Source organism: Janthinobacterium sp. SUN137, assembly GCF_030587265.1.
Taxonomy (GTDB): domain Bacteria; phylum Pseudomonadota; class Gammaproteobacteria; order Burkholderiales; family Burkholderiaceae_D; genus Janthinobacterium; species Janthinobacterium kumbetense.
This window is the reverse complement of the sequence record NZ_JAPWHZ010000006.1, coordinates 1-111,470: the sequence shown is the minus strand read 5'-3', so window position 1 is coordinate 111,470 and position 111,470 is coordinate 1. Positions and strand designations below refer to the sequence as shown.

Here is a 111,470-nt window from a genome sequence, read left to right as displayed (position 1 = left end):
CAAAGCATGCGCGACGTGGCGGCGCAGTTGCTGCCCTTCCTCGACGGAAACAAGGCGCCATTGATCCTGTCGATCGCGGCCGGTATCCGCGCGGCCGACCTGTCGCGCTGGCTCGGCGATTATCGCGCCATCGTGCGCTGCATGCCGAACACGCCGGCCCTGATCGGCATGGGCATCACGGGCATGGTGGCCAGCAGCGGCGTGAGCGATGAGCAAAAGAAGACGGCGGACGCCATCCTGCGTGCCGTCGGCCAGACCGTCTGGCTCGATGATGAAGCGAAGATCGACCCTGTGACGGCCGTGTCCGGCAGCGGTCCCGCCTATGTGTTTTACTTTATCGAAGCGATGCAGCAGGCGGCCGCCGAGCTGGGCCTGACGCCGGAGCAGGGCACGCAGCTGGCGATTGCCACGTTTACGGGCGCGGCGCAGCTGGCGGCGAACTCCAGCGAACCCGTGTCCTTGCTGCGCGAGCGGGTCACGTCGAAGGGCGGCACGACGTATGCGGCGCTCACCAGCATGGAAGAGAGCGGCGTGAAGGCGGCCATCGTCAAGGGCATCAAGGCGGCCGCGCAGCGGGGGCGCGAGATGGGTGATGAGCTGTCGAAGTAATTAGATCACCTTGACGGCGCGGCCGATGTATAAAACCGGTCCCGTCGGCCGGCCTGTGGGCGAGCCCGTTACCGGTTCCAGGGTGATTTCAAACAGTTGCTCCGGCTGCAGCGGCGGCAGCTTGTCCAATGTCAACTTGAGGCTTTGTCCCGGCTTGACCAGGCCCAGCGAGACGGGTGCGCCCCAGTCCTTGCCCTTGGTCCAGAATTGCAGGGCCTTTTGCTGCGGCACGCTGGTCGGACCCAGCGGGATCAGGCTCAGGTCGCGGTTCTTGCCGCCGCGTCCGCCCGCCTGCACGATCCAGCCCGGCGATTTGTCTTGCGGCGCCACCAGCACCACCAGGTAGCCGGGTCCGCTGGATGCCTGCAGTTGCACGCTGACCAGCACGGCCAGCGCGGCCGTGGCCGCCAAGCCGCCGCCCGCCAGCACTCTCCAGAACGCCAGGCTGTTCCACCACGCTTGCCAGCCGCCCGCCTGCCGCACGGCCGAAGGCGTCAACAGGCTGGCGCTGATGCGCGGCCACAGCTGCGCCGAGGGCGTTTCGGGCGGCGCCAGGGTCGTCAAGGGCAGCAGACGCCGTTCCCAGGCTTCGACGGCGTCGCGCAAGGCTGCGTCGCGCGGCAAGCGCTGTTCCACTTCCGCCCGTTCGGCCAGCGCCAATGTGCCCAGCACGTATTCGCTGGCCAGCCTGTGCAATTCCTCGTCGCCGTTGATCATCCCATGCACTCCCGCAAGGCGGCCAGGCCCCGCTTGACCCAGGCCTTGACGGTCCCCAGCGGCGCTTGCAGGCGCTGCGCGATTTCGCTGTGGGAACAGCCGTCCACGTAGGCGTACAGGATGCTGTTGCGCTTCGATTCATCCAGGTGGCCCAGGCAATCGTGCAGCTTGCCCAGGTTCGCCTGGTCGGCATAGGCTTCGCCCGCATCGTGGCTGTGGCGTTCGTGCAGCAGGGTTTCCACGGTATCCTCGTCGGCCGGTACTTCATGGGCGCGGGCGCGCGCCACGTCCAGCGCCTGGTGCCGCACCACCACATAGATCCAGCCCTTGCCGCTGCCGCGCGTGGCGTCGAAACTGCCGGCGCGGCGCCAGATATTCAGGAAGGCGTCGTGCAGCACGTCTTCGGCCAGAGCCCGCTGGCGCACGATGCGCAGGGCCACGCCCAGCAGGTAGCGGCTTTCCTGCTGGTACAGGCCGTGCAATGCCTGCTGCTCGCCCCTGGCGCAGGCGCGCAGGGCGGCATCGTAATCGTAGGGGGCGGCTTGGGCTGGCAAGGTTGGCGCAATCGTCAAGAGTAAACGGTTAGCAAGTTTTCAAGGCCGAGTATAGGCCAGAAACCCGCTTGCCAACCGTTGTTTTCACTGATTTAGGCGGCCTTCCAGAAAATGTAATCGGCTTGATAGGGCACCCATTGTTTGGCGCCGATGCTTTCCATGCCGCAGGGGCTGCCTGGCGCCACGCCGCCGCTGGTGGCCACGCGCTGGATGTAGCTGACGCCCTGCATGGCGCCGCTGCCCGTGGCCGGATTGGCCTTCACCAGCTGGTACGGGATATTGCCCGCGCCGGCCGGCGCCACGGCCACTTGCGTCGCCGTCACTTTCGAGCCGTCCAGGTTGGCCCAGGTGGCCGGTGGACCGACATATGTGCCCACCTGCATGCCGCTGCGGTCGTTCAAGGCCGCGTCCGGTCCCACGAAAACCCATTCATGGCCCGTCATGTCTTTCTTGGCCTTGCATTCGTAGGCGATCTTGCCTACGCCCACGGTCTGCATGGCTACCTGGTGGCCATCGGGCACCTTGACGGCGTTCGGTAATTGTTCTTGCGAATAGCGCGCGCTCATGGGGGCGCAAGCGCTCAGCAGCAGGGCGGCGCCCAGCACAGCGAGGGCGGGAACGGCGTGGCGTGGGGCGGTGAAGGCAAGCATGGCGAACTCCTGGTAGTTGGCTCAACCGGCTGGTTGATACCATTACTACGCATGGGTCTGCCATTTGGATGCAGCCGGGTCAAAAATATTTTATGACGGCGTTTCTTTCTTGCTGAAACGCTGCGCCAGCGCCAGCAGGACGGGCATGGCCGTGGTGGCGTGCTTGAGCAGCGCGCCGCTGGCCCGCAGCAGCGGCAGGATGCGGCGCGGACGCACCAATGCCAGGCCCAGCACGGCGCCGCCCACCATCAGGGGAATTTTAAAGCGCGTGGCCAGGGTATGGCGCAGATTGCCGCCCGTCAGCGGTTCCAGCAACTGGCGCGTCTGCACGCCCAGGGCCAGGCGCTGCAGCGCGCATTCGGCCAGCAGCGCGTCGCGCCGCTGCGCCAGGCTGGCGGCCGTGTGGACGCTGGACAATTTGGTGGGGTGCGTGGTCATGGCTGCTCCGATCCCCGGCGTGCCAGCAATTGCAGCTCGTCCAGGTCTTTGTTCAGTTCGGAAAGTGTAAAAGAAAGCAGTTTCGGCTTGCTGCGGAAACTGGCGCGCACGCCCAGCAGGGTGGCGATGGCGGCGACGATGAAGACGGCGGCCGTGACGGCGATGGCGGCGATGCGGTGCGTATCCCAGAACAGCACGATGACGAGGAACACGATCAAGACGAGGCCGACAAACAGGCACAACAGTGCCAGCATGGCCAGCGCCAGATAGGACAGGAAGCGCAGCGACTCTTCTTCCATTTCCACGGCCGCCAGGGCCAGACGGGTCTGGACGATGGCGGCGAGGGTCGCTGCGACTTGGGCGACATGGTGCACGATAGCCATATGCTGCCTTTCGCGTCAGGTGACGGCCTGCGCCGTCGGTACCGCGTCGTTACAATCTAGCGGCGCGACGAGGAAAGCAGCAGACCGAACAGCACGCCGACGACGGCGCCCGCGCCCACGGCTTTCCAGGGATTGTCCTGCACGTATTCGTCGGTGGCCTTGGCCGCCTTCTTGGTGCGTTCGAGCAAGTCTTCTTCCAGCTTGATCAAGTCTTTCTTGGCCGTTTCCAGGGTGGCGATGAACTTGTCCTTGACGGCTTTGACATTCTCGCCCGTCTGATCCTTGGCGCCATCGAGCCAGCCTTCCGCTTCATCGATGACGGTCTTCAAGTCGCCGACCAGTTTGTCGCGGGCCTTGTCGGCGTCGGCGAGGATGCTGTCGCTGCTGGATTTTCCGGTATGTATCGAGCTCATGTATTACCTCATGGAAGTGAAACTGCACAGTGAAATACCAGTGTAGGCAGCTGCGGCCAGGCTTGTCTTGCGCCGCCTCAAGGGCTGCCGCGGCGCAAGGGTCATTGCTTAACGGAAAGCAAAGTCCAGTACCACGCCCGCAAATACCGCCGCTCCTAGCCAGTTATTATGCCGGAATGCCGCAAAACACGGCATACGCTCGCGTGCGCGGATCAAGGTGTAGTGATAAACGGCGCAGCCTGCCGCCACCAGCAAGCCCGCGACGAACCAGTAACGCAAGCCCAGATACCAGCCGCATGCCAGCCACAGCAGCAGGAAAACGGCATAGCAGGCCATGACGATGGCCACGTCGTAGCGGCCGAAGGTGATGGCCGAGGTCTTGATGCCGATCTTCAAGTCGTCGTCGCGGTCGACCATCGCGTATTCCGTATCGTAGGCCACGGCCCAGAAGACATTGCCCAGCAGCAGCAGCCAGGCGACGGCGGGCACGGCATCCGTGATGGCGGCAAAACCCATGGGAATGCCGAAGCCGAAGGCGATGCCGAGATACGCTTGCGGAATCGCAAAGAAACGCTTGAAATAGGGATAGGTGCCGGCGATGATGACGGCGGCCACGGATAGCTGCTTGGTCAGCGCGTTGAGGGGCAGGATCAGGCAAAAGGCCAGCACGGTCAGCACGCCTGCCACGGCCAGCGCTTCCTTGCCGCTGATGCGTCCGCTGGTGATGGGACGCTCGGCCGTGCGCTTGACGAATTTGTCGATATCCTGGTCGGCATAGTCATTGATGGCGCAGCCAGCCGAGCGCATCAGGAAAGTGCCGAGGGTAAAGATGAGCAGCAGCCGCCAGTCCGGCACGCCCTGCTGCGCCAGCCACAGCGCGCACAGGGTAGGCCACAGCAGCAATACGGTACCGATAGGCTTGTCCAGCCGTATCAGGCGGAAATACAGCGCCAGCTTGTTCATGGAAGACTCGATCTTGTTGAAGAGAAAGGTCGATTATCGCAAATAGTATGTAAATGTACTATTTTGCGCCTGGGGCGCTAGTCTTCGTCCTCGCACAGCGGCGTAATGCCGGGCAAATTGCAGCTGGCGATGGCCGCGCACAGGGCGTCGATGGCGGCCTTGCGCGTGAAACTCTTGCGCCACAGCATCACCACGCGGCGCGAGGGCACGGGGGCGGCGAAGGGCCGGTATTCGAGCATGCCGTCGGTGGCGTGCATATGGGCGACGGAGGCGCGCGGCAAGACCGTCAGGCCGATGCCGCTGGCCACCATGTGGCGGATGGTTTCCAGTGAGGACCCCTCAAACGTGCGCTGCATGCCATTGCCGGGCGAGGAAAAACGCGCCATTTCGGGGCACACTTCCAGCACCTGGTCGCGGAAACAGTGGCCATTGCCCAGCAGTAGCATGGTTTCCGATTTCAAGTCTTGCGCGGCGATTTTCTCGCGCGCCGTCCATGGATGCTGGCGCGGCATGGCGACGACGAACGGTTCGTCATACAGTTCCTGCATGGCCATGCCGTGTTCGGGCAGGGGCAGGGCCATGATAGCCACGTCCAGTTCGCCCTGGCGCAGCAATTCGAGCAGGCGAACCGTGAAGTTTTCCTGCAAGATCAAGGGCATCTGCGGTACCTGGTCTATCATGGCCTTGACCAGGGGCGGCAGCAGGTAGGGGCCGATCGTGTAGATCACGCCCAGGCGCAGGGGGCCGGCCAGCGGGTCCTTGTTTTGCTTGGCGAGTTCCTTGATGGCGGCCGTCTGTTCCAGCACGCGCTCGGCTTGCGCAATGATCTGCGCGCCCAGGGGCGTGACGGAGATTTCCGCGCCGCCCCGTTCGAACAGGACCACGCCCAATTCGTCTTCGAGTTTCTTGATGGCCACTGACAGGGTGGGCTGGGCAACGAAGCAGGCTTCGGCGGCGTGGCCGAAGTGCTTCGCTCGCGCGACTGCAACGATATATTTCAGTTCAGTCAGTGTCATAGGTTGATTGAAACACAGGAAGTACTTACTTGCAATGAATGAAAGGTGGCGCAAACGTGAAACTGTGGCGCCGATGGCGTATTGTAGCGGATCGCCCCCTATAATGATGCGGGACCGGGCGTCGAAGGGAGATGGCGATGGAATTGCGGATGCAGGCGCTGGAAGCGGCGATCAATTACTGGCGTGCCAGGCAACCGGCGCGCGGCAACGAATATGCGCTGTCGCCGCCCGTCAGCCGCCTGGCCGGCGTGTATGCGCTGATGATTTATTACCGGCAAGATCGCATCGCCGAAGAGACCCTGGAACCGGCCGTCGTGGCCCTGATCGATGCCTGGCGCCGGGATGCCGGCGGCATCCAAGGCGATAGCCACGCCTGAGTGCGACCATGGCGTGACCCCATTTAACCCAACCAGAGATATCCATGCCTGATTTTGAAAACAAACTGTGCGGCCGCGACGAATTGCGCGCCCGCGCCGCAGCCCTGCCGAAGCCGGTGGTGGTGACGAACGGCGTGTTCGACATTTTGCACCGCGGCCACGTGACCTACCTGGCCCAGGCGCGCGCACTGGGCGCCTCGCTGATCGTTGCCGTGAATACCGATGCCTCGGTGAAACGCCTGGGCAAGGGCGATGACCGTCCCCTGAACAGCTGCGAAGACCGCATGGCCGTGCTGGCCGCGCTGGAAGCGGTGAGCCTGGTCGTGCCGTTCTCGGAAGACAGCGCCCTGGAAGTGGTGCAGGATATTGCGCCGGAAATCTATGCCAAGGGCGGCGACTACGACATGGCGGCCATTCCCGAAGGCCGCGCCGTGCTGGCGTATGGCGGCCAGGCCGTGGCCATCGATTTCGAGCATGACCGCTCGACCACTAAGTTGTTGACGAAAGTGCGGACGCAGCAAGGCTGAGGAAGCTCGTCAATGTTTCCATACAGATAAAAAGACGTTACTATGAGAACTGCCAGGGCTGCGACTTCGTTTCGTCAGCCCCAGCACGTTACACCGTCTGAATGCATTGCTAGTCATAGAAAATAAATGGATCATAAAACTTCTGGGGATTGGCCACTGCCTTCCGGCGCCTGGCACGTGGATGACGAGGGCGCGTGGACCATGCAGCGCAGCGCGGATGGTCAGAACGTCTCGCCCTTGGTGAGCCATGCCGATATCGGCAAGCTGATGCATGCGCGGCGCCTGCCCGCAGCAGCCGGTGCGCCCGTGCGCCAGTTTCCGCCCGAATTCGCGTTCGACCCCGCCTCGGGCGCGGCCTTGCAAGTGCCGCCTGCTACCTCCGCCACGCCGCCCTGGGTGCCGCCCTACGGCGCATCTCCCGTCAGCGACGTGCCGCCAACGGGCCCGGCCGGCTTGCGCCAGGCCAGCGCGCCCCTGAAACTGGCGGACCAGCGCGCGCGCGAAGAGCATGCGCAGGCCGATGTCTCGCTGCCGATGCCGCCGCCCGGCGAATACGAATTCTTTTCCGCCCAGTTCGGCACCAGCGCGCCCGCGCTGCTGGCGCTCGACCCGCGCAAGGCCGTCTTGCACGCCTGGCTGCCCGCCTCGAAACGCTGGCTGGCGCTGGACCCCGACTATGGCAGCTTGCTGGCCGAATCGGACCTGGCCCACGGCGCCTGGCGCGCCGAGCTGGTGCCGGAGTTTAACAGCGTGCTGGTCTTGCCGACCAGCCATGGCCTGGCCTGCATCCGTCCCGATGTGCCGTCGCTGACCTATGTGGTCGAGCACGTGGGCGGCGCGCCGTGCGCGGCCGCGCCCGTCTGGTTCCAGAACCGTCTGTGGGCGCCGCTGCGCGACGACGATGGCCGCCTCCGCTTCGTCAACCTTGATGCGCAACAAAAGCCGGGCAGCGACGTGCTGCTCGACGGCGTGGTTGACCTGGGCGCCGTCAGCGCGCCCGTCGCCTACAACCGCATGGCCGTGTGGCCCTGCGCCAACGGCCAGCTGCGCCTGCAATTGCAGCCGGACGGCAACGTGGCCGCCTCGTTTACCCCCTGGCCCGAAGGACTGGTGCCGCATTTCGAGTTCGGCAGCCCGTACGTGTCGCGCGACGGCGGCCTGTGGCAGCTGTGCTTCGAGCGCAGCCGCGGCACCTATGTCTACGTGAAACTGGGCGCGCAGTCCGAACGGGCCGATGCGCTGGCGCCGCGCCTGTGCTCGGGCAGCTTCAATTACCGCTTCGCCACCAAGCTGAAAACGGCGCCGTGGGAAGAGCCGGAACACGGCGACGACGGCGGCAAGAACCAGGCCGTCATGCCGCTGCTGGAATCGAGTGTGGGCAACAGCGTCTTCGGCGTGAAGTTTGCCACCAGCGCCGGCCTGTCGAGCGTGCTGCGCTCGAACGATCGCCTGGCGGCACAGCTGGTGCAGGACGACGAATTGCGCGAAAACGTGTTCCATACCTTTGCCGTCAGCGAACCGTGGCGCGTGCGCCTGTTTGTGCATGAAGGTACGCTGTGGGCTTACCACTCGCTGCTGTCGCGTATCGATGGCTGGGCCTTGCAGGCATGAAAGCGCGCGTCCTGATTGCGGCCGGCGCCGCCTTCCTCGCCTTCGCCAGTGCCAGCGTGCAGGCCGCCGGCATCCAGCAAGCGTTCCTCGTGCAGAATTCGGGCTGGATGGAGCCGTTCTACACGGATGAACACTCGCAGCTGAAAGCCCTGGTGGGCGCCGTGGCGCAGGCCGCTACAAACCCGTCCGATAAAGTGTATACCCTGGCCTTCAGCCAGAGCAGCGGCGCGCACGTGTCGCCGTCGCTGCTGGGGCAAGGGCAGGGCGGCGCCGGCGTGGCGGGCCAGCTGGCCAGCCTGGGCCTGGCGCGCAAGGGCGCCGGCGGCGCGCTGGCCGACACGGATTTCCAGGAAGCCGTGACGAAGACCATCACGGGCCCGTTCCAGTCCGCGTCCGGCATCGTGTGGATCTTTACCAATAACAAGAACAGCCCGAACAACGACAGCCAGACGGCCGAGCGCAACCGCGACTTTTACCGCTTGCTGCACCTGGAACCGTCGATCACCAAGACGGTGGTGTTTCCGCTGCGCATGCCCGTACAGGGCAAGCTGTACAGCGCCAAGGGCTTGATGGTGTATGCACTCGCGTATGGCCAGCCCGCATCCGAGGCCTTGACCCGCATCCTGGCCGAAGGGCGGCTGTCGCAAGTGCTGACGCGCCCGCCCGCGCGATTGAAACCGGTGGACCAGGATGCCGTGCGCATCGTGCCCCAGTCCGTCAAGAACAGCGCCAACGTGCACGCCAGCCTGGGCCGCGACGGGCGCACCATCGTGCTCGACGTCGATGCGGCGAACCTGGTGCCGCAAGTGGTGCTGCAGGCATCCTTGCAAAACATGTTTTTCCCGTACGTGATCGACAGCGCCAGGGTGCACGCCAGCCTGGCCGGGCAGAACGCGCCGCTGCACGTTGCGCCAGATCAAATCCGCCAGCTGCAGCCGGGCGCCAGCCAGTCCGTGCAAGTGCAGTTCGCGCTGCCGATGGCGCAGATCCCGTCGCCGTGGTCGGCGCAGGCGATCGCCGCCATGGGCAAGCAGGTGCTGCTGCCGATGCAGGCGCAGGTGGGCCTGTCGGAACAGCGGCTGGCGCTGGCGTCCAGCTTCGGCAAGGATTTGCAGGAACTGTTCCCTGGCGACCCGATCTCGGGCATGTTTACGCCGCCCGACAGCGTGCGCGCGTCGCAGGCGACGATACCGCTGCTGGTGCGCATCCAGTATCCGCTGCTGCCCGTGCTGGTGATACTGGGCGGCGTGCTGGCGCTCGTGCTCGGCTTGCTGGCGCTGGGCCTGGTCAGTACGCGCGCCACGCGCTACAAGGTGATGGCCGACGGCGTGCAGCGGCAAGTGTTATTAAAACCATTTAAAAGCGTGCAGATCCGCGACGATGACGGCCGCGACATTGGCGAACTCAAGCGTGGCTTGGGCAAGCCGTCCGTCGTGCGCGTGGCCGAAGGCCATGCCTTGACCCTGGCCTGAACACAGATTCCTTAAAAATTCCTTCCATTCAATAGAGGCATACCATGGCGCAAGACACTCCAAAAGACAACGCAGGTTTTACCTTGCCGGCCCCGGTAACGGCCCCGGCGTCGGCGCCGCCCGCCGCGGACGCTGCCGCCGCGGCCAGCGCCGCCACCGCAACGACCGAAGCTGCGCCCGCGTTTGACGCTGCCGGCACGACCGATACCTCGTCGCGCGACACCCTGGTCGGCGGCGTGGTGCTGTTGCTGCTGTTCATCGCCTTTTTCTTTGCCAAGAATGCCTATGCGAATGGCCTGGTGGCCAAGCGCGTGCCGCCGAACAAGGCCAACGCCTCGGGCTGGTGGCTGTTCATCTTCCTGGCCAGCCTGGCGACGGGCGTCGTGCTGGCCGCCGTGAATGCGCATAAATTCCTTGCGCCACTGTTCATGGGCCCGCTGGTGCTGGTGGGCCTCGTTGCACTGTTGTTGACCTTTACTTCCAGCCGCCGCTAAGAACACGCCGTTGCACGCATCATCGAAGGAATCACCATGGCAGAGAACCTGAACCAAACCATCACCGGCGGCGCCAGCGAGCGCAAGCAGGATAAGATCATCGAACTGCGCCCGACCCTGTTCATCGGCATCGGCGGCACGGGCATGCAAGTGCTGATGCGCGTGCGCCGGCGCATCCTCAACACCCTGTGGGGCGGCGCGGGCAACCGCACGCGCATCGAGGGCTTGGCCGACTTTCCCATCGCGCAATTCATCCATTTCGACCTCGACAATGGCGCCGTGATCGAAAGCGGCGAGTCGCAGGCGAAGGACTTGCAGTTCGACCAGGTGAAGTTCACGGATGACGACAAGGTGGTCGAATCGTTCGACATGGACAAATACAGCCGTGATGAAGATTCTCTGGAGAAATATCCGCACATCAAGGAATGGCTGCCCTTGACGCCGCAGCGCATCCGCGAATTGCGCTTCGATATGAGCAGCGGCGCGGGCCAGATCCGCGCCGTGTCGCGCCTGTATTTCTTCGACAAGTACGCGAAGATCCGCGACAAGATCCGCTTGAAATTGAAAGCCCTGAAGGCGGGCCTGTCGCACGAGCGCCAGCTGGCCGAACTGGGTTTGCGCATGGAAACGAACCGTTTCCGCATCGTCATCGTCGGTTCCGTTGCGGGCGGCACGGGTTCCGGTTCCTTCCTGGACATGGGCTTGCTGGCGCGCTGGCTGGCGCGCAGCGAAGTGGGCGCGGCCGACGTGGAGCTGATGCTGTTCTTGCCTACCGGCTACACCAAGGCCAACAAGGACCGGGTCGAAGCCAACGGTTACGCGGCGCTGATGGAGCTGGAATCGGCGATGATGGGCAACAAGGGCTATGTGGGCCGCTGGGATGCGTATGACCGCCCGGAATTGACGCGCGAGCCGTACAGCGAGGTTTACCTGATCGATTCGGGCAATCTTGCCCAGCAGCACACCAAGGATGTCAGCGACGTCTACCACATGGTGGCCGATTCGCTGTTCGAGGATTTCGCCTCGGCCGACTTCGCGCGCGCCAAGCGCTCGATCGCCGTCAACCAGGCGCAGCACAAGAATTCGCTGTACAACGCGCCCGTGCCGCAAGACCGCTTCGGCGACATGCGCCTGTATTTCTCGAAGCGCTTTTCCTCGTTCGGCATGGCCGTGCTCGATACGCGCCAGGAAGCGGCGCGCGACGAGCGGGCCCACCGCTGGGCCGGCGCCATGCTGCAAGCGTTCTTTGGCGTGGGCGGCACGGATGCGGGCGCCAACCGGGCCACGGATACGCAACGCGATAATTTCCTCGCCGCCAATATGTTCCTGAAGGGCACGCCGTTCAGCGATTTCCCCGAATTTTCCGACAAGAGCATCGAACTGAAGCGCTCCAGCGGCGACTTCATCGATTTCCGCGTCGTCGACGAATTGCTGGAAGACCGCCATGGCCACTTGCTGGCCGGCGTGGAAAACCGGGTCAATACGCGCATCAACGATATCCGCACGGGTTTCGACCGCAGCGAATGGCCGGCGCAAGTGCGCGACGCCATGAAGCATTTGGAACGCGACGCCGTGCGCGACCAGGATTCCACGGCCGATACGACGGAAGACCGCATCAGCAAGCGGCGCCGCGAAGTGCTGGAAGACGTCAAGAAAGTCGTGCGCGACCAGCTGTATGGCTATCTTGATAATAAAGAATTCGGCGGCCTGGAATACGTGCTGTCGCTGGTGGAACAGATCAAGGACCGCATCGAGGCGCCGGGCAGCGGCTTGACGGCGCAGATCGGCAACAATGCCGAGCGCTACCGTGAAATCAAGGAGGCCGTGCGCTCGCGCGAATACGAGCGCCTGTTGAACAACCTGGAACAGACGCGCAGCACCTTCGGTTTCCTCAGCAATGGCGAAAAGCAGGCGGGCGTGGTGATGGATCATTTGCGCACGGAAATGGCGAATGCGCTGAAATTCCATCTGCGCGCCAAGGCGGCAGACGAGTCCGTCCTCCTGCTGGGCGAGCTGTCGCGCTGGCTGGGCAACCGGGTCGGTGTCGATGCGCAAGGCCGCGCCCAGTGGAATGGCCTGGTGGGCGAGCTGCAATCGGGCCGCGAAGGCGTGCTGGCCATGCTGACGGAGTTGAAAACGGCCAATACCATCCTGCAAAAGGACCTGGACAAGGAACACGCGACCCTGATCGTCATTCCCGTCACGGAAAAAGATATCGCGCTGCCGTCGGCGGCCACCTTGCGCCAGTGGGCCGATGAAGCGTTCAAGGACATGGGCGGCTCGAAAGCGCTGTTCCCCATGTTGGGCGAACCGGCGCAACGGGCCTTGATCCTGGCCAAGGTCACGCGCATGGCGGAAAACATGATCGCTACTGCCGGCCTGGCGGAAGGCGCGACGAGCACGCCCGACCCGTTGTTCGAGGCGCTGGAACAGATGGATGTGTCCGAACGCCTGGACCGCTTCCGCAAGCTGCTGGCCTGCTCCATGCCGTGGATCGACGCCAACATGGCGGGCGACTTCACGGTCGTGTCGGACCAGTTCAAGTGCGTGATCGGCGTGGCCAATGCGGCCGCCTTCAAGGCGAAGTTCGGCGCCGAGCTCGAATCGTGCGTGCCGACCCAGGTGGGCATCACGGTGAGCCAGCTGGAAATCGTCGAAACGGGCATCCGCGGGCGCGCCGTCTGCTATTGCGAACTGGCCGGCGTGCCGATGACGGTGCTGCGCGGCCTGGAAGGCTGGCGCACCAGTTACCGCAAGGAAGGCGACAACGACAAGGCGCCTACCCACACGCATATTGATCCAACGCAATTCACGCACCCGATCGCGCCGAACACGGACGAGATGAAGCGCCTGGCGGAAGACTTCGGTGAATTCCTGCAAGCCATCATGCTGGGCGTGCTGACGCGCCACACGGGCCGGGTCGTGCCGCCGGGCCAGTACCAGTTTGCCGTCGAACCGGGCGACTTGCGTCGCATCGGCAACGAACGGGCCATCCGCCAGAACGGCATGCCCGCCTCGTACGAGAAAAATATCGCCCTGCGCATCGAAGAAAAATTGACGGCGCTTGACGCCGTGCAGACGGCGGCCATGGCGGCGCTGGCAAAATACTACGAGCGGGGCGTGTATGCGCCCAAGCTGGTGGCGCAGGCCGATGGCTCGCAGCTGCCCTACATCGGCTTTGGCAGCGCCATTTCCGCCGAAGTGGGCACGCGCCTGCGCGAGTCGGCGCGCCGCAAGGGCATGGCCAGCGACGAGCTCGACCGCACGGTGCAAGCCTTGCTGGGCCGGTTGAAGGAGTGGGCCAACGTCATCGGCGATTCCGATGGCGATGCCTACGACTGGGAAGTGCGCGAGCCGGAAGCGGACGGCCAGCCGCGCCTGAAGTATGCGATCAAGCCGGAAATGCTGGAAGCGGGGCGCCTGGAGCAATTGCTGCGTCCGGCCGGCGCGGCGGCTGCCCCGGCGGCGGCCGCGTTCGGCATGGCGCCGCCACCACTGGGCGGCATGCCGCCGCCGCTGGTGGAATACCAGTACTTCCTGGGCATCAACGGCCAGCAGCAGGGACCGTTCACGGCCCAGCAGATCGTGCAGTACGTGCAGGCGGGACAAGTGGTGCCAGCCACGACCAAGGTGTGGCGCGCCGGTTTGCCGGCCTGGGCCGACCTGGCCCAGTTCCCCGAACTGGCGCCCTTGTTCCTCGGCGCGCCGCCACCGTTGATGCCGCCGCCCTTGTGAACGCTGGAATGACGTTGGAATGAAGGATTAGTTTTGGATATCTGCAACAAATGCAAGACGGGCCTGTGGACCGTTGTCAGCCATTGCCCGTACTGCGGTCACGCCATGGCGGGCGCTGCCAAGCCAGCCGCGGCCGTGCCGCCGCCGCTGGCCGCCCCCACGCCTGCGCCTGCGCCGGCAGCGCCGCCAGTGGCACCCAAGCCGCCGCCCGTGCCGGTGACGCCTGCGCCTGCGCCGAAAGCGCCGCCGAAGCCGGCGCCAGTACCGCCAGCCAAGCCGGTGCCGCCGCAAGCGGCGCCGAAGCCCGTGCCCGCGCCTGTGCTTCCACCGGCGCCTGCCCCGGCAACACCGGTACCGCCGCCACCGCCGCGCAAATGGCTGCGCTGGCTGGGCGCCGCCGCCGTGCTGGCGGCCGTCATCGTCTACATGAATGGCAAGCCGGGCGGCAAGAATGAATCGGCTTGCAACGACGCCATCGACAGCGGCTTGAAGCTGGTGGCAAATGGCAGCCTGGACGGCGCCCGGCAAAAGCTGGCGACGGCGAAGAATGTGTGCACGGGCAAGTCCAGCGCCAAGGCGGACGATTTGCAGGCGGCGATCGGCAAGGCCGGCGCCGCATCGGGCAGTTGCCAGCGGGGCGTGCGCGCCATCGAACGCCATATTGATGGCCATCAATTGCAAAGCGCGGCCAGGGGCATCGCCGCGCTCGACGCCGATTGCGCGGGCGCTGCCAGCGTGGATTCCCTGCGCAAGCAGCTGGCGCGCCAGCAAGCGGCAGCCGCGTCCGTGCTGGTGGGCGTGCGCCAGGCGCTGGACGGCAAGGATGCGACGGCGGCCGGCAATGGCATCGCCAGGCTGGAAGCCATCGACCGCGAAGCGGCGGAATTGCCGCAGTTGAGGGCCGATGTGCAGGCGCTGTCGGCGCCCGCGTCCGTTGTCGCACCGGTCCCGGCACCGGTGGAAACGGCACCGGCCCGCGTCGTGCCCACGGAACCGGCGCCCGCGCGCGCGGTCGAACGATCAGCGGTGGCCGAGCGCCGCCCGCAGGAAACGACGCCCGTCGACAGCGGCGCGGCCATGCGTAGCGAGATGGCGCAAGCGTTCTTGCGCGATGCCGAGCGTTCTTTGCTGGAAGGTAAGTTCGATGCGGCCAAGACGTATCTGGAAAGCGCGCGTCGCGTCGATCCGGGCAATGCGCGCATCGACAATCTGTCGCGCCGCATCCGCGAGCGCGAACGGCAAGTGCTGCAGACGGAAACAACGATCAATTAGTCATCTGGAGAGTCACCATGCTGAATCACACCACCTTGCGGACGGCCGCTGCGCTGACCATCGCGGCCATGCTGGCCGGCTGCGCCACGGCGCCGATGAATCCGAACGGCGTGCGGCAGGACAGTTCCTATCCGCAAGGTGGCGCCCAGGCTGCCACGGATGAGGACCCGTGCAGCGTGGGCGCGACGGCTGCGGCCGGCGCGGCCGTGGGGGCATTGCTGGGTGCGCTGGCGGGCGGCAAGAATGGCGCGCTGAAGGGGGCCGCCATCGGCGGCGGCTTGGCGGCGGCCGGTTGCCTGGCCATCAATGTCAATTCGCGCCAGACCAAGACGGCGGCGCAGGCGGACCGCGACTACATCCGCACGCGCGGCGCGCTGCCGCGCGAGCCGCAAGTGGTGTCGTACACGCCGCAACTGAGCGCGTCGACCGTCAAGCGCGGCCAGCCGTTCAAGGTCAATTCCGTGGTGGAGCTGGTCAATGGCAGCGCGCAAAGCGTCAACGACGTGCGCGAAGAGCTGGTGGTGCTCGATCCGCAAGGCCAGCCGTTCAAGTCCGGTTCGAAAGCCTTGGCCAGCAGCAACAAGTCGGGCGGGCGCTTTGAAAACTCGTTCGAGCTGACCTTGCCGGCCGGCGTGTCGCAAGGCGTGTACGGCGTCAAGACGAATCTGTACGTGAACGGCAAGCTGGCCGCCACGCGCGACTTGCGCACGCAGCTGGTGATGCTGGACGACAATAGCGGCGCGGCGCAGCAATTGGCGCAGCGGTAAAGGGAGATTGCAGGAGTCTCAACATCTCATCCAGTCGTAGCGAGCGGCGATGATTTGTGGCCGAGAAGCGCAGCGCTACTTTAGTAGCGCGAGCATCGCCGGCGCGCAAAGCGCGCCGCGCAGTAGACTGGGTGAGGTGTCAGCTACGCGCCACCGGCGTATCCGTGCTGGCGCCACGCTTCATACACGACGACGGCCACCGTGTTCGACAGATTCAAGCTGCGGTTATCGGGGCGCATCGGCAGGCGGATGCGCTGTTCGGCCGGAAAGCCGTCGCGCAGGGCCGGGTCCAGGCCTTTTGTTTCCGAACCGAACACGAACACGTCGCCGGGCAGGAAGGCCACGTCGCCGAACGGGCGCGAGCCGCGCGTCGTCATGGCGAACATGCGGGCCGGGTCGGGCTGGGTGTCGGCCAGGAACGCTGCCCAGTTCTTGTGCACCTTCATGTTGGCGTAATCGTGGTAATCGAGGCCGGCGCGCTTCATCTTGGAATCGTCGAGCGGAAAGCCCAGCGGTTCGACCAGGTGCAGCTGCGCGCCCGTGTTCGCGCACAGGCGGATGACGTTGCCCGTATTGGGCGGGATTTCAGGTTCTACCAAAACAACGTGAAACAAAATGCTCTCCTCATATATAGCGAATCTGATGCGGTTCTAGTGCGGCGGCGTGCGCGCCACGACCAGGATGCTGACCCTGGCCGCCCCTGCGCTCTTGCAGGCGGCCGCCAGCGCGTGAACGGTATGGCCGCTGCTCATCACGTCGTCGACGATGCCCACATGGCATCCTTGCAACAAGGCCCCATGTTCGGGCGCGATGGCAAACGCCTGCGCCAGGTTGGCTTGCCGTTCCTGCGGCGCCACGCCGCTTTGCGCCCGGGTTTCGCGCACGCGCTGCGCCAGGCGCGGCTGTAAAGGCACGTCCAGCAGGCGCGCCAGCGGACGGGCAACTTCCAGCGCCTGGTTAAAACCCCGTTCGGCCAGCCGGGCCGGGCCCAGCGGCACGGGGCACAGCAGCTGCGGCGCTTCCCACGCTTGCTGTTGCTGAATGGCAACATACAACAGTTCTGCCAACAGAGGCGCCAGCGCCAGGCGCGCGCCGAATTTCAGCTGCAGCAGCAACTGGTCGACGGGCGCCGCATAATCAAACGCCGCGACGGTGGCGTCATACGCGGGCCGCTGGCGCAAACAGCGTCCGCACAGCAGCGCCGCATCGTCGAGCGGATTGGCGCACTGGCGGCAGCGGGGGCGTCCTTGCGTCAGATATTGGGCGCGGCAGGGCGAACACAGCACTTCCGGGCAGCCCATGCCGCACAGCGCGCATTGCGCCGGCAGCACCGTGGCGCCCAGCCACAGGCGCAGCGCTTGCCAGGCGGCGTCAAGGCGGTGCCGGGTGGCGGTCCGCATCGCGATGGCGTCGTTCCATGTACACTGCCGACATTATCTCACCTCACCCGATTCAACATGCCAGTTCCCACCAGTCCGCCCAAAATGAGTGCGCCCATCGATGCGGTGCAAGTACGCGATTTCTTTTCCCGTCCGGCGCGCGTCGCGCCGTCGGACTTCCTGCGCCGCGAAGTGTCGGCACGCATGCACGAGCGCCTGGAGCTGGTGAAAATCACGCCGCACCGTGTGCTCGACGCGGGCTGCGGCCCCGGCGCGGATTTGGCGCAGTTGCAAAAGGATTATCCCGCAGCGCAGATTATCGGTCTCGATGCAGCGCAAGCGATGATGCAGGCGGCGCGCGCGCCCGCGTCGAAACTGGCCAGCCTGAACCAGTTCCTCAGCAAACTCTTGCCGGCCAAGGCGGGCGTGGATTTGTTGTGCGGCGACCTGGGCGACCTGCCGCTGGCGCAGGGCAGCATCGACCTCGTGTGGTCCAATCTGGCGCTGCACTGGCATGCCCAGCCCGACCGCGTGTTTGCCGAATGGCGGCGCGCGCTGCGCCTCGATGGCTTGCTGATGTTTTCCTGTTTCGGCCCCGACACCTTCCGCGAAGTGCGCGACGCCTTCGCCGAGGCGGACTTGTACCCGCACGCCTTGCCCTTTGTCGACATGCACGACTTTGGCGACATGCTCGTCGAGACGGGCTTTTCCACGCCCGTGCTGGACATGGAAATCATCACCGTCACCTACGACACGGCGGAAAAACTGCTGGCGGACGTGCGCGCCTTCGGCGGCAACCCGCTGACCACGCGCCGGCGCGGCTTGATGGGCAAGGCGGCCTGGCAGCGCATGCTGGATGCGCTGGAAAAGAGGCGCCGTCCCGATGGCAAGCTGGGCCTGAGTTTCGAGGTGATCTATGGCCACGCCTTCCGTCCCGCACCGCGCGTGACGCGCAACGGCGAAGCCATCATCCGCTTTGATTTACCGCGCAAGCCTAAATAAAAGCATAAAGAAACCGACACTTGGTCGCCATCCGCGCATGGATGTTGCAGCAACCGTTGCAAAGCGCGCGGCGGCCGGGAGAAGGGTGCGCACAAAGCCGATTATTGCTTGATGGATTCAAGTTTACTTGATTATAATCGTTGATTGTTTGTCAGCTTGTTAAGTAGAAAAAACAAGGGCTGCATACAAAATAAAAAAAACAAAGCAAGACTAATTCGAAGTTACTGCATTAGTATAGTAACCATCTTCCACACGAGGCCATTTCAGTGTGGGGAAGAAAAACAGGGTTCCAGCATGGTTGCGTGCCGCCGTTTTTGCTGCCGCAGCCAGCATGGAATTCGCTGGTGCTTGACGCACATGGCCGCATTCCGGCCGTGTTGCTTTCATGGAGGAGCGGCAGCGGTCCAGTACGGAGAAGTCCGCAGCCGTTTAAAATATCATTATTTTTGGGTGGTTGGGGAAAACATGACACATGCAAAGCGACTTCAATCGTTGCTGCTCGGGCTGTCTTTGACAGCGTTTGGCATCGGGCGATGGGCCACGGCGGCACCGGCTGCCAGCACCTATCCCGGCACCGGCGGTCCCGTGCCGTTCGAAATGAATCTGCAACCGCCGGCGACACAGATCGCCCATGAAATCTACGATTTGCACACCCTGATGATGATCATCTGCCTGGTGATCTTCGTGGCCGTGTTCGGCGTCATGTTTTATTCCATCTTCAAGCACCGCAAGTCCCTGGGTCACAAACCGGCCACTTTCCACGAAAGCACCACCGTCGAGATCGCCTGGACCGTCGTGCCTTTCCTGATCGTCATCGGCATGGCCCTGCCCGCCACGCGCACCGTCGTCGGCATGAAGGACACGTCGAACGCCGACATCACCATCAAGGCCACCGGCATGCAGTGGAAATGGGGCTATGACTACCTGAAAGGCGAGGGCGAAGGCATTTCCTTCCTCTCCAACCTGGCAACGCCGCGTTCGCAAGTGGGTGCGCCGGGCGCGCCGCCGACGGAAAAACGGGGCGAAAACTACCTGATCGAAGTCGACAATGAAGTCGTCGTGCCGGTCAACAAGAAGATCCGCGTGGTGCTGACGGCCAACGACGTCATCCACGCCTGGTCCGTGCCCGCCTTTGGCGTCAAGCAAGATGCGATTCCCGGTTTCGTGCGCGACACCTGGTTCAAGGCTGACCATATCGGCACCTTCCGCGGCAATTGCGCCGAACTGTGCGGCAAGGAACATGCATTCATGCCCATCGTCGTCAAGGTCGTCTCGGCAGATGATTACAAGGCCTGGGTTGATGTAAAACAAAAGGAAATGGCCGCATTGGCTGATGATCCAAGCAAGGTGTGGACCATCGACGAATTGAAGGTCAAGGGCGAGAAAGTGTATGCGGCCAACTGCGTGGTCTGCCACCAGGCGACAGGCAAGGGCGTGCCCGGTGCGTTTGCGCCGCTGGATGGCTCGGCCGTGGTGAACGGTCCGAAAGCGGATCAGATCCATGTGTTGCTGAACGGGCAAAAGAGCGGCAAGTATCCCGCTGAAATGCCAGCATGGAAACAGCTGTCCGACACGGAAATTGCCGCAGTGATCACTTACACGCGCAATACCTGGTCGAACAAGGCCGCAGAGAACATCGTTCAACCAGCCGAAGTCGTGGCTGCACGCAAGTAATTAGGAGCCGCAGATGAGTACTAGCACGAGCACGAGTACCTTGGACCACGCCGATCACGACCATGCCCACGATCACCCGACCGGCTACCGCCGCTGGCTGTTTGCCACCAACCACAAGGATATCGGTACTTTGTACCTGTGGTTTTCGTTCATCATGCTGCTGTCGGGCGGCGTACTGGCCCTGATGATCCGTACGGAACTGTTTCACCCAGGCTTGCAATTTTTCCACCCAGAATTTTTTAATCAACTGACCACCATGCACGGCTTGGTGATGGTGTTTGGCGCCATCATGCCGGCCTTCGTCGGCTACGCCAACTGGATGATCCCGCTGCAAGTGGGCGCATCCGACATGGCGTTTGCCCGCATGAACAACTTCTCGTTCTGGCTGCTGCCGCCGGCCGCGCTGCTGCTGGCCACGTCCTTCCTCGTGCCGGGCGGCGCCACCGCCGCCGGCTGGACCCTGTATGCGCCGCTGTCGACGCAGATGGGCCCTGGCATGGACATGGCCATTTTTGCCATGCATCTGATGGGCGCCTCGTCCATCATGGGTTCGATCAACATCATCGTCACCATCCTGAACATGCGCGCTCCTGGCATGACCCTGATGAAAATGCCGATGTTCTGCTGGACCTGGCTGATTACCGCGTATCTGTTGATCGCCGTCATGCCGGTGCTGGCTGGCGCCATTACCATGACCCTGACGGACCGCCATTTCGGCACGTCCTTCTTTAACGCGGCAGGCGGCGGCGATCCCGTCATGTACCAGCACATCTTCTGGTTCTTCGGCCATCCCGAGGTCTACATCATGATCTTGCCGGCTTTCGGCATCGTCTCGCAGATCCTGCCCGCGTTTGCCCGCAAGCCCCTGTTCGGCTATGCCTCGATGGTGTACGCCACCGCTTCCATCGCGATCCTGTCCTTCATCGTCTGGGCGCATCACATGTTTACTACCGGCATGCCGGTGACGAGCCAGCTGTTCTTCATGTACGCGACCATGCTGATCGCCGTGCCGACGGGCGTGAAAGTGTTCAACTGGATCGCCACGATGTGGAAGGGTTCGATGACGTTCGAGACGCCGATGCTGTTCTCGGTGGGCTTCATCTTCGTGTTTACCATGGGCGGCTTCACGGGCCTGATCCTGGCCGTGACGCCGATCGACATCCAGCTGCAGGATACCTATTACGTGGTGGCGCACTTCCACTACGTGCTGGTGGCCGGTTCGCTGTTTGCCCTGTTCGCCGGCTTCTACTACTGGTCGCCGAAATGGACGGGCCACATGTACAACGAGACGCGCGGCAAGATCCACTTCTGGCTGTCGCTGATCACGTTCAACGTGACCTTCTTCCCGATGCACTTCCTGGGCCTGGCCGGCATGCCGCGCCGCTACGCCGACTATCCGGCGCAGTTCACCGACTTCAACATGATCGCCTCGATCGGCGGCTTCGGTTTCGGCCTGATGCAGGTGTACTTCCTGTTCTTCGTTGTCTTGCCGACCATCCGCGGCGGCAAGGCTGCACCGGCGAAACCATGGGAAGGCGCGGAAGGCCTGGAATGGACCGTGCCGAGCCCGGCGCCTTTCCACACGTTTGAAACGCCGCCTACCGTCAAGTAGTCATCCGCAAGTAATGCCAGTGTCACGGGCCGGCGCCGCTGCCGGCCCCTTTGAATAGAGTGCCTGCCATGACCGAAGTGAAAACTGAGCGCAAGAAACCGAACAACCTGCGTACGGGACTGATACTGGGGGCCCTGGCGGCCTTCTTCTTCCTGTCCGTCTTCGCCAAGCGGCTGTGGCTGTCGTGACGACGCCCCACCAACAGGAAACACGCGGCCTGAACCGCAAGATGCTGGGCAAGCTGCTCGTCATTGCCGTGCTGATGTTTGGCTTCGGCTATGCCCTGATTCCCGTCTACAAGCAGATTTGCGAAGTGATGGGCATCAACGTGCTGACGCAAAAAGATGGCACGGTGGCGTACGACAACAATACGCAAGTCGACACGACGCGCAGCATCACCGTCGAGTTCGATGGCAATGCGCAGGGGCCATGGCGCTTCCGCCCGACCGTGTCGAGCATGCAAGTGCATCCGGGCGAACTGGTGACCGTCATGTATGAAGTGGTCAACACGCAAAACCGCGTCGTCAATGCGCAAGCCATCCCCAGTTACGCGCCGCAGAGCGCCACGCCGCATTTCAAGAAGGTCGAGTGCTTCTGCTTCAAGCAGCAGACCTTGAAACCGAAGGAAGCGCGGCAGATGCCGGTGGTGTTCTTCCTCGATCCGGCCCTGCCGAAAGAGGTCAAGACCATCACCCTGTCGTACACGTTTTTCGAGATTGCCGGTCTGAGCCAGGCTCAGACGCCGGCCGTCCAATAGGAGAGTGTCATGGGCGAATCCGCCAAACCGGAAAAAGCGTCGTTCCTGTATTCGCTGCGGGCCGTCGTGTGGTCATTCACGGGTCTGCGCCGCAAGAGCGATTTCGACACGGATTCGGCCAAGCTCAATCCCGTGCACATCGTCATCGCCGGTTTCCTGGTGGTGGCTTGCCTGATCGGCATCTTGATTTCAATTGTTAAATTCGTCGTTTTATAAATTATAAAAAACCACCCTATAAGTTTTTGAGGAGATGATGATGAGTTCCAACCACGCCGCCGTACCCTATTATTTCGTGCCCGGCCCGTCGCGCTGGCCCATGCTGGGCGGCGCCAGCCTGCTGCTGACCATGATCGGCGCCTCGGCCTGGGTCAACGACGTCTCCTGGGGGCCGTACGTGAATTACCTGGGCATCGCCGGCATCCTGCTGGTGCTGTATTTCTGGTTCGGCGACGCCATCAGCGAATCGGAGCAGGGCCTGTACAGCGAGCGCATCGATCACTCCTTCCGCTGGAGCATGAGCTGGTTCATCTTTTCGGAAGTCATGTTCTTCGCCGCCTTCTTCGGCGCCCTGTTCTATGCGCGCAGCATTTCCATGCCGTGGCTGGCCGACCTCGACCACAAGGTGATCTGGCCCGACTTCGCTGCCCACTGGGGCAATACGGGCCCGGCCGGCACGGTGCAGGAATTCACCACCATGACGCCGTTCTGGATTCCGACCATCAACACGGCCTTGCTGCTGACGTCGGGCGTCACGCTGACCATCTCGCACCACGCCTTGCGCGCCGGCCACCGCGCCATGACGGCACTGTTCCTGTTTGCCACCATCGTGCTGGGCGCCATCTTCATGGGCTTCCAGGTGTATGAATACATCCACGCTTACAGCGAACTGAACTTGAAATTGACGTCGGGCATCTACGGCGCCACCTTCTTCATGCTGACGGGCTTCCACGGCTTCCACGTGACCCTGGGCGCCATCATGCTGTCCGTCATCCTGTACCGCGTGCTGAAAGGCCACTTCACGCCCGAGCACCACTTCGGCTTCGAAGGCGCCGCCTGGTACTGGCACTTTGTCGACGTCGTCTGGCTGGGCCTGTACGTGGTCGTGTATTGGTTATAATGGCGGGGCAGGGCGCGCGTGGTTGTTAGGCGCGCCGGCACCATAAAAAAAGCCGTATCGGGACATCCCGGGTACGGCTTTTTTCTTAGTATGAAGAATTTGCCAATCAGGCAATGTCGGGTGTTAATGAATTCCAGTGGGCTGGATGTAGCCCAGCTTGTGCGCCAGCAGGATCAGCAAAAACAGGGTGATCGACAAGCCCACGCGCAGGGCCAGCGCCTGCACGGTGCGGTTGCTCTTGCCCTTGTCGCGCATGAGGAAGAACAGGGCCGAGCCCAGGCTGCCCAGGATCAGGATGAAGGCAATGGCAACGAGGATTTTCATGGATGGTAGCGCCTGGCTTGAGGAGGTTTCATTGTAATGCGTATCCGCTTCCATTTTAGATGGATTCCATTTGTTGTAATGCTGCTACTGGTGGCGCTGGGCGTATCCCTGGCGCAATGGCAGCAGCGCCGTGGCGATGAGAAAGTCGCCCGCGCCGCCCGCCTGGAAGCGGGCAATGTGGCCGCGCCGCTGTCCTTGACGGCCGCGCCCCTGTTGCCGGCCGACGCGCAAGCGATCGAATACCGCAGGGTTACCGTCACGGGCCATTTTCTTCCCGCCTGGACGGTGTACCTGGACAACCGCCCCTACAAGGGGCAAGCGGGCTTTCACGTGCTCACGCCGTTCCAGATCGACGGTTCCCCCATGCACGTGCTGGTGGCGCAGGGCTGGTTGCCGCGCAACAATGCCGAGCGCACGCGCATCCCCGACTACGCCACGCCCACGGGCACCGTCACCATTTCCGGCATCGCGCGCCTGAATGCGGGCCATGTGATGGAGCTGGGCACGGCGCCGGCCCTGGCGCCGCACGCCATCGTGCAAAATGCCGATATCGCCCAGCTGGAGCAAGCCAGCGGCCTGGCCTTGCAACCTTTTATCCTTGAACAAACAGCTGATCCAGTCGATTCGGCAGCCACGACGCCAGCGTCCAGCCAGCTTCCCGTGCGCGACTGGCCGGCGCCGGACCTGGGCGCCGACAAGCACCGCGGCTATGCATTCCAGTGGTATGCACTGGCACTGATGGCTTTTCTATTTTTTGTCTTTACAGGATTTCGACGTGCAAACAAACAGCCCTGACGCAACGCAAGACAGCAGCAATAAGCAGGTACAAGGACGGTGGAAACTGCTGGCTGTGGTGGCCGTATGCGCCTTTCCCATCATCGCTTCGTATTTCACGTATTACATCATCAAGCCCACGGGCCGCAACAACTACGGCGCCCTGATCGACCCCCGTCTGCATCCGATACCGGAAGCCCAGCTGCAGGTGACGGAACTGGACGGCAAGGCCGCGCCGCTGGCCCAGTTCAAGGGCAAGTGGGTGCTGCTGCAAACGGGGCCGTCCGATTGCCAGGAAGCATGCAAGAAGCAATTGTTTGACATGCAACAACTACGCCTCATGCAGGGCAAGGAGCGCGAACGCCTGGAACGGGTCTGGCTGGTGACGGATGCGCAGCCGCTCGACACCCTCGTGATGCGCGAATTCGACGGCACCAGCATGCTGCGCGTCAATAGCGACGCCCTGAAAGCCTGGTTGCCCGTGGAAGCGGGCGGCAAGACGAGCGACCATCTGTATTTGATCGACCCGCTGGGCAATCTGATGATGCGCTTCCCGAAAGATGCGGACCCGAACAAGATCAAGAAAGACATCGCCAAGCTGCTCAAAGCTTCGGCGATCGGTTGAGGGGAACGCATGCCGACGATGCATCTCTCCGCGCTGGCCCAGCTGGGCTTGACTGGTCTGCTGGTGGCGTTGCTGCCGCTGACCATGGTCTGGGTGTCCGCGGACGCCAACAAGTACCGCAAGCTCGTCTGGATCGCCGTCTTTTTGACGGTCGACCTGATCATGTTCGGCGGTTTTACGCGCCTGTCCGATTCCGGCCTGGGTTGCCCTGACTGGCCTGGCTGTTATGGTTCTGCCAATCCTTTCCTCGCGCACGAGCACATCGTGGCGGCGGAAACCCTGATGCCGACGGGCCCCGTGACGGTCGTGAAAGCGTGGATCGAAATGACGCACCGCTACCTGGCCATGGCCATTGGCGTGCTGATCGTGGCGATGATGGTGCAGGCGTGGCGCCAGTGGAAGAAAAGCAAGCGGCAGGAATTCGCTCCCGCGCTGCCGACGGTGCTGTTCCTGTTCGTCTGCCTGCAGGGCGCGTTCGGCGCCTGGACCGTCACCCTGAAGCTGCAACCGGTGATCGTCACCATCCACTTGCTGCTGGGCATGGGCTTGCTGGCCATGCTGACGTGGCTGGGCGGACGCCAGGACCATGCCGTGGCGCCTATCAAGCGCGCCGATGCGGATGCTGCTGTGCTGCGCCCCGTGCGCGCGCTGGCCGTCATGTCGCTCGTGCTGTTGACGGTACAGATCGCGCTGGGCGGCTGGGTGAGCACCAACTACGCCACCCTGGCTTGCACGGATTTCCCCCTGTGCGGCGGCAAGGTGATTCCGGAAATGGATTTCGAGCATGGTTTCCATTTGTGGCGCGAACTGGGCAAGACGGCCGCCGGCCATTACTTGCCGTTTTCCGCGCTGACGGCCATCCACTGGGTGCACCGCAATTTCGCCTTCATCGTGCTGGCCGGCATCGGCTATACCGTGTTGCGCGCATGGAAACTGCCGTCCTTGCGCGGCACGGCCCGTTGGGTGGCGCTGGTGCTGGCCCTGCAGGCGGCCACGGGCCTGGCGACCATCTACCTGAGCTGGCCGCTGTCGATTGCCGTCATGCATAACGGCGGGGCGGCGCTGCTCGTGTTATTGCTGACCATGTTAAACTACAAGGCTAAATTCCAACTCGATGTCGCGCGCAATGTTCAGCGCGCTTGCGCCGCCGCGCCAGTGCCCTCGGCACCAGCCAGTCCTTCCCGTACCGCATAAATGACTACTCAGACCATCAGCCGTAAACCTTCCCCCCGCATCGCCCAGTATTGGGCGCTGACCAAGCCCCGCGTGACGCAGCTGGCCGTGTTTTGCGCCGTCATCGGCATGTTCCTGGCCAGCGAAGAGTTGCCCGACTGGCACGCGGTGGTGTTCGGCACCATCGGCATCTGGCTGCTGGCCGGCGCCGCGTTTGCCGTCAATTGCCTGGCCGAGCGCGAAATCGACGCGCGCATGGCCCGTACGGCGCGCCGCCCCATGGCCATGGGCGACATCACGGTGAAACAGACGGTCGTGTTCGCGCTGGTGATCGGCGGCCTGGGCATGGCGATCCTGTACCACCTGGTCAATCCGCTGACCATGTGGCTGACTTTTGTCACCTTTGTCGGCTATGCCTTGATCTATACCATGGTGCTCAAACCGGCCACGCCGCAAAATATCGTCATCGGCGGCCTGTCCGGCGCCATGCCGCCCGCGCTGGGCTGGGCGGCCGTCGCCAACGACGTGCCGATGCAGGCCTGGCTGCTGGTCCTGATCATTTTCGTCTGGACGCCGCCGCACTTCTGGGCGCTGGCCATGTACCGCCGCGACGATTACGCGCGCTCGGGCTTGCCCATGCTGCCCGTCACGCACGGCTTGAAGTTCACGCAATTTCACGTCTGGCTGTACTCGATCGCGCTGGCCGCCACCACCTTGCTGCCGTATGCCGTGCGCATGAGCGGCCTGATCTACCTGGCTTCGGCCGTGGTGCTCAACGCCGGCTTCCTGTATTACGCGTGGAAGATGTACCGCCACTACACGGACTTGATCGCGCGCAAGGCCTTTACGTTTTCCATCATCTACCTGGCCTTGCTGTTCGCGGCTTTGCTGGTCGACCACTACATTCCCCTCGGAACATGAAAAAAATCCTGACACTGTTGCTGGCGGCCGCCCTGGTCGCCGTCCTGGCCGGCTGCGGCAAGCCGGCCGCGCCCAAGCTGGCCTTCAAGAACACGGACGTGACGGGCCTCGGCTATGCGCGCGAGTTCGCGCTGACGGACCACACGGGCCACCCGCGCACCCTGGCCGACTACAAGGGCAAGCTGGTGCTGATGTTCTTCGGCTACACGCAGTGTCCCGACGTGTGCCCCACTACCATGGCCGACATGGCCCAGGTGATGCAGGAAATGGGTCCGCAGGCGGAGCAGGTGCAAGTGCTGTTCGTCACCGTCGACCCCGAGCGCGACACGCAGCAATTGCTGGCGCAGTACGTGCCCGCCTTCGACAAGCGTTTCGTCGGCCTGTATGGCGATGTGGCCGCGACGGCCAAGGTGGCCAAGGAATTCAAGGTGTATTACGCCAAGGTCGAGGGCGAGACGGACGAAAGCTACACGGTCGACCACACGGCCGGCACCTATGTCTTCGACCGCGAAGGCAAGATCCGCCTGTTCGTGCGCCACGGCGAAAAGCCTGCCGCCATCGCGCACGATCTTAAACTTCTGCTATCCTGACCTGGTCGCGCCCCCGGGCGCCATCTTCAGGATACGCAGTACATGGATAAACGTTTCGAGCCCCACGCCCGTCTGGCAGCCATCATCTTTTTGTTGATCGGCTGCTTTTTCGTCTTGCGGCCCTTCCTCGCCGCCATGCTGTTTGCCGCCTGCGTGGGCATTTCCAGCTGGCCCCTGTACCTCCTCCTGCTCGAACGCCTGAAAGGCCGGCGCAACTGGGCCGCCGCCATCATGACCCTGTCCCTGATCCTGGTCATCGTGCTGCCGCTGGCCCTCGTCACCTACAACCTGGCCGACAATGTGTCGCGCATCTATGAACAGCTGCGCGCGGCGCTGGAATCGGGCGGCCTGCATCCGCCGGCCTGGCTGGCCAGCATACCCGTGGTGGGCGAAACCATCGACGGCTATGTGCAGCGCCTGCTGGCTGACCGCGAGGAATTATTGAATTTGGGTAAGACCATGCTGGAACCGGCGCGCCACTTCCTCGCTTCCGGCGGCATCCTGCTGGGCACGGGCCTGGCGCAGACCAGCCTGGCCGTGTTCGTCAGCTTCTTCCTCTACCGCGACGGCCAGCAGCTGAGCCGCGCCCTGATGACGGGCGCAGGCCGCATCATCGGCGACAGCGCGCCCGGCGTGGGCCTGACCATCAGCCGCACCGTGCGCGGCGTCATGTACGGCTTGCTGGGCACGGCGCTGGCGCAAGCGCTGGTGGCGGTGGTGGGTTTCCTGATCGCCGGCGTGCCGGCCGTGGCGCTGCTGGGCGTGGCTACCTTCATCTTTTCGCTGATTCCCGTGGGCCCGCCCCTGATCTGGGGCGGCGCCGCCATCTGGCTGTTTACCGACGGGCAGACGGGCTGGGGCATCTTCATGCTGGTGTGGGGCGCGCTGCTGATCAGCGGCGTGGACAACGTGGTCAAACCCATGTTGATCAGCCGCGGCAGCAGCTTGCCGTTCCTGCTGGTGCTGCTGGGCGTGCTGGGCGGCGTGCTGGCCTTCGGCTTCGTCGGCATCTTTATTGGCCCGACCCTGTTGGCGGTACTGTACAGCTTGCTGCAAACGTGGACGGTGGGCGAAACCACCGTGCCGCAGGGTAAGGATACGCTTACCTTGAAAAAAGATTAATCGCGCAAGTCCGCATCGAGGTCGCGTTCCTGTTTCGGGATCACCTTGATCAGCACGATGCGGGGCCCGTTCATCTTCTTGACGACGATGTCGAAGTCGACGAAGGTGATGCGCTGGCCCTGCTTGGGAATATCTCCCAGCTTGACCATGATCAAGCCGCCCACCGATTCCACGTCGTCCAGCCCCAGTTCCTCGTTTTCGATATCGATGCCGAGGATGCGTTCGAGCGAAAAGATGGGCAGGCTGGCCTTGCCGATCAGGGTGCCGTCGCTTTGCTTGAGCCAGTCGTTTTCATTGCGGCGGAATTCATCGCGGATTTCGCCGACCATGGCGCCGAGCAAGTTATCCAGGGTAATGAACCCCAGCGGGCGCTTGCCCTTCTCGCCGATCAGGGCGAAGTGGGGCGCGCCGTCGCGGAAGCGGCGGAACAGTTCCAGCGCCGGCGTGCGCGCGGAAATGACGTCGACGGGACGCAGGAAGGGCGTGAGCGAGGTGATCGGCTTGCCCGCCTGCTGGGCAAAGAACAGGTCCTTCAGGTGCACCACGCCCAGCACGTCGTCTTCATTCGTGTCGAAATACGGGTAGCGGCTGAAGCGGTTGCGCAGCACCGTGTCGAGGTTTTCTTCCAGCGTGTTGGACGCGTGCAGGGCGATCACTTCATTGATCGGGCGCATCAGATCCGACACCGTCATTTGTTCGAAATCAAGCGACTGCGCCAGGATGTTGCGCTCGTCGCGCGTAAATTTCTCGCCCGGCTGGCTGGTGCGCAGGATCAGTTTCAGTTCTTCGGACGAATAATGGGCGTCGTGGCCGCCCTTGCCGGACAGGCCCGCCAGGCGCAGCACCCAGTTGGCGCTGGCGTTGAGCAGGTAGATGGCCGGGTACATGGTCCAGTAAAAGCCGTACAGGGGAATCGCGCTCCACAGGCCGACGGCTTCCGGGTTGCGGATGGCCATCGATTTGGGCGCCAGTTCGCCCACGACGATGTGCAGGAAGGAAATCACGCTGAAGGCGACGACGAAGGACACGCCGTGGATCAGCTCTTGCGAGGTGACGCCGATCGCGCCGAACAGGGGCTCGAGCAAGCCGGCAAAGGCCGGTTCGCCGACCCAGCCCAGGCCCAGCGACGCGAGGGTGATGCCCAGCTGGCAGGCGGACAGGTAGGCGTCCAGCTGGCCATGCACCTTGGCCAGGATGCGGCCCCGCAGCCCCTGTGTCTTGGCGATGGCGCGGATGCGCGTGCGCCGCAAGGTGACGATGCCAAACTCGGCGGCAACAAAAAAACCGTTCAGCGCGACCAGGAAGAGGGCGAGCAGGACTAGCAAGACATTGTGCATGGGGGCGCTGAAGATGGGCTGTAAAAACGACATCTTAAACGACGAAGGGCGCCATAGCCTAATTTAGCCGCGCTCGCCGCCCGTGCAGGCGGGCGTGCGCGGCAGGTTTTTCACGCTTGTTCAGCCTTTGGCCGCCGTTTGCGGCCCGCCGCGCATGGCAAACACCATGACGGCCGAGACCACCGCCGGGATGGCGACGACGAGGAAAATCGTGCTGTTGGGCCAATTCAGGCGGATCAGCTCGCCACCGAGCACGGGGCCGATGATGGAGCCGATGCGGCCCACGCCCAGGCTCCAGCCGATGCCCGTTGAGCGCAGGGTGGTCGGATAGTAGCTGGCCGCCAGGGCGTTGACGGCGGGCTGGCCACCCACCACGCAAAAGCCGGCGATGAAGATCGTGATGAACAGGAAGGCCAGCGACACGTCCGGGCGGCCGATCAGGGCAATGGCGACGGCGGCGACGAGGAAGCACGGCAGCAGGATGCGGCGGAAGCTGGAGCGGTCGATCAGCTGGCCCATGACGAGGGTGCCGATGGTGCCGCCCACTTGCAGGGCCGTGCCGGCCAGCACGGCGTTGGCCGTCGACAGTCCCGCTTCCTTGGCAATCGTCGGCAGCCAGTTCGACAGGAAATACAAGTTCAGCAAGTTCATGAAGTTGATGACCCACAACAAAATCGTCATCTTCGCGCGGCCGCCCGTAAACAATTGCAGCACGGGCGCGCCCTTGTGTTCCTTTTCATGCACGACATACTGGGTTTCGGCCGTGATGCTGACCGTCGGATCGATGCGCTTGAGCCACTTGGCGACTTGATCCAGCTTGCGTTTCTTCAATACCAGGAATTGCATCGATTCTGGCAGCAGGAAGAACATCAGCACGCCGATCACCAGCGGCACGACGCCGCCCACGTAAAACACGGATTGCCAGCCGAATGCGGGAATCAGCGCGGCGGACAATAAACCGCCCAGCACGGCGCCCAGGGTAAAGCCGCAGGAGACGAGCATCATCAAGGTGACTTTCTTGCGCAGCGGGCTGTATTCGCCGGCCAGTGCCATGGCGTTCGGCATCACGGCGCCCAGGCCCAGGCCCGTGATGAAGCGGATCAGCTGCAATTGTTCGATGGTGGTGGCCAGCGGCGTGACGAGCATGCACAGCGAAAAGAAGATGGTGGAGCCGATCAGCACGGGACGGCGGCCGAACTTGTCGGCCGTGATGCTGAAGACGAGCGAGCCGACCAGCATGCCCAGCAAGCCCGCGCCGAACACGGGCCCCAGGTTGGCTTTGCTCACGTGCCAGTCGGCAATGATGGCGGGCGCCACATAGCCCATCGCCTGCACGTCGAAGCCATCCATGATGACGCACAGCCCGCACAGGATCAGCATGCCGATCTGGAAGGAACCGATCTTGTTGTTGTTGATGAGATCGGGAATATCGATCGTCTTGCCTGCCGTGGACATGGTGCCGCTCCTGTTTTTTTATGGTGGTCGTGCCCTGCCTGCGAGGGAGGGGCGCGTGTTTGTCTCAGGCTTCATTACAATCGCTTTTGATTAATTATTCAAACGTTATTTTCGAATGGATTTATCAGGTTTCCTTGTGAATCTTCGGCTGGCCCTGGATGGCCGCCAGGATGACGTCGAGGGCCGGATGCATGATCTTGCGCTCGTTGGAAATGACGTAAAACTGCTCGCGCAGGGACGAGGCGTCGCCGACCAGCACGGCGCCGAATTGTTCCTCGATATCGGCCGCCAGGCTGGCGGAGGCGAAGAACAGGCCCAGGCCCTTGCGGCCGAACGCGTTGAGCATGGCGTTGTCCTCGAATTCACCCACCACGTCGGGACGCACGCCTTGCTGCACCATCCATTCGTCGATGCGCCCGCGCAAGGCGTTGTTGCGCGCGGGCAGTAAAAAGGGGGCGCCGTGCAGGCTGTGCGGGAAATTGTCGCGGTACTGGGCGGCCAGCGCGGGGATGCCGAACAGCTTCATGGCGCTCTCGCCCCACAGGTGGCTGGAGACGCGCAGGCTGGCGCCGGCCGGCACGGCGCGGTCCGTCAACACCAGGTCCAGCTTGTGCAGGGCCAGGTCGGCCAGCAGGGATTCGAATTCATCTTCCAGGCACACCAGCTTGACGGGCTTGTCCAGGCTGCGCGTGGCGTCGAGCATGCGGTACGCCATCAGTTTCGGCAAGGAATCGGAAATGCCCACCGTCAGGCGCATCTTTTCCGCGTCGGTGTCGGCCAGCGCTTCCTGCATCTGCTCGCCCAGCAGGAAAATCTGGTCCGCGTAGCCGAGCGCCAGCCGGCCCGCTTCCGTCGGCACCAGGCGCCGCCCCTGCGGCTGCAGCAGCGACTTGCCCAGTTCCTTTTCCAGCAGGGCCAGCTGGGTGCTGATGGTTTGCACGGCCAGTCCCAGCCGTTCAGCCGCGCGCGTCACGCCGCCTTCCTTGGTGACCACCCAAAAGAAGTACAAATGGCGGTAATTGAAACCGGTGGTTTTCATCGCTGCATCCTCTATCTTCTGTTTTTACGAAGTAATACTTCCATTATCTTCTATTTTTAAATGTGTCACACGTCCCTATACTACGTTCCATTGAATTTGGATAAAGGGGAACTATCGATGAAACATTTCAGAGTGTCATTTCTAGTGACATTTATCTGCCTGGGCATTTCCGCCTGGTGGGGTTACACGCACGGCGGCGTGCAGACGATGCTGGCGGCGCTCGGTATCGCGGTGATCCTGGGCGTGATGGAAGTCTCGCTGTCGTTCGACAACGCGGTGGTCAACGCCTCGGTGCTGAAGAACTGGGACAAGTTCTGGCAGGGCTTGTTCCTGGGCGTCGGCATCATCATCGCCGTCTTTGGCATGCGTCTGGTGTTCCCGCTGGTCATCGTGGCGCAAGCGGCCGACCTGGGCTTGATGGAAGTATGGAATCTGGCACTGAGCAATCCTGAACAGTATTCGATGCACCTGACGAATCACCATGCGGAAGTGGCGGCCTTCGGCGGCATCTTCCTGCTGCTGGTGTTCCTGAACTTCCTGCTGGACTCGGAGAAAGAAACGCACTGGCTGGGCCGTATTGAAGAAAAACTGGGCGCGCTGGGCAAGATCTCGTCGATTTCCGTGATGATCGCGCTGGGCACCCTGATGGCGAGCCTGTCGATGATCGAAGAAGGCCAGAAACTGGTGGTGCTGACGGCCGGCCTGTGGGGTATTTTGACCTACGTGGGCGTCGATGTGGTCAGCGGCTTGCTGGAAGGCGATAACGGCGACGGCAACGTGGGCGACATCGTCAAGCGCGGCGGTATTGGCGGCTTCCTGTACCTGGAAGTGCTCGACGCCTCGTTCAGCTTTGACGGCGTGATCGGCGCGTTTGCCATCACCAAGGATGTCGTGATCATCATGCTGGGCCTGGCGATCGGCGCGATGTTCGTACGTTCGATGACGGTGTTCCTGGTGCGCAAGGGCACGCTCGACGAGTTCGTTTATCTGGAGCACGGCGCGCACTATGCGATCGGTATCCTGGCCGTGATCATGTTGGTCAGCATGAAGTTCCACATTCCCGAGATATTCACGGGTCTGATCGGAGTGGCCTTCATCCTCGCCTCGCTGTGGTCGTCGATCCGCTACAAGCGCAGGATGGCCCTCGAAGAAGGCCGGACGGAAGCGCTGGAAGCGGTCAAGGCAGTGTAAAGAATGCGCGACAAACGACTACACCCGTTTGTCGGCAAGTTGTAGCAAGCGTCGCCGCCGGCCTGGGGAGTCAGGCCGGTGGAGGACGCCAGGTGTTTGGTCTTACACAACCCACATAGGAGTAATACATCATGGCAATCAGTCTGCAAAAAGGCGGCAACGTCAACCTGAGCAAGGAAGCCCCTGGCATTTCGAAGATGATCATCGGCCTGGGCTGGGATGCCCGCGCCACCGACGGCGCCGCGTTCGACATCGACGGTTCCGTGTTCCTGCTGAAGGCCGACGGCAAGGTTCGCGCCGACGTCGACATGATTTTCTACAACAACCTGAAATCGAGCGACGGCTCCGTCACCCACTCGGGCGACAACACCACGGGCGCCGGCGATGGCGACGATGAAACCGTCGTCGTCGACCTGGCCACGGTGCCGGCTGAGATCGACAAGATCGCCGTCTGCGTCACGATTCACGATGCCGAAGCGCGCAAGCAAAACTTTGGTATGGTATCGAAGGCGTACGTGCGTTGCGTGAATGCCAACGGCAACACGGAAATCGCCCGCTTCGACCTGTCGGAAGACGGTTCGGCGGAAACGGCCATGGTCTTCGGCGAAATCTACCGCAATGGCGGCGATTGGAAATTCAAGGCCATCGGACAGGGTTACAAGGGCGGTTTGGGTCCTTTGGCAGCCTCGTTCGGCGTCGGCGTCTAAGTCGTCAATAGTAAATAGTACAGGCGGTCCGCAGTGCGGTCCGCCGCCATCACCATCATCGTTGAGGAAGGAATAGGTATGCCAGTTTTCAATATTACAGGGGACGTCGACCCGTTCCTGCATGTGTCGCTTGCCAAGGGCGAGAAGATTTATTGCGAATCCAATGCGATGGTGATGATGGAAACCAATCTTGAGCTGAAAGGCAAGATGACGGGCGGCATAGGCGCCGCGCTGATGCGCACCTTTGCCAACGGGGAATCGTTCTTTCAGCAGCATATCGAGGCCATGCGGGGCGACGGCGATTGTCTGCTGTCGCCCACCTTGCCCGGCGCGATGCGGGTGCTCGAGGTTGGCGCCCAGCAATACATGATCAGCGACGGCGCCTTCGTGGCGGCCACGTCTGGCGTGGAATTGAAGGTGCGCACGCAAAGCCTTGGCAATGCGCTGTTTGCCCAGAGCGGTGGTTTTTTCATCACCGAGACGGCAGGCAGCGGCCAGTTGGCGGTATCCGGTTTTGGCGCGATGTCGATACTGGAAGTGACGCCTGGCAAGGACGTGGTGATCGATAACTCGCACGTTGTGTGCTGGGACAACCGCCTGCAATACGAAATTTCCATGACGACCGGCAGCAGCGGCGGCTTTCTGGGTAACCTGATCAACAGCCAGACCAGCGGCGAGGGCATGGTGCTGAAGTTTTCAGGCACGGGAAAAATCCTCGTGTGCTCGCGCAACCGCGCAGCCTTCCTCGCCTGGACCCAAAGCAAGCCGGCGTAATCAAGCAGTAACCAACCAAACAGGAGCTATGCGTATGTCTGTCAATTTGAGCAAGGGCCAGAAGATTTCTCTGGACAAAGAAGCTGGTACCACCCTGACCCGTATCACCATGGGCCTGGGCTGGGATGCGGCCAAGACCAAGGGTTTCCTCGGTTTCGGTTCGAAGACGGAAGCCGTCGACCTGGACGCCTCGTGCGTCATGTTCGACGACAACAAGAGCACGTCCGACATCGTCTGGTTCCGCCAGCTGAAAAGCAAGGACGGCAGCATCGTCCACACGGGCGACAACCGCACGGGCGCGGGCGATGGCGACGACGAACAGATCAATGTCGATCTGTCGAAAGTGCCGGCGCACGTGAAGAGCCTCGTCTTCACCGTCAACAGCTTTACTGGCCAGAACTTCTCGCAGGTGGAAAACGCCTATTGCCGCATCTTGAATGCCAGCAATAACCAGGAAGTCGCGCGTTTCAACCTGTCTGTGCAAGGTTCCCACACGGCACAGATCATGGCCAAGCTGTACCGCCATAACGGCGAATGGAAGATGCACGCCATCGGAGAAAACGGCAACGGTCGCACCTTTGACGACTTAATGCCCCAGATTTCCGTGCATCTATAAAGGTCTGGCCAAATCTGCTGCGCGCCGCGATTTGCGGCCTGTGATGCTCACTGTGCATTCGCACAGCTGCGCTTCTCGGCCGCAACTCGCATTCGCTCGCGACGATTTTGCCAGACTTTATTAAGGAGCAGTACGCAGCGGGCGGGGGACGGACCGGATACCGGCCCTCGTCCGCTGCTCTATATTGAAGGAGAGTATGTCGTGATGCGATTGCTGATAGCCTTGCTACTTCCGTGTCTCACGTTTTTCATGCTGGGGCGCCCGCTGGCCGGTGCCGCTGCCTTGATCTTGCAGTGCACTGTGATCGGCTGGGCGCCGGCGGCCCTGTGGGCCCTGTACACGGTGAACCAGCATAAGACGGAGCAGGAACTGGAAGGTGCGTTAAGCCGCAGCTACATGCGCAGGCGTAGTCGGTTGATCTAAATCAACCGGGCGCCAGGTATCCTTGCGCTAAGGCCCGCACGAGCGATCGTGCGGGCTTTTTTGTGCGCGCTCACTTCTTGCAGCGGATCGGCACGTTCACGGAATTGCCGTCCGAGCTCAGGTTGCGGTACTGCAGATCTTCGCTTTCGATGGCGAAGCGGGGCACGGCGTGGACATAGCGCTGCTTGCAGACGGTGTCGTCATTGATCAGCTGGCCCGCCAGCATGTAGTCGCACAGGGCGAAGCGCGATTCCTCGTCGTCGAGGATCAGCACGCGCGCGGCGCTGTACAGGGCCGATTGCAACACTTCCGGGCTGCAATTTTCCGGGCCCGTCAGCTTCAGATGGGTTTTCGTCTGCGTGGCCAGCCGTTGCAGCTTGACGAGGGCGGCGCGTTCTTCCTTGCGGGCACTGTCGACGTGCACGTCTTCGCTGGCCAGGCGCAGCGCCAGCGAGGCGATCTGGTCGATGGAAATGTGCCAGGCAAAGCCTTCCAGCCGCGTGCGGATCTGGCCCGGCAAGGGATCGGCCGCATCGACTTCGCAGCGGTACTGGCCCAGATGGGGGCGGCACAGCACGGGGATGGCAAAGGCCGAGGTGCGCTTGCTCTTGACGAATTTCTGGCTCAGGTCGCCAAAGTTTTCATGCGTGATGGTATCGAAGCGGGCTTGGCCAAAGCCCATCTTGACGAGGTTTTCCTTGCGCTGGCGCGAAAACAGGGCGTCGACGGCGTCGTAGATATTCTTGTTGAAGATGCGGTCCAGCGGCTGGCGCTCGTCCGACATCTTTTCAAACACGGCGCTGGAATTGGGCGCGTTGGCATCGATGGAAATGAGGATGAAGGGCTTGCTGTTCAGGCGCGGCGGCACGACGGCCATGTCGTTGCCGTACAGCTGAGTCAGAGCCACGTCCCACAGGGTTTCCACGCCCAGGTTGTCGGCCGCGCCGCCATCGAACAGATGCACATAGGACGGCGATTCGCGCGACTCGGAACCGAGTTCCGGCACGAAACTGTTTTTCGGACGGAAACGCTCGAAGGTGACGGAATCGAACACGCCGGGAAAGGCGGCCGAGGTGGCCACGGCCGTGGCCAGGCGGATATCCTGGATCGGCGAATGCAGGGTGCTGTAGAAATACTCGTAGGAAAACACCACGCGCTTGCCGCCATCCGTGGCGTCCGTCGCGTTGGCCAGGAAGATGGGGCCGCCGTGCGGCAAGTCCTGGTAGGTTTTCTTGTCGTACAGCACATCGTCCAGCACGTCGGACAGGAACGAGGTGCGCGTCTTGTTCGTCAACAACATCGTCGTCAGGTTGGCGGGTTTCAAGATGGTCTGGCCAAAGAAATCCGTTTTCAGCTTGCTGCGCAGCAAGGGCCAGTCCGTCTGCTTGCCATGCAGCGCATAGTAGCCGCCCGCGATGGCGCCGCCCGAGACGCCGGAAATGGCCGAGGCGCCGCTGACGAGGCCGAACTGCTCCAGCTGTTCCAGCGAGGCGGCCGAGAAATTGGCTGCGCGGCTGCCTCCGCCGGACAGGGCGATGCCGATGAAGTGGTCGTTGGGCATGGGATTCTGGATGCGCGCCTTGGGCGCGTCGATGCGCAGGCGCGGGGTTTCCTGCACGGTAAATGTGCGGTTTTCGACGCCGCTGTTGGGGCGCAGGGCGAGTACCGTGCAGCCGCTCAGCAGCGCAACGAGGATAAATGGGGCGAACAAACGTGGATGCATGCGTGATCTGTGCGTAGTCAGGGGTTGGGATACGGACGGAAACGTGTGCGATTCTAGCAAACCCGGCAACAATCAGCTATTCAGCTATTCAGCTATTCAGCTATTCAGCTATTCAGCTGATAAGCGGACAGGGCAGCGCCGCTACGCCCGCAGGCATGGCCCGTGCGCCAGCACGCCCGGTGCCAGCGGCCACAAGCTATCGTCATTGATCTGCATCAATGGTGGAGCGTCCGCTGGCAGCAGGACCGCCAGAGCGCCTCTTGGTGGCGTAGCTTAATGCCGCAGCATCACGCCGATGGCGATGCAGGCCACGATCGCCAGGCTCATGGCGAGGCTGTAGGCGACCATCAGCAGCAGCCAGCGGCAGACGGTGGCGAGTTTGCCGCTTGGATACACGCGCCACATGGCCCAGGGCAGATAGGCCAGCAGCCAGGCGCCGAGCACGAGGCGGACCAGGTCGACGGGGATCAGGAGCATCAGCGCCATCGTGATGAAGGCGAAGGCATTCGTATGCAGGGCGAACAGGAAATGCTCGCCATAGCGCCGTCCGCTGCCCAGGTAGAGGATTTTCAGGAACAGGGCGAACAGCGGCATCAGGCAAAACATGGCGTATGGCGCGTAATGGAAAAAGCTTTCCACCACGAGTTTTTGTTTCTCGGCCGTGGGCAGTTGCTCAAAGTCTTGCCATTGGCGCGGCAGGGTGGGCGTCTGGCCCAAAATGCTGACCTGCATGGTCGATGTCTGGTTTTCCGGAGCTTGGCGGGGGCCATGGGCGCCTACCTGGGCTTGCTGGTCGTGGACGGTGAGGAACACGTCGGGACTGCTGAACTTGAGGATGGCAAAGAACAGGATGCTGAAGGTCAGGTAGACGCGCAGCGGCTCGACGTAGCGCACGCGGCGTCCCGCGAGGTATTCATTGCTGAGTGCGCCAGGGCGGAACAGCAGCAAGGCCAGGGTACGCCAGAGCTTGCCTTCGAGCGCCACATAATGGGCGACAAATTCATGCAGGAATTCGCGCGCGCTGGGCATGTGCACGGCCGTTGTCTGGCCACAGGCGCTGCAGAAGTTGCCTGGCGCATCGGTATGGCAGTTATGGCAGGTGCTGGCGGGATGCGTGCTGGATGACACTGTTTTCAAGATGGACTCTTTCCATGGCCGAAAGGTAAAGATGATCGCTCAAGGGCGCAGCATATGATGAATGAAAACAATGATAAAAGCGCATTTTTTCGCGTTCTAGTTGCTTCCGAGATACAAAGTCCTGCACCGTTCAGGCGCCACGGAAGGCGGCCAGCAGGCGTTGTTCACCGGCCGGCGTGAGGTGCAGGGCGCGGCTGTCGAGTTCGCGCTCGACCCAGCGCTGGCGCAGGGCCAGCTGCAGCAGGGCCGCCCCCAGCGCGCCGCCCAGATGGGCACGCCGTTCGCTCCAGTCCAGGCAGGCACAGGCGAAGCGGCGGCGCTGGCGCTGCAATTGCGGCACGTCGATGCCCAGGGCCGCCATGCCAGCCGCGCCCGCTTCCGACAAACGATATTCCCCGCCATCGTCCAGCAGCCAGCCTTGCGTGTGCAGCTGGTCATGCAGGGCGACGGCTACCGTGCCGGCCATGTGGTCGTAGCAGGTGCGCGCATGGCGCAGGCGGTCCGGCGTGGTGGGCGTAAACGGCGTCGCCGCCACGCCGGCCACCACCAGCAGCGCTTCGAGGGCCTGGCCCACCTCCATGCTGGCCAGGCGGTAGTAGCGGTGCTTGCCCTGCGCCAGCATCGACAGCAAGCCATCGTCGCGCAGCCGGCTCAGATGGGCGCTGGCCGTCGAAGCGCCCACCTCGGCCAGCGCCGCCAATTCCGTGGCCGTGCGCGCATGGCCGTCGAGCAGGCTGCACAGCATGCGCGCGCGGGCCGGTTCGGCGATGGCGCCGGCCAGTTGCGCCAGTCCCATGTCGGCCGTGCGGGCTTGATGCTTGTCATCCATGATTCGTCCGTTAGCGAAGTGTTGTGGTCGAAGGGCCAGCATACTCTGCTCCCTACCTCACTGCAATGGAAGCCGCATGCCGCTCACCGATTCTGTTACCGACCCCGCCGACCCTTTCTCTGCCGTCACCCACGCGGCGCCGTACGATTACTATCGCCGCCTGGCGGACGGCCCGCCGCTGCGATTCGATGCGCAGCTCGACTGCTGGCTGGCGACGGGCGCGGCCGGCGTGCGCGCCGTGCTGGCGCATCCCGCCTGCCGCGTGCGCCCAGCGGACCTGGGCGTGCCGCACAACCTGGCGGGCACGCCATGCGGCGCGATCTTTGCCGAACTGGTGCGCATGAACGATGGCGAGCGGCATGCCTTGCCGAAACAGGTGCTGGCGCGCGCGCTGGGCCAGGTGGATATGGAGAGCCTGCAGCGGCGGGCGCTGCACCTTGCCGGTGACCGGGTGCCCGGCAGCGCCGCCCAGCTGAACGATGCGATTTTTGAGCTGCCCCTGTTCGCCATGGCGGACTTGCTGGGCTTTGCGCCAGCGCAAGGGCCGGCGCTGGCCGCCTGGACGCGCGCTTTTGTCGCCTGCCTGTCGCCGCTGAGCAATGCCGAGCAACTGGCCGGTGCGCAAGTGGCGGCCGATGCTCTGCTGCAAAGTTTTGGCCGTCTGCTGCGCGAGGGCGACGTGAGGCCCGGCAGCATGCTGGCCGCCATCGTGGCCGAGGCGGATGCCTTGGGTTGGCAAGCGTCGGGCGGCGTGCTGGCCAACCTCGTCGGCTTGCTGTCGCAGACGTGCGACGCCACGGCCGGCTTGCTGGGCAATGCCATCGTGGCCTTGCGCGCGCAGCCGGAGTTGTCCACGCAATTGAGTGCCGCGCCCGAGCTGTGGCCGGCCATGCTGCGCGAAGTCAGCCTGCGCGATCCCGCCATCCACAACACGCGCCGCTACACGGCGGATGCCGTGGAATGCGCTGGCGTGCGCGTGCCGGCCGGGCAGATGATCCTCGTCGTGCTGGCCAGCGCCGGCCAGGCGGAGTCGGGCTTCGGCCATGGCCGCCACGCCTGTCCGGGCCAGGCCATCGCGCTCGCCATCGCCACGGCTTGCCTGCAGGCGTGGGCCGGGGCATGGGAAAGCTTGCCGCTGGCGTGGCGTTATCTGCCGTCGCTGAACGCCCGCATCCCCGTTTTTGTGCAAGGAGCAAACGCATGATTGCCGTGATTTTCGAGGTGTGGCCCAGCGCCGCAGGACGCCAACAGTACCTGGACCTGGCGGCGTCCCTGCGGCCCCTGCTCGATGAGGTGGACGGTTTCATTTCCATCGAGCGCTTCAGCAGCCTGAGCGAGCCAGGCAAACTGCTGTCGCTGTCGTTCTTTCGCGACGAGGCGGCGCTGGCGCAGTGGCGGCAGCTGGAAGCGCACCGCGCGGCGCAATCGGCCGGCCGGCACGGCGTGTTCGACGATTACCGGCTGCGCATCGCCGCCGTCGTGCGCGATTACGGCATGCTGGAGCGGCAGCAGGCGCCCGCCGACAGCCAGCGGCGCCACGATGCCTAGCCATTAGCGGGGCAGCGCGCCCTGGGTGATTTTCACCTTGACCCGGTAGGTGGGCTCGGCCGCATTCAGGGCCGGCGGCGTGGCCGGGTCGACGTCGAGCAAGGTGAACGTCAGGTGGTTGACGGTGACGGAACTGGCGGCGCCGGGCATGGACTCGGACAGGACGATGTCGGTCGTGCCCGCGCTGTTGAGCAAACTGAAACTGTAGCTGACGTAACCTTTCCACACGCACACGGCGCCCTTGCGGCAGCGGCTGTCGTTGACGCGTTCGAGTTTCAGGGTATCGGTGGCCGTGATGGCCACCTGTTCGCCCGGCGAAAGCACGTGGGTGACGCTGCGCGGCGTGTTTTCCGCGTCGCCGGCGCTGCCGGCCGCGCCGCAGCCCGCCAGCATGGCCAGGCAGGCGAAGAACAGGGGAAGCAGCACGGTGCGATAAGAGCGGTTCAGAGTAGACATGTTTTTCCTTTCAGGTGGAGCGTCCCCGGCGTGCTTGTTCACGCGTGGGATAAAATGATAGTAACAAAATGATATTTTTCCGGCGCACTATTGGCGTGCTGCCGATGAATTGAGGCGCGAGCCACGCGGCGCGCCGATTACTGCGTAGAATGGCTGTTTTGAAAATCAGGAAACAACCATGAAAAAAACCGACCTGGCCAAAAGCGATGCCAAGAAACTGATGGGAAAGATGAATGTTCCCGGCGCCGGTGCATTCGGTAAGGAAGCGGTGGTCGTCGACCGCCGCGAACAGCGCAAGCGCGACCAGGCCCTGGGCCTGGTGCCATTCGCCGTCAAGCTGAACAGCGATCTGGTCTTGCAATTGCAGACCCTGGCCAAGGAGCGCGGCGCGGATCTGAATGAAGTCGTTGCTGAATTGATCAGCAAGGGCCTGGCTGCAGCTTAACTGGCTGCCATGTTTATCTGTTGATAAACATCAAGTTGTAAAACTAAAAGGCGCCTTGCGGCGCCTTTTACATTGCGGCATTGCTTGCGATTACACGTAGGCCGCCAGCGCGCCCTTCATTTTTTTCAGCGCTGCCACTTCGATCTGGCGGATGCGCTCGGCCGATACGCCGAACTCTTCCGCCAGCGCGTGCAGGGTGGCGCCGGAACCGTCGTCGTTGGCCAGCCAGCGCGCTTCGATGATGCGGCGCGAACGGGCGTCCAGCTTGGACAGGGCCGTTTCCAGGCCTTCCGATTGCAGGCGCGTCACTTGTTCCGCTTCCAGCACCTTGGTCGGCTCGCTTTGCTCCGACGACAGGTAGGCGATCGGCGAAAACTTGTCGTCTTCATCGTCGGTCGGCGATTCCAGCGCGATGTCGCGGCCGCTCAAACGCGTTTCCATCTCGATCACTTCTTCGCGTTTCACGTCGAGCAGCTTGGCCAGCGCATCGATCTGCTTCGGCGTCATCGCATCCAGGCCCGTCTTGTGGCTGCGCAGGTTGAAGAACAGCTTGCGCTGCGCCTTCGTCGTCGCGACCTTGACCAGGCGCCAGTTTTTCAGGATGTACTCATGCATCTCGGCTTTCACCCAGTGCATGGCGTACGAGACCAGGCGCACGCCCTGGTCCGGATCGAAACGTTTCACGGCTTTCATCAAGCCGATATTGCCTTCCTGAATCAGGTCGGCGTGCGGCAAGCCATAGCCCAGGTAGCCGCGGGCAATCGAGACCACCAGGCGCAGGTGCGACAGCACCAGTTCTTGCGCGGCGGCCAGGTCATTTTTTTCGCGCAGGCGTGTCGCCAGCGAAATTTCTTCGTCGTGGGTCAACATGGGCAGGCGGTTCACGGCCGAAATATAGGCGTCGATATTGCCCAGATTGCCAGTGAACCCGAGGCCCAGCGCATTACTTTTGGTCGGAACCAATGCGGACGTTGCGGACATCATAGTCATGTTTTCTCCCTCGTAGTCTTGCTTTGTTCCAGTTGGCCACGTCACGCGACGTGGCAGCTTGTATCGTCGTTTTTGCGTATTCGGTCTTGCACTTTGCAGATCGCGGCACCATCTTGATCTGGCGTCCATGGCGGTTCTGCTGTTGGTATGTCCCTATATTAGCACTCTCTGCTTGAGAGTGCCAATCAGCACATTTAATCGATCTGATAGCCTAAATGCTATGGCGAATGAATGCCTGATAAATATGTCTGAATAGCGATCTGAACAGTGCTGCAGGCCGCTTCACGACAACGTAGCCAGTCTACGGCCTCTGGCTGAAGCGAACCTTAAGAATACTTGCTTAATATCAAGATAACAGCAGTATGGGGAGGGTGCATGGCGGCACCGGAGGCGCCGCCATGGGAAAGAAGATCAGTTCAGGCGCGCCAGGTGGCGCTGCACGCACAGGAAGGCGCCGATCAGGCCCAGGCCGGCGCTGACGGCCAGCAAGCCGGCCATCGGCAGCGGCGCCAGCGGCACCAGCTGGAATTCGGACGCATACAGGCGGGCAAACTCGGCAATCGCCGTGTTCAGCGGCTGCAAGGCCAGCGCCACGGCGCCCAGGGCCAGCGCGCCGGCGCACAAGCCCAGCAGCGCGCCCGTGTAATAGAAGGGGCGGTGGATGAAGGTGTCCGTCGCGCCGATCAATTTCGAGATGCTGATTTCATCGCGCTGCTGCATCACTTGCAGGCGGATGGTGTTGAAGACGACGGCGATCACGGCCACGCCCAGGGTAATGGCCAGCAGCAGCAACACCAGGCGCAGCACGCCCAGCAGGGCGGCCAGGCGCTTGACCCAGGCCGAATCGACTTGCGCCGATTCCACGCCGGGCAAGTGGCGCAGCTGTTCCGCCACGGCATCGACATCCTGCGCTTCGCTGGCGCTGCTGAAGGCATCGAGTTTCAGCACATAGCTGTCGGGCAGGGGATTGTCGCCCAGGGTGCTCAGCACATCGGCCAGGCCGTTCTTGTTTTTCAGCGAGTCCAGCGCCTGTTCGCGCGGGATGAAGACGATCTTCGCCTTTTGCTCGCCGACAATCTTGCGCATGGCGCCGGCCAGGCCCACGGCTTGTTCGCGCGGCGTGTCGATCTTCAGGAAGACGCTGATTTCCGGGTCGACCGACATCTGTTCCGACATGGGGCGGACATTGTCGAGCATGGTCAAGCCGGCGAACGGCAGCGACAGGGCGATGGCGACGACGAGCACGTTCAATAGGAAGCCGCCCGGCGACTTGCGCAAGTGGATCAGCGCCGAACCGAGGGCGAAGCGATGTTGACGGAACCAGCCTCTCATGCCTGTTCTCCCGCGTCATCCCCGGCGCCGGGGGCGAAATCGGGGTCGGGCGGCGCGAACACGGGCGCTTGCGTAGCCTTGTCGATGGCCACCAGTTGGCCGTTTTTCAGGTGGATCACGCGGGCGGCGGCGTCGAGCATCTGTTCGTCATGGCTGGAAATGAGGCAAGTCACGCCCACGGAGTGGAACGCTTTCAGGGCGTCGAGCACCTTGTTGGCGCTGGCGCGGTCCAGGTTGGCCGTCGGTTCGTCGGCCAGGATGATCTGCGGCCGGTTGACGATGGCGCGCGCGATTGACACGCGCTGCTGCTCGCCGCCCGACAGCGACAGGGGGCGCGCCATGGCGCGGTCCAGCAAGCCGACTTTATCGAGCGCGGCGCGCGCGCGCTGTTCGGCGGCCGTCTTGTGGGCGCCGACGACGAGCAGCGGCAGCATGACGTTGGCCAGGATGGAGCGGTCGTTGAGCAATTTTTGCTGCTGGAAGATCAGGCCCATGTTGCGGCGCAAAAATGGCACGCCGGCCGGCTTGATCTTCGCCATGTCCTGGCCATTGACGATCAGCTTGCCCGACGTGGGGCGTTCCATGGCGGCGATCATTTTCAGCAAGGTGGATTTGCCGGCGCCGGACGGGCCCGCTAAAAACACCAGCTCGCCTTTGGCAATATTGAGGGAAATGTCGCTGAGCGCCACGGCGTCGGCGGAGTATTGCTTGGAGACGTGCTGAAATTCAATCATGTATAGGCTTATCCTAGCAGCGCTTCGACAAATTCGGCAGCCACGAAAGGCTGCAAGTCTTCAATTTTCTCACCGATGCCGATGAAATACACGGGCACGGGACGCACGCGGGCAATCGCCGCCAGCACGCCGCCCTTGGCGGTACCGTCCAGCTTGGTAATCACCAGGCCGCTCAGTTGCAGGGCATCGTCGAAGGCCTTCACTTGCGTGAGGGCATTCTGGCCCGTGTTGCCGTCGATCACAAGCAGAGTTTCATGCGGCGCGCCATCCATGCCCTTGCCGATCACGCGCTTGATTTTCTTCAATTCTTCCATCAGGTGCAACTGCGTCGGCAAACGTCCCGCCGTGTCGACCATGACCACGTCGATGCCGCGCGCCTTCGCCGATTGCACGGAGTCGTAGGCCACGGCGGCCGGATCGCCCGATTCCTGCGAAATCACGGTGACGTTGTTGCGTTCGCCCCAGACCATCAACTGTTCGCGTGCTGCGGCGCGGAAGGTGTCGCCCGCGGCCAGCAGCACGGACTGGTTATTCGACTGCATGTGCTTGGCCAGCTTGCCGATGGTGGTCGTCTTGCCGGCGCCATTCACGCCGGAAATCATCATCACCAGCGGCTTGTGGCGGCCCAGCTCGAAGCGCTTTTCCAGCGGCGAGAGCAGGTCGATCAGCAGCACTTTCAGGGCGGCCTTGACGGCGGCCGCGTCGAGCAGCTTGTCTTCCTTGACCTTTTTCTTCAATTCCGTCAGCAGGAATTCCGTGGCGTCGATGCCGGCGTCCGACATCAGCAGCGCCGCTTCCAGCTCTTCGTACAGGGCGTCGTCGATCTTCGCGCCGACGAACAGCACGGACAGGGTGTTCGAGGTTTTCGACAGGCCGGCCTTCAGGCGCGTCATCCACGATTTTTTCTCGGGTTCGGCTGCGACGATCACGGGCACGAGCTCGGCCGGCGCGCCGCTCAGGGGCGTGGCGGCAGGCTGCGGTGCAGGCGGCGTGGCGGCGGGAAGGACGAGGGGCTCGGCTGGTGCAGCCTCGGGAGCGATGGGTTTTTTCTTGAAGAAACTAAACATGGATGTGTGGTGGCGGGTGCTGACCTAAGGCCCGGCGGCGCCGGACACTGTGTTACGGGCTATTCTACCAGAGCGCGCCCGGCCCTTCATGCTTTACTGTTCGATTGGCAACATTGCGCCGCTATCCACGGAGATCGCCGCAGTTGCCGCGCTTTTCCGCCGGTTCAGTGGGTTTGCAGGGCAAGCGCCTGGTGGCGGCGGCGCCAGTCGGCGATGCTTTCGTCGACTTGCCGCAAGTCCAGCACATGCAAGAAGGGTGGCGGCTGCCTGGTCAGCACGGGACTGCGTCCCCCTGCCCACAATTCCATGCTTGGCGGCAAGCTTGCATGCAGCTGCTGCAGGCTGTCGCGCGTCTGCCGTTGCTTGCTGGCGCTGGAAAACGATAGCGCGACGATGTCGGCCCGCTGCGCGCGGGCGGCCGCGACGATGTCCGTCAGCGGCGTTTCCACGCCCAGCGACATGCAATGGGCGCCGGCCGCCGCGCACAGCGCTTCAGCCATCAGCAGCCCCAGGCCGTGACGCTCCTGCGGCAAGGTGCTGAGGACGATGCGCGGCGAGCGCATGGACGGGCTGCTTGCTTGCGGAAGGGAAAAGATGGCGTGCCGCATCACCGTCTGCAAGGTTTCGCTATACAGATGCTCTTCGTAAACCGCCAGTTCGCCGCAAGCCCACGCTTCGCCCACCATGCCGGTGAGGGGGGCGATGACGTCGATGGTGAACGCTTTCAAGCCCAGCACGGCCAGCGCCTGGCGCAGGGCGTCGCCCAGTTCCGCCATCTGGTGGCTGCGGCACAGGGCCAGGTAGTGTTCGAGCTGGGGCGCCGGCGCGGGCGGCGGCGTGCTGCCGGCGCTGGCCAGCTGCTGCAGTTGCGCGGTGCTGTGCTGCATGATTTTTCCCGGACGAAATCCGAGGTCCAGCAGGCGTTTGACCATGCGCAACTTTTGCACTTGCTCGGCCGGATAGCTGCGCTCGCCAAAGGCGTCGCGCCGCGGCTGGGGAAAGTCGTAGCGGCGCTCCCACACGCGCAAGGTTTCCTTGGCCAGCCCGGTGTCGCGTTCGACATCGCCGATGCTGAAGGCAGGAGATAGTTGCAGGTCAGTATCCATACCAGTGGGGTTGCTCGCATGCCGAAAAGAACGTTACTGGCATTCTACGCCTTCCGCCGCCCCGTACCAAATAGCTGAATCCGATTGGATATTGCTCGCGTATAAGTTTGTGAACGACAACAGGTGCTCATTGACATAGATCAATATTTGACTGACTATCGATGCAGCTTGTTTTGTCCAGGACAAACATAACACGGGTGCACTCATGAAAATTGCCGTCGTCGGAGCAGGAATCGCAGGATTGTCGTGTGCCTATCGCCTGGCGCAATCGGGCCAGGACGTCACCTTGTACGAGGCGGGCGATTACTTTGGCGGCCACAGCCATACGGTGGATGTCACGCTCGATGGCGTCACGCATGGCGTCGACACGGGTTTTCTCGTGTTTAACCACGCCACCTACCCGCATCTGGTGCAACTGTTTGACGAACTCGGCGTCGAGGCGGCCGACAGCGACATGTCGTTTTCCGTGAAGATGCCGCTGGGCGCTGCGCCCGATGCCCGCGTGCTGGAATGGGCGGGCGCCAATCTGGACACCGTGTTTGCCCAGCGCAGCAATCTGCTGCGCCCCGCCTTCCTGCGCATGTTGCGCGACATTCTGCGCTTCAACCGCCAGGCCAGCGCCCTGGCCACGGCCGCCTTGCCGGCGCCGGCCCTGTCGCTGGGAGAATTCCTCGACCTGCACGGCTACGGCGACGAATTCCGTCACTGGTATCTGTTGCCGATGGCCGCCTGTATCTGGTCGTGTCCGGCGCGCCAGATGCTGGCCTTTCCCTTGGCCACGTTCATCCGTTTCTGCCACAACCATGGCTTGCTGCAAGTGAGCGACCGGCCGCAATGGCGCACGGTGCGGGGCGGCTCGCGCGTGTACGTGGAAAAATTGCTGGCGGGCATACCGCAGCAGCGTCTGGCGTGCCCCGTGCTGGCCGTGCGCCGCCAGGGGCACGGCGGCGCGCGCATGGTCGAGCTGCATACGGCCGCCGGCGTCGAGCATGTCGATCACGTCGTGCTCGCTTGCCACAGCGACCAGTCGCTGGCCCTGCTGGGAGATATCCGCGACGACGAGCGCTCCGTGCTCGAAGCCGTGCGCTACCAGCCGAACCGGGCTGTGCTGCATACGGATGCCTCCTGCCTGCCGCAACGCCGCCGTGCCTGGTCCGCCTGGAATTACCAGGGACGGCCGGCAGCGGGGGAGGGCGAAGCGCCGCAAGTGTGCGTGCATTATTTGCTGAACCAGCTGCAGCCGCTGCCGTTCACCACGCCCGTCATCGTCTCGCTCAATCCGCTCGACGAGCCCGATCCGGCAAGCATCATCGACGAGTTTTCGTATGCCCATCCCGTGTTCGATGGCGCGGCCATTGCCGCCCAGACGCGCCTGGCCGGCTTCCAGGGCGCGCAGCACACGTGGTTCGCGGGCGCCTGGACGGGCTATGGCTTCCATGAAGACGGCTTGAAGTCGGGCCTGGGCGTGGCGCAAGCGCTCAACGGTCTGGCGTTGGCGGAGCTCGGCCATGCCGCGTGATCCCACGCAGCCGCTCCGGCCGCAGCCCCAGCTGTGCCTGGGACAGGTGCGCCATGCGCGGCTGCGTCCGCGCGCGCATGCTTTTGCTTACGGCATGTTTTACCTGCGCCTGCCCTTGCGCAGCCTGGGCGCGCAGGATTTTCCTGCCCGTTTGATTTCGCGCAACGGCGCCAATGTGCTGTCCTTCTGCGACAGCGACCATGGCGATGGCACGACACCGCTGCTGGACTGGATCGACGGCTTGCTGCGCCAGCATGGCGTGGTCGACGCGGGCGGCGAAATCTGGCTGCAAACCATGCCGCGCATGTTCGGCTATGTCTTCAATCCCGTCAGTTTCTGGTTTTGTCACGGGCTTGACGGCGCGCTGCGGGCCGTGCTCTGCGACGTGCGCAATACCTTTGGCGAGCGCCACCTGTACTTGCTCGAGCAGGGCGGCGCCATCGCGTATGGCAGCGAACTGGTCGCCAAGAAAATCTTTCACGTGTCGCCGTTTTGCAAGGTGGAAGGCCTGTACCGCTTCCGTTTCCTGCGCAACAACGACCAGGATGGCGAGCGCCACCTGGCCCGGGTCGATTACGACGACCTCGACGGCCCGCTGCTGCAAACGAGCTTGTCCGGCACGGCGCAGCCGTTGCGCGATGGCGCCATCGCCTGGGCCTTGCTGCGCTATCCCCTGATGACGTTCGGCGTGATGGCGCGCATCCATTGGCAAGCCTTGCGCCTGTGGCTGCGCCGCGTGCCGTTTTTCAGCAAACCCCACCCTCCACAAGAAAAGGTGTCCCGATGAGCTCCGATTCCCTGCCGACCGGCCTGCATGCGCGCAGCAGTTCCACTCCCTTGCATGGGCATGCGCACGTGGACATGCCCGCTGCCGGGCGCATGATCGTGCGCCTGCTGGAAAAATTGCAATACGGCGCGCTGCGCCTGCGCACGCCGGACGGCAGCATCTTGCTGTACGGCGATGGCAGCCATCCCGTCACCCTGGACTTGCACAACTGGCGCCTGTGTGCGGCCGTCCTGCGCTCGGGTGACATCGGCTTTGCGGAAACGTTTATCGCCGGCGACTGGCGCACGGACAATTTGCCGGGCTTGATCGAGTTGATGATACGCAACCGCGCGCACATCGAGTCATTGATCTATGGCAACTGGTGGGGCAACCTGGTCTACAAGGTCCGGCACTTGCTCAACCGCAATTCGCGCGCGGGCAGCAAGAAGAATATCCATGCCCATTACGACATCGGCAACGCCTTCTATCAGCTGTGGCTGGACCCGTCGATGACGTACTCGAGCGCCCTGTTCACCGAAGGCGCCAGCCTGGAGCAGGCGCAAGGGGCGAAATACGCGCGCATCGCGGACCAGTTGCAACTGCAGCCGGGCGCACGCGTGCTGGAGATCGGCTGCGGCTGGGGCGGCTTTGCGGAAGCCGCGGCGCGCGACTGCGGCGCGCACGTGACGGGCCTGACCTTGTCGACAGAACAGCTCGCCTATGCGCGCCAGCGCCTGCAGGACGCGGGCCTGGCAGGGCAGGCCGACTTGCAGCTGTGCGATTACCGCGACAGCGCGGGCCAGTACGACGCCATCGCCTCGATCGAGATGTTCGAAGCCGTGGGACAAAGCTACTGGCCCGGCTATTTCGCATGCGTGGCGCGCAACCTGAAGCCGGGCGGACGCGCCTGCATCCAGACCATCGTCATTGCCGACGAATTGTTCGAGCGCTACAGCAAGAGCACGGATTTTATTCAACAGTACATTTTCCCGGGCGGCATGCTGCCCTCGCCGGCCGAATTCCGCCGCGCCGCCGAGGCGCAGGGCTTGCGCGTGGAAGACGCCTTCAGCTTTGGCCTCGATTACGCGGAAACCTTGCGCCAGTGGCGCGCCAGCTTCCTGGCCCAGCGCACGGCGCTGGAAAAGCAGGGTTTCGACGGCCGTTTCCTGCTCACCTGGGAGTTTTACCTCGCGTATTGCGAGGCTGCCTTCCAGGCGCACAACACGGATGTGATGCAATTTACCCTGATCAAGGAGTGATGATGCGCCGCCTGCTTGTCGCCGCTTTGCTGTCGTTGACCATGTTTGGCGCCGCGGCCGCGCCGCCGGCCTTTATCGCGGCCGATGTGCCCGAAGCCCGCCTGGCGGGCGAGGGGGAATACACGTGGTTCGGCATGCGTATTTATCGGGCGCAACTTTGGGTGGGCGCGAACGGTTACCAGGGCGCGGAGTCGGCAACGGCGCCCTTCGTGCTGGAATTGCGCTACGCGCGCTCGCTCGACGGCAAGAAGATCGCCGAAGCCAGCTATGAACAGATGCAGAAAATCGGCGCCGGCACGCCGGAGCAGCGCCTGGCGTGGCTGGCCACCATGCAGCGCATCTTTCCTGATGTCAAGGAAGACCAGCGCATCGCGGGCGCCTACCGGGCCGGCATCGCGCCCGGCGTGCGCTTTTATCTCGATGGCAAGGTGCTGGCCGACGTGAACGACGGCGACTTCGCGCGCGCCTTCTTCGCCATCTGGCTGTCGCCGTCGAGCACGGCGCCGAAGCTGCGCGCAGCCTTGCTGCAGAGTGCGGCGCCGCTGCCATGAATGCCGGGGCCAGCGCCTTGAGCTTGCCGGCCTTGTTCAGTTATGGCCTGTTCGGCTTGCCGCTGGCCATGCTGGCGCTGCCCATCTATATATATGTGGCGCCGTTTTATGCGCAGCGCAGCAGCCTTGATCTGGCGCAAATCGGCGCAGTGCTGCTGGCGGCGCGCATTGCCGCCGCCTTCATCGACCCGGCCCTCGGCGCCTGGATGGCGCGCGGCGGGCGCAGCTATGCCGTGCTGGTCGGCGCATCGCTGCCGCTGCTGTTGCTGGGCTTTGGCGCCCTGTTCCATCCGCCGGCCATGCCGCAAGCGGCCACCCTGGCCTGGTTCCTGGCTGCCTTGCTGCTCGTGTACGCCGCCTATGGCCTGGCCGGCATCGCGCATCAGAGCTGGGGCGCGGCCTTGAGCCAGGCGCGCGCGCAGCGGGCGCGGGTGACGGCCGTGCGCGAGGGTTGCGGCTTGCTCGGCGTGATCCTGGCGGCGGGGCTGACGTCCATGCTCGGCTATGACGGCCTGTCGCTGGCCTTTGCCGGCTGCCTGCTGGCGGCGGGTGCGTTGCTGCTGGCACGCGCGCCGCGTCCGGTCTTGCGCCAAGGCACGGCGGCGCTGCCCGCTGGCGCCTGGCGCCTGCCATTTCGCCAGCGCGCGTTTCGCTGGCTGTTTGCCGTCCTGCTCGTCAATGGCGTGGCTGCCGCCATTCCCGCCACCCTGTTCCTGTTCTTTGCCACCGACTACTTGCGCCTGGGCCAATACGCGGGACCGTTCCTGATCGTCTACTTTTGCGCGGCGGCCGCCTCGATGCCCGTGTGGGTGGCCCTGGCGCGCCGCTTTGGCGAAGCGCGCGCCTGGGGCGGCGCCATGCTGCTGGCCGCCAGCGTGTTTGTCTGGGCGTATGGCCTGGGCGAGGGCGTCGCCTGGGGTTTTGCCGCCATCTGCCTGCTGTCGGGCCTGGCGCTGGGCGCCGACCTGGCCTTGCCGCCGGCCCTGCTGGCAGGGTTGATCGGCGCGGCCGGCCATGCCGGGCGGCACGAAGCGGCGTATTTCGGCTGGTGGAACTGGGGCGTGCAGATGAGCCTGGCGCTGGCGGCCGGCATCGCCTTGCCCCTGCTGGCCTGGCTCGGCTATGTGCCGGGCAGCGGCAGCGGCGGCTTGCCGGCCCTGTCTGCCGCCTACGCCGTGCTGCCCTGTGTTTTGAAACTGCTGGCGGCGCTCATGCTGTGGCGCGCGCCGCTACAACATATATATAGTGACTATCGGGAGAACCGCGCATGCGCTTCATGACTTATTGCAAACGTTGCCTGCCGCTGGCCGCCTTGCTGCTGGCGCTGGCCGCCTGTTCCACGCCGCCCACGCCGGCCACGTACGCGCAGGAATTGCCCGTACTGGATCTGCAACAGTATTTCAACGGCACGCTCGATGCCCACGGCATCTTCCAGGACCGTTCCGGCAAGGTGGTGAAACGTTTCACCGTGGTGATGCGGGCCAGCTGGGTGGGCGAGACGGGGACCCTGGACGAGGATTTCACGTATGCGGACGGCAGCCGGCAACGGCGCGTGTGGACCTTGCGCAAGACGGCGCCCGGGCGCTTCATCGGCACGGCGCCCGACGTGATCGGGGAAGCCATCGGCGAAGTGGCGGGCAATGCGCTGCGCTGGCAATACGTGCTGGCGCTGCCCGTCGATGGCACGGTCTACCACGTCGATTTCGAGGACTGGATGTTCTTGATGGATGACAAGGTCATGCTCAACCGTGCCGCCATGAGCAAGTTCGGCTTCAGCCTGGGCGCCGTCACCTTATCGTTCAGCAAGCGTCCAGGGGCGACCCCATGAATCGCAAGATCAGCAATTGGGCCGGCAAGCGCGTGTGGATCATCGGCGCGTCCAGCGGCATCGGCGCCGCGTGCGCCACCTTGCTGCTGGAGCAGGGCGCGTGCGTGGCCCTGTCGGCCCGCCACCGCGCCAGCCTGGAACAGTTGTGCGAGGGACAGCCGCTGGCGCAGGCCTTGCCGCTCGATATCACGCAGCACGCGCAAGTGCGGGCCGTCTGCGTGCAATTGCAGCAGCAGTGGGCGCATATCGACCTGATATTGGTGGTCGCTGGCGGCTATCAGGCCATGCGCGCCGATAGCTTCGACCTTGAGGCGGCCCAGGGCTTGCTGGCCCTGAACGTGGGCGGCGTCTTCAATTGCCTGGAGCCGGCCTTGCCGTGGCTGTTGCGCCAGGGCAGCGGCGGCATCGGGATCGTCGGCTCGGTGGCCGGCTATGGCGGCTTGCCCAAGGCGCTCGCGTATGGCGCCAGCAAGGCGGCGCTGATCAACCTGACGGAATCGCTGTACCTGGACTTGCATCCGCGTGGGATTGATGTGTATCAAATCAACCCTGGTTTTGTCGCCACGCCTTTGACGGCGAACAATGATTTCACCATGCCGGCCCTGATGACGGCGCAGGACGCGGCCGCCGCCATGCTCGACGGCATCGAGCGGGGGCAATTCCACATCCACTTTCCGAAACGCTTTACCAATGCCATGCGCCTGGCGCGGCTGTTGCCGTACCGCGCCTATTTTTGGCTGATCCGCAAGGTGACGGGCCTATGAGCGCAACCATGGAAGGTGCGCTGGCGCGCCTGGTGGCGTTTTACGAGCACCTGAGCCTGGAGAGCCTGGCCCAGCTGGGTGCCGTGTACGCGCCAGACGCCCGTTTCAAGGACCCGTTCAACGAGGTGGAGGGCCATGCCGCCATCCTGGCCATCTTCGAGCACATGTTCGTGCAAGTCGATGCCCCGCGGTTTGTCGTGCTGGAAAGCCTGGGGCAGGGGGAGCAAGCGTTCCTGACGTGGGAATTTCGCTTTCGCATGAAACGCCTGGTATCTGGCGAACAATGTATCCGTGGGGCAACACATGTGCGTTTCGACGGGCTGGGACGGGTGGTATTGCACCGCGATTATTGGGATGCGGCGGAAGAATTGTATGAAAAGCTGCCTGTGCTGGGCCCTTTCATGCGCATGCTCCGGCGCGCAAGCCGGCGCTGAGCGTATTTTCTGATGCTTTTAAGCAAAAAATGCGAAAAAGAAAAAGTAAATTGTGTGGAATTGGGCTGGTAAAAACTTGATTTCGGTCAATGTGTCGTTTTTTGGACACAAATATGTCAAAATATTGAGAAGGCAACATTGTAAGAAATTGTTTCAACTGATGCGGAATTTGCAAGCAAGAGTCGTCCTCATCCGTTCCAAGCGGGCACCCGGCGCGCGTGCCGGAAAACATGGAAAACATTTCTATGTGAGCAATTTAAATTACCGGAAAGTCAGTAATTATGTTGATACTCTGCCTATTTTCCTGACGCGCGCGCCGACGTCGAAAATCGCGTCTACGCCCCTGAATAATGCGGCAACGCACCAAAATAGGGCGTCTTATTTCCCGTTTTCGGGCATCCGGCAGCAAACATTGGCGATGCCGTGTATGCTTCGTCCCGTTTATCCATTATCGCCTGACAAATTGTGCGCTTTGTCGCGTAAATCATGCAGGGCAAATGATGGGTAAAGCATGTTGACGTTTTAATCACACGCCTGATACTGTTGCACTAATACAACGGGTGTCGACAAGGCATGCGCTATGATGGAATGGTCAATCAGGCCAATGCATTGGTTGGCAAGGGGCACTGGCTCTGTCGCGTAGTACGGTTGGCGATGGTCGGGATGCCTGAAAAAGCCCTCGGCCTGGTACCGGAAGTAACATGTTGGAACTTGATGGAATGTGAAACGGTCGTTATAGTGCCGCTTCCGGTGCCCTTTGAGCACCGAACCGGCGCATGAAAATACGGTCGCTCTGCAGCCTTCAAGCTTATCGGTGCAATAGCGTGCCGATACCGATGTGAATTGTTCCCCTGACCGGAACAGCAATGTGGCAGGTGGAGACCTTGCCCTCACTCATAAAAAGCGCTCTGTTAGAGCGCAGCTCGAGATGCATAGGCTGTATTACTTTTTGCTTCAAAATTAAAGGAAATCGCAATGAAAAAAACTCTGATCACCCTGGCAGTTCTGGCAGCAGCCACTGGCGTAGCCCAAGCTCAATCGAGCGTTGTTATCTACGGTACCGTTGACGCTGGTTTCGTCAGCGAGCGCGGCGGTGTTAACGGCAACGTTAACAAACTGGACAGCGGCGTTGCTTCGGCTTCCCGTCTGGGCTTCAAAGGCACCGAAGATCTGGGCAGCGGCCTGTCGGCTCTGTTCGTTCTGGAAGCTGGTTTCGGCGTTGACACCGGCGCGCAAGGTAAAAACGAAGCCCTGTTCGGCCGTCAATCGTACGTTGGTCTGAGCAGCAAAACGACCGGTACCCTGACCCTGGGTCGTCAATACACCCCTTGGTACAACACCCTGTCGAAAGTTGCTGATCCATTCGCAGTGGGCTACGCTGGTTCCGCCAAGAACCTGTTCCCATCGAAAGCACTGACCCGTACCAGCAACACCGTGCTGTACACCTCGCCAAACTTCAACGGCTTTGACGCTGACGTGGCTTACACCTTCGGCGAAAAAGCTGAGTCGAACAAATACGGCCGTCAAATCGGTGCGTCGGCTGGCTACTCGAACGGTCCTCTGAACGCGCGTCTGGCCTACAACACCACCAGCAACGAATCCGCTACCAGCAACAAAGGTAGCGCACGTAACTGGTTGGCTGCAGCTAACTACGATTTCGCAGTTGCTAAAGCTTACGTCGCATATGGCGTGAACAAAGGCGACAACAGCGCTGTAGCGAACAACGCCAAGGAAAACGCAGACGGCACGTTCTCGACCGCCAACTCGTTCAACTACAACACCGCTGCTTACAGCAACGACAGCAACAACATCCTGGTTGGCGCAACCGTACCTGTTGGCCCAGCTGGCACCGTAATGGCTTCGTTCATCCGCACGAACGACAAAGCTGCTACGAACGCTGATGCTGATCAATGGGCAGTGGGTTACTCCTACGCTCTGTCGAAGCGCACGAGCACCTACGCTTCGTACGCCAAGATCAAGAACAAAAACGGCGCAGGCTACACCGTTGGTAACAACAGCAATGTTGGTACGGGCGACAAAGCCTTCAACGTTGGTGTTCGTCACTCGTTCTAATATTCGCGCAAGCGAAGCTTAGTACCGCTGCCAGCATTCCTTCGGGGATGCTGATAAGCAAGGAAACGCGTCTCCAGGCTAGTCCTGGCGGCGCGTTTTTACATGTGCGGCGCCAGTTATAATGGCGCCGTTACTCAAGTAAAGGAATGCCATGTATCCACACACATCGCCGCGCCTGGCCGCCTTGCTGGCCGCGCTGCTGTTCGCTGGCGCCACAGGCGCCGCTGTCGCTGCCGTCAAGGGCAAGAAGCCGGCCGGACTGGAGCGCTATGGCGTGGCCGTCTATTCCGACCTGTGCCTGCAAAAGGATAGCGGCGAAATCGGCGGCCAGCGCGTGACCCTGCACCGCTTCGCCGAGGCCGATTCCGTCATCTATGAATTCACGGCAGGCGCCCTGAGCTGGCCCATCGTCGCCAACGACGTCAACCTGGACGCCGCCACGGGCGCCTTCGACTTCACCATCGCCGGCGCCGACAGCGAAGAGCGCACCATCGTCGGCAAGTTTTCCAAGGACGGGCAGACCCTGACCCTGGAAGGCGATTATTGCGGCGGCAACGTGCGCATGCCCATGAAACTGAACCGCGTGCGCGATTTCGGCCGTCCCCTGAAGCATTGCACGCCATGTCCGCCGATGCCGCAGGCGCCCGCCGAGGCAGTGCCTGCCGAGGAAAGCGCGCCAGCGTCCGCAGCCTGAGCGATTGCCGCTGTCAAAAAGAAAAAGGCCCGGTATCGACCGGGCCTTTGTTATTTTCAGCGCTGCAAGGGGCTTATTTGGCCGCTTGCGCCTTTTCCGCCGTGGCGCGGATGGTGGCGAGCGTCGCATTTGGCGTGATCAGGTTGCCGTCGTAGCGCAGCTCGATCAAGGCCGGCAAGTTGTTGGCCTTGGCGTGTGCCAGCGCCCGCTGCAGGGCAGGGGCGAACTCTTCTGTCGTAGCCACCACTTCGCCATGCGCGCCATACGCTTGCGCCAGCGCCGCAAAATCCGGGTTGTGCAGGGTCGTGCCCGACACCCGGCCCGGGTAATCGCGTTCCTGGTGCATGCGGATGGTGCCGAACATCTGGTTATTGAAGACGATGATGACCACGCCCGCCTGGTATTGCACGGCGGTGGCCAATTCTTGGCCATTCATCATGTATTCGCCGTCGCCGGCGAAGGTGATCACGGTGCGTTCGGGGTGCACGATCTTCGCCGCCACGCCCGACGGCACGCCGTAGCCCATGGCGCCGTTGGTCGGCGCCAGCTGCGTGCGCATGCCGCCGTAGCGGTAAAAACGGTGCGCCCACGAGGCGTAATTGCCGGCGCCGTTCGTCAGGATGGTATCGAGAGGCGCCTGCGCCATGATCTCTTGTGTCACTTGCCACAGGTCCAGCGGCGCCTGGCCATCCTGGAAGATGGGCGGGCGCTCTTGGTAGGCGGCCAGCTCGGCTTTCGCTTCGGCCGGCGTATGTTTCCATGCGGCAGCATCGACGGGCGCCATGGCGGCCAGCATGGCGCACACTTGCGGCATGCCGCTGTTGATCATCAGTTCGGCCTGGTAAACGCTGCCCAGTTCCTCGGCATCCGTATGGATGTGCACTAGGCGCTGGCGCGGCACGGGCGAGTCGAACAGGGTGTAGCCGCCCGTCGTCATTTCGCCCAGGCGGGGGCCGATGGCGATGACCAGGTCGGCATTTTTCACGCGCGCGGCCAGTTTCGGGTTGATGCCGATGCCGACGTCGCCGATGTAGTTCGGGTGGGCATTGTCGAGCAAGTCCTGGAAGCGGAAGGCGCAGGCGACGGGCAGGTGATTGCTTTCCGCGAACTGTTGCAGGTCGGCGCACGCTTGCGGCGTCCAGGTGGTGCCGCCCAGCAAGACCAGCGGCTGTTTCGCGGTGGCCAGCATGCTGCGCAGCTGCTGCAGCTGGGCGTCCGATGGCGCCGCCTGCACCGGCTGGTAGGCGCGCGTGTCGGCCACCGTGGCCAGCGAAATGAGCATGTCTTCCGGCAAGGCCAGCACGACGGGGCCGGGACGCCCGCTGGTGGCCACCTGGAAGGCGCGCGCCAGGTATTCGGGGATGCGCTCGGCGCGGTCGATCTGCGCCACCCACTTGGCCATCTGGCCGTACATGCGGCGGTAGTCGATTTCCTGGAACGCTTCGCGGTCGACGAAATCGTTGCCCACCTGGCCGATGAACAGGATCATCGGGGTGGAATCCTGGTAGGCCGTGTGCACGCCGATCGAGGCGTTGGTGGCGCCCGGTCCCCGCGTGACGAAACAGATGCCCGGCTTGCCCGTCAGCTTGCCGTAGGCTTCGGCCATGAAGGCGGCGCCGCCTTCCTGGCGGTTGATGATGAAGCGGATGCCCGAATCGTGCAGGGCGTCGAGCACGTCGAGGTAGCTTTCGCCAGGCACGCCAAAGGCGGTGTCGACACCGTGGATCTGCAGGGCATCGACCAGGATCTGGCCGCCGGTACGGGATTGTTGCGTCATGTTCGGCTCTTTATATTCTAGTGGGTGGCAAAGAAGTGGGGCAAGCGGTGCGCATGCGCTTGCATGCAAGCAGCTTGCCTCATTCTATGTGAGCCGATTTGGCCCGGCTTTTGAAATGGCGACACCGAATTACACAATCCCCCGGGGCGACGACGAGGGCGCCCGGCGGGCCGCGCCGCGCCTGTATCTGCCTTTTTGCAGAAACATGCTGCGGCGCGGTACAATGGCGGGTGAAGCAGGCCAGACAGTCGCTGGCCGGCGCAGCAATGCGCTGGCGGGAGGAAGGTCCGGACTCCATAGAGCGGGGTGACGGTTAACGGCCGTCCGTCGAAAGCCGCAAGGTATAAGGCGAGGAATAGGGCCACAGAGACGAGCGTATTAAGTTACGGTGAAACGCGGTAACCTCCACCTGGTGCAATTTCAAATAGGCACGCGATGATGCTGCTCGCGGAGCGTGCGGGTAGAAAGCTTGAGCGCCCGAGTAATCTGGCGCCTAGAGGAATGACTGTCATAGCGTCGACCTGCAAGGGAAGGCGCCGTAACAAAATCCGGCCTACCGGCCTGCTTCACTTGAATTCCTGCTCCCTGGCCTGCCAGGGAGCACCTCGGCAGCGGCGGCTTTTCCTGCTGCGCGCCACGCAAAAGCCCCCGCAACGGGGCTTTTTTTGTTTCTAAAAGTATAGCACTTAAGATAAAGTTGTATATACAACTAAAAGTGAATAATTGGTTAAAGTTTCTTATCTACAATTAATTGCTGCATTGCAAAAATAGTTTTCCTGCGTCAGGCCAACCCCTGAAAACAGGGCCGATACGCGCCATGGACGATTATTTTTTGCTTTAAACCAAGTCTTACGTTGCGGCTGATTGCTGTTGTGTCTGGATGACGAAATTATTGTCATGTGTCAACTAACTGTAAAAAATTCAATTTTCCGATTTCGTTTTTTTCGATGTTTACGGTAGGAAAACACATGTGTGCAGATGAGGTAGCACATTCACTATCTTTCATAAGTATCTAATTTATCGATATATTTTTATTTGAGACTCCTTCAACGATATGCGCTAAGTCCTTAATTTCATTAATAAAATTCCTGTTTTGCCAATCGGAAACCGCTTGACCACTATCTTTGCTTCCTCTAAAGTGGGCAACTGTGTGAAAAAGTGTGTTTTTGTGGGAAATTTTCCCTTTTCATCATGATGCGCAAGCGTCGCAACCCAAGCTCAAAAAAGGTCTTCCGTGTTTCAAGGCGCGTCCGCAATCAATCTCGATGCCAAAGGCAGGATGTCTATCCCTGCCAAGCACCGTGACGCGCTGGCGATTCAATGCGAAGGCCGCTTGACCCTGACCAAACACCCCGATGGCTGCCTGCTGTTTTTCCCCCGTCCCGTGTGGGAAAGCCACCGCCAGCAAATCGCCGCCTGGCCCATGTCGGCGCGCGCCTGGCAGCGCATCTTCCTCGGCAACGCCGTCGACGTCGAGCTGGACTCGGCCGGCCGCGTGCTGATCTCTCCTGAATTGCGCAACGCCGTCGGGCTGGCGCGCGAAGTCATGATGATCGGCATGGGCAGCCACTTTGAAATATGGGATGCCGCCAAGTTGGCCGACAAAGAACAGCAGGCGATCGATGCCGGCACCCCCGATGTACTTTCCAATTTTTCTTTCTAAGGCTCCGTAATGACACAACTCACGGTGCCGGAATTTCAGCATCGCACGGTGCTGCTCGATGAAGCGGTCGATGCGCTCGACCTGTCGGGCGACCGCGCGCACGGCATTTACGTCGACGGCACGTTTGGCCGCGGCGGCCATAGCCGCCTGATTTTGTCGCGCCTGGCCTCCGACGCGCGCCTGATCGGCTTCGACAAGGACTTGCAGGCGATCGCCACGGCCGAACAGATCGGCGACCCCCGCTTTGAAATCGTCCACGACAGCTTTGCCACCATGACGGCCAGCCTGGCCGAACGCGGCGTGCAGCAGGTGGACGGCATCCTGCTCGACCTGGGCATCTCGTCGCCGCAGGTCGACGACGCGGCGCGCGGTTTCAGCTTCCGCAACGACGGACCGCTGGACATGCGCATGGATACTACGCGCGGCATCTCCGCGGCCGAATGGCTGGCGGTGGAAACCGAGCAGAATTTAGAGAAAGTGATACGCGATTATGGGGAAGAACGGTTTGCTTTTCAGATTGCAAAGGCGATTGTTGCTGGCCGGGCAGTCCAGCCAATTTCAAGCACACGACAGCTTGCCGGCATCGTGGCAGGCGCCGTCAAGACCCGCGAGAAGGGTAAGGACCCCGCTACCCGCACCTTTCAGGCCATACGCATTTTCATTAACAAAGAGCTCGAGGATCTCGAGATCGGTCTGAACCAGGCGTACGCCTGCCTGGCGCCCGGCGCGCGCATGGCCGTGATCAGTTTCCATTCGCTGGAAGACCGCATGGTCAAGCGCTTCTTCGCCTCGAAGGCGAACGTGGAGCAGCCTGACCGCCGCCTGCCGATCCGCGCGGTGGACTTGCCGCAGCCGGAAATGAAGCTGATTGCGAAGATGAAGCCATCCGACGCGGAGATCGAGGGCAACCCCCGTTCGCGTTCGGCCGTGATGCGCGTGGCGCAGCGCCTGCCGCTGGCCGCCCCTGCAAACGGCGGCACCCGATGACTGGCAAGCTGTGTGTCGTGCTGTCGGCCCTGCTGGTGTGCTGCGGCCTGTCGCTGGTGAACGCGCAATACCAGTCGCGCCACCTGTTGATCGACCTGGAGCGCGCGCAAGCGCTGTCGCGCCAGCTCGACATCGACTGGGCGCAGCTGCAGCTGGACCAGTCGACCTTGGGCAAGCATGAACGCATCGAGGCGATTGCACGGCGCGACCTGAGCATGACGCCGCTGACGGCGGCGCGTACGCAATACCTGACGGAGGGCGAATAATGAAGTTGGGCGGTAACAGCAACGGCCGGGTGGCAGCATCGAAAGGCGTGCCATTCTCGAAGAACCCCGTACTGGCGGTGCGCCTGCCCGTCTGGCGTTCGCGCGTCGTGCTGTTCCTGCTGTTCTTCGCTTTCGCCGGCCTGGGCGCACGCGCGCTGTGGCTGCAGGGCGTCTCGACCCAGTTCCTGCAAAAGCAGGGCAAGGCGCGTTATGAGCGCACCCTGGAGTTGCCGGCCACGCGCGGCAAGATCACCGACCGCAATGGCCAGGTGCTCGCTTCATCCGTGCCCGTGAAAGCCATCTGGGCCATTCCCGACGACGTGCTGCAGGCGTCGCCCGAGAAAATCAATGCGCTGGCCGGTCTGCTGGAAATGAACGTCAATGAATTGCGCAAGAAGCTCGACTCGGACCGCAGCTTCGTTTACCTGAAACGCCAGGTCGAGATGGACGTGGCCGACAAGATTTCCAAGCTGGGCATCGACGGCATCGACGAGCGCAAGGAATACAAGCGTTTTTATCCACAGGGCGAAGTGATGACCCACGTGGTGGGCTTTACCAACGTGGAAGACGTGGGCCAGGAAAGCATGGAGCTGGCGCAGCAGAAGACCCTCGTCGGCACCACCGGCAGCCGCCGCGTGATCAAGGACCGCCTGGGCCACATCGTCGAAGACATCGGCTTCATCCACGAACCGCACGACGGCAAGGACCTGACCCTGTCCGTCGACAGCAAGATCCAGTACATCGCCTTTACGCAATTGAAGGAAGCGGTGGAGAAATTCAATGCCAAGGCCGGCGGCGCCGTGGTGCTCGACGTGCACACGGGCGAAGTGCTGGCCCTGGCCAATTACCCCAGCTACGACCCGAACGACCGCCGCAAGCTCACGGGCCAGCAGCTGCGCAACCGCGTCATGACCGATACTTTTGAACCTGGTTCGACCCTGAAACCGATTACGGTCTCGCTGGCGCTCGACACGGGCCGCGTCAAGCCGGGCACCCTGATCGACACGGGCCCGGGCCGCTACACCATTGCCGACCGCACGATCACCGACACCAAGCCGCACGGCGTGATCAATGTCTCCGAAATCATCGAAATGTCGTCGAATATCGGCACCTCGAAGATCGCGCTGGGCATGCCGTCGCAGGAAATGTGGGAAATGTTTACCAAGGTGGGCTTCGGCCAGCAGCCGAAATGGGGCTTCCCCGGCGCCGTGGCCGGCCGCGTGCGCCCCTATAAATCGTGGCGCCCTGTGGAACAGGCGACCATGAGCTACGGTAACGGCATTTCCGTCTCGCTGATCCAGCTGGCGCGCTCGTACATGATGTTCGCGCGCGACGGCGACACGATTCCCCTGTCGTTCCAGAAGGTCAATGAACTGCCCGTGGGCCAGCAAGTGATCAAGCCGAAGACGGCCGCCGAAATGCGCGCCATGCTCGAACTGGTGGTCTCCGGCGCGCACGGCTCGGCCAAGCGCGCCCAGGTTGCCGGCTACCGCGTGGGCGGCAAGACGGGTACCGCCTATAAAGTGGAAAATGGCCGCTATGCGATGCCGCGCAAATATATCGGCTCGTTCGTGGGCATGGTGCCGATGTCGGCGCCGCGCTTCATCATTGCCGTGATGATCGATGAACCGACCGGCCCTGCCCACTATGGTGGCCAGGTTGCCGCTCCCGCTTTCGCGGCGATTGCGACCAACGCGCTGCGCGCGATGAACGTACCGCCCGATTCCTCCGTTACCGAAATCGTGGTCCCGGCCAATGCCGGCCCGGAGGCCATGTGAAGTCACTCATGACCATACAAGACATCAGTTTGTGGATCAAAACGGCTGCCCCGTCCGGGCAGCTGACGTCCGATTCGCGCCGCGTGCAGCGCGGCGACGTGTTCTTCGCCTACGCGGGCGCCACGCATTTCATCGAAGCGGCCATCGAGCAGGGCGCCGCCGCCATCGTGCACGACGCCGTTGAATGGAACGCCGCATGGAGCGTGCCGCACCTGCTGGTCAGCGACCTGAAACGCGTGGCCGGCCCCGTGGCGCATGCTGTTTACGACATGCCCGACAGCGCCATGTTCAGCGCCGGCGTGACGGGCACGAATGGCAAGACCTCGTGCGCGCTGTGGCTGGCGCAAGCCCTGGCGCGCCTGGGCGAAACGTCGTCCGTCATCGGCACCTTGGGCGTAGGCCTGTGCAAGCCGCGCGGCGCCATCGAATTCGACGTGACCGGCTACACCACGCCGGACGCCGTGCTGCTGGCGCGCAAACTCGCCGCCATGCGCGACGCCGGCGCCAAGGCCGTCGCCATCGAAGTGTCGTCGATCGGCCTGGACCAGGAACGCGCGGCCGGCATGCATTTCGATGTCGCCATGTTTACCAATTTGACGCGCGACCACCTCGACTACCATGGCGACATGGCGGCATACGAGGCGGCCAAGGTCAAGCTGTTCGACTGGCCCGGCCTGAAAACGGCCGTCATCAACCTGGACGACCCCATGGGCTTGCGCCTGGTCCGCCATGTGGACGGCAAGCTGGCAGGCGAGTATCCTGTCATCGGCTATACCCTGCAGGATGCGGCCGCCTTGCCCGATTTGCCGGGTGTGCTGATGCTGCGCGCCAGCCAGTTCCGCAGCCGTAATGCCGGCACCGACTTCCATCTGGAATGCGCGCTGGGCGTTGCGCTGATCAAGACGCAGCTGGTGGGCCACTTCAATATCAGCAACGCGCTGGCCGTGCTGGGCGCCTTGCTGGCGCATGGTACCGGCTTGCGCGCCGCCATCGACGGCATCGAATCCCTGCAGCCGGCTCCAGGCCGCATGCAGCAGGTGGGCGGCCAGGAAGCGCCGATGGTCGTCATCGATTACGCGCACACGCCGGACGCGCTGGAAAAAACTCTGTCCGCCTTGCGCCAGGTGGCGCAGGAGCGGGGCGGCCAGCTGTGGTGCGTGTTCGGCTGCGGCGGCGACCGTGATCCGGGCAAGCGTCCGCAGATGGGGGCCATCGCGCAGCTGGCCGATCACGTGCTGGTTACCAGCGACAATCCGCGCAGCGAAGACCCGCACGCCATCATCGCGCAGATCGTCGCTGGCATGCGTGCCGACGGTCCGCAGCCGCAAGCCATCGAAGACCGCGCCGGGGCCATTTTGTCGGCCATTAAGCACGCGGCCAAGCCGGACGTGATCCTGTTGGCGGGCAAGGGCCATGAGCCGTACCAGGAAATCAAGGGCAAGAAACTGCCGTTCTCCGATGCCGACCATGCGCAGCTGGCCCTGTCCGCGCGCCTGACGATGATGAGGACGAACTGATGGACCGCCTGATGCATTCAAGTTTGGCTGAATTGATGCCGTCTCTGGACGGCGCACAGCAGACGGGCGACGCCGTTTTTGACGGCGTGTCCACCGATAGCCGCAGCGCCCAAGCCGGTTCGCTGTTCGTCGCCCTGCGCGGCGAGAGTTTCGATGCCCACGATTTCCTCGACCAGGTGGCCGCGCGCGGCGTCGCCGCCGTGGTGGTCGAGCGCCTGCCGGCGGGCTGGGACAGCGACAAGGTGCCAGCCATCGTGGTCGCCGATACCCTGGCCGCGCTGGGTCGCATCGCCAACCACTGGCGCTGCCGTTTCAATTTACCCGTCATCGGCGTCACCGGCAGCAATGGCAAGACCACAGTCAAGGAGATGATTTCATTCATCCTGGCGGCAGCCTTTGGTGAAGAGGCGCGCCTGGCCACGCGCGGCAACCTGAATAACGAGATCGGCGTGCCCCTGACCCTGTTCCGTCTGAATGAAGCACACAAGGCTGCCGTCATCGAGATGGGCATGAACCACCCGGGCGAGATTGCCCGCCTGGCGGCGATTGCCGCGCCAACCCTGGCGATAGTCAACAATGCGCAGCGCGAGCATCAGGAATTCATGCACACGGTGGAAGCGGTGGCGCGCGAGAATGGCGCCGTGCTGGCAGCCCTGGCGCATGACGGCGTGGCCGTCTTCCCGCATGGCGACGAGTTTACGCCCGTGTGGCGCGAATTGGCCGGCGCGCGCGCCGTCATCACCTTCGGCTTGTCGAAAGAGGCGGATGTCAGCTGCACGCACCGCGCGGCCGAGGATTTTGGCAGCGACTTGTTCGTCAGCGTGCGCGCACAGGACGGCGGCTTGCGCCAGTTCTTCGTGGGCTTGCAGGCGGCAGGCGAACACAATGTACGCAATGCGCTGGCAGCGGTGGCATGCGCTATCGGCGCCGGCATCGCGCCAGAACATATCAAGCAGGGCCTGGAGGCGTTTTCTCCCGTGAACGGCCGGCTGCAGAAAAAACGCGCCGCCAATGGCGCCACCATCATCGACGACACGTATAACGCCAATCCGGATTCGGCGCGCGCGGCCATCGATGTGTTGGCGCAGGCAGCGGCACCGCGCATCCTGGTGCTGGGCGAGATGGGCGAAGTCGGCACGCAGGGGCAGCAGTTCCACGAAGAGATCGGCGCCTACGCCGCCGCCAAAGGCATCGAACACGTGCTGGCGACGGGTGGTCTGGCGCGCCATCTGGTCAATCCGGCGCAGGCAGCCGCGAGCCAGGAATCAGGCACGGTCGTGGAGTATTTCGAACAGTTCGACGGTTTGCTGGCGGCGCTCGATGCGCATTTGTCCGGCCGTTCGGATGCAACAGTATTAATCAAGGGCTCCCGTTTCATGAAGATGGAACGGGCCGTGCAGCATTTGATTGGTTCAAACAACAATAACAAGGAAGCTCACTAATCATGCTGCTCTGGCTCGCTCATTATTTCCAGGACGACATTGGCCCATTGCGGGTCTTTAACTTCATCACGTTCCGCGCCGTCTTCGCCACCCTGACGGCGATTTTGATCGGCCTGTGCGCCGGTCCTGCCGTGATCCGCATGCTCACGCGCATGAAGGTTGGCCAGGCCGTGCGTACGGATGGCCCGCAAACGCATCTGAAAAAACACGGCACCCCCACCATGGGCGGTGTGCTGATCCTTATCGCCATCGGCATTTCCACCTTGCTGTGGGCCGACCTGTCGAACCGTTTCATCTGGCCCGTGCTGATCGTCACCTTGGGCTTTGGCGCCGTCGGCTGGGCCGATGACTACCGCAAGGTGGTGCACCAGGACCCGGAAGGCATGCGCTCGCGCGAGAAATACTTCTGGCAGTCGCTGATCGGCATCGCCGCCGCGTTTTACCTGGCGTTTTCCGTCTCCATCTCCGAGCCCAATGCTGGCCAGGTATGGAATCTGATCTACGCCTGGGTGCAATCGGGCTTCGCCATGGACTTGCCGCCGAAGGCCGACCTGATCGTCCCCTTCTTCAAGACCATCAGCTATCCGCTGGGCGTATGGGGTTTTATCGCGCTGACCTATTGCGTCATCGTCGGCACCAGCAACGCCGTCAATTTCACCGATGGCCTTGACGGCCTGGCCATCATGCCGACCGTGATGGTGGGCACGGCCCTGGGCCTGTTCGCCTACCTGACCGGTAATGCCACGTATGCGCGCTACCTGTTCATCCCGCACATTCCGGGCGCCGGCGAACTGGTGATCTTCTGCGGCGCGCTGGCCGGTTCCGGTCTGGCCTTCCTTTGGTATAACACCCACCCCGCGAAAGTATTCATGGGCGACGTGGGTGCGCTGGCACTGGGCGGCGCACTGGGTACCATCGCCGTCATCGTGCGCCAGGAAATCGTCCTGTTCATCATGGGCGGCATCTTCGTGGTTGAAACGCTGTCCGTGATCATCCAGGTCGTCTGGTTCAAGTACACCAAGAAGCGCTTTGGCGTTGGCCGTCGCGTCTTCCTGATGGCGCCATTGCATCACCATTTTGAACAAAAAGGCTGGAAGGAGACGCAGGTTGTCGTGCGTTTCTGGATCATCACCATGATGCTGGTGCTGCTCGGCCTGACCACCTTGAAGCTGCGCTGATGATGTACGACGCTAAAACCGCACTGGTACTGGGTCTTGGGGAGTCAGGCCTGGCCATGGCCCTGTGGCTGGTCCGCAGCGGTGCGACCGTACGCGTGGCCGATACAAGGGAGGCCCCGGAGCGCCTGGCCGCGTTGCGGGCCGCCGTACCGCAGGCGCAGTTCATCGCCGGCGCCTTCACGGCCGACTTGCTTGACGGCGTGGACTTTGTCACCGTCAGCCCAGGCCTCGCGCCGGGCCGCGAACTGGCGCAGATTGCGCCGGCCGCTACTGAGAAAAACATCCCCGTGTGGGGAGAAATCGAACTGTTCGCGCAGGCGCTGGCCGCCTTGAAGGCGGAACGCGGCTATGCGCCGAAAGTCATCGCCATCACGGGCACGAATGGCAAGACGACCGTCACCAGCCTGGTAGGCTTGCTGTGCGAACGCGCCGGCCTTGCCACGCGCGTGGCCGGCAATATCAGCCCGGCCGCGCTGGACGTGCTGCGCGAAGTGCTCGATGCCGAGCCCGCGCCGCAGCCGGTGGATGCGGAAGCTGAAGTGGCTGAACCCGTCGCTAGCACCTTGCCGCAAGCGTGGATACTGGAATTATCCAGCTTCCAGCTGCACACGACGTTCAGCCTGCAGGCCGATGCGGCTACGGTCTTGAATCTGTCGCAGGACCATCTGGACTGGCATGGCGACATGGCCGCCTACGCCGCCGACAAGGCGCGCATCTTCGGCGACCAGACCGTGCGCATATTGAACCGCGACGATGCGGCCGTGATGCACATGGCCGACCCGTTGGTCGAAACCATCACCTTCGGCACGGGCGAACCGGCGGAAGTCGACAGCTTTGGCCTGGTCAATGAACGTGGCATCTTCTGGCTGGCGCAAGCTGTGCCCAGCGAAGAGGTGATCGAGAAAAAACGCAGGAAGAACGATCCGGCGCCGGAACCGGTGCCGACGATGGCGAAAAAGCTGATGCCGGCCGACGCGCTGAAAATCCGCGGCCAGCACAATGCCTCGAATGCGCTGGCGGCGCTGGCCCTGTGTCGCGCCATCGGCCTGCCATTCGCGCCGCTGCTGCATGGTTTGCGCGAATACCAGGGCGAGCCGCATCGCGTGGAGCTGATCACGGCAGTGGGCGAGGTTGAATACTACGACGACAGCAAGGGCACGAATGTGGGCGCGACCGTGGCGGCCCTGTTCGGTCTGGGCAAGGCGTTTGGCGGCGCGGAACAGCGCCTGGTGCTGATCGCCGGCGGCGATGGCAAGGGGCAGGATTTCTCGCCGCTGGCCGAACCCGTATCGCGCTACGTGCGCGCCGTGGTGCTGATCGGACGCGATGCCCCGGCCTTGCGCGCGGCCCTCGAACCGGCCGGCGTGGACATCGTCGACTGCGCCACCTTGCCGGAAGCCGTCAAGCGCGCCAGCAGCCTGGCGCTGGCTGGCGATGCCGTGCTGCTGTCGCCCGCGTGCGCCAGCCTGGACATGTTCAAGAACTATGCGCATCGCGCGCAGGTGTTTGTCGACGCCGTGCGCGACATCGCCCTGGAAAACGGACAGGATATCTGATGGCTTTCCAACTGCCCTTCAGCTTTGGTTCCGGCTCGGCTGCCAAGCCGCTGGATAGCCGCGCGCGGCAATCGAAGATGATGGACTATGACAAGCCGCTGGTATGGGTCGTCCTGCTGCTCATGTTGCTGGGCATGGTGATGGTGTATTCGGCGTCGATCTCGCTGTCGGATGCACGCAAGTTTGCCGCCTACACGAACAATTATTTTGTCGTGCGCCAGGCGCTGTTCATCGGCGTGTCGATCATCGTCGGCGCGATGGTGTTCCGCATCCCCGTCGCCACCTGGCAAAAGATGGCGCCGTGGCTGTTCATCGCCACCCTGGTGCTGCTGGTGATGGTGCTGATACCTGGCCTAGGCGTGTCGGTCAACGGCGGCCGCCGCTGGCTGAACCTGCCGGGCCTGCGGCCGCAGCCGTCCGAGCTGATGAAGGTGGTGATGGTGCTGTATGCGGCCGATTACACGGTGCGCAAGCAGGAATACATGCACAAGCTGACCAAGGGCTTCATGCCGATGGCGCTGGCCGTCAGCTTCGTCGGCCTGCTGCTGCTGATGGAGCCCGATCTGGGCGCCTTCGGTGTGATCGTCTGCATCGCCATGGGTATCCTGTTCCTGGGTGGTGTCAACGCCATCTGGTTCGGCGGCATCGGCGCCATGCTGACGGCGATCTTTGTCACCATCATCGCTCTGTCGAAATTCCGCCGTGAGCGGTTTTTTGCGTATCTCGACCCGTGGCAGGAAGACAATGCCCTGAACAAGGCTTACCAGTTGACACACTCGCTGATCGCCTTCGGGCGCGGCGAACTGTTTGGCGTGGGATTGGGCGGCAGCGTGGAAAAACTGCATTACCTGCCCGAAGCGCACACGGACTTCCTGCTGGCCGTGATCGGCGAGGAGCTGGGCCTGGTGGGCGTGCTGGTCGTGATCGGCATGTTTTACTGGATTATCAAGCGGGCGTTCGACATCGGCCGCCAGGCGATCGCCATCGACCAGACCTTCGCGGGACTGACGGCGAAAGGCATCGCCATCTGGATCGGCGTGCAGACCTTCATCAACATGGGCGTGAACCTGGGCCTGCTGCCGACCAAGGGCCTGACCTTGCCCTTGATGAGTTATGGCGGCACGGGCGTACTGATTAACTGTATCGGCCTGGCGATTTTGCTGCGCATCGATTACGAAAACCGGATCCTGATGCGGGGAGGCCGGCTATGAACAACGCGACGAACTTGAAAACGACGAAAAGACTGATGATCATGGCGGCCGGCACTGGCGGTCATATTTTCCCGGGCCTGGCGATTGCGCAGACGATGCGCGCGCGCGGCTGGGAAGTGAGCTGGCTGGGTACGACCCACGGCATGGAGCAGGAGCTGGTGCCGAAGAGCGGCATTCCCATGGATGCCATCGCATTTTCCGGCATGCGTGGCAAGGGCCTGGCGCATACCATTCAAGGCGGCTTCAAGATGCTGGCCAGCTTCTTTGCCATCCGCCGTTTCATCGCCAGCCGTAAGCCGGATGTGGTGATGGGCATGGGCGGCTACGTCACTGTACCGGGCGGCCTGATGGCGCGCCTGAAAGGCGTGCCGCTGGTGCTGGTCAATGCCGACGCGGCGCTGCTGTTGTCGAACAAGACCTTGGTGCCGCTGGCGCAGCAAGTGTGCTTCGGCTTCCCTGCCGATTTCGGCAGCGCCGCCGGCAAGGCTGTCGTGACGGGCAATCCCGTGCGCGCGGAGATCCTCGCCATGGCGCCGCCGGCGCCGCGTTTCGCGGGGCGCAGCGGCCCGCTGCGCATCCTCGTGGTGGGCGGCAGCCTGGGCGCGAAAGCGCTGAACGACAGCCTGCCTGCCGCGCTGGCCCTGATGCCGGAGGGGGAACGTCCGTTGGTGACGCACCAGTCGGGCAAGAAGAATATCGACGCCCTGCATGCCGCGTATGCGCAGGCGGGCGTGCAAGCCAATGTGGTCGATTTCATCGACGACATGGCCAAGGCGTATACCGAGGCCGACCTGGTGATTTGCCGCGCTGGCGCCATCACCCTGTCGGAATTGACGGCGGCCGGCGTGGCCAGCGTGCTCGTGCCGCTGGTGGCATCGACCACCAGCCACCAGCGCGACAACGCGCAATGGATGGAGAAACAAGGCGCGGCGATTCATCTGCCGCAGACGGAAATGAGTGCCGCGTCGCTGAGCGCGCTGCTGGCGTCGCTGAGCCGCGACACTTGCCAGCAGATGGCGCAGGCGGCACTGGCAGCAGGCAAGCGCGACGCCAATGAGGCGATCGCACACGTATTGGAAAAACTGGCATGAGGTTAGCTCTGTGAAGCATAAAGTAAACAATATCCACTTTGTCGGCATTGGCGGAAGCGGCATGAGCGGCATCGCCGAAGTGCTGGTCAACCTGGGCTACAAGGTGTCGGGCTCCGACCTGGGCAGCAATGCGGCGACGCAGCGCCTGGCGAGCCTGGGCGCGACCGTCATGCTCGGTCACGCGGCGGAAAATATCGGCGACGCCGATGCGGTGGTGACGTCGGGCGCCGTCCCGCAAGACAATCCTGAAGTGGCGGCCGCCCGTGCGCGCAAGATTCCGCTGGTGCCGCGCGCCGTGATGCTCGGTGAATTGATGCGCCTGAAACGCGGTATCGCGATTGCGGGCACGCATGGCAAGACGACGACCACCAGCCTGGTCGCATCCGTGCTGGCGCAGGGCGGTCTCGATCCTACTTTTGTCATCGGCGGCCGCCTGACCAGCGCCGGCGCGAACGCCAAGCTGGGTTCGGGCGACTACCTGGTGGCCGAAGCCGATGAATCGGACGCCTCGTTCCTGAATCTCACGCCGATGATCGAAGTGATCACGAATATCGACGCCGATCACATGGACACCTACGAGCACGATTTCGAAAAGCTCAAGCAGGCTTTCGTGCAGTTCACGCACCGCCTGCCGTTCTATGGCCGCGCCATGCTGTGCATCGACGATCCGCACGTGCGCGCCATCATCCCGTCCGTGACCAAGCCCGTCACCACCTACGGTTTCGCGGAAGACGCGCAGGTGCGCGCCGTCAACGCGCGCGCCGTAGGCCTGGCAATGCATTTCACCGTGCTGCAGGAAGGTTACCCGGACCTGGACGTGGTGCTGAACCAGCCCGGCATGCACAATGTGCAGAATGCCTGCTCGGCAATCGCCATCGCGCGCGAGATCGGCATCGCCGACAGCGCGACGCAGCAGGGCCTGGCGGAGTTTTCCGGCGTGGGCCGGCGCTTCACGCGCTACGGCGACGTGGCGCTGCCGAATGGCGGCAGCTTCGCCCTGGTTGACGATTTCGGCCACCATCCGGTGGAAACGGAAGTGACCCTGGCCGCCGCGCGCGCCGCTTATCCTGGCCGCCGTCTGGTGCTGGCTTTCCAGCCGCACCGCTACAGCCGCACGCGCGACCTGTTCGAGGATTTCGTCAAGGTGCTGGGTGCGCCCGACGTGCTGCTGCTGTCCGAAGTGTATGCGGCGGGCGAAGCGCCTATCGTCGCTGCCGACGGCCGCGCCCTGGCGCATGCGCTGCGCGCGCGCGGCAAGATCGAACCGATTTTCGTCGAGTCCATGACGGACATGGCCGACACCATCATGAGCGTGGCGCGCGACGGCGACGTCGTGCTGACCATGGGCGCGGGTTCCATCAGCGGCATCCCGCAACAACTGACTACGTATCAATCCAACACTGTAAAGGCCTGATGTGAACCAAGCTTCAGCTATCGATGTAAAACAATTGGGCAAGGTCGGCGTCCTGTTCGGCGGCAGCTCGGCCGAGCGCGAAGTGTCGCTGATGTCCGGCACGGGCGTGCTGGCCGCCTTGATCAGCCATGGCGTGGATGCGCATGGCTTCGACACGGGCGAGCGCAGTCTGGCCGAACTGGCCGCTGAAAAATTCGACCGCGTCTTCATCGCGCTGCACGGCCGCTTCGGCGAAGACGGCAGCCTGCAGGGCGCGCTGGAACAACTGGGCATTCCCTACACGGGCAGCGGCGTGATGGCTTGCGCGGTGGGCATGGACAAGGTCTATACCAAGATGATATGGCTGATGCACAAGCTGCCGACGCCGCAGTACGCGGTGCTGGACGACAGCTCGGACCTGGCCCAGGTGGCCGCGGAACTGGGCTTGCCGCTGATCGTCAAGCCGCCGCATGAAGGCTCGAGCATCGGCATCACGACCGTCAACGAAGCGTCGGCCTTCCAGGCCGCGTACGACATCGCCGCCGGTCTCGATGATTCGGTGCTGGCCGAGGAATTCATCAAGGGCCGCGAATTCACCGTGGCGATCCTGGGCAAGGGCGCCACGGCGCGCGCGCTGCCGCCGATTGAAATCGTCGCGCCGCAAGGCAATTACGACTACCAGAACAAGTACTTCACGGATGATACGCAGTATTTCTGCCCGCCGCAGCTGGATCCGGCGATCATCGCGGAGATGGAACGCATCGCCGTGGAAGCCTACCGCGCCCTCGGCTGCGAAGGCTGGGGACGGGTCGATGTGCTGATGCGTGCGGCCGACAGCAAGCTGTTCCTGCTGGAAGTGAATACCTCGCCCGGCATGACGGGCCATTCGCTCGTGCCGATGGCGGCGCGCGCGGTGGGCATCAGCTATGAAGACCTGTGCCTGGAAATCGTCGCCGGCGCGCGCCTGAAAATGCACAAGGGACAGCACTGATATGTGGCATGACGCTAAAAGCCTGAATACGACCGCCAACGGCTTGCTGGCCGCGGTTCTGGTCGTGTGCGTGGCAGCCGGCGTCTGGTGGGTCTCGCAGCGTCCCATGTTTGACCTGCGCACCATCAAGGTGGAAAGCGCGGACGACAAGGGCTTGCGGCATGTGAATTACCTGACCCTGCGCAGCGGTACGCTGGGCCGCATAAAGGGCAATTTTTTCACGACCAACCTGGAAAGCGTGCGCGGCGTGTTCGAGTCGGTACCCTGGGTACGCCGTGCCAGCGTGCGCCGCGAATGGCCGAACCAGCTGATCGTGGCGCTGGAAGAACATGAAGCGCTGGGTACCTGGGGCGAGGATGGTCGCCTGCTGTCGGTCAAGGGCGACGTGTTTACGGCGAACGTGGCCGAGGCGGAAGACGACCATGAATTGCCTGCGTTTGCCGGCCCCGATGGCAGCGAAAAGGAAGTGCTGGCGACCTACGTACAGCTGGCAAAGTGGTTTGCGCCGTTGAAGATGGTGCCGGAAACCCTGTCGCTGTCGAGCCGCTATGCGTGGACCGTAAAACTGGATAACGGCATGAGCGTGGCGCTGGGGCGCGAACAGAATCATACGACCCTGAAGGCGCGGGTCGACCGGCTGGTGGGCATCTACCCGCAGCTGGCGAGCCGGCTGGAAAATATCGACACGATCGATATGCGTTACCAGAATGGCCTGGCGCTCAGCTCCGCCGGCCTGGTGATACCGGCCGAAGGCAAGGATGGCAGGCCGGCAGCGGCAATCAAGAAGAAAAATGGCAGTCCGATTAAAAAACCGACTTAACCGAATAATCAATTAATCAATTAATAGCCCAAAAAACTAGGCGAAAGAAATGACAAAAGACGCGAAAAACCTGATCGTCGGCCTCGACATCGGCACCTCGAAAGTGGTGGCGGTGGTAGCCGAAGTGATGTCCGACGGGCGCCACGAAGTGATCGGGCTGGGCCAGCACGAATCGAAGGGCCTGAAAAAGGGCGTGGTGGTCAATATCGAGGCCACGGTGGAGTCCATCCAGCGCGCGCTGGAAGAGGCCGAGCTGATGGCCGACTGCAAGATCCGCAATGTGTATGCGGGTATTGCGGGCAGCCATATCCGCAGCTTCAATTCCAGCGGCATGGTGGCCATCAAGGACAAGGAAGTGACGGCGACCGACGTGGCGCGCGTCATCGAGACGGCAAAAGCGGTTAACATTCCGACCGATCAGCAATTGCTGCACACGGTGCCGCAAGAGTTCATCGTCGACAGCCAGGAAGATGTGCGCGAGCCTATCGGCATGAGCGGCATCCGCCTGGAGGTGAAGGTGCATATCGTCACCGGCGCCGTGTCGGCGGTGCAGAACATCGTCAAGTGCGTGCGCCGCTGCGGCCTGGAAGTGTCGGACCTGATCCTGCAGCCGATGGCGTCCGCCGACGCGGTGCTTACGCCCGACGAGAAGGAATTGGGCGTGGTGCTGATCGACATCGGCGGCGGCACGACCGATGTGGCGGTATTCTCCGATGGCGCGATCCGCCATACGGCAGTCATTCCCATCGCCGGCGACCAGATCACCAACGACATCGCCATGGCCTTGCGCACCCCGACAGCGGAAGCGGAAGAAATCAAGATCCGCTATGGCGTGGCCAAGCAGGTCCTGGCCGATCCCGGCGAATCGCTGGAAGTGCCGGGCCTGGGCGACCGCGGTCCGCGCAACCTGTCGCGCCAGGCGCTGGCGGCAGTGATCGAGCCACGTGTCGAAGAGCTGTTCGCGATGGTGCACCAGGTGGTGCGCGAATCCGGTTACGAAGGCGTGCTGTCGTCTGGCATCGTGCTCACGGGCGGCACCTCCATCATGCCCGGCATGGTGGAAATGGCGGAAGACATTTTCCTGAAACCGGCGCGCCTTGGCACGCCCGAGTATCGGGGCCAGCTGGCCGACGTGGTGCGCAGTCCGCGCTATGCCACGGTATTGGGCCTGCTGCTGGAAGCGAAGAAGCAATACCTGCGCGGCCACATCGTGACGCGTCAGGACGGCTCGGTGAAGGCAGTCTGGCAGCGCATGAAGGAATGGTTTTTAGGGAATTTTTAAGGGCTTGATTTACGCCCGGCAGGTCAGGTTTTTTGGCAGCATCGCAGGTACACACACATAACTTTATTTTATATTTAACCGCAGTTTTCAATCTCCAGTTCTCCTACCAATATGAGGCCTGGCGCTTGGAAACCGCATCTGATAGGAGCACATCATGGAGTTCGATATGGTCGATAACACAGCTTTAGGTACCGTCATCAAGGTCGTCGGCGTCGGCGGTGCGGGTGGCAATGCAGTCCAACACATGATCAACAAAGGCATGTCGGGTGTGGAGTTCATTGCCGCCAATACCGACGCACAGGCCCTGTCGACATCGAAGGCCCACAACATCATCCAGATCGGCGATACCGGTCTGGGCGCCGGCATGAAGCCTGCCGTCGGCCGCCAGCTGGCGGAAGAATCGCGCACGCGCATCGCCGATTCGCTGCGCGGCGCGCACATGGTCTTCATCGCTGCCGGCATGGGCGGCGGTACGGGCACGGGCGCCGCTCCTATCGTGGCTGAAGTGGCCAAGGAACTGGGCGCGCTGACGGTGGCCGTGGTTTCCAAGCCATTCTCGTATGAAGGCCAGAAGTGCATGGACATCGCCGACGAAGGCCTGGAGCAGCTGTCCCTGCACGTCGATTCGCTGATCATCATCCTCAACGAAAAACTGGAAGAGATCTACGAAGACGAAAGCATGCTGGAATGGATGCAGCATGCCGATGATGTGCTCAACAACGCGGTGGCCGGCATTGCCGAGATCATCAACGTGCCGGGCCATATCAACGTCGACTTCAACGACGTGAAAACCATCATGGGCGAGCAGGGTAAGGCCATGATGGGCACGGCGACGGCGTCCGGCGTCGACCGCGCGCGCATCGCCGCGGAACAGGCTGTCGCTTCGCCGCTGCTGGACGGCATCGACCTGTCCGGCGCGCGCGGCGTGCTGGTCAACGTCACGGCCAGCCGTGGCTTGAAAGGTAAAGAGATCAAGGAAGTCATGGCCGCCGTGCGCGCGTTTGCCGCGCCGGACGCGTCGATCGCGCAAGGTATCGCCTACGACGACGCCATGGGCGACGACATCCGCGTCACCGTGGTGGCCACGGGCCTGGGCCGCGCGAAGAAAAACATTCAGCTGGTACCGCAGCAAGTGCTGCGCACCGGCACCCACAACAGCCCGTTGACTCCATCGGCTGCCATGGGTAGCGCGCAAGCGGCGACGACGACGGTTGGCGTGGCTACGCCGGCAGCCGGTTTCGACGGCATGAAAGCGCCGGCGGTATGGCGCCGCGAGTCGGCTTCCGAGCAGGTGCGCGCGATGGAAAAGAATGGCATGGAGACGTACGATATTCCAGCCTTCCTGCGCAAACAAGCCGACTAATCACAGTGAAAAAAGCCCATGGCGGCGTTGTATAGCCTTGCCGTACAGTCATACTGTCTTCGGCCATGCGCCTTGCCCTGCGCATTTTTCATGTGATTAGGAGACCGGAGGTGATCTGATGTCAGCAAACATGACGGCGGCCTGAGGGTCGCCGTTTTTTATCTTTTTCTTGATGTCGGCCTTTGCCTTTCCTGCCACTTTCTGCACAAATACGGCAAGTCAGGCATACTATCGCGCAGTGTCGGCAGCATGCCGGCAGAACCAGATCACGGGCGCTGTCCGCTCCATGGAACGGGTGGCGCCTTCAACCGACAGTACACAAGGAGTCAACATGACCATCAAGATCGGCGACACCCTGCCAGAAGGCACCCTGGCTGAATTCATCGAAAGCGAAACCGAAGGCTGCGCACTGGGCCCGAACACGTTCAACGTGCAAGACTTGGTCAAGGGCAAGAAGATCGCCATCTTCGGCCTGCCAGGTGCCTACACCCCGACCTGTTCCGCACAGCACGTGCCAGGCTACGTCAAGCACGCTGCCAACCTGAAAGCCAAAGGCGTCGATGAAATCTGGTGCATCTCCGTCAACGACGCGTTCGTGATGGGCGCCTGGGGCCGCGACCAGAAAGCTACCGGCATCGTGCGCATGATGGCTGACGGCAATGCCGCCTACAGCAAGGCCCTGGGCCTGGACGCCGATTTTTCCAAGCACGGCATGGGCACGCGCTCGCAGCGCTACTCGCTGCTGGTCGACAATGGCGTCGTGACGCAATTGAACATCGAGCAAGGCGGCAAGTTTGAAGTGTCGAACGCGGAAACCCTGCTGGGCCAACTGGCTTAAGTCCCTGAGAAAAAGTCCATGGCGGCGTTGCACTGTCTTGGCGTACTACTCGTACTGCCTGCGGCAATGCGCCTTGCCCTGAACATTTTTCAGGGACTTGTCCTTTTTTGACGTAAAAACGGCGCCATCGGCGCCGTTTTTTTTATTGTACCGACGGCTTGCTCGCCTCGAACATGGCCGCATCGATGCTGAACGAATAATCGTCCTGCAGCGCGAAATACCGGCGCGCTTCCTCGGGTGCGCCATCGAACAGGTTGCGAATGGCCGCCACTCTTTCGCCTGGCGTGCGCATGCGGGCCACCCACTCGTCGAACTGCATGGTCAGTTTCCACACGCTGCGCAAGCTGTGGCTAAAACCAGCGTTGTCGAACTTGGCGCCCCATTCGCAGCTGCGGTAGTCGCGTACGTGGGACGCGTCGCGCAGCATTTCCACCGCCTGCAAGGTGCTGTCGTAGAGGGCCGTCTTGGGCGCGACGATGTCGACCACTAATAAGGTGCCGTTCGGGCGCAGCACGCGCCACGCTTCGGCCAGGGCTCCCGCCACATCGTTCCAGTGGTGCGCGGAAAAGCGCGTGACGACCATGTCGAAGCTGGCGTCGGCAAACGGCAGGCGGGCCACGTCGCCCTGTTGCGTGCTGATATTGTGCAAGCCGCGCTGCACCCTGGCGCAGTCGACCACGTCGAGCATGGGCTGCGCCAGGTCGTAGGCGACCACGGATTGCGCCACGGGGGCGATGGCAAAGCTGGCGTGGCCGGCGCCGCAGCCCAGGTCCAGGACGACGGGCTTGCCACGGCGGCGCGCGCATTCCTGCATCAGCACCAGGTCGGCGCCTTGCGCGTGGACGGCGCTGCTCAGGTAGGCATTGGCCGTCTTGCCAAACTGTTCGGTAACGACATCGTGCTGCTGCATGGTTTTCTCCTGTGGATGGCTGAGTTCCTGCAGAATAAGGATAAAATTATCCTGTAACAAGACCATAACTTATACTGGTATATCTACTACCATGCTTCCCCGTCATGTCGAACAAACTTGCTGAATTCATCCGCGCCCGGCGCGAAGCCGTCACCCCCGCCATGGCTGGCTTGCCCGGCGGCGGGCGGCGGCGTACTCCAGGCCTGCGGCGCGAAGAGCTGGCGCAGCTGTGCGATGTCAGTCCCACCTGGCTGACGTGGCTGGAACAGGGGCGGCCCGTGTCGGCATCGGCCAAGATGCTGGCCCGCCTGGCGCAGGTGCTGCAGCTGAGCGCGGCCGAGCGCGCCTACCTGTTCGAGGTGGCCGACAAGCATGACCCCAGCCATGGCGCAGACGAGGGCGGGGGACCTGCTGCCGCCGAGCTGGCCGCCATCGTCGCCGCCATCGACGCGCCCGCGTATATCCTCGACCGCGCATGGAATGCCGTGGCGTGGAACGGGGCGGCGTCCACGCTGTTTACGGGCTGGCTGCACGGCGACGGGGACGAGCCGAACCAGTTGCGCTTCATGTTCCTGGAACCTGGTGCGCGCGATCTGGTCGTCGGCTGGCCCGAGCGGGCGCAGCGGCTGGTAGCAGAGTTTCGCGCCGATATCGGCCGGCAGGCGGACCAGGCGCCGCTGGCCGGCCTGATCGCCGAACTGGCCGATGCCAGCCTTGAATTTCGCCAGTGGTGGGGCGCGCAGCAGGTGCAGGGCCGCGATGGCGGCTTGCGCCAGTTCCGGCATGCGCAACAGGGCCTGCTTGCGTTCAATCAAGTGACCCTGCACCTGGCGCGCCAGCACGACTTGAAACTGGTGATGCTGTTGCCTGTGTCATAAGGTAAAACGGCCGCGCTTGTTATAATCGGGCTGACCGCCTGGCCCTGCCTGTCCAGACCATGCTGTCCTGGCTCCGGCCGTCGCCATGATGACGGTCCCGCTCTTTCGCCAGGAGTCTGTCCTGTTACCCCACAATCCCAACCTGCGCAGCATCTATGTGATGCTGGTCGCCGTCGCCATGTTTTCCCTGATGGACACAGCCATGAAGTTGCTGTCCGCCCATTATCCGCCGATGCAGGTGACGGCCTTGCGCGCCCTGTCGTCGTTGCCGCTCGTTTGCCTGTACCTGCTGTACCGCGGCGCCTTCAAGAACGTGCTGAAGGTGCGCTGGCCGCTGCACCTGTTGCGCGGCGTCCTGGGCGTGCTGATGATCACCCTGTTCGCCTACGGCCTGAAGCGCATGTCGCTGGCCGAGACGTATGCGCTGTTTTTCGTCGCCCCCTTGCTGATCACCGTCCTGTCGGTTTTTATCCTGAAGGAAAAAGTGGACTTCGCGCGCTGGTGCGCCATCGCCGTGGGTTTGCTGGGCGTGCTGGTGGCGCTGCGCCCCGACGGTTCGGGATTCTTTTCCGTGGCCGGGCTGGCCGTGCTGGGCTCGGCCGCCTGTTACGCCATTTCCGCCGTCACGGGCCGCATCCTCAGCCGCACGGATGCCAGCGAAAGCATGGTTTTCTGGCTGATGGTGATGATGGCCCTCGGCGGCGTGGCCCTGTCGGCGCACGAGTGGGTGAGCATCCGCCGCGAAGACTGGTGGCTGCTGGCGGGCTTGTCGCTGAGTGGCTTCCTGGGCCAGTTGGCGATTACGGAAGCGTTTCGCCATGGCAAGGCGTCCAGCGTGGCGCCGTTCGAGTACTCGGCCCTGGCCTGGGGCATGGCTCTGGACTGGATGCTGTGGCGCGCCCTGCCCGACGAATACACCCTGATCGGTGCGGCCATCATCATCGGCAGCGGCATTTACCTCGTGCGCAGGGAGGCTGTCCACGCCGAGAGCGAGCATCCGTGAGTAGCGGTTGTGGTATTTCTGGCGTGGGCCATGCCGCGCCGCAACGAAAATCCGGCAAATAGATATAATCGACAGATGTTAAAACAACGCACCATCAAACAACAGGTCCGCACCATCGGTGTCGGTTTGCACTCTGGCACCAAGGTGGAGCTGACTCTGCGTCCTGCCGCGATCGACACGGGCATCGTGTTTCGCCGCATCGACCTCGATCCCATCGTCGAGTTCCCCGCCAGCGCCATGGCCGTGGGCGATACGCGCATGGCTTCCGTGCTGATCAAGGATGGCGCCAGGGTTTCTACAGTGGAACATCTGATGTCGGCTGCGGCCGGCCTGGGCGTCGACAATATGTATATCGACGTGAATGCGGAAGAAATTCCCATCATGGACGGTTCCGCCTCGTCCTTCGTCTACCTGCTGCAGCAGGCTGGCGTGGAAGAGCAGCAAGCGCCAAAGAAATTTATCAAGGTCATCAAGCCCGTGGAAGTGCGTCACGGCAAGGGCGACGCGGAGAAATGGGCGCGCTTGTCGCCGTATGACGGCTTCAAGCTCGATTTCTTTATCGAATTCAATCACCCGGCCGTCGATGGCACGATGCAGCGCGCCTCCGTCGACTTTGGCGACGTGTCGTATGTGCACGACGTGGCGCGCGCGCGCACGTTTGGCTTCATGCAGGACGTGGAAAGCTTGCGCGGCATGGGTCTGGCCCGTGGCGGTTCGCTGGAAAACGCCATCGTGATGGATGAGTACCGCATCCTCAACGCCGACGGTTTGCGCTATGAAGACGAGTTCGTGCGCCACAAGATCCTCGACGCCATCGGCGACCTGTACCTGGTGGGCCACCCCTTGCTCGCGTATTACACGGCGCATAAGTCGGGCCATGCGCTGAATAACCAGTTGCTGCTGGCGCTGCTGGAACAGCCGGAATCGTATGAAATCGTTTCCTTCGATACCAATGAGGCGGCGCCGCAGTCATATCTCCGTCAAATGGAGCGCGAGTGGTCTTTGACCTGAGTTAATCCTTCGGTTCGCGGTGATGGCGCACCATATTGCGCAGCGCCGCGATCAACTGCTCGTTCTGCTTCGACGCGGGCAGGGCCGTGCTCAGCTCTTCCAGGGCCGACATGGCTTTTTCCGGCAAGACCAGCGCCCGCGTGTGCACGATGGGCGCGATGCTCTTGATGACTTGCACTTTCAGCTTGATGCCTGAAATCTGCCAGCCTTTTCTTTCCAGTTCCCCTTGCAACTTTGGCAATTGCTGCTTGAGCTTGGCCGCCAGCGCCGCGTTCGGCGTGGCCAGCACCAGTTGGCCGCTCTCGAATTGCAGGATGTCGCAATGCTCGAACATGGCCGGCAAGGCCTTGGCGCAATCTTTTTGCAGGGCGGCCAGGCGCGTGACGGTGGGCATCAGGGAAGCCATCGTCGCGTTGCCGCGCAGAAAATCGGTTGCGCCCGTGACGGCCGGGCCGGAGCGGGCAAAGCCGTAGCCGCGGCGCGGTGCCGGAGAATAAGTGGGAGTTCGCATGGCCGAAACATAGCACACTCGCCCGCGCGTGACGAGTGCGGCGGCGGGTGCGGTGCAGGAGGGCGGACCGTATTGCCTTACAGTATGGAAAATGTCCGCAATTTCTGCTATTTGTTTGTCATTAAGCTATTGTTATATGGCGCATTACCCCAACCATGTCGGGAACGCATGATAAAATCATCGTCTTTTGCCATAGTCGAACTCCGTGCGGTGACGCGATTACTACCGCGTTGTTCCCTACCGAGCTTTTTTTAACGGCGTTTTTTCAAGAATTCAAGCATGTCATTACTGACCCAGATTTTCGGTAGCCGCAACCAGCGGCTGCTCAAGCAATACCAAAAAACGGTACGCGAGATCAATGCGCTCGAGCCGGCCATCGAAAAGCTGTCGGATGCCGAGCTGCAAGCGAAGACGCCTGCCTTCAAGGAACGCATCGCCGCCGGCGAATCGCTCGATGCCTTGTTGCCGGAAGCCTTTGCCGTCTGCCGCGAGGCCAGCAAGCGCGTCCTGCGCATGCGCCATTTCGATGTGCAGATGATCGGCGGCATGGTCTTGCATTTCGGCAAGATCGCGGAGATGGGTACGGGCGAGGGCAAGACCCTGATGGCAACCTTGCCAGCCTACCTGAATGCCTTGTCGGGCAAGGGCGTGCATATCGTCACCGTCAATGATTACCTGGCGCAGCGCGATGCCGAGACCATGGGCCGCCTGTATGCGTGGCTGGGCCTGTCGACGGGCGTGAACATGTCGCAGATGGAGCACAGCGCCAAGCAGCAGGCGTACAACTCCGACATCACGTATGGCACGAACAACGAATTTGGTTTCGACTTCCTGCGCGACAACATGGTCTACGAAGCGCGCGAGCGCGTGCAGCGCAGCCTGAATTTCGGCATCGTCGATGAAGTCGACTCGATCCTGATCGATGAAGCGCGTACGCCGCTGATCATTTCGGGCCAGGCCGAGAACCATACGGACCTGTATCACAAGATCAATGAAGTGCCTGCGCGCCTGACTTTGCAGATCGGCGAAGAAACGCCGGACGGCAAGGGCAAGGTTGAAGTGCCGGGCGACTACACCAAGGATGAAAAAGCGCACCAGGTGCTGCTGACGGAAGCCGGCCACGAAAAGGCAGAAGGCATCCTGATGGAGATGGGCCTGCTGCCGGAAGGCGCCTCGCTGTACGATTCGGCCAACATCACCCTCGTGCACCACCTGTATGCGGCCCTGCGCGCGCATGCGCTGTACTTCAAGGATCAGCACTATGTGGTGCAGAACAATGAAGTGGTGATCGTCGATGAATTCACGGGCCGTCTGATGACGGGCCGTCGCTGGTCCGATGGCTTGCACCAGGCCGTCGAAGCGAAAGAGGGCGTCAAGATCCAGAACGAGAACCAGACCCTGGCCTCGATCACCTTCCAGAACTACTTCCGCATGTACGCCAAGCTGGCCGGCATGACGGGTACGGCCGATACGGAAGCGTACGAATTCCAGGAAATCTACGGCCTGGAAACGGTCGTGATCCCGCAAAACCGTCCGCTGCAGCGCAAGGACCGCCAGGATCAGGTCTATAAATCGTCGGCGGAAAAATACAACGCGATGTTGAACGACATCCGCGACTGCTACGAGCGCGGCCAGCCCGTGCTGGTGGGTACCACCTCGATCGAGAACTCGGAACTGTTGTCTGGCATCCTGACCAAGGCCGGTTTGCCGCATAACGTGCTGAACGCGAAGCAGCATGCGCGCGAAGCGGAAATCATCGCCCAGGCAGGCCGTCCGAAAGCCATCACCATCGCCACCAACATGGCCGGTCGCGGTACGGACATCGTGTTGGGCGGTAACGTCGAGAACCAGATCAAGTTCATCGAAGCCAATCCTGAACTGAGCGACGCCGACAAGGCAGCCCAGTCGCAGACCTTGCGCGATGAATGGCAATCCCTGCACGACCACGTGGTCAATGCGGGCGGCTTGCACATCATCGGCACCGAACGCCACGAATCGCGCCGCGTCGACAATCAGCTGCGTGGCCGTGCCGGCCGCCAGGGTGATCCAGGTTCGTCGCGCTTCTACCTGTCGCTCGACGACGCGCTGCTGCGCATCTTCGCCGGTGACCGCGTGCGCGCCGTGATGGACCGTTTGAAAATGCCGGAAGGCGAACCGATCGAGGCAGGCATCGTCTCGCGTTCGATCGAATCGGCCCAACGCAAGGTTGAAGCGCGCAACTTCGATATCCGCAAGCAATTGCTGGAATACGATGACGTCGCCAACGACCAGCGCAAGGTCATCTACCAGCAGCGTAACGAATTGCTGGAAACGACCGATATTTCCGACATGATCGCTTCCTTGCGTCATGGCGTGTTCACCGACCTGGTGCACGAGTACGTGCCGCATGAATCCGTGGAAGAACAGTGGGATATCAAGGGCCTGGAAAATACCCTGGCGAGCGAATGGCAGCTGGACTTGCCGCTGCATGAAATGCTGGAAGCCGATTCGACCCTGACGGACGAAGAGATCCTGGAAAAAGTGCTGGCCGCGGCCGATGCCGTGTACCAGTCGAAGATCGATATCGTCGGCAAGGAATCGTTCGGCGGCTTCGAACGCAATGTCATGCTGCAAAGCGTGGACAGCCACTGGCGTGAACACCTGGCGGCGCTCGATCACCTGCGCCAGGGTATTCACCTGCGCGGTTATGCGCAGAAGAATCCGAAACAGGAATACAAGCGCGAAGCGTTTGAACTGTTTGGCCAGATGCTCGACATGATCAAGAACGACGTCACGAAACACGTGATGACGGTGCGTATCCAGTCGCGCGAAGAAGTCGATGCGGCCGAACAGGCGATGCAGCAGTCGCACGTGGAAAACGTGCACTACCAGCACGCCGAATTCGACCCGAACGCGGCGCCGGAAGAACTGCTGGCTCCTTCGGCCGGCGGCAACATGGACAACGTCGACGACATGAGCGTGAGCATGGGCGTCAAAGTGGGCCGTAACGACCCATGCCCTTGCGGCAGCGGCAAGAAGTACAAGGCTTGCCACGGCAAGCTGGCTTAAAGCCGGCTGCACGGCTTGAACAGGAACGGAGACCGCGGTCTCCGTTTTTTTATGTCCGGCATGCCTTGCCCGGCCCCGGCTCAGGGAAAGGCCCAGTATTGCGGCGCCTGCGAGGGAATGCCCTTCAAGCCGCCGCGGTTTTTTGCCCGTTGCCCCGTCTTGATCATGGTGGCGATATCGGTCAGCAAGACGCGGTTGCTGGCGAAGTAATCGTGCCCCATGAAGTTCATGATGACGGCCGATGCATCGACGAGCTCCATGCCGGGAATGCCGACGACGGGGCCGCGGATGTCGCCTATCCTGTCCCAGTCGGCAAAATTGTAGGAAGCGCGGATCGCCTTGTCGTTCGCGGACGCGTACAGGGTGGCGGAGAGCTTGAGGCTGGCAAAGCGGGGGGCGATCTGGTCGCGGAAGACATCGGCATTGATGTCCGGCGCCGCCAGCACCACCTGCTTGAACAGGGGCAGCAGGTCGGGGCGCTTTTCCAGCAGGTTGGCCAGGGCCACGGTCATCGGACGGTTGCCCATGCTGTGGGCGATGAGGTAGATATCGGTGGCCGAGGAGTGCTCCGCGAAATCGGCCAGGAACGCCTGCAGGTGCGCCTGCGTCCATTCGGCGGAATTCTGGTCGTATTCGTAGCCAGCCATCGAGCCTTTCGATGGCCAGCTGTAGAACACGGGCAGGGCGCCGATATCGAGGTCGACGGCCATCTGCGCCGTGCGCCGGGCGGCGTCGTCAAAGGAATTGCTGTAGCCATGGATATAGATGAAGGCGGCGCGGCGTTCCGGTGCGGCTTGAATGCTTGCCTTGACGGTGGCGAGGAAATCCGCGCGCGACAGGCGCGTGGTTCCCTTGATCAGCACATATTTTTGCGCATCGTCACCGGACAGGATGGCGTACCAGGGCGGCAGCGGCAGTTCGCCCGGCGCTCTTTTTTCCGGGATGCTGACGAGGACGCTGCCGTAGCTCAGGTGGGGGGCGGCGCGGTTGGGCTGCCAGCCATAGCTGCGGCTGCTGGCCTGGTATTGCCTGTCGGTGGCGTAGTACACGGTGACGTGCACGGCGCCGGCCGGCGGTGGATCGTTGCCAGGCTTGGTCATGCCGCTGCTGCCCGTGAGCATGCCGCTGCTGCCGGCCAGGTTGCCCAGATTGCCGACCAGGCCGCCGATGCCTGACCATGAGCTGCTCCATGGGAAGGTTGGCGGTGGCCGTCCCACCCCGGTCGCGGGTGGAAATTCTGCTGCTGGCGGCGTTTCAGCGGCCGGCGGCGCTGTGGATGCCAGATCGGTGGCGTGGTCGATGGCATGATCGGCCGGTTCACCTGGCAGCGTACAAGCCGTCAACGAGGCCAGCAGGCAAAACAGGCAGCATAAACACCATAGATGCAACGGGCGTGACGAGCCTGAATCGCTGCGATGCATGCGGTAGGATTTTCCATGCGCCATGACATCCCCTCCCCGGGCGCTTGTGCGAGACGCGTGATCGTCTGTTCCTATACCTTAGCGCCGCCGGGCGGCGGCGTTCTGATAAATCGCAAGCCTGGTCATGTTGCCGACCCGCTTCGCGACTGCCCTGGCCGGCGCGACTATTCCCTTGCCGCATGTTCACCGGCGCCGCGAAGGCGCTACAATAGCGCTTCCCTTTTCCCTCGCAGAAGAAATCACCATGGCCGTCAATTCCCCCAAGCCCGTCGCCGCCGACTTGAAAGCCGTCGCCGGCATTGAAATCGGTGTTGCCGAAGCCGGCATCAAGAAACCCAACCGCAAGGATTTGCTGGTATTGAAACTGGCGCCGACGGCCACCGTGGCCGGCGTGTTCACCTTGAACCGCTTCTGCGCCGCGCCCGTGCAAATTTCGAAGGCCAACCTGGCCGCCGTGACGGCCGGCGCCGCGCCGATCCGCGCGCTGCTGGTCAATACGGGCAACGCGAATGCGGGCACGGGCGAATCGGGCCTGGCCGACGCGCAGGCCAGCTGCGCCGCGCTGGCCGAGCTGCTTGGCTGCACGCCGCAGCAAATCCTGCCGTTTTCCACCGGCGTGATCCTCGAACCCTTGCCCGTGCAGCGCCTGGTCGCCGGCTTGCCGCAAGCTGTGGCCGCACTGACGCCGGACAACTGGTTCTCGGCCGCCGAAGCCATCATGACCACCGACACGCAGCCGAAAGCCGGCTCGCGCACCGTCACCATCGGCGATCACGCGGTCACCCTGACGGGCATCAGCAAGGGCGCCGGCATGATCAAGCCGAACATGGCCACCATGCTGGGTTTCCTCGCGTTTGACGCCACCGTGGCGCAACCGGTGCTGGACCAGCTGGTGAAACAGGCGGCCGACAAATCGTTCAACTGCATCACCATCGACGGCGACACGTCCACCAATGACTCGTTCATGCTGGTAGCGACGGGCGCCGGCAGCCTGGTCATCGATTCCATCGATTCGCCGCACTACGCGGCACTGGCAGCCGCCGTGACCGAACTGTCGACTTTCCTGGCGCAAGCCATCGTGCGCGACGGCGAAGGCGCCACCAAGTTCATGACCGTGATCGTGGAAGACGGCCGCAACGTGGAAGAGTGCCGCAAGATCGCCTATTCCATCGCCCATTCGCCGTTGGTGAAAACGGCATTCTTTGCCTCCGACCCGAACCTGGGCCGCATCCTGGCCGCCATCGGCTACGCGGGCGTGGACGACCTTGATGTGGGTCAATTGAACCTGTATCTGGACGACGTGTGGGTGGCCAAGAACGGCGGCCGCAACCCGGACTACCAGGAACAGGATGGCCAGCGCGTGATGCAGCAAAGCGAAATCACCATCCGCGTGAAACTGGCGCGCGGCGATGCCACGGCTACCCTGTGGACGTGCGATTTGTCGCATGACTACGTGTCGATCAACGCCGACTACCGCTCATGACCGGCCTCGATCAATTCCTGATCCGCGCCGAACGGGTACTGGCGCGCCTCGAGTCGATCTTGCCGCCGGCCTTGCCGGCGACCGACTGGAACAGCTTTGCCTTCCGCTGGCGCCGGCGCCAGGGCGCGGCCAGCCATCTGCAGGCCGTGGCCCACGTGTCGTCCATCGCCTTGGACGATTTGCACAATATCGGCACGCAAAAGGCGCAGATCGAGCAAAATACGCGCCAGTTCGTCAGCGGACGTCCCGCCAACAACGTGTTGCTGACGGGCGCGCGCGGCACGGGCAAGTCGTCGCTGATCAAGGCATGTCTGAACCAGTTCGCCGACCAAGGCCTGCGCCTGATCGAAGTGGACAAGGCGGATCTTGCCGACTTGCCCGACATCGTCGACCTGGTGGCGGCGCGCCCCGAGCGCTTCATCATCTTTTGCGACGACCTGTCGTTCGAAGAGGGCGAGAGCGGCTACAAGGCGCTGAAAGTGGCGCTCGACGGCAGCATCGCCGCGCAATCGGACAATGTGCTGATCTACGCCACGTCGAACCGCCGTCACCTGATGCCGGAACGCATGTCGGACAACAGCAGCTACAAGACGGATGACGACGGCGATTTGCATCCGGGCGAGACGGTGGAAGAGAAAATCTCGCTGTCCGAGCGCTTCGGCCTGTGGCTGTCGTTCTACCCGTTCAAGCAGGATGACTACCTCGATATCGCAGCGCACTGGCTCGCTTCGTTCGGCTGCACGCCGGAACAGATCGCGCAGGCGCGCGGCGACGCCCTGCGCTGGGCCTTGCAGCGCGGTTCCCGTTCTGGCCGGGTAGCGTGGCAATTCGCGCGCGACTATGCTGGGAAACTACCTGCGGGAAAGTTGCCGCAATGAGCGAAGTGAAAGTCACACCGGTGGATGTCGCCGTCGGCATCCTGATGAAGCCGAATGGCGACGTGTTGCTGGGCCAGCGCCCGGCCGGCAAGCCGTATGACGGCTATTGGGAGTTTCCTGGTGGCAAAGTCGAACCGGGCGAAGCCATTTTTGACGCATTGAAGCGCGAGTTTGTCGAGGAACTGGGGCTGTATATCGACAGTGCCGAGGCCTGGTGCGGCGTCGAATATGTGTATCCGCACGCCCATGTGCGCCTGCATTTCTATATCAGCCGAGAGTGGCGGGGCGAGCCGCAAAGCCTGGAAGGGCAGGCGTTCGCCTGGCAGGGCACGGTCGGCGTGGAACCCTTGCTGCCGGCTACCATTCCCTTGCTGGAATGGCTCGACGAGGTACGCCGGGAATCGCTGGCGCTTGCCTGATTGACACTTGTGCCAGCGGGCAGCACCATGCTGCGTGCTGGCGCAAGCTTTCCTGTTACTGTCCTTGTATCGCGCGCGCTTTGCGCTACAGTGCTTTCATCTAGCATTGGGAGTTGCGCATGCCGTTGACACTGACCTTTACCGATACCGATGAATTGCTGATTGCCGCCCTGCACAAGCGTGCGCGCGCGCATGGTCGCAGCATCGAAGACGAGCACCGCGACATTCTGCGTAGCGCCTTGCGGCCGCTGCCGAAGCGTCCGCTCGACGATATTCTGCGCGGCATGCCCGACGTGGGGCACGATGCGGATTTCGAGCGCCGTTCCTGACGTGCGATGTCCGCCTACCTGGTCGACACGGATGTGATCGTTGCGGCGCGCAAGGGCAGCGCTGCGCCGGAGGGTGTGCGCACTTTTTTTGAACGGGTGGCGCCGGAAATGCGCTATGTGCCGGTACAGGTGATCGCGCAATTGCGCGCAGGCATACAGCGCAGCTGGCGGCGCGAAGCGGCGCTGGAAGCACTGGCGCTGGAAGGCTGGCTGGAAGCCGTGCTGGCGGACTATGCGCCGCGGCTGCTGGAATTCGACCTCGATTGCGCCCTCGTATGCGCCCGCCTGTGTGAGCGGGGCCATGCGCATGGCGTCGATGGGCAGATCGCGGCGATGGGTATCGCCTATGGTTTGACGGTGGTCAGTGGCAGGCTCGACAGTTTCGCGGCGCAGGGGCTGCGCCTGGAAAATCCGTTTCGCTGAGAATTATTGCGGCTTGTTGTCTTCGTCCGCCAGCGGATCTTCGAACGGGTCGGCGGCGGGGATCGTGTATTTCTCTTCGGCCCAGGCGCCCAGGTCGATCTGCTTGCAGCGTTCCGAGCAGAAGGGGCGGAATTTGTTGGCTTCAGTCCATTCGACTTTGGCGGCACAGGTAGGGCAATTAACGACGGTCATGATGGGGCAAATAAGTAACAGTTAAAAATTACAGAGCGTGAGCTCGAATGGGACATCTTCTTCCAGCGGCTTGGGCTTCAAGTCGCCGCCCTGGGTAGTGAAGCGCACCCACAGCATATATTTATTGGCAGAAATTTCCGGGATGGCGCCGCTGCTTTCATCCAGGCTCAGGCGCAGCATCTGGTATACCTTGCCTTGCAGCATTTGCTGGTAGCTGCCGCCATTGGCGATCAGTTTAACGGGTCCGCCGGAATCGCGCAGCAGGCGCAAAACCAGGGCCAGCGCGTCGAACAGCGGTGCGAGCGGGGCGAACCAGGCGTGGATATCGGTCAGGCGCTGTTCCGAGCTGCGTTTTTGCCAGGCAAAGTAGGACGGCAAGTCGAATTCGCAGGCGCCGCCGGGGATGATGGTGCGGCCGCGGATGCTCATCAGCCATTCATTGTCACGGATATTCTGGCCCGTCTTGCCTTGCGCCGCCACCAGGGCGCCGCTGACACTGTCGAGTTCGCCAAGGATGGCATCGAGCGTTTCCGGTTCCACATTTGGATTGCTACGGTATCCGAGCAGGCTTTGGCGCTGGCGCTCGAGTTCCTGCAGCAGGTCGGACTTCAGGTCGGCGCGGCCAGCCACTTCGAGCATATCGAAAATAGTTGCCAAGGCAACATGGTGCTGCATTGCATGCTCTTGCTGGATGAAGAACTTGAATTTGTCGTACAGGTCTTCCAGCCGCAACAAGGTACGTATGCGTTCGTTGAAAGGGTATTCGTAGACAATCAAAATAATTCCCTTAAGTAAGGACCTGCAAACAATCCCGTGATTTTGAACCAAGCGTCGACAAATTACAAACGTTGCGGCCCGATTCAGGCCATTCTTTTTGAAAATGCCAGATATAAATCGTGCAACTGGGCAATCTGCGGCGCCAGGGCGGCCAAATCGCCATTATTGTCGATCACATCGTCCGCCGCCGCCAGGCGCATGGCGCGCGTGGCCTGCGTCGCCATGATGGCTTTGACTTGTTCTTCCGATAAGCCATTGCGCGCCATCACGCGCGACACTTGCAGGCTTTCCAGGCAATCGATGACGAGCACCCGGTTGACGCGTTCTACCCATCCGCCGGACTCGACGAGCAGGGGGACGGCAAAGATCACGTAGCTGCCCGTCGCTTCGGCGGCGGCCGCCAGGGTCGCCTGGCGGATGCGCGGGTGCAGGATGGCTTCCAGTTTTGCCTTGGCGGCGGCGTCGGCGAATACGAGGTTGCGCATTTTTGCGCGGTCGAGGGCGCCGCGCGCATCGGCGTAGTCGGGGCCGAATTCCGCCACCAGGGCCGGCATGGCCGCGCCATTGGGCGCCGTCAGGCTGTGCGCGATCTGGTCTGTGTCGACGATGGAGGCGCCCAGCGCGGCGAACTGGTCGGCCACGGTGCTCTTGCCGCAACCGATGCCGCCGGTGAGACCCACGCTGAAATACGGTGCGTTATGAAGTTGCATGTGTTTTTCCATAGGGGCAGTGTTGCGCGGGTCAGCTGGTCAGGCCCAGTGTGAGGCGCGACAGGGGCGTGCCGTACAGCAGCGCGATCAGGCCTGCCGCCGCCAGGTAGGGACCGAACGGAATCGGTTTGTCGCGCCCCCGCTTGGCAAACACGATCAGGCCGATGCCGACCACGGCGCCCACCAGCGACGACAACAGGATGATCGTCGGCAGCATGGTCCAGCCCAGCCACGCACCGAGCGCCGCCAGCAATTTGAAGTCACCATAGCCCATTCCCTCCTTGCCTGTCGCCAGCTTGAAGGCCCAGTACACGGCCCACAGGGCCAGATAGCCGGCGGCCGCGCCGATGACGGCGTCCTGCAGGGGCACGAAAGTGCCATTGATATTGATCAGCAAGCCGGCCCACAGCAGGGGGAAGGTGAGGTCGTCGGGCAGCATTTGCGTATCGGCGTCGATGAAGGTCATGGCGATCAGCAGCCAGGCAAACACGAGCGTGGCCAGGCCCGTCCAGCCGCTGCCGAAGTGCCAGACCAGGAGGGCCGACAGCGCGCCCGTCAGCAGCTCGACCAGCGGATAGCGCACGGAGATGGGCGCCTTGCAGGCGCTGCATTTGCCGCGCAGCAGCAGGTAGCTGATGACGGGAATGTTTTCCATGGCCGTGATGCGGTGGCCGCAAGCGGTGCAGTTCGAATGCGGCAGCATCAGGTTGTAGCGGTCCGTGTGCGGCAAGGGCAAGCCGCTTTCTTCCGCCACATAATTATCGGATTCGCGCTGCATCATTTTCGGCACGCGGTGGATCACCACATTCAGGAAGCTGCCGACGATCAGGCCGAACAGGGCGGCAACGAGGGCGACGGGCAGATTGCCGGGCGCGGCGAACAGCAGGGTATCTTGCAGCATGGTGAACTTGTCTGAGGTGATGAATGTTGCCGTGCAAACATTGCCTGGCACTGCCGCAGTGTAAAACATCCGCCGGCACATGGGGACGTTTTAGGCGGGTGAATGGTCAAATCACGGCTCCCAGCTTGAAAATCGGCAAATACAGGGCGATCACGAGGGAACCGACGAGTACGCCAAGCACCACCATCAGCGCCGGTTCCAGCAGCGTGGAAAGGGTGGCCACGGTGGCGTCGATATCGGCCTCGATGATGTCGGCCGCGCGCGACAGCATGGCGTCGAGCGCGCCGGACTCCTCGCCGATCAGGGTCAGTTGCGTCAGCAAGGGAGGGAACACGCCGCTGTGTTCCATGGCCAGGGCCAGGCTGCCGCCGGCGCGGATTTCGCGTTCGATGCGCGTCGTCGCTTCCTGGTACAGCGCGTGGCCGGCGGCGGCGCCCACCAGGCCGAGCGAGTCGAGCAGCGGTACGCCGGCGGCGAACATGGCGGCCAAGGTGCGCGTCCAGCGGGCGATCGCCGCCTTGCGCAAGAGGGGACCGAACACAGGCAGGCGCAAGGCCTGCAGTTGGATGTTGCGCCGCCACGCGGGAGAGCGGCGCCAGGCCAGGTGCAGCAGCACGCAAGCCAGCACGAGCACCGCCAGCAAGGCCAGCCAGTAGCGGACAACAAACGCGGATACGCCCATGACGAGCAGGGTGGGCAGCGGCAAGGGCGCGCCGAAGCTGTCGAAGACCTGGCGGAAAGCTGGCACGACCACGCTCATGATGATGGCCGTGACGACGAAGGCGACGAGCACGATGGCCAGCGGATACATCAGCGCGCCGCGCACCTTCCGCCGCAGGGCGATGGCCTTTTCCTGGTGCGTGGCCAGGCGCGCCAGCAAGTCTTGCACGATGCCGGCCTGTTCGCCTGCCGCCAGCAGGTTGCAATACAGTTCGTCAAACAGCAGCGGGAACTGGCGGAAAGCCTGCTGCAGGCTGCTGCCCGCTTCGATGTCGTGGCGCAAGTCGCGCATCAGCGCCGTGATCGCGGGCTTGGCATGGCCCTTGCCGGCGATGTCGAAGGCGTGCAGCAGCGGCACGCCAGCCGCCATCATGGTCGACAGCTGGCGCGTAAACAGCGCGATATCCTTGCGCGTGATGGCCTTGCCCGGTGCGCTGCGCGCGGCCTGCACCCGGGTGGCCAGGATGCCCTGGCTTCTCAATGTGGCCTTGGCAGCGCAGGCGTCGGCGGCGCGCAAGACACCATCGACCGGCTTGCCATGGCGGTCCGTGCCCTTCCACGCAAAGCGCCGCTCGGCCGCCATGTGCACCTCCTGCCATCACGATAGCAGCGTCAGGCAAAAGTACCAGCGGCGCTGGCGGCAAGCTTGATGTGGCTCAGCCTTTTGTAGTTTGCACTTCCGTCTGCACAACGGCCTGGGCCTTGACGTCGGCCGCATCCTCCTCGTCGCTGTCCGTGCCCTTGCTGATGCTTTCGCCATCGTCGCGGCGCAAGGTCCAGAAGGTCAGCGAGGACAGCACCGTCAGAGCCGCCAGGGTGAGGAAGGCGTGATGCAGGGCCGTGCTGAGCATGGCGCGGTCCGACTGCGGCATGTCGCCCAGGTACCAGCCCGTGATCAGCGAACCGAAGGCGAGGCCAAAACTCATCGACAGTTGCTGCATCGAGCTGGCGATCGTGCTGGCCATGCTCGAATCGTTCTTGTCGACGTCGGCATACGCGATGGTATTCATGCTGGAAAACTGCAGCGAATTGAAAAAGCCCATGCACAGGCTGATGGCCACGATGACGTACAGGGACGTGCCCGCGCTCACCTGCGAAAACATGGCGATGGTCACGCCGATCAGCACGGTGTTGACGATCAGTACCTGGCGGTAGCCGAAGCGGGCCAGCACGCGCGCGGAAATGAATTTCATGCCCATGGCGGCAGCGGCCGACGGCATCATCAGCAAGCCCGATTGCCAGGCGGGCAAGCCCAGGCCCAGTTGGTACAGCAGCGGCAGCAGGAAGGGCAGGCCGCCCACGCCCAGGCGCGTGACGAAGCCGCCTACCACGGAAACGCGGAAGGTGCGGATCTTGAACAGGGTCAGGCGCAGCAGCGGATGCAGCACTTCGCTCGAATGCCAGACATACGCGGCCAGCAGGCTGATGGAGATGAACAGCAGCACGGCAAACGAGGTGCCGTCGATGCGGTGTTCGCCAAAAATTTCCAGCAGCCATGACAGCAGCGCGATGCCCGTGCCGAACAACACCAGGCCGATCAGGTCCAGCGGACGGGGCTTGTCGCCATAGTAATCAGGCATGTAGCGGTGCGCCAGATACAGCGCCACCAGGCCGACGGGCACGTTGACGAAGAAAATCTCGCGCCACGACAGCCAGTGCACGATCAGCCCGCCCACCGTGGGCCCCAGCAGGGGACCGATCAACGCGGGGATGATGACGAAATTCATGGCCGCCAGCAGTTGCGACTTGGGAAAGGTGCGGATGATGGTGAGCCTGCCCACCGGCATCATCATGGCCGCGCCCACTCCTTGCAGCAGGCGCGCGGCCACCAGCATGGGCGCATTCACGGACAGGCCGCACAGGATGGAGGCGAGGGTAAAGATGGCGACGGCGGCGGAAAACACGCGCCGCGTGCCGAAGCGGTCGGCCATCCAGCCGCTGATGGGAATGCACACGGCCAGGCTCAGGATGTAGCTGGTGACGACGGCCTTCAGGCTCAGCGGCGTCACATTCAGGCTGGCGGCCATGGCGGGGATGGCGGTGTTGACGATGGTGGAGTCGAGTTGCTCCATGAACAGGGCGGTGGCGACCACCCAGGGAAGGTAGCTTTTAATCGGGGAACTGGTCATGGATGCGAGCCTGAAGAGGAGAAACGGAGCCGACAGTACGATGAATTGTCACATAAATGACGCAGGCGTGCCGCCCGCGCCTTCCCTTTTGGCAACGTGCCGGGGGCGTAGTCCATGGAACATTTGTTCTATAGCAATAGATTGCTGGCAAGGCTAGCATGTGTTTTCTGGCAGCTCCGGCCCCTTTTTCCCGAAAGTCACTCCACATGAAAAATGCACTTACCTTCCTTGTCCTGGGCGCGGCCCTGTCCGCATGCGGTGGCGGCAGCAATGGCGGCACGCCAGCGACGCCGGTGACACCGCCGGCCGTCGTGACGCCTCCCGTCGTTCCCGCCGACAGCGTGACGGTGGCGTCAGTTGCCGTGGCCAGGGAGGCCGGCTTGAGCGTCATTGCCGGCGCCAGCGCCGATGAAAGCGTGTACGACGTGGTTGCCGATATCGGCGACACCTGGCGCATCACGTTCGACAGCGTCAAGAAAACCTACACTATCCGCGTGCTGTCGACGCAGTTCGGCTTGAGCGACCGCAGCGGCACGTTTACCGCGTCCACCACCGGCAATCTCACCACCTACACGGCAACGGATTTCAGCGTCACCGTCGATGCGCGCACGCGTCTTCTGTCTGGCAATATCAAATTGGGCAACATGATCTCGACCGTCAGCGGCACCGGCTATGCGGTGGGTGACGTGGCCAGGCTGGCCGGCAACTATATCTTCCTGGGCGGCATGCGCAATGCCTCGAACGGCGGTGACCGTTTCAATCCGAAAGGCAGTCTCAGGATCGCTGCCGACGGCGCGGCCCAACTGTGCAATGGCGGCGTATTCAATGCGCAAGGCGTGTGCTCGCCAGTATCGCTGCTGCTGGACGCGGAAAACGCCAGCCTGACCCTGGTCAAGGATGCGAAGAACGGCTTGCTCGTCGCACGCCAGGGCAGCCAGGACTTCGGCATCGTGCACGTGCATGCGGGGGATCGGGGGCTGGCGCTGTTCATCGACCGCTACAGCCGCAACCAGGAAAACGTCCTGCGCGTGGGCACCATCGTGGCGGCCAGACAGCAGAAAATCGGCACGGAAATCAATGGCAGCTACGCCTGTGCGGCGCAGGGTGGCACGACGGGCAAGATCGACATCGCCAGCAATGTGGCGACCATCACCAATAACGGCACGGGCAAGGTGCACGCGGAAAACGTGACCCTGAACAAGCTGGGCCTGGGTGCGCAAGCCGTCGATGTCGATGGCATCGCCGTGTTCAAGGACCCCGCCGACGTGCCGGCCGACTATTCGATGTTCATGCCCGTGTCATCGAGCATGGCCGTCGAATTTTCGACCGACCGCTCGTACATGGGCATGTGCCTGAAAAAATGACGGCTAGCGTTTGAGGTGGTCCAGGGCCGCCAGCAGCGGGATGGCCGCATCGGCGATGCGCTCCAGGCTGGCCTCGCGCAGGGCGGCGGTATCCACCGTGTGGCCGGAGTCCAGCCCCGCCCAGCGCAGCAGCGCCGCACACGCGGCGGGCGTGTCGAACATGCCGTGCAAATAGCTGCCGAGGATTTGTCCGTCGCCCGATACCGCCCCTTCCGGACGGCCGTCGATGAGGAAGGCCGGCTGCGCCAGCGCGGCGCCATGCGAGATACCCATGTGGATTTCATAGCCTGCCACGGGCGCATCGGCCGCGCCGGCAAACGCGCAGTGGCCGCGCACCTGTTCCAGCCGCTTGTCGCGCGTCAGCTCCGTCGCCATGTCGAGCAATCCCAGCGCCTTTGACTCTCCCGCCGCGCCTTCCACGCCCAGCGGATCGCGTACGGACTGCCCCAGCATCTGGAAGCCGCCGCAAATGCCGAGCACCTTGCCGCCGTAGCGCAGGTGTTTCGCCAGGTAGGCGGGCCAGCCTTGCTGCTGCAGCCACGCCAGATCGCCGCGCGTGTTCTTGCTGCCGGGGAGGATCACCAGGTCGGCCGCTGGAATCGGCTGCCCCTGTTTGATGAATTGCAGGTCGATATCGGGATGGGCGCGCAGCGCGTCGACATCCGTGTGGTTGCTGATGCGCGGCAGTTGCGGCACCACCACCTTGAAGGCGCCGCGTTCGGCCTGCATCGCTTCGACGGCGTCCTCCGCGTCGAGGAACAGGCCTTGCAGGTAGGGCAGCACGGCCAGCACGGGTTTGCCCGTCTGCTGTTCCAGCCACTCGATGCCGGGTTGTAGCAGCGAGATATCGCCGCGGAAGCGGTTGATGACGAAGCCAAGGATGCGCGTCCGTTCGCTGTCGGACAAACAGGCCAGGGTGCCGATGATGTGGGCGAAGACACCGCCACGGTCAATGTCGGCCACCAGGATCACGGGACAGTCGACGGCTTCGGCAAAGCCCATGTTGGCGATGTCGCGCGCGCGCAAATTGACTTCGGCGGGGCTGCCCGCGCCTTCGACGACGACGGCGTCGTACTGCTGGCGCAAGCGCGCGTACGATTCCAGCACGGCGCCCATGGCGATGGTTTTATATTGCTGGTAGTCGCGCGCATCCATCTCGGCGCGCACCTTGCCGTGGATGATCACTTGCGCACCCGTGTTCGACGATGGTTTCAGCAGCACCGGATTCATGTCCGTGTGGGGCGCGATGCCGCAGGCCAGCGCCTGCAGGGCTTGCGCGCGGCCGATCTCGCCGCCGTCGCTCGTCACCGCGCTATTCAAGGCCATGTTTTGCGGCTTGAACGGCGCTACCGTCACGCCACGGCGTTTCAAGAGGCGGCACAGGGCTGCGACGACGGTGCTCTTGCCCGCGTCCGACGTCGTGCCTTGCACCATCAGGGCGGGGAAGGGTGTCTTCATGCCTGCCGCTCTTTCTGATTCTCCTGCCACTGCGCGATGATGTCGCTGATCTGGCACAAGCCTTGCGTGATGGCGGCTGGACCGGGCGAAAGAATGTCGGGCGACTTGATCTCGAACAGCATGTCATTGCGTACGGCGGGAATCGCATCCCAGCCCGGACGTGCCGTCAGCTGCGCCGGCTGGAACTTCTTGCCGCACCAGGTGGCGATGATGATGTCGGGCGCGCGCCGCACCACATCTTGCGGATCGGCGATGATGCGCTCTTTCGCGCCCGGCTGCGCGGACAATTCCGGGAAGGCGTCCGTGCCGCCGGCGATGTCGATCAATTCCGCCGCCCAGCCGATGCCGCTCATCAGCGGATCGTTCCACTCTTCAAAGTAAATCACGGGCTTGCGCGTCCAGGCTGCGGCGCGGGCCCGGGCGGCGGCGATGTCGACGCGCAGGCTGGCGATCAGTTCACGTCCCGCTTCCTCGCGCTGCACCAGTGCGGCCAGCACGCCGATCATGCGCAGGATGCCTTCCACCGTGCGCTGGTTGAACTGGTGCACTTCGATACCGGCTTTCACCAGGTCGCGGCAGATATCGGCCTGCATGTCGCAAAAACCGATCACGAGATCGGGCTGGACGGCCAGGATGCGCTCCAGGCTGGAAGAGGAAAAGCCGCTGATCTTGGTCTTTTCCTCGCGCGCGCGGGGAGGGCGCACGGTAAAGCCGGAAATGCCCGCGATGACGTCTTCGGCGCCCAGCGCATACAGCGTTTCCACGGCTTCCGTCGACAGGCAGGCGATGCGCTGGTAGTGACTCGCTGCGTGACTCATGGCGCGGCCTTGGCCGCGGGCGTGTTGCGGCGCTGGCGGGCCACTTCCAGTTGTTCGCACATGGCGGCCGTACCCTCGATCATGCGCGGACCGGCGCGGTTCAGCAGGTCGCCATTCAGTCGGAACAGGTTATTCTTGCGCACGGCCGTCATCGACGGGAAGGCGCGCCACATCGCCAGGCCACCTTCGCTGCGCGGATCGCTTTTTTCGCTGGTGCCGAAGATGACTTCAGGGTCTTCCTGCAGCACGCCTTCCGGCGTGACGACGGGTGCCACCACCTTCATCGCGGCAAAGATATTCTGCGCGCCACATACGCGCATGGAGTCGCTGATGATGCTCGCGCCGCTCAAGGTATATAAAGGTTTGTCCCACACCTGGTAAAACACGCGCACGGGCGGGCGCTGCGCATATTGCGCCGTCAGGCTGGCCAGTTTGGCGCGCAGCTGGGCCGCCGCCGGTTTGGCGGTTTTTTCCGTTCCCATCAGCTGACCCAGGCGCTCCATGCTGTCGGGGATGTCGGTCAGCTTGCGCGGTTCGCTGTGATAGATGGGCACCTTCAGCTGGCGCAGCATGGCGATCTGGCGCTCGGCGCTGCCATGCATCCACACGACGATCAGGTCCGGCTTCAGGGCGATGATGCGCTCCATGTCGTACTGGCGGTTGTCGCCCACTTGCGTGATCTTCTTTGCCGCTTCCGGGTAGTCGCTGTAGCTGACGACACCGGCGATCCTGTCGCCGCCACCGGCCGCGAACAGCAGTTCCGTCACATGCGGCGCCAGCGCCAGGATGCGCTGCGCCGGTTTTTCCACGGTGACGGTATTGCCGTCGTCGTCGCGCACGGTGATGGCGGCCTGCGCCTGCAGCGAGACCAGTCCGGCCAGTAGCAGTGCTGTTTTCAAGTGGTTCATATGTGTTTCCATGTGGTGAGGGCCTGCTGCAGGCGCAGCCAGGAATGTTCGTCGGGGGGCAGGCCCAGGCGGATGCCGTGGGCGGCGTGGCGGAACAGGCGCACCCAGATGCCCGATTCCGCCATGTGGCGCCAGAACGCTTCGGCGCGCTCTTCCGGCCACCACTGGAACAGCGCCGTGCCGCTGCTGGCGATGCCGTGCGCTGCCAATAGCTGGCGCAGGCGCTTGCCTTCGCCGCGCAGGCGCTCGCGCATCGCTACCTGCCAATGCGTGTCGGCGAGGGCGGCCAGCGCCACGTGCTGCGCCGGGCCGCTGACGGCCCATGGCCCCAGCAGGTCGGTCAGCTGCGCAAGCAAGGCTGAATGGGCGGCGACAAAGCCCAGGCGCAGTCCCGCCAGACCAAAGAATTTGCCGACGGAGCGCAGCACGATGAGTCCCGGCCGGGCAGAGTGGGAGCCCAGGCTGGCGCACGATTCCGTATCGCCAAACGCTTCATCGACCACCAGCCAGCCGCCGCGCGCGGTCAGTTTGTCCGCCCACTCCAGCAGCAGCTCGGGCGCGATGCGCTCGCCCGTGGGATTGTTGGGATTGCAGACGACCAGCACGTCGCAATGGTCGACGGCATCGGCCAGCCGCGCATACGGCACTTGGCGTAATTGATGGCCGTGCTGGCCCCAGTGGTGCGCATGTTCAGCATACGACGGCGCGGCCACCACCACGCGCGACGGCGCGCGCAGCCGGGGCAGGGCCTGGATGGCGGCTTGCGTGCCGGCCACGGGCAGCATGGCTGGCGCGCCGTAATACGCGCAGGCGGCAGCGGCCAGCGCGGGATCGGCTTCCGGCAGCCGGTGCCAGGCATTGGCGTTCGGTGCTGGCGCTGCATACCAGTGCGGGTTGATGCCGGTCGACAGGTCGATCCAGTCTTCCAGTGGCCTGCCGTATTCGCGCGCGGCGTCGCGCAGGTTGCCGCCATGTTCAAGCAAGGTATTTTCCCTTCAGGTAGAACAGGCCTGCCAGCAGCGCCACCCAGATCAGCCACAGCACGGCCGTTTCAGCCACCAGGCGCCAGGCGCGGTCGATGTCGCGCGCTTCGGCGGGACGGCCACTGCCCAAAGGCGGGCGGTGTTCCAGTTCGCCGTCGTAGATGGCGTCGCCGCCGAGGGCCAGGCCCAGGGCGCCGGCGCCGCTGGCCATCACGGGGCCAGCGTTCGGGCTGCCCCAGTGGGGCGCCTGGCTGCGCCAGCACTGCCAGGCCCGTTGTTTGTCGGCCATGCTCTTGCCCAGCAAGACGTACGACAGGGCCGTCAGGCGCGCCGGCAGATAATTCAACAGGTCGTCGATGCGCGCGGCGCAGCAGCCGAACCAGTCGTAGCGTGCATTGCGGTAGCCCCACATGGCGTCGAGGGTATTGGCCAGCCTGAAGAGCACGGCGCCGGGGCCGCCCGCCACGGCAAACCAGAACAGGGTGCCGAAGACGGCATCGTTGCCGTTTTCCAGCAGGGATTCCGTGCTGGCCTTGGCCAGACCGGCCGCGTCGGCATTGGCCGTGTCGCGGCTGACGATGCGCGCCGTCAGCAGGCGCGCGTTGTCCAGGTCATTGATGGCCAGGGCGTCGGCGATGGGCTGATTGTGGTCGCGCAGGCTGCGCAGGCCCAGACATAGATATAACAGGAAAACGTGGAGGGCGGCACCCGCCAGGCCGCACAGCCAGTAGGCGGCATAGCTGATGGGGAGCACGGCCAGCGACCACGCCAGCACGCCGCGCAGAAAACGTCCGCGGCCCCGGTTCAGCAGGCGCTCGAGCGCACTGGAGAGGCGACCAAAACCGACCAGCGGATGCCAGCGGCGCGTCTCGCCCAGCAGCATATCGAGCAGCACGCCGGCCGTCATCAAGGCGGCCAGCATGGGCAGCGACAAGCCGCTTAGCATGGCCCGCCTTTCAGGTACAGCGGCAGGCCGGCGGCGACAAACACGGCCTTGTCGCACACGGCCGCCACGGCCTGGTTCAAACGGCCCGCTTCATCGGTGAAGCAGCGCGAGATGGCGCCGTAGGGCACGATGCCCATGCCCACTTCGTTCGACACGAGAACGAGGTCGCAGCCGGTGTCTTCGACTTCGGCCAGCGCGTACAGCAGGTGCGCGCGCTCGCTGTGGAACAGCTCGGGCAGGGCGATGTCGCCTACGTCCGGATAGGTCTCGCCGCTGGAAAACATCAGGTTGGTCAGCCACAGGGTCAGGCAGTCGACCAGCAGCAGGCGGCCTGGCAGTGCTTCCCGCAGGATGGCGTCGCCCAGGCGCAGCGGTTCTTCCAGGGTTACCCACTCGGCCGGGCGTTGCGATCGGTGGTGCCTGACGCGCGTGGCCATTTCTACATCGCCCGCCTGCGCGGTGGCGATGTAGATCACTTCCTTGCCGGACTCGCGGGCCAGCGTTTCCGCATGGGCGCTCTTGCCGGAACGGGCGCCGCCGAAGACCAGGGTGCGCGTCATGGCGCTGCTACCACTCGGTGCCGATTTGCGCGCCGATGCCGGCCGCATAGGCATGCTTGACAACGGCCATTTCCGTGACGGTGTCGGCGATGGCGATCAGTTCGTCCGGCGCGCCGCGGCCCGTGATGACCACGTGTTGCATGGCCGGGCGTTCCAGCAGGTCGGCGATGACTTTATGCACGTCGAGGTAGTTGTATTTGAGGGCGATATTGAGCTCGTCGAACAGCACCAGGCCGTAGCTGGGGTCGGTCAGGAAGGTCTTCGCCTGTTCCCACGCCAGTTCGGCCTTTTCGATGTCACGCTCGCGGTTTTGCGTTTCCCAGGTATAGCCTTCGCCCATCGCATGAAAACTGATTTCATCGGGGAAGCGGCGCAGGAATTTTTCTTCTCCCGTCGACATGGCGCCCTTGATGAACTGCACCACGCCCACTTTCATGCCGTGGCCCATGGCGCGGATGGCCATGCCGAAGCCGCTCGAACTCTTGCCCTTGCCATTGCCCGTGTTGACGATGATGATGCCGATTTCCTTGTCCGCCTTGGCGATGGCTGCATCGATGATGGCCTTCTTGCGCTCCATGCGCACTCGGTGGCGTTCGTTGATCGCCGCGGTGTCCGCATCGATTGTCTTCTTGTCGCTCATGTCAGTTCTCTTTCGGTATGAATATCTTGCGTTTGCCGTGATCGATGATCTCGATCGGGTGGCCCAGGTAGTCGCCCAGGATGGATGCCCGCATTACCTCGGCCACCGGACCGGCCAGCCAGCCGCCGTCGCCCATCAGCAGTAGCGCATGGGTCGAGACGCTGTGCGCCAGGTTCAGGTCATGCCCCACCATCACCACGGTTTTGTTCTGTTCTCGGCACAGTGTTGACAGCAGGCCCATGACGCTGACCTGGTGTGCCAGGTCCAGCGCGTTGGCCGGTTCGTCCAGCAGCAACAAGGGCGTATCCTGCGCCAGCATGGCGGCGATTGCCACGCGCTGGCGTTCGCCGCCGGACAGGCTGCGCACGTCGCGCTCGGCCAGGTGCTCCACTTCCATCGATGCCAGCGCCGCCAGGGCGATGCGCTGGTCGTCGCTGCCTTCCCAGTAATGGTTGTCGTGATACGGATGGCGCGCCGACAGCACGGTTTCGATGACGCGGTACGAGAACGCATCGTGCCGCGCCTGCGCCAGGAAGGCCCGTTCGCGCGCCAGTTCGTCGAGCGGCCAGTCGACCAGGGCGCGGCCCTGTATCGTCACGTGGCCCGCATCCGGTTCGCGCAAGCCGGCCAGGGTGCGCAGCAAGGTGCTCTTGCCCGCGCCATTGCGGCCGATCACGCTCCAGCATTCGCCATCCTTGATATGCCAGATGAGGTTTTCCACGAGAGAGCGCGTGCCTGCCTTCAGGCCGAGTTGGTAGGTACGTATCATGTGCGTCGCAACCGGTGCAGCTGGTACAGGAAGACGGGCGCGCCTATCATGGCCGTGACCACGCCGACGGGCAGCTGTAACGGTGCCAGCACGGTGCGCGCAAGCGTGTCGGCCAGTACGAGGAAGGTGCCGCCGGCCAGCGCGGCAGCCGGTATCAACAGGCGATGGTCGGGGCCGCAGGCAAAGCGCAGCGCGTGCGGCACGATCAGGCCGACAAAGCCCACGCTGCCGGCGCTGGTGACGGCGCTGGCCGTGAGCAGGCCGGAACAGAAGAACAGTCCCTTGCGCAGGGCGCCCACGCGCACGCCCAGGGTGCTGGCCGCTTCCGCGTGCAGCGCCATGACGTTCAGCGAGCGCGCGCAGCGCAGTGCGAAGACCAGGGCGCCCGCCAGGACCAGCCAGGGCATCAGCCGCGCGGGCGCGCCGGACAGGTCGCCGATCATCCAGAACACCATGCTGCGCAAGCGGCTTTCCGGGGCGATGGACAGCATCAGGGTGACGATGGCCATGCAGGCCGAGGCCAGGATCACGCCCGTCAGCAGCAAGAGCGAGGCGCCGCCTTCGGCCGCCGTGCCGCCGCGCAGGTCGCGGCGCGCAAAAAAGTACAGCAGCATGGACACGCCGACGGCGCCGGCAAAGGCGGCCGCGTCGACCACCCACAGCGCGCACATGAACAGCAGCGCGGCCAGCGCGCCAACGGAAGCGCCGGCGGAAATGCCCAGCACGTAAGGATCGGCCAGGGGATTGCGCAGCAGCGCCTGCATCATCAGGCCGGCCAGCGACAGCGCCGCGCCGGTGACAAAGGCGGTAAGCGCGCGGCCCAGGCGCAGGTCGAGCAGGGTGGCGGCGAGGGTATCTGTCTTGCCTTGCACGACGTGGAACAGGGCGGAAGGCAGGTCGGCGAGCGGAATCGCGATCGAGCCGATCATGCCGGAGAAAATCAGGCTGGCAATCGCGCACACGATCAGCACCGTGAGGATGACGGTGGCGCGGTGGCGCATGTTGCGGAAAAATGGGTGCATGTACTGCCTTAAAAACGGGGACTGCAGAACTGCATCTGCGGGCGATGACAGCAATGCCATCGCCCGCAGCTTACATCATTACGACGGGATTATTTCATGCCATAGCGTACGCCAACGAAGAGGTTCGAGCGTGGAGTCGCATAGAAACGGCTCAGTTCATAGTCTTTGTTGGTGATGTTGTTCCAACGTGCCAAAACCGACCAGTCGCGTGCGAACTGGTAGGTGGTGTACAGGTTCAGCAAGCCATAGCCACCGAGGGTGGTCTTGTTGGCAGGATCTGCAAAACGTTTGCCCGACAACTGCCATTCCGTACCGGCGGTCAAAGGACCGGTCGTGTAATCGACAGCGAAGTTGGCGTGTTTTTTCGCGCGGAGCACCAGTTGCTTGTCCGTCGTTTCATTGCGTGGATCTTGCAGGTCGAGATTGCCACTGACGTTGAAGGCGCCGAACTTGTGCGCGCCAGCCAGCGTCAGGCCTTTGAGCAATGCTTTGTCGACGTTCATGCTGCAGCCTTCGCCTGGTTTCCAGCCGATCACCGTGCAAGGCCATACGTAGACAAGCATGTCGGTAATCTTGTTGTGGTAGTAGGTTGCGCTCAGTTGCGATTGGCCGTCGTTGTATTGCAAGCCTACTTCAGCATTGCGGCCTTTTTCCGGTTTGTTCGTCGGAATGCCGGAATCAGGGTAGTACAGATCGTTGAAGGTCGGTGCGCGGAAGCTGGTGCCATAGCTGGCGTTGGCGCGCAAGGCATTGCTGAAACGGTAGCCATAGGCGACGCTGCCCGTGTTGTGCGTGCCGTACACCGAGCTGTCGTCGCGACGGCCGCTGATGCTGGCCAGGTGGGCGCCGCGCACCAGATTGTACGATGCCGCGAACGACTTTGTATTGCGTCCGCCGGACAGGCCTTCGGCCGAGCTCACGACATCTTCGTCACGGTATTCACCCAGCAATTGCAGGGTATCGCGGCCAATGAGAATATCGTTTTGCCAGCTGATGTCAGTTTGCTTGGTGTCGAACTGGCTTCTGCCGGAGGCGTCTGCGGCGGATACCGCGGTCAGTTTGTCCTTCGATTCTGCGTAGCGCAGCTCGCTGGTCCAGTTCGGCAAGAACTGGTTCTTCGTGAATACCGAAATGCTTTCCTGCTTCTTGTCGTTGCGCGCGTCGAAGTTCAAGCCCGCATCGTATTGTGCATCCAGTTTGCTGTTCAGGAAAACCAGGCCGACTTCATGGCCCTTGGCCATCTGGTAGCCAAACTGGCCGCTGACGCTTTCCTTGTCGTAGCCGTCTTTATCGCCGTTATAGGAAAAATTACCAGGTTTGGTGGCGGAATAGCCATCCGATTTTTCCTTGCCCGCGGTCAGGGCGTAGCTGAAACTGTTGTTGCCACCGGTAGAGCCGGCAACGCTGGCTTCCGCCTGGCGGGTGTTGTTGCGGCCGTAGCCGGCGAAGGCGGAAAAGCGCGTGGCGCCGTCGCCTTTCTTGGTAAAGATCTGGATCACGCCGCCGACGGCATCGGCGCCATACATGGTGCTCAGTGGGCCGTAGACGATCTCAACGTGGTCGATGCTCGACAGCGGCAGGGCGTTCCAGCTGGCAGTGCCAGATGTGGCGGAGCCGATACGTACACCATCGACCAGCACGATATTCTGGTTGCTGTTCGCACCGCGGATGAATACGCTCGAATCAGTGCCTGGGCCGCCATAGCGATTGACTTCAATGCCGCGCTGCTTTTGCAGCAGGTCGATCAGCGTACCGGCGCCCGAGCGCGCGATGTCTTCCGAGCTGATGGTCTGCGTATCGCTCAATACTTCGCTCAGATGCTGCGGGTAACGGTTGGCGGTAACGACGATGGGATCGAAGGTGTCTGGCGTGGCTTGGGCGAAAGCGGCAGGCGCGGCAATGGCTAGCGCGAGCGACGTGAGGGCCGCGTGGCGGGAAACAGCATGGGTCATGATAATTTTCAGTAAGTAATATGCAACCAGCCGACGTCCCCGTAGGCCAGATTGAACAGAAGTGGGAACTGAAGATGACGATCGAAGATGGCCATGGGCCATTCGGATCGCGAACATCCCCGTTCGCACACTTCCACCTGTCCTGGCCGGTATCCGGGCTGGCAAGTACGGCTATCTCACCTTCCCATGCTCGATGATTGCAAGCACAGTGGTTGTCAGAGATAGCTTGTCGCCGCTTCCCGTAGGGAGGGGCGACACTTGCTTACCGTTGCGGGGGCAGCACACGCTCGCCGCAATCGCGGCATCGTGTTTCCCGTTTAACTGCGCTCATGGACATGAACGCGGGCACCAAAACCCCGCCATTATACGTGCAGCAGGCATGGACTGACATGGGCGGCTGGACAATTCAATATCAGAAATCGACGACGACCGTCGCACCGTAGGCGATTTTATGGGCAGAATGGGTGGCCAGCAGGGCTGTTTCCTCCAATGGCAGCCGGGCTTGCAGTGCCGACAGCAGGCGGATGGTGCCCGCATGGCAGATGATGACGACCGTTTCGTGTTGTTCGCGCAACAGATCGCCTAGAAACGCGTCGACGCGGGCGGCCATCGCCAGCACGTTCTCGCCCCCGCCGGGGCGGTACCAGGCCAGGTCGGCTGCCCAGGCATCGATTTCCGCGCGCGCAATCGCGTGCCAGGGCTGCATTTCCCACGCGCCGAAATCCATCTCCGCCAGCCGCGCGTCGAAACGCAGGGCGCTCGCGGGCAAGTCCTGCGCCAAGGTCGTCGCCAGGCCGGCGCAGCGGCGCAGCGGACTGGCATACAGCGGTACATGCGGCGGCAAGGTTGCCTGCAAGCTGGCGCGCACCATGGCCATTTCGTGAGGCGCCACCGCCACGTCGCTGCGGCCATAGCAGGTACCGCTGGTCACCTGCGGCGCGGGGTGGCGGACGAGGATCAGGCGCATGCTTGTTCAGTAGAAGCGCAGTGGAGGCTGAAAGCTGGAGAGGATGGCCAAATAGACCGCCACTTCCGCCACTTGCTGCACGGCGCCCAGGCAGTCACCCGTGTAGCCTTGCAGGCGGCGCAGGCATTTGCGGCCCAGCCAGAAAGCGGCAGCTGCCGCCACCACGACGGCAAAGACCAGCGTGGCCCAGTCGAATATCCCCAGAGCGCCGCACACGATGACGGGCAGCAGGCCGCAGACGGTGGCGATGATGAATTCACCCGTGCGCATTTCCTGCGCCATGGGCTTGGACTTGCCTTCGTCGCGTGCATAGTCCATGAACCGGATCAGCGAGACGGCGGCCAGGCGGGACAAAGGATGGGCGATGCACAGTGTCGCCACGACGATGTGTGGCGGCAACGAGGCCAGCGCCGTGCACTTGATGGCCAGCAGGCAGATGATGCCGATGGCGCCATACGCGCCAATGCGCGAGTCCTTCATGATTTCCAGTACACGCTCGCGCGTCAAGCCGCCGCCAAAGCCGTCGCACATGTCGGCGAAACCATCTTCATGGAAGGCGCCCGTCAGGTAAATGCCGGCGGCGATGGCCAGCAGCACGGCCACCGCAGAAGGCAGCAGCCAGCTGGCCAACAGATACACGGCGCCACTGATGGCTGCCACCACCAGACCCACCAGGGGGAAGTAACGCGAGGCGTGCTGCAGCCAAGCCGGCTCGAAACCCACCCAGCGCGGGATGGGCAGGCGCGTGAAGAACTGCAGCGCGATGAAGAACAGACGGCACTGGTGGATTGCGGCGGAAACGGGATTGGCCATAGTATTAGTCTGGCGTGGACTTTTCGCTGACCTGGGCCGAGGCGAAGGTCGCCATCTCGCGCATGAAGTTGACGGCCGCGTGCAGCAGAGGCAAGGCCAGCGCGGAACCCGTGCCTTCACCGAGGCGCAAATCGAGGTGCAGCAGCGGACGCGCGCCCAGGCTGGCCAGCAGCTGGCGGTGGCCGTTTTCATCGGAGCAGTGCGAAAACACGCAGTAATCGAGAATGGCTGGCTGCAGGCGCGCCGCCACCAGCAGGGCGCTGCTGACGATGAAGCCATCGATCAGCAGAATCATGCGCCGTTCGGCCGCTTTCAGCATGGCGCCGGCCATCATGGCGATTTCGAAGCCGCCGAAGGTGGCCAGCACGTCGAGCGGCTCATCGACTGCCGCATGATGGGCGACGGCCGCTTCGATCACCTGCTGTTTATGTCGTACGCCCTCTTTCGACAGGCCCGTGCCGGCGCCGACGCAATCGGCAACGGGCGTGCCGGTCAGCTTGTGCGTCAGTGCTGCCGCGGCCGTGGTGTTGCCGATGCCCATTTCGCCAAAGCCCAGCACATTGCCGTCCAGGCTGGCGACCAGTCCCATCCCCGCCTGCATGGCGGCCAGACACTGTTCCCGGCTCATGGCGGGCTCTTTGGCAAAGTTGCGGGTGCCGGGACCTTGTTTATGGTCAAGCAAGCCGTCGCGCGGGCCGAAATCGTGGTTCACGCCCGCGTCTACTATATATAAGGCGCAATCATTCTGGCGGGCAAAGACATTGATGGCGGCGCCGTTGCCCAGGAAGTTTTCCACCATCTGCCAGGTCACGCTTTGTGGATAGGCAGAAATGCCCTCGGCGACGACGCCATGGTCGGCCGCGAAAACGATGATGGCGGGTTGGTGTAGCGCCAGTTGCGTACTTTGCTGGATCAGGCCGATTTGACGGGCCAGGGTTTCCAGCATGCCGAGGCTGCCCAATGGTTTGGTCTTGCTGTTGATGGCATGTTCGAGTGCGCTGGACAAGGCGGAATTGGCGGTAGGGCTGATGTGTGGGATAGGCATGGGAATCTATGTGGATGAGGCAGGGTATGGTCGGCGCTACGATATCACACAGCAATATTTACCCAACTGCAAAATAGCGCTTGCGGGGTGCGCAGGGCACGGCTATAATTCGCCCCCTCGCTGAACGACGCATGCAAATGCCGAGTGAGATGAGGAAAAGAAGGAGTTGACGGACGTAGCAAAATGCTTCATACTCTTCCTTCTTCGCAGCTGACAAACACAACGCTTTGTCGATAGCGCGAAAGCAGTGCCGAATACAGTTCTTTAACAATTAACAGTCGATAAGTGTGGGCATTTGATGTCAGTGCAGCAGCGATCTTCGGATTGCTGTAATACTTAAAATATCAAATGTTCACAAGAAATAATGAAATAGGCGCTACGAAAGTAGTGGCCTGTCAGTTTTTTGAGTGAGCGACCCATCAGCAATGATGGTGCCGGTAAAACGGCAAAGTAACAGAGATTAA

At 62.8% G+C, this 111,470-nt stretch carries 112 protein-coding genes, 1 other RNA gene and 1 riboswitch (1 of these 114 running past the window's edge); of the genes, 67 read left to right on the top strand and 46 right to left on the bottom strand.

Annotation, left to right across the window (positions count from 1 at the left end; all coding sequences use genetic code 11):
• Positions 1 to 609 carry the 3' portion of a pyrroline-5-carboxylate reductase gene (gene proC, locus O3298_RS27135; protein WP_305061007.1) on the top strand. The gene continues 222 nt to the left of window position 1, outside the view, so the window shows 609 of its 831 coding nt (coding positions 223-831); its start codon lies off the left edge, out of view; it ends in the stop codon at positions 607 to 609.
• Here the strand turns inward: proC and O3298_RS27130 are convergent, their stop codons facing one another.
• The 8 genes from O3298_RS27130 to O3298_RS27095 all read right to left on the bottom strand — a co-directional run bounded on the left by O3298_RS27130 (position 610) and on the right by O3298_RS27095 (position 5,743).
• Positions 610 to 1,326, bottom strand: coding sequence for an anti-sigma factor domain-containing protein (locus O3298_RS27130; RefSeq protein WP_305061006.1), 717 nt, complete (start codon positions 1,324 to 1,326; stop codon positions 610 to 612).
• A complete protein-coding gene (locus O3298_RS27125) occupies positions 1,323 to 1,880 on the bottom strand; it encodes a sigma-70 family RNA polymerase sigma factor (RefSeq protein ID WP_305061005.1) in 558 nt (185 codons plus the stop codon). Before O3298_RS27125 ends, O3298_RS27130 begins: the two co-directional genes overlap by 4 nt.
• Before the next feature lie 92 nt (positions 1,881 to 1,972).
• Complete coding sequence (locus O3298_RS27120; protein ID WP_305061004.1) at positions 1,973 to 2,530, bottom strand: DUF3455 domain-containing protein; 558 nt, start codon at positions 2,528 to 2,530, stop codon at positions 1,973 to 1,975.
• 90 nt (positions 2,531 to 2,620) lie between these two features.
• The gene (locus O3298_RS27115) at positions 2,621 to 2,968 is read right to left on the bottom strand and encodes a hypothetical protein (RefSeq protein WP_077399688.1); all 348 of its coding nucleotides are present in this window, start codon (positions 2,966 to 2,968) and stop codon (positions 2,621 to 2,623) included.
• Positions 2,965 to 3,351, bottom strand: a complete 387-nt coding sequence (locus O3298_RS27110; RefSeq protein WP_305061003.1) for a phage holin family protein — start codon at positions 3,349 to 3,351, stop codon at positions 2,965 to 2,967. The genes O3298_RS27115 and O3298_RS27110 overlap by 4 nt, the downstream gene beginning before the upstream one ends.
• Before the next feature lie 56 nt (positions 3,352 to 3,407).
• The gene (locus tag O3298_RS27105) at positions 3,408 to 3,764 is read right to left on the bottom strand and encodes a DUF883 family protein (protein WP_099665471.1); all 357 of its coding nucleotides are present in this window, start codon (positions 3,762 to 3,764) and stop codon (positions 3,408 to 3,410) included.
• Positions 3,765 to 3,872: 108 nt separating this feature from the next.
• On the bottom strand, positions 3,873 to 4,727 hold the full coding sequence (gene ubiA / locus O3298_RS27100) for a 4-hydroxybenzoate octaprenyltransferase (RefSeq protein ID WP_034784859.1): 855 nt from the start codon (positions 4,725 to 4,727) through the stop codon (positions 3,873 to 3,875).
• A gap of 77 nt (positions 4,728 to 4,804) precedes the next feature.
• On the bottom strand, positions 4,805 to 5,743 hold the full coding sequence (locus tag O3298_RS27095; protein ID WP_305061002.1) for a hydrogen peroxide-inducible genes activator: 939 nt from the start codon (positions 5,741 to 5,743) through the stop codon (positions 4,805 to 4,807).
• A 137-nt stretch (positions 5,744 to 5,880) separates the two neighbouring features.
• Here O3298_RS27095 and O3298_RS27090 point away from each other — a divergent pair, with 137 nt between their 5' ends.
• The 8 genes from O3298_RS27090 to O3298_RS27055 all read left to right on the top strand — a co-directional run bounded on the left by O3298_RS27090 (position 5,881) and on the right by O3298_RS27055 (position 15,998).
• Positions 5,881 to 6,120: a DUF3717 domain-containing protein gene (locus O3298_RS27090; protein WP_077399697.1), complete on the top strand. Its 240-nt coding sequence runs from the start codon at positions 5,881 to 5,883 to the stop codon at positions 6,118 to 6,120.
• Positions 6,121 to 6,164: 44 nt separating this feature from the next.
• Positions 6,165 to 6,647 (top strand): D-glycero-beta-D-manno-heptose 1-phosphate adenylyltransferase, encoded by a 483-nt coding sequence (gene rfaE2, locus O3298_RS27085; RefSeq protein WP_289900394.1) that lies wholly within the window; start codon positions 6,165 to 6,167, stop codon positions 6,645 to 6,647.
• 126 nt (positions 6,648 to 6,773) lie between these two features.
• Entirely contained in the window at positions 6,774 to 8,258 is a 1,485-nt protein-coding gene (locus O3298_RS27080) for a hypothetical protein (RefSeq protein WP_305061001.1), read from the top strand.
• Positions 8,255 to 9,730: a hypothetical protein gene (locus O3298_RS27075; RefSeq protein WP_251351046.1), complete on the top strand. Its 1,476-nt coding sequence runs from the start codon at positions 8,255 to 8,257 to the stop codon at positions 9,728 to 9,730. The genes O3298_RS27080 and O3298_RS27075 overlap by 4 nt, the downstream gene beginning before the upstream one ends.
• A gap of 44 nt (positions 9,731 to 9,774) precedes the next feature.
• Positions 9,775 to 10,224 carry a hypothetical protein gene (locus O3298_RS27070; RefSeq protein WP_289906843.1) on the top strand — a complete coding sequence of 150 codons (450 nt, stop codon included), beginning with the start codon at positions 9,775 to 9,777 and terminating at the stop codon, positions 10,222 to 10,224.
• Between the two features lie 36 nt (positions 10,225 to 10,260).
• Complete coding sequence (locus O3298_RS27065) at positions 10,261 to 13,959, top strand: tubulin-like doman-containing protein (RefSeq protein ID WP_289900390.1); 3,699 nt, start codon at positions 10,261 to 10,263, stop codon at positions 13,957 to 13,959.
• 33 nt (positions 13,960 to 13,992) lie between these two features.
• Positions 13,993 to 15,231, top strand: a complete 1,239-nt coding sequence (locus O3298_RS27060) for a hypothetical protein (protein WP_305061000.1) — start codon at positions 13,993 to 13,995, stop codon at positions 15,229 to 15,231.
• A 17-nt stretch (positions 15,232 to 15,248) separates the two neighbouring features.
• Positions 15,249 to 15,998 (top strand): hypothetical protein, encoded by a 750-nt coding sequence (locus tag O3298_RS27055; RefSeq protein WP_099665464.1) that lies wholly within the window; start codon positions 15,249 to 15,251, stop codon positions 15,996 to 15,998.
• A gap of 143 nt (positions 15,999 to 16,141) precedes the next feature.
• On the opposite strand, the gene trmL is transcribed toward O3298_RS27055, so the two are convergent.
• Both trmL and O3298_RS27045 read right to left on the bottom strand, forming a co-directional pair.
• Positions 16,142 to 16,612, bottom strand: a complete 471-nt coding sequence (trmL, locus tag O3298_RS27050; RefSeq protein WP_099665463.1) for a tRNA (uridine(34)/cytosine(34)/5-carboxymethylaminomethyluridine(34)-2'-O)-methyltransferase TrmL — start codon at positions 16,610 to 16,612, stop codon at positions 16,142 to 16,144.
• Positions 16,613 to 16,648: 36 nt separating this feature from the next.
• Positions 16,649 to 17,398: a ComF family protein gene (locus O3298_RS27045; protein WP_305060999.1), complete on the bottom strand. Its 750-nt coding sequence runs from the start codon at positions 17,396 to 17,398 to the stop codon at positions 16,649 to 16,651.
• Between the two features lie 57 nt (positions 17,399 to 17,455).
• Here O3298_RS27045 and O3298_RS27040 point away from each other — a divergent pair, with 57 nt between their 5' ends.
• The 7 genes from O3298_RS27040 (at position 17,456) to O3298_RS27010 (ending at position 23,539) form a co-directional block, all read left to right on the top strand.
• Positions 17,456 to 18,379 (top strand): methyltransferase domain-containing protein, encoded by a 924-nt coding sequence (locus tag O3298_RS27040; RefSeq protein WP_251351052.1) that lies wholly within the window; start codon positions 17,456 to 17,458, stop codon positions 18,377 to 18,379.
• 465 nt (positions 18,380 to 18,844) lie between these two features.
• Positions 18,845 to 20,053, top strand: coding sequence for a cytochrome c oxidase subunit II (coxB, locus tag O3298_RS27035; protein WP_099665461.1), 1,209 nt, complete (start codon positions 18,845 to 18,847; stop codon positions 20,051 to 20,053).
• A 13-nt stretch (positions 20,054 to 20,066) separates the two neighbouring features.
• Entirely contained in the window at positions 20,067 to 21,665 is a 1,599-nt protein-coding gene (gene ctaD, locus O3298_RS27030) for a cytochrome c oxidase subunit I (protein ID WP_099665460.1), read from the top strand.
• A gap of 68 nt (positions 21,666 to 21,733) precedes the next feature.
• The gene (locus tag O3298_RS27025; protein WP_218965284.1) at positions 21,734 to 21,853 is read left to right on the top strand and encodes a cytochrome oxidase small assembly protein; all 120 of its coding nucleotides are present in this window, start codon (positions 21,734 to 21,736) and stop codon (positions 21,851 to 21,853) included.
• The gene (locus O3298_RS27020; protein ID WP_099409817.1) at positions 21,850 to 22,422 is read left to right on the top strand and encodes a cytochrome c oxidase assembly protein; all 573 of its coding nucleotides are present in this window, start codon (positions 21,850 to 21,852) and stop codon (positions 22,420 to 22,422) included. The genes O3298_RS27025 and O3298_RS27020 overlap by 4 nt, the downstream gene beginning before the upstream one ends.
• A 9-nt stretch (positions 22,423 to 22,431) precedes the next feature.
• On the top strand, positions 22,432 to 22,638 hold the full coding sequence (locus O3298_RS27015; RefSeq protein WP_077399736.1) for a DUF2970 domain-containing protein: 207 nt from the start codon (positions 22,432 to 22,434) through the stop codon (positions 22,636 to 22,638).
• Positions 22,639 to 22,678: 40 nt separating this feature from the next.
• Positions 22,679 to 23,539, top strand: coding sequence for a cytochrome c oxidase subunit 3 (locus O3298_RS27010; protein WP_099665459.1), 861 nt, complete (start codon positions 22,679 to 22,681; stop codon positions 23,537 to 23,539).
• Positions 23,540 to 23,662: 123 nt separating this feature from the next.
• On the opposite strand, the gene O3298_RS27005 is transcribed toward O3298_RS27010, so the two are convergent.
• Entirely contained in the window at positions 23,663 to 23,863 is a 201-nt protein-coding gene (locus tag O3298_RS27005) for a twin transmembrane helix small protein (protein WP_034748996.1), read from the bottom strand.
• 36 nt (positions 23,864 to 23,899) lie between these two features.
• Between O3298_RS27005 and O3298_RS27000 the strand changes: the two genes are divergently transcribed.
• From O3298_RS27000 to O3298_RS26975, 6 genes are read left to right on the top strand one after another with little or no spacing between them, the layout of a single operon-like run.
• On the top strand, positions 23,900 to 24,658 hold the full coding sequence (locus tag O3298_RS27000; RefSeq protein ID WP_305060998.1) for an SURF1 family protein: 759 nt from the start codon (positions 23,900 to 23,902) through the stop codon (positions 24,656 to 24,658).
• The gene (locus tag O3298_RS26995) at positions 24,639 to 25,262 is read left to right on the top strand and encodes a cytochrome C oxidase subunit I (protein ID WP_305060997.1); all 624 of its coding nucleotides are present in this window, start codon (positions 24,639 to 24,641) and stop codon (positions 25,260 to 25,262) included. Before O3298_RS27000 ends, O3298_RS26995 begins: the two co-directional genes overlap by 20 nt.
• An 18-nt stretch (positions 25,263 to 25,280) precedes the next feature.
• Complete coding sequence (locus O3298_RS26990; RefSeq protein WP_305061070.1) at positions 25,281 to 26,456, top strand: heme A synthase; 1,176 nt, start codon at positions 25,281 to 25,283, stop codon at positions 26,454 to 26,456.
• Entirely contained in the window at positions 26,457 to 27,356 is a 900-nt protein-coding gene (gene cyoE, locus O3298_RS26985; RefSeq protein ID WP_070258805.1) for a heme o synthase, read from the top strand. It abuts the gene before it with no gap.
• Positions 27,353 to 27,946: an SCO family protein gene (locus tag O3298_RS26980; RefSeq protein WP_305060996.1), complete on the top strand. Its 594-nt coding sequence runs from the start codon at positions 27,353 to 27,355 to the stop codon at positions 27,944 to 27,946. Before cyoE ends, O3298_RS26980 begins: the two co-directional genes overlap by 4 nt.
• Positions 27,947 to 27,988: 42 nt before the next feature.
• Complete coding sequence (locus tag O3298_RS26975) at positions 27,989 to 29,068, top strand: AI-2E family transporter (protein ID WP_099665455.1); 1,080 nt, start codon at positions 27,989 to 27,991, stop codon at positions 29,066 to 29,068.
• Here O3298_RS26975 and O3298_RS26970 read toward each other — a convergent pair.
• The 3 genes from O3298_RS26970 to nhaR all read right to left on the bottom strand — a co-directional run bounded on the left by O3298_RS26970 (position 29,065) and on the right by nhaR (position 32,899).
• Positions 29,065 to 30,405, bottom strand: a complete 1,341-nt coding sequence (locus tag O3298_RS26970) for a hemolysin family protein (RefSeq protein WP_099668233.1) — start codon at positions 30,403 to 30,405, stop codon at positions 29,065 to 29,067. The two genes, O3298_RS26975 and O3298_RS26970, sit on opposite strands and share 4 nt — an antisense overlap.
• Before the next feature lie 120 nt (positions 30,406 to 30,525).
• The gene (locus O3298_RS26965) at positions 30,526 to 31,860 is read right to left on the bottom strand and encodes an MFS transporter (protein WP_305060995.1); all 1,335 of its coding nucleotides are present in this window, start codon (positions 31,858 to 31,860) and stop codon (positions 30,526 to 30,528) included.
• 124 nt (positions 31,861 to 31,984) lie between these two features.
• Positions 31,985 to 32,899, bottom strand: coding sequence for a transcriptional activator NhaR (gene nhaR, locus O3298_RS26960; protein WP_305060994.1), 915 nt, complete (start codon positions 32,897 to 32,899; stop codon positions 31,985 to 31,987).
• A gap of 117 nt (positions 32,900 to 33,016) precedes the next feature.
• On the opposite strand from nhaR, the gene O3298_RS26955 reads away from it, so the two are divergent.
• The 5 genes from O3298_RS26955 (at position 33,017) to O3298_RS26935 (ending at position 36,610) form a co-directional block, all read left to right on the top strand.
• Entirely contained in the window at positions 33,017 to 34,090 is a 1,074-nt protein-coding gene (locus tag O3298_RS26955) for a DUF475 domain-containing protein (protein WP_076568380.1), read from the top strand.
• Between the two features lie 131 nt (positions 34,091 to 34,221).
• A complete protein-coding gene (locus O3298_RS26950) occupies positions 34,222 to 34,797 on the top strand; it encodes a TerD family protein (RefSeq protein WP_070222543.1) in 576 nt (191 codons plus the stop codon).
• 78 nt (positions 34,798 to 34,875) lie between these two features.
• Complete coding sequence (locus O3298_RS26945) at positions 34,876 to 35,571, top strand: TIGR00266 family protein (RefSeq protein ID WP_251351058.1); 696 nt, start codon at positions 34,876 to 34,878, stop codon at positions 35,569 to 35,571.
• Positions 35,572 to 35,605: 34 nt separating this feature from the next.
• Entirely contained in the window at positions 35,606 to 36,187 is a 582-nt protein-coding gene (locus O3298_RS26940) for a TerD family protein (protein WP_099665451.1), read from the top strand.
• A 204-nt stretch (positions 36,188 to 36,391) separates the two neighbouring features.
• Positions 36,392 to 36,610: a hypothetical protein gene (locus O3298_RS26935; RefSeq protein WP_034784905.1), complete on the top strand. Its 219-nt coding sequence runs from the start codon at positions 36,392 to 36,394 to the stop codon at positions 36,608 to 36,610.
• Positions 36,611 to 36,680: 70 nt separating this feature from the next.
• Here the strand turns inward: O3298_RS26935 and O3298_RS26930 are convergent, their stop codons facing one another.
• The 3 genes from O3298_RS26930 to O3298_RS26920 all read right to left on the bottom strand — a co-directional run bounded on the left by O3298_RS26930 (position 36,681) and on the right by O3298_RS26920 (position 40,299).
• A complete protein-coding gene (locus O3298_RS26930) occupies positions 36,681 to 38,333 on the bottom strand; it encodes a patatin-like phospholipase family protein (RefSeq protein ID WP_099665450.1) in 1,653 nt (550 codons plus the stop codon).
• A gap of 273 nt (positions 38,334 to 38,606) precedes the next feature.
• Positions 38,607 to 39,461, bottom strand: a complete 855-nt coding sequence (locus O3298_RS26925) for a DUF3667 domain-containing protein (RefSeq protein ID WP_305061069.1) — start codon at positions 39,459 to 39,461, stop codon at positions 38,607 to 38,609.
• A gap of 139 nt (positions 39,462 to 39,600) precedes the next feature.
• Positions 39,601 to 40,299: a helix-turn-helix transcriptional regulator gene (locus O3298_RS26920; protein WP_305060993.1), complete on the bottom strand. Its 699-nt coding sequence runs from the start codon at positions 40,297 to 40,299 to the stop codon at positions 39,601 to 39,603.
• Between the two features lie 76 nt (positions 40,300 to 40,375).
• Here O3298_RS26920 and O3298_RS26915 point away from each other — a divergent pair, with 76 nt between their 5' ends.
• Positions 40,376 to 41,503 carry a cytochrome P450 gene (locus O3298_RS26915; RefSeq protein ID WP_305060992.1) on the top strand — a complete coding sequence of 376 codons (1,128 nt, stop codon included), beginning with the start codon at positions 40,376 to 40,378 and terminating at the stop codon, positions 41,501 to 41,503.
• Positions 41,500 to 41,847, top strand: a complete 348-nt coding sequence (locus O3298_RS26910) for an antibiotic biosynthesis monooxygenase (protein WP_099665447.1) — start codon at positions 41,500 to 41,502, stop codon at positions 41,845 to 41,847. Before O3298_RS26915 ends, O3298_RS26910 begins: the two co-directional genes overlap by 4 nt.
• Positions 41,848 to 41,850: 3 nt before the next feature.
• On the opposite strand, the gene O3298_RS26905 is transcribed toward O3298_RS26910, so the two are convergent.
• Positions 41,851 to 42,303, bottom strand: coding sequence for a hypothetical protein (locus tag O3298_RS26905; protein ID WP_251351062.1), 453 nt, complete (start codon positions 42,301 to 42,303; stop codon positions 41,851 to 41,853).
• A gap of 178 nt (positions 42,304 to 42,481) precedes the next feature.
• Between O3298_RS26905 and O3298_RS26900 the strand changes: the two genes are divergently transcribed.
• Positions 42,482 to 42,748: a hypothetical protein gene (locus tag O3298_RS26900; RefSeq protein WP_077399791.1), complete on the top strand. Its 267-nt coding sequence runs from the start codon at positions 42,482 to 42,484 to the stop codon at positions 42,746 to 42,748.
• A gap of 90 nt (positions 42,749 to 42,838) precedes the next feature.
• On the opposite strand, the gene rpoH is transcribed toward O3298_RS26900, so the two are convergent.
• The 5 genes from rpoH to O3298_RS26875 all read right to left on the bottom strand — a co-directional run bounded on the left by rpoH (position 42,839) and on the right by O3298_RS26875 (position 47,977).
• Entirely contained in the window at positions 42,839 to 43,732 is an 894-nt protein-coding gene (rpoH, locus tag O3298_RS26895) for an RNA polymerase sigma factor RpoH (RefSeq protein ID WP_034784924.1), read from the bottom strand.
• Between the two features lie 417 nt (positions 43,733 to 44,149).
• On the bottom strand, positions 44,150 to 45,070 hold the full coding sequence (ftsX, locus tag O3298_RS26890; RefSeq protein WP_099665445.1) for a permease-like cell division protein FtsX: 921 nt from the start codon (positions 45,068 to 45,070) through the stop codon (positions 44,150 to 44,152).
• The gene (locus O3298_RS26885) at positions 45,067 to 45,804 is read right to left on the bottom strand and encodes a cell division ATP-binding protein FtsE (RefSeq protein WP_077399798.1); all 738 of its coding nucleotides are present in this window, start codon (positions 45,802 to 45,804) and stop codon (positions 45,067 to 45,069) included. The genes ftsX and O3298_RS26885 overlap by 4 nt, the downstream gene beginning before the upstream one ends.
• Positions 45,805 to 45,812: 8 nt before the next feature.
• Positions 45,813 to 46,871, bottom strand: coding sequence for a signal recognition particle-docking protein FtsY (gene ftsY / locus O3298_RS26880; protein WP_251351064.1), 1,059 nt, complete (start codon positions 46,869 to 46,871; stop codon positions 45,813 to 45,815).
• Between the two features lie 164 nt (positions 46,872 to 47,035).
• Positions 47,036 to 47,977 (bottom strand): MerR family transcriptional regulator, encoded by a 942-nt coding sequence (locus O3298_RS26875; RefSeq protein WP_289913646.1) that lies wholly within the window; start codon positions 47,975 to 47,977, stop codon positions 47,036 to 47,038.
• A gap of 205 nt (positions 47,978 to 48,182) precedes the next feature.
• On the opposite strand from O3298_RS26875, the gene O3298_RS26870 reads away from it, so the two are divergent.
• The 10 genes from O3298_RS26870 (at position 48,183) to O3298_RS26825 (ending at position 57,865) form a co-directional block, all read left to right on the top strand.
• Positions 48,183 to 49,496, top strand: a complete 1,314-nt coding sequence (locus O3298_RS26870; protein ID WP_305060991.1) for an NAD(P)/FAD-dependent oxidoreductase — start codon at positions 48,183 to 48,185, stop codon at positions 49,494 to 49,496.
• The gene (locus tag O3298_RS26865) at positions 49,486 to 50,283 is read left to right on the top strand and encodes a DUF1365 domain-containing protein (RefSeq protein WP_305060990.1); all 798 of its coding nucleotides are present in this window, start codon (positions 49,486 to 49,488) and stop codon (positions 50,281 to 50,283) included. Before O3298_RS26870 ends, O3298_RS26865 begins: the two co-directional genes overlap by 11 nt.
• Complete coding sequence (locus tag O3298_RS26860; protein ID WP_369811639.1) at positions 50,280 to 51,521, top strand: class I SAM-dependent methyltransferase; 1,242 nt, start codon at positions 50,280 to 50,282, stop codon at positions 51,519 to 51,521. Before O3298_RS26865 ends, O3298_RS26860 begins: the two co-directional genes overlap by 4 nt.
• Before the next feature lie 2 nt (positions 51,522 to 51,523).
• Entirely contained in the window at positions 51,524 to 52,072 is a 549-nt protein-coding gene (locus O3298_RS26855) for a chalcone isomerase family protein (protein WP_305060989.1), read from the top strand.
• On the top strand, positions 52,069 to 53,352 hold the full coding sequence (locus O3298_RS26850) for an MFS transporter (RefSeq protein ID WP_305060988.1): 1,284 nt from the start codon (positions 52,069 to 52,071) through the stop codon (positions 53,350 to 53,352). The genes O3298_RS26855 and O3298_RS26850 overlap by 4 nt, the downstream gene beginning before the upstream one ends.
• On the top strand, positions 53,340 to 53,900 hold the full coding sequence (locus O3298_RS26845; RefSeq protein WP_369811638.1) for a DUF3833 domain-containing protein: 561 nt from the start codon (positions 53,340 to 53,342) through the stop codon (positions 53,898 to 53,900). The genes O3298_RS26850 and O3298_RS26845 overlap by 13 nt, the downstream gene beginning before the upstream one ends.
• Positions 53,897 to 54,664 (top strand): SDR family oxidoreductase, encoded by a 768-nt coding sequence (locus O3298_RS26840; protein WP_289913652.1) that lies wholly within the window; start codon positions 53,897 to 53,899, stop codon positions 54,662 to 54,664. The genes O3298_RS26845 and O3298_RS26840 overlap by 4 nt, the downstream gene beginning before the upstream one ends.
• Positions 54,661 to 55,098 carry a nuclear transport factor 2 family protein gene (locus tag O3298_RS26835; protein WP_305060987.1) on the top strand — a complete coding sequence of 146 codons (438 nt, stop codon included), beginning with the start codon at positions 54,661 to 54,663 and terminating at the stop codon, positions 55,096 to 55,098. Before O3298_RS26840 ends, O3298_RS26835 begins: the two co-directional genes overlap by 4 nt.
• Positions 55,099 to 56,073: 975 nt before the next feature.
• A complete protein-coding gene (locus O3298_RS26830) occupies positions 56,074 to 57,171 on the top strand; it encodes a porin (RefSeq protein ID WP_289913654.1) in 1,098 nt (365 codons plus the stop codon).
• Between the two features lie 151 nt (positions 57,172 to 57,322).
• Positions 57,323 to 57,865 carry a hypothetical protein gene (locus O3298_RS26825; RefSeq protein ID WP_305060986.1) on the top strand — a complete coding sequence of 181 codons (543 nt, stop codon included), beginning with the start codon at positions 57,323 to 57,325 and terminating at the stop codon, positions 57,863 to 57,865.
• Positions 57,866 to 57,938: 73 nt separating this feature from the next.
• Here O3298_RS26825 and O3298_RS26820 read toward each other — a convergent pair whose 3' ends face one another.
• Positions 57,939 to 59,642, bottom strand: coding sequence for a thiamine pyrophosphate-binding protein (locus tag O3298_RS26820; protein WP_305057741.1), 1,704 nt, complete (start codon positions 59,640 to 59,642; stop codon positions 57,939 to 57,941).
• Between the two features lie 232 nt (positions 59,643 to 59,874).
• On the opposite strand from O3298_RS26820, the gene rnpB reads away from it, so the two are divergent.
• From rnpB to O3298_RS26735, 17 genes are all read left to right on the top strand, one after another.
• Positions 59,875 to 60,214: RNase P RNA component class A (gene rnpB / locus O3298_RS26815), an RNA gene on the top strand.
• Positions 60,215 to 60,876: 662 nt separating this feature from the next.
• The gene (mraZ, locus tag O3298_RS26810; RefSeq protein WP_034748899.1) at positions 60,877 to 61,305 is read left to right on the top strand and encodes a division/cell wall cluster transcriptional repressor MraZ; all 429 of its coding nucleotides are present in this window, start codon (positions 60,877 to 60,879) and stop codon (positions 61,303 to 61,305) included.
• A gap of 9 nt (positions 61,306 to 61,314) precedes the next feature.
• Complete coding sequence (gene rsmH / locus O3298_RS26805; protein WP_305057740.1) at positions 61,315 to 62,292, top strand: 16S rRNA (cytosine(1402)-N(4))-methyltransferase RsmH; 978 nt, start codon at positions 61,315 to 61,317, stop codon at positions 62,290 to 62,292.
• Entirely contained in the window at positions 62,289 to 62,558 is a 270-nt protein-coding gene (gene ftsL, locus O3298_RS26800; RefSeq protein WP_010394930.1) for a cell division protein FtsL, read from the top strand. Before rsmH ends, ftsL begins: the two co-directional genes overlap by 4 nt.
• Positions 62,558 to 64,336, top strand: coding sequence for a penicillin-binding protein 2 (locus O3298_RS26795; protein WP_034748891.1), 1,779 nt, complete (start codon positions 62,558 to 62,560; stop codon positions 64,334 to 64,336). Before ftsL ends, O3298_RS26795 begins: the two co-directional genes overlap by 1 nt.
• An 8-nt stretch (positions 64,337 to 64,344) precedes the next feature.
• A complete protein-coding gene (locus tag O3298_RS26790) occupies positions 64,345 to 65,853 on the top strand; it encodes a UDP-N-acetylmuramoyl-L-alanyl-D-glutamate--2,6-diaminopimelate ligase (protein WP_305060985.1) in 1,509 nt (502 codons plus the stop codon).
• 11 nt (positions 65,854 to 65,864) lie between these two features.
• Positions 65,865 to 67,295, top strand: coding sequence for a UDP-N-acetylmuramoyl-tripeptide--D-alanyl-D-alanine ligase (murF, locus tag O3298_RS26785; protein WP_305060984.1), 1,431 nt, complete (start codon positions 65,865 to 65,867; stop codon positions 67,293 to 67,295).
• Positions 67,296 to 67,297: 2 nt separating this feature from the next.
• Entirely contained in the window at positions 67,298 to 68,473 is a 1,176-nt protein-coding gene (gene mraY / locus O3298_RS26780) for a phospho-N-acetylmuramoyl-pentapeptide-transferase (RefSeq protein ID WP_077399841.1), read from the top strand.
• Positions 68,473 to 70,029: a UDP-N-acetylmuramoyl-L-alanine--D-glutamate ligase gene (murD, locus tag O3298_RS26775; RefSeq protein ID WP_305060983.1), complete on the top strand. Its 1,557-nt coding sequence runs from the start codon at positions 68,473 to 68,475 to the stop codon at positions 70,027 to 70,029. The genes mraY and murD overlap by 1 nt, the downstream gene beginning before the upstream one ends.
• Positions 70,029 to 71,240: a putative lipid II flippase FtsW gene (gene ftsW / locus O3298_RS26770; RefSeq protein ID WP_305054621.1), complete on the top strand. Its 1,212-nt coding sequence runs from the start codon at positions 70,029 to 70,031 to the stop codon at positions 71,238 to 71,240. The genes murD and ftsW overlap by 1 nt, the downstream gene beginning before the upstream one ends.
• Positions 71,237 to 72,331: an undecaprenyldiphospho-muramoylpentapeptide beta-N-acetylglucosaminyltransferase gene (gene murG / locus O3298_RS26765; RefSeq protein WP_305060982.1), complete on the top strand. Its 1,095-nt coding sequence runs from the start codon at positions 71,237 to 71,239 to the stop codon at positions 72,329 to 72,331. The genes ftsW and murG overlap by 4 nt, the downstream gene beginning before the upstream one ends.
• Positions 72,332 to 72,341: 10 nt before the next feature.
• A complete protein-coding gene (gene murC, locus O3298_RS26760) occupies positions 72,342 to 73,745 on the top strand; it encodes a UDP-N-acetylmuramate--L-alanine ligase (RefSeq protein ID WP_305060981.1) in 1,404 nt (467 codons plus the stop codon).
• A 1-nt stretch (position 73,746) separates the two neighbouring features.
• Positions 73,747 to 74,715 (top strand): D-alanine--D-alanine ligase, encoded by a 969-nt coding sequence (locus tag O3298_RS26755; protein WP_305060980.1) that lies wholly within the window; start codon positions 73,747 to 73,749, stop codon positions 74,713 to 74,715.
• 1 nt (position 74,716) lies between these two features.
• Positions 74,717 to 75,535, top strand: a complete 819-nt coding sequence (locus tag O3298_RS26750) for a cell division protein FtsQ/DivIB (RefSeq protein ID WP_099665427.1) — start codon at positions 74,717 to 74,719, stop codon at positions 75,533 to 75,535.
• A gap of 49 nt (positions 75,536 to 75,584) precedes the next feature.
• The gene (gene ftsA / locus O3298_RS26745; RefSeq protein WP_010394955.1) at positions 75,585 to 76,817 is read left to right on the top strand and encodes a cell division protein FtsA; all 1,233 of its coding nucleotides are present in this window, start codon (positions 75,585 to 75,587) and stop codon (positions 76,815 to 76,817) included.
• 154 nt (positions 76,818 to 76,971) lie between these two features.
• Complete coding sequence (gene ftsZ, locus O3298_RS26740) at positions 76,972 to 78,180, top strand: cell division protein FtsZ (RefSeq protein WP_034748865.1); 1,209 nt, start codon at positions 76,972 to 76,974, stop codon at positions 78,178 to 78,180.
• A gap of 331 nt (positions 78,181 to 78,511) precedes the next feature.
• Positions 78,512 to 79,018: a peroxiredoxin gene (locus O3298_RS26735; RefSeq protein ID WP_305060978.1), complete on the top strand. Its 507-nt coding sequence runs from the start codon at positions 78,512 to 78,514 to the stop codon at positions 79,016 to 79,018.
• A gap of 142 nt (positions 79,019 to 79,160) precedes the next feature.
• Here the strand turns inward: O3298_RS26735 and O3298_RS26730 are convergent, their stop codons facing one another.
• Positions 79,161 to 79,928: a class I SAM-dependent methyltransferase gene (locus O3298_RS26730; RefSeq protein WP_305060977.1), complete on the bottom strand. Its 768-nt coding sequence runs from the start codon at positions 79,926 to 79,928 to the stop codon at positions 79,161 to 79,163.
• 104 nt (positions 79,929 to 80,032) lie between these two features.
• Between O3298_RS26730 and O3298_RS26725 the strand changes: the two genes are divergently transcribed.
• The 3 genes from O3298_RS26725 (at position 80,033) to lpxC (ending at position 82,820) form a co-directional block, all read left to right on the top strand.
• Positions 80,033 to 80,806: a helix-turn-helix transcriptional regulator gene (locus O3298_RS26725; protein ID WP_305060976.1), complete on the top strand. Its 774-nt coding sequence runs from the start codon at positions 80,033 to 80,035 to the stop codon at positions 80,804 to 80,806.
• Between the two features lie 160 nt (positions 80,807 to 80,966).
• Positions 80,967 to 81,809: a DMT family transporter gene (locus O3298_RS26720; protein ID WP_099668227.1), complete on the top strand. Its 843-nt coding sequence runs from the start codon at positions 80,967 to 80,969 to the stop codon at positions 81,807 to 81,809.
• Positions 81,810 to 81,884: 75 nt separating this feature from the next.
• Positions 81,885 to 82,820 carry a UDP-3-O-acyl-N-acetylglucosamine deacetylase gene (gene lpxC / locus O3298_RS26715; RefSeq protein WP_077399869.1) on the top strand — a complete coding sequence of 312 codons (936 nt, stop codon included), beginning with the start codon at positions 81,885 to 81,887 and terminating at the stop codon, positions 82,818 to 82,820.
• A gap of 1 nt (position 82,821) precedes the next feature.
• Here lpxC and O3298_RS26710 read toward each other — a convergent pair whose 3' ends face one another.
• Positions 82,822 to 83,331, bottom strand: coding sequence for a DciA family protein (locus tag O3298_RS26710; protein ID WP_099665424.1), 510 nt, complete (start codon positions 83,329 to 83,331; stop codon positions 82,822 to 82,824).
• Positions 83,332 to 83,610: 279 nt separating this feature from the next.
• On the opposite strand from O3298_RS26710, the gene secA reads away from it, so the two are divergent.
• Positions 83,611 to 86,379, top strand: a complete 2,769-nt coding sequence (secA, locus tag O3298_RS26705; RefSeq protein WP_099665423.1) for a preprotein translocase subunit SecA — start codon at positions 83,611 to 83,613, stop codon at positions 86,377 to 86,379.
• An 80-nt stretch (positions 86,380 to 86,459) separates the two neighbouring features.
• On the opposite strand, the gene O3298_RS26700 is transcribed toward secA, so the two are convergent.
• Entirely contained in the window at positions 86,460 to 87,596 is a 1,137-nt protein-coding gene (locus O3298_RS26700) for an alpha/beta hydrolase (protein WP_305060975.1), read from the bottom strand.
• A 448-nt stretch (positions 87,597 to 88,044) separates the two neighbouring features.
• On the opposite strand from O3298_RS26700, the gene argJ reads away from it, so the two are divergent.
• The 5 genes from argJ to O3298_RS26675 all read left to right on the top strand — a co-directional run bounded on the left by argJ (position 88,045) and on the right by O3298_RS26675 (position 91,332).
• Positions 88,045 to 89,283 carry a bifunctional glutamate N-acetyltransferase/amino-acid acetyltransferase ArgJ gene (gene argJ / locus O3298_RS26695; protein WP_305060974.1) on the top strand — a complete coding sequence of 413 codons (1,239 nt, stop codon included), beginning with the start codon at positions 88,045 to 88,047 and terminating at the stop codon, positions 89,281 to 89,283.
• Positions 89,280 to 90,161 (top strand): ATP-binding protein, encoded by an 882-nt coding sequence (locus O3298_RS26690; protein WP_289906890.1) that lies wholly within the window; start codon positions 89,280 to 89,282, stop codon positions 90,159 to 90,161. Before argJ ends, O3298_RS26690 begins: the two co-directional genes overlap by 4 nt.
• Positions 90,158 to 90,580, top strand: coding sequence for an NUDIX domain-containing protein (locus O3298_RS26685; RefSeq protein ID WP_099665419.1), 423 nt, complete (start codon positions 90,158 to 90,160; stop codon positions 90,578 to 90,580). Before O3298_RS26690 ends, O3298_RS26685 begins: the two co-directional genes overlap by 4 nt.
• A 119-nt stretch (positions 90,581 to 90,699) precedes the next feature.
• A complete protein-coding gene (locus O3298_RS26680; RefSeq protein WP_151092746.1) occupies positions 90,700 to 90,909 on the top strand; it encodes a DNA-binding protein in 210 nt (69 codons plus the stop codon).
• Between the two features lie 6 nt (positions 90,910 to 90,915).
• Complete coding sequence (locus O3298_RS26675) at positions 90,916 to 91,332, top strand: PIN domain-containing protein (protein ID WP_289900361.1); 417 nt, start codon at positions 90,916 to 90,918, stop codon at positions 91,330 to 91,332.
• A gap of 3 nt (positions 91,333 to 91,335) precedes the next feature.
• Here O3298_RS26675 and yacG read toward each other — a convergent pair whose 3' ends face one another.
• The 6 genes from yacG to O3298_RS26645 form a co-directional block, all read right to left on the bottom strand.
• Positions 91,336 to 91,527, bottom strand: coding sequence for a DNA gyrase inhibitor YacG (gene yacG / locus O3298_RS26670; RefSeq protein ID WP_034748814.1), 192 nt, complete (start codon positions 91,525 to 91,527; stop codon positions 91,336 to 91,338).
• An 18-nt stretch (positions 91,528 to 91,545) separates the two neighbouring features.
• Positions 91,546 to 92,301 (bottom strand): cell division protein ZapD, encoded by a 756-nt coding sequence (gene zapD / locus O3298_RS26665; protein WP_077399896.1) that lies wholly within the window; start codon positions 92,299 to 92,301, stop codon positions 91,546 to 91,548.
• A gap of 83 nt (positions 92,302 to 92,384) precedes the next feature.
• Positions 92,385 to 93,011: a dephospho-CoA kinase gene (gene coaE / locus O3298_RS26660; protein WP_305060973.1), complete on the bottom strand. Its 627-nt coding sequence runs from the start codon at positions 93,009 to 93,011 to the stop codon at positions 92,385 to 92,387.
• Between the two features lie 31 nt (positions 93,012 to 93,042).
• Positions 93,043 to 93,912, bottom strand: coding sequence for an A24 family peptidase (locus O3298_RS26655; protein WP_289900359.1), 870 nt, complete (start codon positions 93,910 to 93,912; stop codon positions 93,043 to 93,045).
• A 106-nt stretch (positions 93,913 to 94,018) separates the two neighbouring features.
• A complete protein-coding gene (locus tag O3298_RS26650) occupies positions 94,019 to 95,215 on the bottom strand; it encodes a type II secretion system F family protein (RefSeq protein WP_305060972.1) in 1,197 nt (398 codons plus the stop codon).
• Positions 95,216 to 95,288: 73 nt separating this feature from the next.
• On the bottom strand, positions 95,289 to 96,761 hold the full coding sequence (locus O3298_RS26645) for a DHA2 family efflux MFS transporter permease subunit (RefSeq protein WP_305060971.1): 1,473 nt from the start codon (positions 96,759 to 96,761) through the stop codon (positions 95,289 to 95,291).
• A 206-nt stretch (positions 96,762 to 96,967) separates the two neighbouring features.
• Here O3298_RS26645 and O3298_RS26640 point away from each other — a divergent pair, with 206 nt between their 5' ends.
• Positions 96,968 to 98,125 carry a hypothetical protein gene (locus O3298_RS26640; RefSeq protein ID WP_305057725.1) on the top strand — a complete coding sequence of 386 codons (1,158 nt, stop codon included), beginning with the start codon at positions 96,968 to 96,970 and terminating at the stop codon, positions 98,123 to 98,125.
• A gap of 3 nt (positions 98,126 to 98,128) precedes the next feature.
• On the opposite strand, the gene O3298_RS26635 is transcribed toward O3298_RS26640, so the two are convergent.
• The 13 genes from O3298_RS26635 to cobT form a co-directional block, all read right to left on the bottom strand.
• Positions 98,129 to 99,583 (bottom strand): cobyric acid synthase, encoded by a 1,455-nt coding sequence (locus O3298_RS26635; RefSeq protein WP_305057724.1) that lies wholly within the window; start codon positions 99,581 to 99,583, stop codon positions 98,129 to 98,131.
• Entirely contained in the window at positions 99,580 to 100,401 is an 822-nt protein-coding gene (locus O3298_RS26630) for an ABC transporter substrate-binding protein (protein WP_305060970.1), read from the bottom strand. Before O3298_RS26630 ends, O3298_RS26635 begins: the two co-directional genes overlap by 4 nt.
• Positions 100,398 to 101,309 (bottom strand): cobalamin-binding protein, encoded by a 912-nt coding sequence (locus O3298_RS26625; protein ID WP_305060969.1) that lies wholly within the window; start codon positions 101,307 to 101,309, stop codon positions 100,398 to 100,400. The genes O3298_RS26630 and O3298_RS26625 overlap by 4 nt, the downstream gene beginning before the upstream one ends.
• The gene (cobD, locus tag O3298_RS26620) at positions 101,306 to 102,292 is read right to left on the bottom strand and encodes a threonine-phosphate decarboxylase CobD (protein ID WP_305060968.1); all 987 of its coding nucleotides are present in this window, start codon (positions 102,290 to 102,292) and stop codon (positions 101,306 to 101,308) included. The genes O3298_RS26625 and cobD overlap by 4 nt, the downstream gene beginning before the upstream one ends.
• Positions 102,285 to 103,238, bottom strand: a complete 954-nt coding sequence (cbiB, locus tag O3298_RS26615; protein WP_305060967.1) for an adenosylcobinamide-phosphate synthase CbiB — start codon at positions 103,236 to 103,238, stop codon at positions 102,285 to 102,287. The genes cobD and cbiB overlap by 8 nt, the downstream gene beginning before the upstream one ends.
• Positions 103,232 to 103,798: a bifunctional adenosylcobinamide kinase/adenosylcobinamide-phosphate guanylyltransferase gene (gene cobU / locus O3298_RS26610; RefSeq protein WP_305060966.1), complete on the bottom strand. Its 567-nt coding sequence runs from the start codon at positions 103,796 to 103,798 to the stop codon at positions 103,232 to 103,234. The genes cbiB and cobU overlap by 7 nt, the downstream gene beginning before the upstream one ends.
• Positions 103,799 to 103,805: 7 nt before the next feature.
• Positions 103,806 to 104,438 carry a cob(I)yrinic acid a,c-diamide adenosyltransferase gene (gene cobO / locus O3298_RS26605; RefSeq protein ID WP_305060965.1) on the bottom strand — a complete coding sequence of 211 codons (633 nt, stop codon included), beginning with the start codon at positions 104,436 to 104,438 and terminating at the stop codon, positions 103,806 to 103,808.
• Position 104,439: 1 nt separating this feature from the next.
• A complete protein-coding gene (locus O3298_RS26600) occupies positions 104,440 to 105,207 on the bottom strand; it encodes an ABC transporter ATP-binding protein (protein ID WP_289906907.1) in 768 nt (255 codons plus the stop codon).
• On the bottom strand, positions 105,204 to 106,229 hold the full coding sequence (locus tag O3298_RS26595; RefSeq protein ID WP_289906908.1) for an iron ABC transporter permease: 1,026 nt from the start codon (positions 106,227 to 106,229) through the stop codon (positions 105,204 to 105,206). Before O3298_RS26595 ends, O3298_RS26600 begins: the two co-directional genes overlap by 4 nt.
• An 89-nt stretch (positions 106,230 to 106,318) precedes the next feature.
• A complete protein-coding gene (locus O3298_RS26590; protein ID WP_369811634.1) occupies positions 106,319 to 108,298 on the bottom strand; it encodes a TonB-dependent receptor domain-containing protein in 1,980 nt (659 codons plus the stop codon).
• Positions 108,299 to 108,307: 9 nt separating this feature from the next.
• A riboswitch (cobalamin riboswitch) is annotated at positions 108,308 to 108,549 on the bottom strand.
• A gap of 44 nt (positions 108,550 to 108,593) precedes the next feature.
• On the bottom strand, positions 108,594 to 109,148 hold the full coding sequence (locus O3298_RS26585) for a histidine phosphatase family protein (protein WP_305060964.1): 555 nt from the start codon (positions 109,146 to 109,148) through the stop codon (positions 108,594 to 108,596).
• Between the two features lie 6 nt (positions 109,149 to 109,154).
• Positions 109,155 to 109,961 carry an adenosylcobinamide-GDP ribazoletransferase gene (locus O3298_RS26580; RefSeq protein ID WP_305060963.1) on the bottom strand — a complete coding sequence of 269 codons (807 nt, stop codon included), beginning with the start codon at positions 109,959 to 109,961 and terminating at the stop codon, positions 109,155 to 109,157.
• 4 nt (positions 109,962 to 109,965) lie between these two features.
• Positions 109,966 to 111,006 (bottom strand): nicotinate-nucleotide--dimethylbenzimidazole phosphoribosyltransferase, encoded by a 1,041-nt coding sequence (gene cobT, locus O3298_RS26575; RefSeq protein ID WP_305060962.1) that lies wholly within the window; start codon positions 111,004 to 111,006, stop codon positions 109,966 to 109,968.
• Positions 111,007 to 111,470: the final 464 nt, after the last annotated feature.

What these genes read in the sequence shown, in the direction of transcription:
- O3298_RS27130 (WP_305061006.1), bottom strand. Translation starts at nt 1,326, where the DNA reads ATGATCAACGGCGACGAGGAATTGCACAGGCTGGCCAGCGAATACGTG.
- O3298_RS27120 (WP_305061004.1), bottom strand. Translation starts at nt 2,530, where the DNA reads ATGCTTGCCTTCACCGCCCCACGCCACGCCGTTCCCGCCCTCGCTGTG.
- O3298_RS27115 (WP_077399688.1), bottom strand. Translation starts at nt 2,968, where the DNA reads ATGACCACGCACCCCACCAAATTGTCCAGCGTCCACACGGCCGCCAGC.
- O3298_RS27110 (WP_305061003.1), bottom strand. Translation starts at nt 3,351, where the DNA reads ATGGCTATCGTGCACCATGTCGCCCAAGTCGCAGCGACCCTCGCCGCC.
- O3298_RS27105 (WP_099665471.1), bottom strand. Translation starts at nt 3,764, where the DNA reads ATGAGCTCGATACATACCGGAAAATCCAGCAGCGACAGCATCCTCGCC.
- ubiA (WP_034784859.1), bottom strand. Translation starts at nt 4,727, where the DNA reads ATGAACAAGCTGGCGCTGTATTTCCGCCTGATACGGCTGGACAAGCCT.
- O3298_RS27095 (WP_305061002.1), bottom strand. Translation starts at nt 5,743, where the DNA reads ATGACACTGACTGAACTGAAATATATCGTTGCAGTCGCGCGAGCGAAG.
- O3298_RS27090 (WP_077399697.1), top strand. Translation starts at nt 5,881, where the DNA reads ATGGAATTGCGGATGCAGGCGCTGGAAGCGGCGATCAATTACTGGCGT.
- rfaE2 (WP_289900394.1), top strand. Translation starts at nt 6,165, where the DNA reads ATGCCTGATTTTGAAAACAAACTGTGCGGCCGCGACGAATTGCGCGCC.
- O3298_RS27080 (WP_305061001.1), top strand. Translation starts at nt 6,774, where the DNA reads ATGGATCATAAAACTTCTGGGGATTGGCCACTGCCTTCCGGCGCCTGG.
- O3298_RS27075 (WP_251351046.1), top strand. Translation starts at nt 8,255, where the DNA reads ATGAAAGCGCGCGTCCTGATTGCGGCCGGCGCCGCCTTCCTCGCCTTC.
- O3298_RS27070 (WP_289906843.1), top strand. Translation starts at nt 9,775, where the DNA reads ATGGCGCAAGACACTCCAAAAGACAACGCAGGTTTTACCTTGCCGGCC.
- O3298_RS27065 (WP_289900390.1), top strand. Translation starts at nt 10,261, where the DNA reads ATGGCAGAGAACCTGAACCAAACCATCACCGGCGGCGCCAGCGAGCGC.
- O3298_RS27055 (WP_099665464.1), top strand. Translation starts at nt 15,249, where the DNA reads ATGCTGAATCACACCACCTTGCGGACGGCCGCTGCGCTGACCATCGCG.
- O3298_RS27045 (WP_305060999.1), bottom strand. Translation starts at nt 17,398, where the DNA reads ATGCGGACCGCCACCCGGCACCGCCTTGACGCCGCCTGGCAAGCGCTG.
- O3298_RS27040 (WP_251351052.1), top strand. Translation starts at nt 17,456, where the DNA reads ATGCCAGTTCCCACCAGTCCGCCCAAAATGAGTGCGCCCATCGATGCG.
- coxB (WP_099665461.1), top strand. Translation starts at nt 18,845, where the DNA reads ATGACACATGCAAAGCGACTTCAATCGTTGCTGCTCGGGCTGTCTTTG.
- ctaD (WP_099665460.1), top strand. Translation starts at nt 20,067, where the DNA reads ATGAGTACTAGCACGAGCACGAGTACCTTGGACCACGCCGATCACGAC.
- O3298_RS27025 (WP_218965284.1), top strand. Translation starts at nt 21,734, where the DNA reads ATGACCGAAGTGAAAACTGAGCGCAAGAAACCGAACAACCTGCGTACG.
- O3298_RS27015 (WP_077399736.1), top strand. Translation starts at nt 22,432, where the DNA reads ATGGGCGAATCCGCCAAACCGGAAAAAGCGTCGTTCCTGTATTCGCTG.
- O3298_RS27010 (WP_099665459.1), top strand. Translation starts at nt 22,679, where the DNA reads ATGAGTTCCAACCACGCCGCCGTACCCTATTATTTCGTGCCCGGCCCG.
- O3298_RS27005 (WP_034748996.1), bottom strand. Translation starts at nt 23,863, where the DNA reads ATGAAAATCCTCGTTGCCATTGCCTTCATCCTGATCCTGGGCAGCCTG.
- O3298_RS27000 (WP_305060998.1), top strand. Translation starts at nt 23,900, where the DNA reads ATGCGTATCCGCTTCCATTTTAGATGGATTCCATTTGTTGTAATGCTG.
- O3298_RS26990 (WP_305061070.1), top strand. Translation starts at nt 25,281, where the DNA reads ATGCATCTCTCCGCGCTGGCCCAGCTGGGCTTGACTGGTCTGCTGGTG.
- cyoE (WP_070258805.1), top strand. Translation starts at nt 26,457, where the DNA reads ATGACTACTCAGACCATCAGCCGTAAACCTTCCCCCCGCATCGCCCAG.
- O3298_RS26980 (WP_305060996.1), top strand. Translation starts at nt 27,353, where the DNA reads ATGAAAAAAATCCTGACACTGTTGCTGGCGGCCGCCCTGGTCGCCGTC.
- O3298_RS26975 (WP_099665455.1), top strand. Translation starts at nt 27,989, where the DNA reads ATGGATAAACGTTTCGAGCCCCACGCCCGTCTGGCAGCCATCATCTTT.
- O3298_RS26970 (WP_099668233.1), bottom strand. Translation starts at nt 30,405, where the DNA reads ATGCACAATGTCTTGCTAGTCCTGCTCGCCCTCTTCCTGGTCGCGCTG.
- O3298_RS26965 (WP_305060995.1), bottom strand. Translation starts at nt 31,860, where the DNA reads ATGTCCACGGCAGGCAAGACGATCGATATTCCCGATCTCATCAACAAC.
- nhaR (WP_305060994.1), bottom strand. Translation starts at nt 32,899, where the DNA reads ATGAAAACCACCGGTTTCAATTACCGCCATTTGTACTTCTTTTGGGTG.
- O3298_RS26955 (WP_076568380.1), top strand. Translation starts at nt 33,017, where the DNA reads ATGAAACATTTCAGAGTGTCATTTCTAGTGACATTTATCTGCCTGGGC.
- O3298_RS26950 (WP_070222543.1), top strand. Translation starts at nt 34,222, where the DNA reads ATGGCAATCAGTCTGCAAAAAGGCGGCAACGTCAACCTGAGCAAGGAA.
- O3298_RS26945 (WP_251351058.1), top strand. Translation starts at nt 34,876, where the DNA reads ATGCCAGTTTTCAATATTACAGGGGACGTCGACCCGTTCCTGCATGTG.
- O3298_RS26940 (WP_099665451.1), top strand. Translation starts at nt 35,606, where the DNA reads ATGTCTGTCAATTTGAGCAAGGGCCAGAAGATTTCTCTGGACAAAGAA.
- O3298_RS26935 (WP_034784905.1), top strand. Translation starts at nt 36,392, where the DNA reads ATGCGATTGCTGATAGCCTTGCTACTTCCGTGTCTCACGTTTTTCATG.
- O3298_RS26930 (WP_099665450.1), bottom strand. Translation starts at nt 38,333, where the DNA reads ATGCATCCACGTTTGTTCGCCCCATTTATCCTCGTTGCGCTGCTGAGC.
- O3298_RS26920 (WP_305060993.1), bottom strand. Translation starts at nt 40,299, where the DNA reads ATGGATGACAAGCATCAAGCCCGCACGGCCGACATGGGACTGGCGCAA.
- O3298_RS26915 (WP_305060992.1), top strand. Translation starts at nt 40,376, where the DNA reads ATGCCGCTCACCGATTCTGTTACCGACCCCGCCGACCCTTTCTCTGCC.
- O3298_RS26910 (WP_099665447.1), top strand. Translation starts at nt 41,500, where the DNA reads ATGATTGCCGTGATTTTCGAGGTGTGGCCCAGCGCCGCAGGACGCCAA.
- O3298_RS26905 (WP_251351062.1), bottom strand. Translation starts at nt 42,303, where the DNA reads ATGTCTACTCTGAACCGCTCTTATCGCACCGTGCTGCTTCCCCTGTTC.
- O3298_RS26900 (WP_077399791.1), top strand. Translation starts at nt 42,482, where the DNA reads ATGAAAAAAACCGACCTGGCCAAAAGCGATGCCAAGAAACTGATGGGA.
- rpoH (WP_034784924.1), bottom strand. Translation starts at nt 43,732, where the DNA reads ATGATGTCCGCAACGTCCGCATTGGTTCCGACCAAAAGTAATGCGCTG.
- ftsX (WP_099665445.1), bottom strand. Translation starts at nt 45,070, where the DNA reads ATGAGAGGCTGGTTCCGTCAACATCGCTTCGCCCTCGGTTCGGCGCTG.
- O3298_RS26885 (WP_077399798.1), bottom strand. Translation starts at nt 45,804, where the DNA reads ATGATTGAATTTCAGCACGTCTCCAAGCAATACTCCGCCGACGCCGTG.
- ftsY (WP_251351064.1), bottom strand. Translation starts at nt 46,871, where the DNA reads ATGTTTAGTTTCTTCAAGAAAAAACCCATCGCTCCCGAGGCTGCACCA.
- O3298_RS26875 (WP_289913646.1), bottom strand. Translation starts at nt 47,977, where the DNA reads ATGGATACTGACCTGCAACTATCTCCTGCCTTCAGCATCGGCGATGTC.
- O3298_RS26870 (WP_305060991.1), top strand. Translation starts at nt 48,183, where the DNA reads ATGAAAATTGCCGTCGTCGGAGCAGGAATCGCAGGATTGTCGTGTGCC.
- O3298_RS26865 (WP_305060990.1), top strand. Translation starts at nt 49,486, where the DNA reads ATGCCGCGTGATCCCACGCAGCCGCTCCGGCCGCAGCCCCAGCTGTGC.
- O3298_RS26860 (WP_369811639.1), top strand. Translation starts at nt 50,280, where the DNA reads ATGAGCTCCGATTCCCTGCCGACCGGCCTGCATGCGCGCAGCAGTTCC.
- O3298_RS26855 (WP_305060989.1), top strand. Translation starts at nt 51,524, where the DNA reads ATGCGCCGCCTGCTTGTCGCCGCTTTGCTGTCGTTGACCATGTTTGGC.
- O3298_RS26850 (WP_305060988.1), top strand. Translation starts at nt 52,069, where the DNA reads ATGAATGCCGGGGCCAGCGCCTTGAGCTTGCCGGCCTTGTTCAGTTAT.
- O3298_RS26845 (WP_369811638.1), top strand. Translation starts at nt 53,340, where the DNA reads ATGCGCTTCATGACTTATTGCAAACGTTGCCTGCCGCTGGCCGCCTTG.
- O3298_RS26840 (WP_289913652.1), top strand. Translation starts at nt 53,897, where the DNA reads ATGAATCGCAAGATCAGCAATTGGGCCGGCAAGCGCGTGTGGATCATC.
- O3298_RS26835 (WP_305060987.1), top strand. Translation starts at nt 54,661, where the DNA reads ATGAGCGCAACCATGGAAGGTGCGCTGGCGCGCCTGGTGGCGTTTTAC.
- O3298_RS26830 (WP_289913654.1), top strand. Translation starts at nt 56,074, where the DNA reads ATGAAAAAAACTCTGATCACCCTGGCAGTTCTGGCAGCAGCCACTGGC.
- O3298_RS26825 (WP_305060986.1), top strand. Translation starts at nt 57,323, where the DNA reads ATGTATCCACACACATCGCCGCGCCTGGCCGCCTTGCTGGCCGCGCTG.
- O3298_RS26820 (WP_305057741.1), bottom strand. Translation starts at nt 59,642, where the DNA reads ATGACGCAACAATCCCGTACCGGCGGCCAGATCCTGGTCGATGCCCTG.
- rsmH (WP_305057740.1), top strand. Translation starts at nt 61,315, where the DNA reads ATGACACAACTCACGGTGCCGGAATTTCAGCATCGCACGGTGCTGCTC.
- ftsL (WP_010394930.1), top strand. Translation starts at nt 62,289, where the DNA reads ATGACTGGCAAGCTGTGTGTCGTGCTGTCGGCCCTGCTGGTGTGCTGC.
- O3298_RS26795 (WP_034748891.1), top strand. Translation starts at nt 62,558, where the DNA reads ATGAAGTTGGGCGGTAACAGCAACGGCCGGGTGGCAGCATCGAAAGGC.
- O3298_RS26790 (WP_305060985.1), top strand. Translation starts at nt 64,345, where the DNA reads ATGACCATACAAGACATCAGTTTGTGGATCAAAACGGCTGCCCCGTCC.
- murF (WP_305060984.1), top strand. Translation starts at nt 65,865, where the DNA reads ATGCATTCAAGTTTGGCTGAATTGATGCCGTCTCTGGACGGCGCACAG.
- mraY (WP_077399841.1), top strand. Translation starts at nt 67,298, where the DNA reads ATGCTGCTCTGGCTCGCTCATTATTTCCAGGACGACATTGGCCCATTG.
- murD (WP_305060983.1), top strand. Translation starts at nt 68,473, where the DNA reads ATGATGTACGACGCTAAAACCGCACTGGTACTGGGTCTTGGGGAGTCA.
- ftsW (WP_305054621.1), top strand. Translation starts at nt 70,029, where the DNA reads ATGGCTTTCCAACTGCCCTTCAGCTTTGGTTCCGGCTCGGCTGCCAAG.
- murG (WP_305060982.1), top strand. Translation starts at nt 71,237, where the DNA reads ATGAACAACGCGACGAACTTGAAAACGACGAAAAGACTGATGATCATG.
- O3298_RS26750 (WP_099665427.1), top strand. Translation starts at nt 74,717, where the DNA reads ATGTGGCATGACGCTAAAAGCCTGAATACGACCGCCAACGGCTTGCTG.
- ftsA (WP_010394955.1), top strand. Translation starts at nt 75,585, where the DNA reads ATGACAAAAGACGCGAAAAACCTGATCGTCGGCCTCGACATCGGCACC.
- ftsZ (WP_034748865.1), top strand. Translation starts at nt 76,972, where the DNA reads ATGGAGTTCGATATGGTCGATAACACAGCTTTAGGTACCGTCATCAAG.
- O3298_RS26735 (WP_305060978.1), top strand. Translation starts at nt 78,512, where the DNA reads ATGACCATCAAGATCGGCGACACCCTGCCAGAAGGCACCCTGGCTGAA.
- O3298_RS26730 (WP_305060977.1), bottom strand. Translation starts at nt 79,928, where the DNA reads ATGCAGCAGCACGATGTCGTTACCGAACAGTTTGGCAAGACGGCCAAT.
- O3298_RS26725 (WP_305060976.1), top strand. Translation starts at nt 80,033, where the DNA reads ATGTCGAACAAACTTGCTGAATTCATCCGCGCCCGGCGCGAAGCCGTC.
- O3298_RS26720 (WP_099668227.1), top strand. Translation starts at nt 80,967, where the DNA reads ATGCTGGTCGCCGTCGCCATGTTTTCCCTGATGGACACAGCCATGAAG.
- lpxC (WP_077399869.1), top strand. Translation starts at nt 81,885, where the DNA reads ATGTTAAAACAACGCACCATCAAACAACAGGTCCGCACCATCGGTGTC.
- O3298_RS26710 (WP_099665424.1), bottom strand. Translation starts at nt 83,331, where the DNA reads ATGCGAACTCCCACTTATTCTCCGGCACCGCGCCGCGGCTACGGCTTT.
- secA (WP_099665423.1), top strand. Translation starts at nt 83,611, where the DNA reads ATGTCATTACTGACCCAGATTTTCGGTAGCCGCAACCAGCGGCTGCTC.
- argJ (WP_305060974.1), top strand. Translation starts at nt 88,045, where the DNA reads ATGGCCGTCAATTCCCCCAAGCCCGTCGCCGCCGACTTGAAAGCCGTC.
- O3298_RS26690 (WP_289906890.1), top strand. Translation starts at nt 89,280, where the DNA reads ATGACCGGCCTCGATCAATTCCTGATCCGCGCCGAACGGGTACTGGCG.
- O3298_RS26685 (WP_099665419.1), top strand. Translation starts at nt 90,158, where the DNA reads ATGAGCGAAGTGAAAGTCACACCGGTGGATGTCGCCGTCGGCATCCTG.
- O3298_RS26680 (WP_151092746.1), top strand. Translation starts at nt 90,700, where the DNA reads ATGCCGTTGACACTGACCTTTACCGATACCGATGAATTGCTGATTGCC.
- O3298_RS26675 (WP_289900361.1), top strand. Translation starts at nt 90,916, where the DNA reads ATGTCCGCCTACCTGGTCGACACGGATGTGATCGTTGCGGCGCGCAAG.
- coaE (WP_305060973.1), bottom strand. Translation starts at nt 93,011, where the DNA reads ATGCAACTTCATAACGCACCGTATTTCAGCGTGGGTCTCACCGGCGGC.
- O3298_RS26655 (WP_289900359.1), bottom strand. Translation starts at nt 93,912, where the DNA reads ATGCTGCAAGATACCCTGCTGTTCGCCGCGCCCGGCAATCTGCCCGTC.
- O3298_RS26650 (WP_305060972.1), bottom strand. Translation starts at nt 95,215, where the DNA reads ATGGCGGCCGAGCGGCGCTTTGCGTGGAAGGGCACGGACCGCCATGGC.
- O3298_RS26645 (WP_305060971.1), bottom strand. Translation starts at nt 96,761, where the DNA reads ATGACCAGTTCCCCGATTAAAAGCTACCTTCCCTGGGTGGTCGCCACC.
- O3298_RS26640 (WP_305057725.1), top strand. Translation starts at nt 96,968, where the DNA reads ATGAAAAATGCACTTACCTTCCTTGTCCTGGGCGCGGCCCTGTCCGCA.
- O3298_RS26635 (WP_305057724.1), bottom strand. Translation starts at nt 99,583, where the DNA reads ATGAAGACACCCTTCCCCGCCCTGATGGTGCAAGGCACGACGTCGGAC.
- O3298_RS26630 (WP_305060970.1), bottom strand. Translation starts at nt 100,401, where the DNA reads ATGAGTCACGCAGCGAGTCACTACCAGCGCATCGCCTGCCTGTCGACG.
- O3298_RS26625 (WP_305060969.1), bottom strand. Translation starts at nt 101,309, where the DNA reads ATGAACCACTTGAAAACAGCACTGCTACTGGCCGGACTGGTCTCGCTG.
- cbiB (WP_305060967.1), bottom strand. Translation starts at nt 103,238, where the DNA reads ATGCTAAGCGGCTTGTCGCTGCCCATGCTGGCCGCCTTGATGACGGCC.
- cobU (WP_305060966.1), bottom strand. Translation starts at nt 103,798, where the DNA reads ATGACGCGCACCCTGGTCTTCGGCGGCGCCCGTTCCGGCAAGAGCGCC.
- cobO (WP_305060965.1), bottom strand. Translation starts at nt 104,438, where the DNA reads ATGAGCGACAAGAAGACAATCGATGCGGACACCGCGGCGATCAACGAA.
- O3298_RS26600 (WP_289906907.1), bottom strand. Translation starts at nt 105,207, where the DNA reads ATGATACGTACCTACCAACTCGGCCTGAAGGCAGGCACGCGCTCTCTC.
- O3298_RS26595 (WP_289906908.1), bottom strand. Translation starts at nt 106,229, where the DNA reads ATGCACCCATTTTTCCGCAACATGCGCCACCGCGCCACCGTCATCCTC.
- O3298_RS26590 (WP_369811634.1), bottom strand. Translation starts at nt 108,298, where the DNA reads ATGTTCGCGATCCGAATGGCCCATGGCCATCTTCGATCGTCATCTTCA.
- O3298_RS26585 (WP_305060964.1), bottom strand. Translation starts at nt 109,148, where the DNA reads ATGCGCCTGATCCTCGTCCGCCACCCCGCGCCGCAGGTGACCAGCGGT.
- O3298_RS26580 (WP_305060963.1), bottom strand. Translation starts at nt 109,961, where the DNA reads ATGGCCAATCCCGTTTCCGCCGCAATCCACCAGTGCCGTCTGTTCTTC.
- cobT (WP_305060962.1), bottom strand. Translation starts at nt 111,006, where the DNA reads ATGCCTATCCCACACATCAGCCCTACCGCCAATTCCGCCTTGTCCAGC.